Origin of the sequence: Novosphingobium sp. KCTC 2891, from assembly GCF_025938155.1 — a bacterium.
GTDB lineage: Bacteria > Pseudomonadota > Alphaproteobacteria > Sphingomonadales > Sphingomonadaceae > Novosphingobium.
On sequence record NZ_JAPCZG010000003.1, the window covers coordinates 277,074 to 390,139 of the forward strand.

Here is a 113,066-nt window from a genome sequence, read left to right on the forward strand (position 1 = left end):
CGCTTCGGGATGCTCTCGCGTGTGGTCAGGTGTCGTTAGGTGTCGTTCAGGGCATCGAAGTTGGCGGGCGAATGGCGCTCGGGGATGCCTTTGGTCAGGTTGTTGACCAGCCGGCCGCGGCGCGCGCCGGGGCGGGCGTCGATCTCTGCCACCCAGCGGCCGACGTTGGCGTATTCGTGCATCGACAGGAAGGTCGCCGCATCGCCATAGGCATCGCCGCGATGGAGCGCGCCGAACCACGCGTAGGTGGCGATGTCGGCGATGGTGTAGTCATCCCCCGCGAGGAACCGGCTTTCGCCGAGGCGGCGATCCGCGACCGAGAAAAGCCGCTTGGTTTCCATGGCATAGCGATCGATCGCATATTCGATCTTGAACGGCGCATAGTGGTAGAAATGGCCGAAGCCGCCGCCGATGAACGGTGCGCTGCCCATCTGCCAGAACAGCCAGGAAAGGCACTCGGCGCGGCCCTTGGCGTCTGTCGGAATGAAGCGTCCGAACTTCTCGGCAAGGTGCAGCAGCATCGCGCCCGATTCGAACAGGCGGATCGGCTCCGGCCCGCTGCGATCGACCAGCGCGGGAATCTTGGAATTGGGATTCACATCGACGAAGCCGGTGGTGAACTGGTCGCCTTCGAAGATCTTGATCAGCCAGGCGTCGTATTCGGCGTCCGTGATCCCGGCCTCGAGCAGTTCCTCGAACAGGATCGTCACTTTCTGGCCGTTGGGCGTGCCCAGCGAATAGAGCTGGAACGGGTGCTCGCCCACCGGCAGCTCGGCCTCGCGGATCGGTCCGGCGATGGGGCGGTTGAGGCTGGCGAAAGCGCCGCCGTTCGGCTTTTCCCAGGTCCAGACCTTGGGCGGGACGTATTCTTCGGACATCGCGGGGATCCTTTCAGGCGTGAACCGCCGATGGGAAATGGGCAGGGAGGGAGGTGGGCGGCGCGGGCAGGAACCGCAAGGGGGCTGCCTCGTTCGCCGGACATGGGCAACAAAGCGCGTTCGATCCGCATCGGCAAGACCCGGCTGGTCTACGTCGACGATTCCCTCCCCGGCATCCGCCGCCGGCGCATGGGCCAGGGCTGGGGATACTGGGATGCGGACGGCCAGCGGATCACCGACCGGGGCGAGATCAACCGGCTCAACGCCATCGGCCTGCCGCCCGCCTATGGCGAGGCGTGGTTCTGCCCCGCGCCCAACGGCCATGTGCTGGCTACGGGGATCGATGCGCGGGGGCGCAAGCAATACCGCTATCATCCTGAATTCCGCACCGCGCGCGAAAGCGAGAAGTTCGATCGCACCGCGCGGTTCGGGCATCTGCTGCCACTGGTCCGCCGCCGGGTGGAGGACGATCTGCGCGCGCCCAGGCTGACGCGCGAACGCTGCATCGCTTCGGTGGTGAGGCTGCTTGATTCGGGCGGTATCCGCGTGGGCAACGAGGCTTATGCCCGGGCGAACGCCAGCTTCGGCGCGACCACGCTGCGGATGCGCCATGCCGATGTGAGAGGAGGCACGCTGCTGTTAAGGTTCAAGGCGAAGTCCGGAAAATTGCGTGAGATGCGGATCAGCGACCGGGGTCTCGTCCGCTTCGTGAAGAAGATGCAGGACCTGCCGGGCCAGCACCTGTTCCAGTATCTGGATGACGACGGCGCGGCCTGCCCGGTGGGGTCGGCCGAGGTGAACGACTACTTGCGAGAGACGATGGGCGACGATTTCACCGCCAAGCACTTCCGCACCTGGCACGCGAGCGCGCTGGCGTTCGGCCTGCTGGCCGGGGCGGACGGGCAGGTGACGTTGAAGGCGCTGCTGGCGGAGGTGTCCGAGCGGCTGGGCAACACCCCGGCCATCGCACGCAAGAGCTATGTCCACCCGGCGGTGCTGGCGCTGGTCGAGCGGCAGGAGGCATGGCGCGCCGCGCTGAAGCTGCCCCGTGCGACGCAGTGGCTGGATCGCAACGAGCGGGGGCTGATCGCGCTGCTGGAAGCCGGACCGCGCGCGGCGGAACTGCTACGAGCCGGGTAAGCCGGCGCGCGACCTTACCCGAGCTGGGTCAGCACTGGCACCAGTTCATCGAAGTGATCGATCACCGCGTCTGCGCCCAGATCCTGCGGCGGCATGTCCCAGAAGCCGAAGCTGCACGCGATCACCGGGAGTCCGGCAGCGCGCGCGGCGCCCACGTCGAAGGTGGTGTCGCCCACGAAGGCCGCACGTCCGCCGCCGCAGCGGGACACCATTTCGTGAAGCATGTCGGGCGCGGGCTTGGCCGTGCCGGCGCCGAGCGTATCGCCGCCTATCACCGCGGCGAAACGGTCGAGAAGCCCGAGTTCGTCGAACAGGCGGACCGCGAGGTCTTCCTTCTTGTTGGTGGCGACCGCCAGCTTGACGCCCTGGGCGTCCAGCGCGTCAAGCATGGCCTCTCCGCCCGGAAACAGACGGGAATGGACCGCGATATTGGCGCCGTAGAAGGAGAGCAGCTCTTGCTGGAGCGCGGGGAAGGCCGCTTCATCCACGCCGCCGCTGTCGATCAGGGCATTGCGCAGCATCTGCGCCGCGCCGCCGCCGATGAAGCGGCGCACGTCGTCCAGCGCGACCGGGCTGCGGCCCGCCAGCGAGAGCGCGTGGTTGAGTGCCTGGCCAAGATCCCAGGCGGTATCCAGCAGCGTGCCGTCGAGGTCGAAGCCGACAATGTCGAAAGGAAATTTTTCCATCACGGCTGCAAGTGCCGTCCTGTTCTGGAAACTGCAAGGAAATGCTGGCAATGAGCGGCGCATGACCGACGCATCGACCGTATCGCCTCTCGCCATCATCGTCCTTGCTGCCGGCAAGGGCACGCGCATGAAAAGCGACCTGCACAAGGTGCTCCACTCCATCGCCGGGCGGCCCATGCTGATGCACCTGATGGCGAGCGCGGCGGCGCTCTCGCCCGAACGGCAGGTCGTGGTCGCCGGGCACGGGCGCGAACAGTTGGAAAAGGCGTTGGCCGGCAGCGCGGACATCGCGGTGCAGGATCCGCAGCTGGGCACCGGCCACGCGGTGCAGCAGGCAGAAGCCGCGCTGGCGGGCTTTGGCGGCGATGTGCTGATCCTTTATGGCGACGTGCCGTTCGTGCGCGCGGAAACGATGCGCGCGATGCTGGAACGGCTCCACGGCGCGGACAACCCGGCGGTGGTCGTGCTGGGCTTCGAGCCGGAGGATACGCTGCAATATGGCCGCGTGATCGCCGCCGATGGCGTGGTGACCAGGATGGTCGAGCACAAGGACGCGAGCGAGGCCGAGCGCGCCTGCCGCCTGTGCAATTCGGGGCTGATGGCGGTGCGCGGCACCGAGCTGTTCGGCTTGCTGGCGCGCGTGGGCAACGACAATGCGCAGGGCGAATACTACCTGACCGACATCGTCAACGTGGCCAACGCCGACGGCCGCGTCTGCGCGGTGGTGACCACCGATGACGCGGACGAGGTGATGGGCATCAACAGCCGCGGCGAACTGGCCGAAGCGGAAAGCCGCTGGCAGAAGAAGCGGCGCGTGCAGGCGATGGCCGATGGCGCCACGCTGGTGGCGCCCGAAACGGTGTGGTTCGCTTACGACACGCAAGTGGGCCGTGACGTGACCATCGAGCAGAACGTGGTGTTCGGCCCCGGTGTGACCGTGGCCGACCGCGTGGTGATCCACGCCTTCAGCCACGTGGAAGGCGCGGCGCTGGGCGAAGGCGTCTCGATCGGGCCATTCGCGCGCATTCGCCCCGGTTCGGTGCTGGAGGAAGGCAGCCGCATCGGCAACTTCGTCGAGATGAAGAACACCCGGCTGGGCAAGGGCGCCAAGGCCAACCACCTTACCTATCTGGGCGATGCCGACGTGGGCGCCGCGGCCAACATCGGCGCGGGCACGATCACCTGCAATTACGACGGCTATTTCAAACACAGGACCGTGATCGGCGAGCGCGCTTTCATCGGGTCGAACTCGTCGCTGATCGCTCCGATCAAGATCGGTGCCGATGCCATCGTGGCGGCGGGCAGCGCGGTTTCGCGCGACGTTTCGGACGGCGAGCTGCGGCTGGTGCGCGCCGACCAGCTGGTCAAGCCGGGCTGGGCCGATCGCTTTCACGATGCGATGAAGAAGAAGAAGGCGGAAAAGGCCAAGGGCTGAGCCTTCCCGCGCGCGGCGGCACCTCCGCCTTGGCGCGGCGATGTCAAAACGGGATTACACCGGAATGCGACTTGCTATGATATCATGGTATGATATCGATGCGCTTGCATGACGCGCGTTCTCATCGACCTCCCTGACAGTGACCTTGAAGCGTTCGATGCGCTGGCGCGCCGCAACGGGCGGTCGCGCGCGGCGGAAATGCGCGAGGCGGTGCGGCTCTACCTTCAAGGGCGGGCCGGCGACGACTGGGTGGCGCGCGGGCTGGGCTATTGGCAGGACCGCACCGAGATGGCCGATGGGCTGGCGTTCCAGCACCGCCAGCGCCGCTCTGGTGGAGGCGGGCGCTGATGGCGGCACCCGTATTCGATACCTGCATCGTGGCAGACTGGCTGGCCGGGCGGATCGAGGCGGCCGGTGAACTTTCGCGTTACCCCCGCTGCCGCATCAGCCGCGTGACCTGGACCGAGCTGCTCGCGGGGGAGCCCCTGGAAACGCGCGATCATGTCCGCAATTTAATCGCCCCGTTCGAAGTGGTCGAGGTGGACGGGCGTATTGCCGAAGCCGCCGCCGACTTGCGCTATCGCATCGGATTGAACTTGCTCGATGCCCTTGTTCTGGCAACGGCGCAGGTCGGCGGCAGCATTCTCGTGACCCGAAACACGCGGGACTTTCCGGCGACGATGCCGGGTGTTCGCGTCCCTTATGCACTCCAGCCCGAAGGCAATTGAAACCATGTGCGGAATCATCGGAATCGTCGGCAAGGAAGACGTCTCGGACCGGCTGGTCGACGGCCTGCGGCGCATGGAATACCGCGGCTATGACAGTTCGGGCGTGTGCACGATCGTGGATGGCCAGTTGGTGCGCCGGCGCGCCGAGGGCAAGCTGAACAACCTGGTGCTCGAACTGGCGCGCAGCCCCGCGCCGGGCACCATCGGCATCGCGCACACCCGCTGGGCCACGCACGGCGCGCCGACCACCTGCAACGCGCATCCGCACGCGACGGGCGAAGTGGCGCTGGTGCACAACGGCATCATCGAGAACTTCCGCCAACTGCGCGAGGCGCTGATCGCGCGTGGCCGGACTTTCGAGAGCGAGACCGATACCGAAGTGATCGCGCATCTCGTTTCGGAGCAGGTCGAAGCCGGCAAGTCGCCGCAGGAGGCGGTCAAGGCCGTGCTGCCGCAACTGCGCGGCGCCTTTGCGCTCGCCATCGCGTTCCGCCAGCATCCCGACATGCTGATCGGTGCGCGGCTCGGCTCGCCGCTGGTCGTCGGATATGGCGAGGGCGAGACCTATCTCGGTTCGGATGCGCTGGCGCTCGCGCCGCTGACGCAGAAGGTGTCCTACCTTGAAGAAGGCGACTGGGTGGTCATCACCCGCGAGGGCGCCGAAATCTTCGATGCGGACAACCAGCCGGTGAAGCGCGCGATCGTCGCATCGGGCGCGACTGCGGCGGCGATCGAGAAGGGCAACTATCGCCACTTCATGCAGAAGGAGATCTTCGAGCAGCCGGTGGTGGTGGCGCAGACGCTGCGCTCGTACCTGCGCCGGGTGGACCAGACGGTTGCGCTGCCGCAGATCGACTTCGACCTTTCGACCATCAACCGCGTGACCATCGTGGCCTGCGGGACGAGCTATTACGCGGGCATGGTGGCGAAGTACTGGTTCGAGCAGTTCGCGCGCCTGCCGGTGGACATCGATGTGGCGAGCGAGTTCCGTTACCGCGACCCCGTGCTGGAGCCGGGCGGTCTGGCGCTGTTCATTTCGCAGAGCGGCGAGACGGCGGACACGCTGGCCGCGCTGCGCCACTGCAAGGCGGCCGGGCAGACCATCGCGGTGGTCGTGAACGTGCCGACCAGCTCGATGGCGCGCGAGGCGGACCTGCTGCTGCCGACCCATGCCGGGCCGGAGATCGGCGTCGCTTCGACCAAGGCGTTCACGTGCCAGCTGGCGGTGCTGGCCGCGCTGGCGGCGCATCTCGCGGTCAAGCGCGGGCGGATGACGCGCGCGGAGGAAGCCGATCTGGTCGACCAGCTGGTCGAGACCCCCGCCGCGCTCAATGCTGCGCTGTCGCACGATGACGAGATCGCGGCGATGGCGCACCTGATCGCCCCGGCGCGCGACGTGCTCTACCTCGGGCGCGGGCCGGACTATCCGTTGGCGATGGAAGGCGCGCTCAAGCTCAAGGAAATCAGCTACATTCACGCGGAAGGCTATGCGTCGGGCGAAATGAAGCATGGCCCGATCGCGCTGATCGACGAAGCCGTGCCGGTGATCGTGCTGGCGCCCAGCGGCCCGTTGTTCGAGAAGACCGTGTCGAACATGCAGGAAGTGCGTGCGCGCGGCGGCAAGATCGTGCTGATTTCCGACGCGGAAGGGTTGGCCGAGGCGGGCGAGGGCTGTCTCGCCACGATCGAGATGCCCAAGGTCCACCCGCTGATCGCGCCGCTGGTCTATGCTGTGCCGGTGCAGTTGCTCGCCTATCACGTGGCCGTGGCGAAGGGCACCGACGTCGACCAGCCGCGCAACCTGGCCAAGAGCGTGACGGTGGAGTGATTTACCCGGCCGGTCGGTCCATAAAAAGCAACCTTCGTTAGGCCCAGGGGCCGCATTTTCCGGTGTCGCAACCGGAAGATGCGGCCTTTGTCATGATTCGGTCCGTGCAATTGCGCCGCGCCCGGCAGGGCTGACCGGCAGTTGGCGCGGTCATGATTCTGTAGATCGTTCCAAAATGGATATGCCGCGGACGCTTTCTGCCCGCCTGGACCGGCTGGAGGACGATGCCGGCCTAGGAAAAGAGCATGGCGATCAATGTCGATGTACCTGGCCGCAAGCGCGAAAATGCGCGCCTTTCTGAAGTTGTTTCAAAATGATGGCCCCGTTTCGGTCCCAATAGAAGACGCTCTGATGGTGCAGTGCACAAGAATGATGTTGACGCGGAGGGCCAAAGTTCCGAAAAATTAAGGCGCTACGGCGATAGAGAGCCCGAAGCGGGGGTAATAGGGCGGCATGACGGTTAACTTTACTAAAGTTAATGGGATCGACATGGACAAGAGCCATGCTGTCGATGCCAATGCCGCGCGCTTCCTTCGCTGGCGCAGCATGGCATCCATGCGTCGTGCGGAACGCGCACGCATGGGGCGGACGTCGATCCGCGTCGCCCCCGCCGATGTTGGGCACCACGCGCGCATGGACTGGCTCCACCGCGCCTTCGATATCGCCGTGTCGCTGGGCGCGATCATTGCCCTGTTGCCGCTGTTCCCGGTGCTGGCGTTGCTGATCAAGCTGACCAGCCGCGGCCCGGTGCTTTTCCGGCAGCGCCGGGTTGGGCGCAACGGTGCGCTGTTTCCGTGCCTCAAGTTCCGTTCGATGGTGGTCAATTCGCCGGATGTGCTGGAGAAGCTCCTCGCCAGCGATGCCGATGCCCGCGCCGAATGGGCGCGCGACCAGAAGCTGCGCAACGATCCGCGCATCACCTGGATCGGCAGTTTCCTGCGCCGCAGCAGCCTTGATGAGCTGCCGCAGTTGTTCAACATTTTCGCCGGCCAGATGAGCATCGTTGGTCCGCGTCCGATCCTTCCGACCGAAGTCGTCCGCTATGGCCCGCGCATCGCCGATTATTGCAGCGTTCGCCCGGGCCTGACCGGGTTGTGGCAGGTGAATGGCCGCAACGACCTGTCCTACCCGACGCGGGTGCGGCTCGACGCGTTCTATTCGTTCCGCAAGAGCGTGGTCTACGATTTCGGGATCTGCCTGCGCACGATCCCCGCGCTGCTGGCACGGCGGGGCAGCTACTGAGCCTTCGCCGACCGCAGTGGCCAGGGCAGGGCGGGGGCGAAGACGCCCCGCACTTCCATCCGGATACGTAGTTTCCACTAGATGTCCCGGCCCTAAATACTTACCAAAGTTCATGAAATTGCGATGATGTCGGAATAAAAACGCTGGGACACTTGCACTTTGGCAATGGTGTGCCGGGCAGGACGCTGCTAGTCGGTGCAGCGGACATGATTGCCGGGGGGTGATCTTCGTTTCGGGCATTTGCAGCCGGGCGCGATCGGCTCTGGCCGGGGCCTCGAGATGAATTTCCCTGCCATGGCGGGACAACAACGGGAACGGGGCGTGTTGCAGCAAATCGCGGCGAAGTTCGGACGGAATTCCCCGATCGTGCTGCGACGGGGCTTTGTCCGCGCGCTGCGCCGGGTGCTGCGCGGGCTGCCGGAGCGACCCTTTGCCGACCTGCCCGCCGGACTGTGGGCGCCGCGCGTGGGGGGCATCGATTTCGGACATCTCGACCGCACCACGCCCATCGGCGAAGTCTTCGGTCCTGATCGCGGCAAACCGATCGACCGGCTCTATATCGAACGCTTTCTCGATGCGCATCGCGGCTTCATTCGCGGCCGCGTGCTCGAAGTGGGCGACAGCAGCTATACCCGTGCCTTTGGCGGCAGCGCGGTCACGCGTGCGGACGTGCTCCATGTCAGCGGCGACAACCCCATCGCGACCATCGTGGGCGACATTGCCGATCCGGCAACCCTGCCCGAAGGGGCGTTCGACTGCATCGTGCTGACCCAGACGCTCCACCTGATCTTCGATATGCCCGCGGCGGTGCGCAATGTCGTCCGTGCGCTGGCGCCGGGCGGCACGCTGCTGCTGACGGTTCCGGGCGTCTCGGCGGTCGATCCGTGGGAGTGGCGCGACAACTGGTACTGGTCGCTGACCCCACCGGCGCTGGAACGCCTGCTCCGCGCCGAGTTCGCGGCAGATGACATCGACCTGACCGCTTTCGGCAACGTCCATGCCGCCATCGCTTTCCTGGCCGGCGCTTCGGTCGAGGATGTCGATCCGGCTAAACTTGCCGTGGTCGACCGCCATTTTCCGGTGGTGGTCGCTGCGCGTGCGACTAAGGCGGGCGCGGCATGATCACGCGCGCCATCAATATGGCGAAGTGGCAGGTTGCCAAGCGCATGGGCGCGCGATTGCCCATCGTGCTGATGTATCACCGCGTGGCCGATCTTGCCGAGGATACCTGGAACCTTGCGGTCAGCCCGAAGAACTTCGCCGCGCAGATCGCCGCTCTGACGAAAGTGCGCAAGGTGGTGCCGATCAGCGAACTGCTGACGGCCGAGAGCGACCAGCCGCTGGCCGCTATCACGTTCGATGACGGGTATCGCGACGTGGTCACGCACGGACTTCCGGTGCTGGCCCAGCACGATTGCCCGGCGACGATCTACCTGTGCACGGGCATGATCGGCGGTGCGCGCGAATACTGGTGGGACGAGTTGGTCCGCATCCTGCTGGAAACGACGCTGTCGCACGATTTCGAGCTGGACGTGCTGCGTAGCGGCCGGAAGTGGCGGATAGGTCCGGACACACCGCGCGCCGACCGGATGCGCATTCTCAACGAATTGTCCGGCGTTCTGCGTTACCTTCCCGTGCAGGCGCGCAGCGATGCGATCGCGCGCATGGCAGAACTGTGCAACATCGATCTTGCGATGCGCCCCTCTCACGCCATTCTGAACCGCGACGAAGTGCGCGCGCTGGATGGCACGCACCTGTCGGTGGGGGCGCATAGCCAGATGCACGTTTCGCTGCCGCACTGCGACCTCGCCACACAAGTGCGCGAGATCGGGCAGAGCCGCGAGGAATGCGCCGACCTGACCGGGCGCCTGCCGTCCAGCTTTGCCTATCCGTTCGGCGACTATGACGCGCGCGTCGTCGACCATGTGCGCAAGGCCGGTTTCGAGACGGCCGTCACGGTCGATCGCCGCATCCTGCGGCCCGAAACCGATCCGCTGAAACTGCCGCGGATCGAGGTGCGTGACTGGGGCGCGGCGGAATTCCTGCGGCGCCTGCCATGAACGGTGCGGCCGGCCCGCATTACCGCCTCGTCGCCCGCCGCAGGGGTCTTGCCGCGCTGCGGCTGCGCGAGATCGGCGCCTACCGTGACCTGCTGCGCGCTTTCGTTTCGCGCGACCTCAAGGTGAATTACCAGCAGACCGTGCTGGGGCCACTGTGGTTGCTGATCCGGCCGCTGGTGACAACCGCCATCCTTGTGTTGATGATGTCGCGGGTAACCGACGCGCCCACCGATGGCGCGCCGCCGGCGTTGTTCTATCTCGCCGCGACGATCATGTGGACATACTTTTCCCAGATCGTGCAGATGGTCGGGCAGGTCTTCGTCGCGCACGAATACCTGTTCAGCAAAGTCTATTTTCCGCGCCTGATCCTGCCGATCTCGATCACCGTGTCCAATCTGGTGGGCGTGGGGCTGCAACTGGCGATGCTGGGCGTGTTCGGGCTGGCCACGGCGGTGTTCGCCGACTTCACCATGCCCCTGTCGCGGCTATGGATTCTGCCGCTCACGTTCGTTCCCCTCGTCGCCTTCTCGCTGGGCACGGGATTGCTCGTCGCCAGCATGACGACGCGCTATCGCGATCTCGTGAACGCGCTGCCGTTCGCGCTGCAATGCGGCTTCCTGCTGACGCCGATCGTCTATCCCTTCTCGCGCGTGCCGGAGGATTGGCGCCTGCCGTTTGCCATCGTCAATCCGCTGGGCGTCATCTCGGACCTGTGGCGTGCGGCGCTGACGGGCACGCCGCTGGTTTCGACCCCGGTGCAGATCGTTGCGGCCGTCACCTCGTCGCTGGCAGTATTCCTTGTCGCGGTGCTGCTGTTCCAGATGAGCGAGCGCACGGCGGCGGACACGATCTGACGATGATGCCGGCACTCGCCATCGACGCTCGCGGCCTGTCCAAGCGGTATCGGCGCGGCATTTTCACCGCGTCCACGCTGCGCGATGAACTGGCCGCCGCGTTTTCCCCGCGCGCGGCGCAGGCGGAAGACGAGCACCACTTCCTCGCACTGGACGACGTGAGCTTCACCGTGCCGCGGGGCACGATCTGCGGCATCCTTGGCCGCAACGGCTCGGGCAAGACCACGCTGATGAAGATCCTGGCCGCGATCACCGAGCCGACATCGGGCGAGGCGCATCTCTATGGCCGCGTCAGTTGCCTGCTGGAAGTGGGGGCGGGGTTCGACACCGAACTGACCGGGCTGGACAACATCTATCTCAACGGCGCCATCCTGGGGATGAGCCGCGCCGAGGTGACGGCCAAGCTCGACAGCATCGTCGCCTTCGCCGATATCGGTCCGGTGCTCGACACGCAGGTGAAGCGCTATTCATCGGGGATGTATACGCGGCTGGCCTTCGCGCTGGCGGTGCACCTCGAATCCGAAATCCTGCTGCTCGACGAGATTCTGGCGGTGGGCGACATCCCGTTCCGCGACAAGTGCGTGGCCACGATGAAGGAGCTGGCAGCGCAGGGGCGCTCGATCCTGTTCGTCAGCCACAACATGGACCTCGTGCGCGGCGTTTGCGACAGCGCGTTGCTGCTCGACAAGGGGCGGCTGCTGGCCAGCGGCGGGACCGAGGCGATCTGCGAACGCTATCTGGACATGGTGCGCGGCGACAAGCCGCTGCCGCAACCATGACGGCGCGCGCGCGCGGGTTCGGCTACCTGATCGTCGCGCACCACCGTCCGGCGCTGCTGCTGAGACTGGTGCGCGCCATCCGGCGAATGAGCGACGCTGCCATCGTGGTGCATCTCGATCGCCGGCACCGCGATGCGTTTCGCGCGGTGGAACCGGCGCTGCTCGCCGAGGGGCGGATCGTGGTCATCGCCGCACACACGGTGCGGTGGGCGCATTTCTCGCAGGTGGAGGCGGAACTCGCCGGGCTTGCGGCGATGCTCGATGCCTTTCCCGACGTGACTCATGTCCAGCATATCACCGGGCAGGATTATCCGATCCGGCCTCTGGGCGAACTGGAGCGCATGGTCACCGCGCAGCCGGGGCACAGCTTCATCGACCGCGTGCCGCTGCCCTCGCCGGGGCGCGAGATGCAGTGGGAGCATGTGCGGCGGTTCTACCTGACCCGGTCGCGGCGACGGTCGCTGCGCCTGCCGTTCGGGCGACGGTTGCCTGACCTGCGCTTCTTTTCCGGCTCGCCTTATTGGTGCCTCGCGCGCGAACACGCGGCTTACTTGCTCGGTCTGCCGCCTGAGCGGATGCGCTTTTACCGCGGTGCGCTATCGCCCGACGAGTTCTTCTTCCAGACCGAGCTGAGCAATTCGGAACACGCGGGCGAACTGCTGCATGGCGAATACACGTTCGTGGACTGGCCGGGTGACGGACCCAGCCCCGAAATCCTGACGTTCGGTCATTTCGACGCGATGGTAGAGTCGTGCGCGTTCTTTGGCCGCAAGTTCGACGATTCCGTCGATACCGACGTGCTGGACAGGATCGACCAGTATCTGGCGGAGATCGAAGCATGACTGGTGAAACAGGGGCGCCGCGCGTTTCGGCAGTGATCCTGTTTCACAACGAGGAGGCTTTCCTGCCAGAGGCCGTCGAGAGCGTGGCAGGGCAGGGGTTCGATGCTTACGAAATCCTGATGGTAGATGGCGGGGCAACGCCGGAATGCCTGGCAGTGGCGCGGGCGCTGTGCGCGCAGGATCCATCGCGGCGACGGCTGATCCAGCACCCGGACCGGAATGCGATGGGCGTGGGTGATTTGCGCGGCTTCGGTTTTTCGCATGCGCGCGGAGAGTTTCTCGCCTCGCTCGACGCCGACGACGTGTGGCTGCCGGGCAAGGCGACCGCGCAGGTGGCCCTGCTCGATGCTCATCCCGACGCCACCATGGTCTATGGCCGCACCGAAATCTGGTCGAGCTGGGACGCGAGCGCGGCCGCAACCGACTTCTTCTACGATCTTGGGCTGGAGCCGGACCGGCTGGTCCCCGGCGACGAGGCGCTGCGCGTGATGATCGGCAATCGGGCGCAGACGCCGACGACGTGCAATGCCATGATGCGGCGGCGCGTGGTGGAGCAGGTGGGGGGATGCGAGGCGCGCTTTGCCGGGATGTTCGAGGATCAGGCGCTGTTCGCCAAGTTGATGGCGGTGGGGCCGGTCTATGTCTCGTCGCAGCCATGGGCGCGGTATCGGCAGCGGGGAGTGAGCATGTCGAATGCCGCATCCGACCTCGCGACGGCGCGCGTGCGGCGGAGCCTGCTGCTTTGGCTGGAACGCTGGCTGCGCGCGCATGGCCAAGCCGGACGGCACTTGCGCCGCGCGCTGCGGGCTGAGCAGCGCCGGGCCGCGGCCAACCTGCTGCGACTGGCCGTCAAGAGATGGCTGGGCCGCTGACATGGCGCCGCGCTTCAGCGTCATCATGCCGGTGCTCGACCAGGAGCGCTATCTGGCCGAGGCGATTGCCAGCGTGCAGGCGCAGGACCTGCCTGATTGGGAACTGCTGATCGTCGATGACGGTAGCCGCGACGCCAGCCTTGCCATTGCCGAAGGCTTCGCGCGCGCGGATGCGAGAGTGCGGGTGCTGCGCCATGCCGATGGCGGGCGCCGGGGCGCGGCAGCGGCGCGCAATCTGGCGTTGAACGCGGTGACAGGCGAGTTCGTCACGTTCCTCGATGGCGACGACCTGTTCCTGTCGGACCGTCTTTCCGCTCACGCGGCATTGCTGGATGCCAATCCGGGCCTGCGCTGCGTCTATGGCGCGACGCGTTGGCTGGACGATGCCACCGGGCGGACCTGGGAAGAGGAACTCGGCCCGGTCACTGGCCGCATCCACCAGCCGCCTCAGATCGTGCGCCGGATCGTCGTCAATCACGAAGGCGCGGTACCGTGCATCTGCGCGGCCACGCTGGGCCGGGCGGAGGTGCTGGCGGTAGGCGGCTTCGACGAAGCGTTCGGGCTGTTCGAGGACCAGACGCTGTGGGTCAAGGTCTTCGCGCGCCATCTGGTGTTCGTGACGAGCCATTGCGGCGCCGTCTATCGCCAGCATCGTCAATCGACTTCATCCCGCGTCGATCGCGGCGAACTGGCCGGGTTCCGCCGGCCGGACGAGGCTTCGCACCAGTTCCTGGCGTGGATGCGGCAGCATCTTGCGGCGGAGGGGCTTTCCGACCTGGCGCTCGACCGCGATCTTGGCTGGTGGCTGCGCCGGTTCGACGGGCGTGTGGCGGTGCGCTGGGCCGCGCGCGGGTGGGTGCGGTTGTCGCTGGTCGCGCGGCGGTGGCGTCGGCGCTTGGCGCGTCGTCTCTAGCGGGTCAGCGGCGTTCCGGCGCGGTAGCCTTCGATCCGGCCCATTGCGACCACCCATGCCAACCGGGCGCGGCGGGGGTGCAGCAGAGCGTAGCGGACGGCGTTGAACAGCGACCGGCCGGCCCAATAGGCGATCGCGTTCTGGCGGTAACCGTGTCGCCGCAGCACATAGCCCATGCCGCGCGCATAGGCGCGGATCTTGACGAACATGGCATTGTCCGGGCGCGAGGTGTCGATTTCGAGGTGGTAGCCGTAAAGCCGGGGATCGAAGTGGCAGCGGCGCCCTCGCGCCAGTGCCCGCAGGATGAAATCCGGGCCTTCCGCCGCCTGCCAGGGCGTGGGCGAGCCAATACCCAAGCCTTCGTCGTAGCCTTCCAGTTCTTCCAGCAGGGAGCGCCGCACGAAGGTCATCCCTTCCATCTGGCTGATCCAGACATTGCCGCGCGTGATCGGACCGGCGGATTTGGCGAAGCGCGCGTTGATGCTGCGCCCGTCGGTGTTCGAACAGCGGCCGGAGAGCAACTGGGCGCCTGTTTCGTCCAGCAGGCGCACGCCGGTTTCCAGATATTCCGGGGGATACCAGCAGTCATCGTCGGGGAAGATCACGGTGCGGCCACGCGCTTGCCGCCAGCCGGCATTGCGCCCGCAGCTTACGCCCCGACGGCCAGGCATACGAAGCCGGTGCAGGGCAAAGCCGCGTGGTGCGGCAGAAATGGGGGCAAGCCGATCATCGGAATTCTGATCGACGAGGATGACCTCGAAATCGGAGAATGACTGCCGCTCGAGACTGTCGAGCAGGCGCGCCAGTTCCTCGGTGCGTCCCAGTGATGAGACGACCACGCTCACGTCCGGGCTGTCGGTGCGGTCTCCCGGCAACGTTATGCTCCGGCCCGATGCTGCATGGGCGAAAAGCCAGTCGCGACCGAGCGGGGGGCCGCGATTGTGGGGGCTGCAGGAACGCGCAAACGGGCCGGGGGCCTAATACCCGTTGCCCGGATCGCTCCGAAGTCCCACGCATGACTTGAAAAAGACAAGACTTCTTCGCCCCCCATTGCCGGCGTCGTAGCTGAAAATTTTGCAACACGGTAGTTCCCAGATGAACGATTGATCCATCAAGGGTGAAAACGGGTCTTGCGCGCCCCGCTTTGGTGCAGATGCAGCTTGACCCATATCTTTCGGTTTAAGGATTTGCATTTCGTTAGGTAAGGGTCATTGCTTATCGCACTCGCAGTGACGATCACTGTTGCAGTGCGGTGAGGGCCTGACTAAACATCACGGCCCACTACACTTCGCATTTTGCGCCAGCAATCCGGGATCACTCGCATGACAATGTCGCGTCCGTTTCGTTTGAAGGCGTCGGCCCGCAGGGTCTCGGGTGTCGTGCTCGCGGTGGTGCTGTTCGGGGCGACCACTGGTTGCTCTCAGGCCGGCAACCTTCCCACCCGCTCGGTTTCGGCCGAACAGGCGGTCTACCGCCTGGGCAGCGGCGATATGCTCAAGATCACGGTTTACGGCGAGGAAAACCTCACCGGCAGCTATCCGGTCAATGGCGAGGGGCAGATTTCCTTCCCGCTGCTGGGCACGGTGGATGCCAAGGGCAAGACCCAGCGCGAGCTGGAGGCGGCGCTGACCGCGCGGTTGGGCGACGGCTTCGTCAACAATCCCAGCGTGACCGTGGAAGTGGCGAATTTTCGACCCTATTATATCCTCGGCGAAGTGAACAAGGCCGGCGAGTTCCCGTTCGTCGATGGCCTGACCGCGTTCAGTGCGGTCGCGCGTGCCGGAGGTTTCACCTACCGCGCGGACCAGAAGCGGGTTTTCATCCGCCATCACGATTCGTCCGCCGAAGAAGCCTTCCGGCTCGATGGTGGAACCCCGGTGTTGCCCGGAGATACCATTCGCATCCCGGAACGCCGTTTCTGATCCCTTGCGCTGCGGGAGGGGCGGGGGCCGCGAACCTACCAGAGCGTCCAAAGGTGGAACAGCACGACTGCCCATAGCAGAAGGCTGACGCAAAGGCCGCCAAGCCAGCCGGCCCAGTTGATGGGAGGAAGCCCGGGAAACTGGTCGCGGTCCGCTGCGGCGTCCGCTGCGGCTTCGGAATGTCGGCGATCGGTATGCCAGGGCGATTGCCGCGCGCCCGGGGAATGCGGAGTGTCGCCAGTGGCGCGCACGCGCGGTTCGGGGGTACGCGATGCTTCTGCCATCGCCGGATCCTCTTTCCTGCCATCCCCGGGAGCCGTCCCGATCGTGAAAACATACCATTAGTTCGTAAAAAATTGAAATAAGTTTATTATTTGCAATTACATAAGTTATATTTGAACAATGCTTCGAAGAAAATTCCGCTCTTTTTATGCTGCAGTGCAAAATCAGAGCGGGCAGCGCACGGCGATATCCGCGACCAGCGGGCGGTGGTCGGAACCCAGATCGGGACCGGTATGCACGTTCGCGATCGTGACGGCGCTCCCCGCGTAAAACTGATCGAGGGGCAGTGCCGGGGGAAGGGAAGCTGCGGCGGATGGCCACGTCGGTCGCGGTCCGGACGCAAGGCGGAGGTGCCCGCTGGCCGCGATCCGGCGCATCGCGAATGTCCAGGGCGCGGAGTTGAAATCGCCGATCAGCAGGCCGTCACGGCCCATGTGTCGCATCACTTCGCCCAGATGACGAAGGTCGCCGCGCTGGGATCCGAGCGGCCAGGGGCGTGAGAAGTGGGCTGCCGTCAGGGGAAGGTGGATGCATCCCAGGTCGAGCAGAACGGTGACCGCTGACAGCGTCTTGCGGTTTTCGGGATCGCCCTGCGCGTGGTGCCAGATATGACCGGGCGGCCGGCGCGTCAGGATCACGGTGGAGCAGTGCAGGTTCTCCGCGCAGGCTGCGGCATAAGGGTAAGTACGTAGAAGTGCCGAAAATTCCGTCCTTTGGTGCATATTGGCTTCGATCAGCACGACAGCGTCGGCGTGTTGATCGAGCACCCACGCTATGGCTTCCGGCAGGCGGGCGTTGTCCTTGTAGACGTTGAAACTGGCGATCCGCATCTTTGCCATGGGCGTGGTCGCCGCGATCGTTCCGGCCGGCCACATCGGGCGGGCAATGGCCGCGCCCCAGCACGTTGCGGCGAGCAGTGTCGCCCATCCCAGCAGGCGTACCGTGAGCGAGGTGGCTGTCGCCGCGGCTCCCAGCGCGAAAGCTCCGGCCAATGGAAGCGCAGCGGGCGCCGCTATGTTGATGCTGTCGGCCTCCGCCACGGCCATGCCGGCAATGGATGTGCCCAGGATCGCCACGGCGACAGCCAGCATCAGCACGGAGGGGCCGCGCGGTGAAGGTTGATCGAAATGGACAGGCGGGCCTGAACTCATGGCATTTCCTACCGTTCTGTCCTTGGTGGAAAAGTGTCTCCGGGATTTGTGCGGTGCATCATGATCCCTATTCACGCTGCCGTCGATATGCGATATCGAGCAGACGTGGGCAGGTGAAAACCGTCGTGCCGTTTGAGGGGGTTATGAAAATCAGGACGTATCGACGGCTCGGCCTGCGCCGATGGACCGTGTTCCTCATGAACTTCCAAGTATTCGTGTTTGGAACGACCATGCTGTCGAACGGGGCCGCTGCGCAGAACCTGGATTTCCAGGAGCCGGACGATGTCGCCGGACGGCGCCCGCAGCCCAGCTATGACGCGCAGGGAATTCGCCTTTCGGGTGACATTTTCGCCTATCCCACTTTTGGCGTGGCGGGCGACTATCAGTCGAACCTGTATGGCAGCCCGAAGAATGCGGTGGGCGATCTGGCGGTTGTCGCCAATCCTTCGCTGACAGTGCAGCAGGTACGGTCGGATTCCCGGTTCAGCGTATTTACCGATGCGCAGGTCCGCCGCTTTTCCAAGTACACCCGCGAGAACGATGAGCAGTACACCGTCTCGGGCGCCTTTTCGCTCGATCGGGCAGGTGGGCTCGGACTTTCGGGGGATGCAGGTTATCGCAGGTTCACGGCGGAGCGCGGCACTGTCGCGAACGCGTTCCAGAGTGGCTCTCCGTTGCAGGCGCGCGATTTTCACACCAACCTTTCCGTGTCGAAGCAGTTCAACAAGCTGCGCATTGCCGCCACCGGCCAGTACCTGCGAGTGCGCTATGACGACGCGGTGCTGGGGGGTGGTACGGTCGTCGACCAGACCTTCCGCGACAACCGCCGGATCGGCGGGGACGTGGAGGCGCACTATAATGTCAGCCCGCGTTTCGGCCTGGCAGCGACCGTGGGACTTTCCGACGACCGTTTTACCGACCCCAATCCGCTGACCAACCGCAATGCGACGTCGCGAAGGGCGCTGATCGGTGTCCGCTATGAGCTCACCCGTCTGGTCGAAGTGGCCTTCGATGCCGGCTACCGCAGCTACAACTTCCGCAACAAGGCCTATGCCGACCCCTCTGGGCTCGCCCTGCATGGACGGGTTCGCTGGTATCCCGATGCGTTGGTCACGGTTCGCGCCGACCTTTCGCAGGATACCTCGACGAGCACGTTCAGCAATGTCAGCACGGTCACGCTGACCAGGGCCGACATCGGCACCGATTATGAATATCGGCGCAACGTCATGGTGTCGCTGCGGGCCGGCGGCTCGCGCGAGCGTTACGAGGGCATCAACCAGGCCACCTATTCGTACTGGTCGACGGCTTCTGCCACGTGGAAGGCCAACAAGTGGCTTAGCGTGACCGGATCGCTTGGCCTCGAAGGGCGAACCCGCACGGTTGCGGCGGCGCCCAGGTTTTCGGGCTTCCGCGGCGGCCTGACGCTGCGATTGGCCCGATGACCGCTAGCGCCTGCCAGGCCGGAACGTTGAAAGTCCTCGCATGAACCTGCCTACGATCTATGACGGCTCGGCGCTCCCTCAGCCGATTTCAGCCGGTAACCTGCTTCCCGGCGCGCCAATTGCGCCTGACGAGGACGACCGGCTGAGCTTCGCCCGGCTGCTTGGCTTCTTCCGCCGACGCAGCGGGATCATCTGGGCTGTCCTGGGGGCGACGCTGCTGCTGGGCGGGATCATTACCGCGCTCCAGCCGAGGCTCTACACGGCCTCCGCAGTGCTGCTGCTCAAGCCGCAGTCGGAGCAGCTCGAAGACCGCGTGGCGACCAAGACCCAGCCGCAGCAGCAGGTTTCGGGCGACTGGGACATGAACACCCAGCTTTCGGTGATCACCTCGACCGACGTGGCGCGCCGGGTGATGGAAACGCTGAAGCTGGACCGGGACCCGCGCTACAATCCGGAACTGGCGATCGAGCCGACGCTCTTCGAGAGCCTGACCGGCGCAAAGCCGCGCGCGCTGGCGCCGTCGGCGATCTCGGCGGAGAACATGGAACGCGGGCGCCGCGCCATCGTGCAGGATCTGAAGGGGAGCATTTCCGCCCAGCAGATCGGCACGTCTTATTCGCTCAGCCTGACCGTGCAGGATACCGATCCGCAGATGGCGGCCGGCATTGCCAACGCCTTCGCCGGGCAATATGCGCAGTCGCAGGTGAGCGACAAGCAGCAGTCCGCGCAGCAGGCGATGACCTTCCTTGAAAGGAAGATCGCGGAACTTCGCACGCAGGCCCAGAACGATTTCGCCGCAGTACAGAGCTATCGCATCCGCAATGGCCTGCTCAGCAATCAGGCGACATCGCTGACCGAGCAGGACATTTCTGTCTACAACCAGCAGGTCGCGACCGCCAAGGCGGAAGCCGCAGCCGATCAGGCGCAGCTCGCCACGGCGCGCCGGCAGCTGCGTGCCGGCTCGAACGGGTCGGACGTTGGTGAGGCGCTGTCCTCCACCGTTGTCGGGAGCCTGCGCACGCAGCGTTCGCAGATCGCGGCGCGCGTTGCGGATCTCAGCGCCCGCTACGGCAGCAAGCATCCCGAACTTCTGCGCGCACGGCAGGAGCTTGCCGCTGTCGATCAGCAGATCCAGGAGGAAATCGACCGCGTCATTTCCAATCTGGAGGCGAAAGTGAACGTCTCTGGCCAGCGACTGGGGTCGCTTCAGGGCTCGTTGGGGCAGGCGCGCGGCGTGCTGGCCTCCAACAACGGTGCAATGGTCGCGCTCGACGATCTCCAGCGCCGGGCAGAGGCATCGCAGGGGCAGTACGAGACCTACCTCGCGCGGTATCGCCAGATTTCCGCGATGAGCGGGACCGAACAATCGCGCGCCAAGGTCATCAGCGAGGCCACCGCGCCGAGTGGTCCCTCCAGCCCGCGCGTGATGCTCAACATGATCCTTGCCGGGATCGTCGGCCTGCTGCTTGGCGGCGCCATCGCTTTCGTGGTCGAAATGCAGTTCAGCGGCCTGACCACCTCGGAAGACGTGGCCAAGGCGCTTGGCCTGCCGTTCCTCGGATCGGTGCCCGACAACCGCAAGCTCGACGGCGCGTCCCAGACCCCGTTCGAAACCGTGGTGGACCAGCCGAGTTCCATCATGGCCGAGGCCGTGCGCGGCATCTACAGCGCCACGCATATGCATGTGCCCGATCGCGGCCGTGTGCTGGCGATCACCTCGGCCATGCCCGATGAAGGCAAGACTTCGCTTGCCGCGATGCTGGCGCACACGGCGGCGGGGCTGGGCGTGAACACGGTGGTGGTCGATTGCGACGTGATCGTGCGCGGCCTGTCCAAGCTGTTTCAGGCGACCGACGGTCAGGGCCTGCGCGAAGCGATCGCCGGAACCGCGACGCTCGATCTGGCGCTGCACGAGGTGCGCCCCAAGCTCACCGTGTTGCCGCTGGTTTCGGTTGCCACCGATGGCGAGCGACTGACGGCCGATGGCGGCATCCACCGCATCGTCGCGCAACTGAAGGAGCGCTTCGAGTTGGTCGTGCTGGACCTGCCGCCGTTGCTGTCGATCGCCGAAACACGCGAAATCGCGGGGCTGGCGGATGGCGTGGCGATGGCGGTGCGCTGGCGCGCCACCAGCCGTGACCGGGTCAAGGCGGCCACGCGCCTGCTGCCCGTGCGCCTGCGCGACTATCTCGGCGTGGTGCTGACGCGGGTGGACCTGAAGAAGCAGGCGAAGTTTGCGCCGGACGAAGCTTCGTCGGGATATTACGACGCATATGCGGCCTACCTGATCGGCGCCCGATGACCTTCGCCGCGGCGCCGGTGCGCGGTGCCCCGCGCGTGGCGATCATCCATTACTGGCTGGTGGGAATGCGCGGCGGCGAGCGGGTGCTGGAGCGTTTCCTGCGCCTTTATCCGGGTGCGGACATCTTTACCCATGTCGTCCGGCCGGAGCGCCTGTCGGATGCGATCCGTGCGCATACGATCCGCACCACGTTCATCCAGAAGTTGCCCGGTGCGGTGAAGCACTACCAGAAATACCTGCCGCTGATGCCTTACGCGCTCGAGGAACTGGACCTGCGGGGCTACGATCTGGTCATCAGCAGCGAATCCGGCCCGGCCAAGGGCGTGATCGCGGCGCCGGATGCCTTCCACTTGTGCTACTGCCATTCGCCGATGCGCTACCTGTGGGATCACTATCACCCCTACAAGGCGAAGGCTGGTCGGCTGACGCGGCCGTTGATGCCGCTACTGTTCCATGGCCTGCGCCAATGGGACACCACGTCTGCCCAGCGCCCGGACAAGATCGTGGCCAACAGCGCGTTCATCGCGCGGCGTGTGCGCAAGGCGTGGGGCCGGGAGGCCGACGTGGTGCATCCGCCGGTGGATGTCACGTTGTTCGGCCCGACGGGCACGATCCGTGATCAGTATCTGTGGGTGGGCCAGATGACTCCCTACAAGCGTGCCGATCTGGTGGTCGAGGCGTTCAATCGGCTGGGCCTCCCGCTGCTGATGGTGGGAGACGGCGAACTTTCCCGCGAAATCGCTGCGCGCGCGGGCGACAATATCACGATCGTCGACCGGCTCGATTTTGCCGGGCTGCGCCGTGCCTATGCCGAATGCAAGGCGCTGCTGTTCCCGGCCGAGGAGGACTTCGGGCTGGTTCCGGTCGAGGCCAATGCTTCGGGACGGCCGGTCGTCGCCTATGGTCGTGGCGGCGCGCGCGAAACGGTGGTCGATGGCGAGACGGGGCTGTTCTTCGAGGAACAGTCGGTCGAGGCGCTGGTCGATGCGGTCGAGCGGCTGGAGCGGTGGCTGCCCCATTTCGATCCGGCAGCCGCGATGGCGAATGCACGTCGCTTTGCCCCCGAAGTGTTCGATGCGCGGATCGGCGGCATCGTCGAGCAAGGACTGGCCGGCGGGTTCGGCCGGTCGCAGCAGCCGGCGCCGCCCCGTCTGACCGAGGCCTGAGGGAAGCGACCCGTGCTGCCGACCATCCATGGCCTGATTGCCGTCCTGATCGGCGCGTGGCTGCTGAGCCGGGGCGGTGTGCTGCCCGTGCTGCTCGGCACGCTGGCGGCTGGTGTGTTCGATGCTTCGGCGGCGGTGTTCCTGCCTGCGCTGGGCGGTTCATCGGTGCCGCCCTCGCGGATCATGCTGCTGTTCCTGCTGATCGCCGCCGTACGGGCCAGCGCCCGCCAGACGGGCCTGCTGGCTGACGCGATCCGCAACAACACGTTGATGCTCCTGTTTGCGCTGTGGGCGCTGATCGGCGCGTTCACGCTGCCTTACATCTTTGCCGGGCAAGTCATGGTCGTGCCGATGTCCGCACAGGACATCCGCAGCATGTTCGACGTCTTTCCCCTGCAGTTCTCGCCGCAGAACGTCACGACCTCGGTCTATATCGCGGGAACGGCGCTGACCGGGGTTGGGGCCTATGTCGCAGGCCGCACGGATGGTGATGCGCGGGCGCTAGTGCGGATTGCGGCCTGGATCGTCTGGGTGCAGGTGGCGACGGGCCTTGCCAGTGTCGCCCTGCAAGGCACCGCGTGGGACGCGGTCGCCGATTTCGTGCGCAATGGCAACTATGCCCAGCTGGACCAGTACACCGGGACATTCCGGCGCATGACGGGCATTACGCCGGAGCCCTCGGTGTTTGCGTCGTTCACGTTCGTCTGGTTCGTCGTCTGTTTCGAGGCCTGGTTGCGCGATGTGGAAAGCCGGATGGCCGGACCTGCGGCACTGGCCGCCTTCGTCGTCCTGCTGATGTCCACTTCGACCACCGCATATGGCGCGCTCGCGATCTACGCCGTCTTGATGGCAGTGCGCCTCGTCCCCACGATGCGCACACTGCGGTTCTCGAAGCTGGTGACGCTGGGAGTTGTCGCTGCGATCTTCATCGCCGCTCTTATCGCGCTGGTCATCACCGATCCCCAGCTTGCCGCCAATCTTGGCGAGGTGCTGGACCGCAACACGATCCGGAAAGCAACGTCGGATTCGGGAGCGCAACGCTCGTTCTGGGCGCGGCAGGGCATGGACCTGTTCATTTTCAGTCGCGGCCTTGGCGTGGGCGTGGGATCGTTCCGCTCGTCGGGGATGGCACAGGCGTTGCTGGGGTCCACCGGTATCGTGGGATGCCTGCTGACGGCCGGCTACGCCATCCAGCTCTATGTTACAAAGCCGGCCAAGGCCATCGCCGGCCTTCCGGCGCGCATGGCGCTTGCCCAGATCATGGTGTGGGCGGCGTTTGCTTCCCTCATCCCGCTGCTGCTCTCGTCGGCGTCGCCTGATCCGGGCGGGCTTTTTGCGGCGCTCGCGGGGTATTCGCTCGGCCTGCGCCGTCCGCCCAAGGTGCGACCGCTGCGAGTGCGCGGGCCGCGGCGCGAATGGGGCGGTGCGGCAGGCGTGGCGCCGATGGCGGCTCCGGCGGCACCGGAAAGCCCGGCAACTATGCCAGAGCCAAAAGTTCGTCCACCAGCCTGGTAGCGGCGCTGCGCCACGTGAACTTCGCGGCCTGGTCCCGGCCTTTGGCGATAAGTTCGGCACGCAAGTCTGCATCCCCGGCCAGGCGCACGATCGCGTCCGTCCATGCCGCGGGATCGGTGTGGTGGGCATAGAGCGCGGCATCCCCGCACACTTCGGGCAGGGCGCCAGCCGGTGCGACCACGGCGGGACAGCCCGCGAGCATCGCTTCCAGCGGCGGCAGACCGAAGCCTTCGGTGCTGGAAGGAAACGCAATGCACAGTGCCGCCTCGTAAAGCGCGCGCAGTTCCGCATCGGACACGCGCCCTGCGAAGATCGCGTTGGGCGGAACGGCAACGCCGGCCGCGCGGAAGCTGTCGGCGCTGGCCGAACCGAACAGCACCAGCGGGATATCCGCCAGTTCCGGTGCAGCGAAGGCGCGCAGCAACATCGCGATGTTCTTGTGGGCCTGGGTGTTCGCCAGCGACACCGCGAAGCGACCGCGCCTCAGGCCGAGCCGTGCCACGATCGCGCTGTCGGCCGTTGCTGCGCCAAGGTGGTCGATGCCGTTGAGGATGACCCCGGTCTTGTCCGCGCGCGCGATGCCGTATTGGTCGAGTTGTCCGCGTGAAAACTCAGACACCGTCAGGATGCGTTCGTGCCGGCGGCCGGCAATGGCGTGCTGGAAGCGATACCACAGGCGGAAGGGCAGGCTGTAGCTTTGCGGCGTGCTGCGGACCTGTGCGTCGTGGATCATCGTCACCGACCGGTGAGCGGCAACAACGCCGACGTTGCACAAGCTGAGAATGATCCGGTTTCCAGCCTTGATCGGCAGCGTGATCTGTTCCCACGCCCGCCCGCCAAGCGGGCCGACGATGCGAAACGGCACGCCGAGACTGCGCGCGCGTTCGGCCCCTTCGGCCGGAACCCACAGTTCCAGCGCAAGTTGCCGGGCGAGATCGCCGCGCTCGTCGATCAGGCGGTGCGCGTGCGTGATCAATTCACCGGCAACGCGATGCACCCCGGTCGCTTCAGCGATCAGGAACTTGCCGTTGATGATGATCTTCCGCGGCAAGCTCAAGTGTAGTCGCTCCGAAGCGGACCGAAACCCCAAGAACCGGCCCGGAACCTCATTGCCGCAAGTGCGAATAAGTGCAAGGGTCTCGTTCGCGGCGGGTCCGAAATTGGGCTTCTGCACTGGCGAATTTCATAACGGATGGTGGGCAACGTGAATGGGGCCGGGGTAGCGGCGACGACCGAATTGGCGGGTCGTGCTGCGGTGCAGCAAGCCCATTCTGCCGACCGACCGGCGTCGGGGCGCAAGCTCTACAATGTGCAGGCATTGCGTGCACTCGCAGCATGGGCCGTGGTCGGCCACCATCTCGTCGATGCCCTCCACAACTATATCGCCAAGGACAGGGGTCTGCCCAATCCGTCGATCGGCAGCTTCGGGGTCGAGATTTTCTTCGTCATCAGCGGTTACGTGATGATGCTGACGGCGTCGCGGCGCCGGCTGGCGCCGGGCAAGTTCTTTGTCGAGCGACTTGTCCGGATCAGCCCGCCCTACTGGCTCCTGACCATTGCCGCGTTTGGTGCGATCTATTCGGGCCTGAACATGTTCGGCCACAAGCAGGCCACGTTCGACCGGTTGTTCGCGTCGCTGCTCTACATGCCCTATTTCAATGGCGCCCAACTGGAAAGGCCGGTCGTCTTTCCGGGGTGGACGCTCAACTACGAGATGATGTTCTACGCGCTGTTCGCGCTTTGCCTGTTCATCCGGAGCGAGCGTTGGCGGATGGCGGCGATGATCGGGGCGATCACGCTGGCGGTGCTGGCACAGTTTTTCAGCACGTCGCCACTGGCCGACTATCTCGGTCGCGACATCATTGTCGGGTTCGCCTTCGGCATCCTGCTGTGGCCTTTGTCGAACAGGCTGGTCATCTCGCGGGCGGTTGCGGCCATTGCCATGTCGGCCGGATTCGCCCTGCTGATCGTGTGTGACGCGACCTGGCTGCGCGATGCCACCCATGCCGAACTGGTGGTGTCTTTTGGCGCCCTCCTGATCGTGGCCGGTGCGCTGTTTCTCGAAAAGAGCGGCCATGCGCTCCGGTCCGGCTGGGTCATCTTTCAGGGCGATGCCAGCTACGCGCTCTATCTCATTCATCCCTTTGCGCTTCAGGCGGTAGGAAAGGCATCGCTTCTGGCCGGAATCAACCAGAGCGTACCCGGCCTGATCCTTACGCTTGTGATGATGGTCGTGGCAGCGGCGCTCGCAGCGGCGGCGATGCATATCCTGTTCGAGCGGCCGGTGCATCGCATGGCGCGGAAGTTGCTCTGAGCACCCAGCTATCTTTGGTATCAAAATTTGGTTTCTTTACGTAAGTATAACTACGCATGGTCGCGGCTTTGTCGCTTGCTTACCGGAGACAAGGTGCCGCGCAGGGGAAGTCATGTGGATGACGGTTTTTTAGATTGCCTTGCCTATGCGATCCGGCATAGCGGCAGGGCGTGACGATCAACGGGATCTTGACTTGAAATTTCTTGATCCTTCCGTTGTGAGCCGGTTCGCAGGTGCGACCGGGCTGGCCGTGGCGCGGGTCACCTCCCAGGGTCTCCAATTCCTGCTGTTCCTGATGGCCGCGCGCGTGCTTTCGACCGCGGATTTCGGCCTGTTCAGCATGGCTTACGCCGTCATCCTGGGATTGACCGTGCTGGCCGAGGCCGGGTGGCGTGAATACGTGATCTGCTGCGATGATCCCGATCAGGTGCGCAATGCCAACACCGTGGCGCTGGCCAGCGGCGCGGCGATGGTCGTGGCCGGAGCGTTGGCGCTGGCGGTGGTGGAGATGACGTCCGCCGTGGGGCGCTTCGGGGCGGTGGGGCTGATGTTGTTGGCTTGGGTGTTGCTGCGCCCGCTGACCGTGGTGCAGGTGGGGGTGCTCACCCGCGCAGGCAGGCTGGGCTCGGTCGCGGCGGTGCAATGGTCCGCGGAAGTCGCCAGTTTTGCCGGTGGCGCGGCAGCGCTATACCTCGGGCAGGGCGTGCTGGCCCTCGCCTGGGGCAAGCTCGCGTTGCTCGCGGTTGAACTGACCGGATATGTCGTGTGCAATCGCGGCCTGTCGTTCCGTGTGCCGGGGCGCCGCGCGATCCGTGAAATGGTCGTGTTTTCGCGCGAGATTCTCTCCGCGCGGCTTCTGGGGTATCTTCAGGGCAACTTCACCACGCTCGCCATCGGCATCTTTGTCAACGCCAGCACCGTGGGGGTCTATCGCGCCGCAACGCGCCTGAGCGGTACCGCGCAGGAAGTCATCCGCGAGCCGGCGCGTTTCGTCGGCTGGTCGTGGTTGCGCCGGGCCAAGGATCGCGATGATGCAGGCACGGGTGATGGCACTGCGTTCCGGACAGCGTCGCTTCAGTTCCTCGAGATCGTGATCATGGTGGGCTGTGCGTTGCTCGTGCCCATGGCCTTGCTCGCCGAGCCGGTGATCCATGTCCTGCTTGGCGCCAAGTGGAACGATGCCGCAGTGCTCCTGGCCTTGCTCAGCGCCGGGGGTGTCACGCGGCTCGTATCCACGCTTTCCGATCCGGTGTTCCCTTTGCTGGGGAAGCCGCAGATCACGCGCTCTCTGGCGGTCGTAACCACGATCAGCGGGGTGGGCTGCTTCGCTCTGGCGCTGCCGTTCGGCATCGTTGCGGTGGCCATGTCGGACATCGTTGCCGGTTTGCTGGCCTGCGCGATCGTGGTCGTGTTCCTGGTGCGCGATGGCGGCTTGTCACTATCGCAGATGGCGCTTGCCGCCTGTCCGGCCCTGGCCGCGTCTTGCGGTGCCGTCGGCGCCTTTGCTGGCCTCGGGGCGCTGGGGCTGACGGCGGGCGCGCCGGGGCTTGTTTCGCTCGTCCTGCAGGCGCTGTTCGTGCTGGCCGTCTATGGCGCCTGTTTCCTGGCGGTCCGCCGGGTGGCTGTCCACCGGCATTCCGCGCCCGCGCTGAACCATGTCTGGGACGAACCTGTCCTGTCCCGGCCCCTGCATGAGGAAGCCCTGACCGTGTCCACCGCTCCCTTGCGTGTCGCTGTCGTGATCGCCAGCATCGGTCGGCCCACCGACCTTGGTCATGCGGTGCGCCGTCTGCTCGACCAGACCCTGCCGCCGTCGCGGATCATCCTGTCGGTCGTGGCGGACACGGACGTGCCCCCGGGCCTGCCACCCGTGATCGAGGTGGTTCGCGGGCCCAGGGGACTGCCTGCCCAGCGCAACACCAGCTTGCGAGCGCTTGCTGGCGAGCCCGCGATCGTGGAAGTCATCAGTGGACCCAAGGGCTCTGCCGTCCAGCGCAACACCGGACTGCTTCATCTTGCGGGGAATAGCGATGTCGTCGTCTTCGTCGATGACGATTATCTGCCCTCGCGCTTTTGCGTGGAGCGGATCGCGGCGTTCTTTGCGGCCCATCCCGATGTCGCCGGCGCCAATGGCTTCCTCATCGCCGATGGCATCAACACGCCCGGCATCGGGGTAGAGGAGGCCGAGGCCATGCTCGATGCCTACGACCGCCAACCGCGGCCCGATCCCGCGCCGCTCCGCGATCTGGAGGGGCTTTACGGCTGCAACATGGCCTATCGCACTGCGGCCACCGAAGGTGTGTGGTTCGACGAGCGCCTGCGCCTGTATGGCTGGCAGGAGGACATCGACTTTGCCGTGCAGGTCAGCCGCCGGGGACGCACGGTCATCACCAATGCCTTTGCCGGGCTGCACCGGGGCGTGAAGGGCGCGCGCACGTCAGGTGTGCGGCTTGGCTTCGCGCAGGTTGTCAACCCGATCTACCTCAACCGCAAGGGCACGATGAGCGCGGGCTTTGCCTACAAGCTCATGCTGCGCAACGTGATCGCCAACCACATCCGCACCTTGCGGCCCGAACCTTGGGTCGATCGCTGGGGGCGTGTGAAGGGCAACTGGATCGGCTTTGCCGACGCCTTGCGCGGACGCCTTGTTCCCGAGCGGATCGAGGACCTCTAGCCCGCCTCCGCTTCCACCGCAGTCACGCGCTGGGGCAGCGATTTGGAAAGGTGCCCCGGCGCCACGAAGATCGTCTGGAAGCCGCGCGCAAAGACGCCCAGTTCGTCCGCCAGGATGTTGCGCGCGGTGCCGTGGCCATTGCCGGCCATGTGGGTTTCGGCATCAAGCAGGAACCAGTCGCCCACTGGCATCCGCAGGAACTGCACCGTGATGTCGAGGTTGGCGAAACTCCATTCGCGTGCGTCGGTCGCCGCGCCATAGCCATTGCCGAAATCGGCGAAGATCGCGGCCTTGGTGAAGTTCGACGGCGCGCGGCCCGCCACGATCTCTCCGTCCATGCGCAGCCAGCACACGCCGCGCCCGACCCGGCCCGGTCCGCCCAGCACCCGCCGGGTGCGGATCGCGCCCGCCATAGCCGCGCTGGGCGGCGTGTCGTCGTTCTCGACGATGGTATCGGGCATCGGGTAGTCGTGCGGTACGGGGATCACCGGCGTTTCGGTGCGCCGCACGCGCAGCACATGGGCCTGCGCAGCGGGCCGGTCGCCGGCCAGCATGGTTATCCGGTGCAGCTTGGTCTGCCGCCCGTCGCGCAGGCAGTCGCTGCGCAAGGTCAGCGGGGCGTGCGGTACTTTGCCGAAGATATCGACCGAGAAGCGCGCGATCTCGAAATCAGCATCTAGCGCGGGATCTTCCGCACCGGTCGCCAGCAGGGCACTGACCGGTCCCCCCGCGATGGCTGCCCTGTCCCAGGGGCTGCGCGCCAGTCCTGTGGGCAGATAGACCCCGTTGTCCTCGATATAGTAGCACGGCGGAAAGCGGTGCCCGTCCTGTCCTGCGCCCATCGTGCATTCCTCCCAGCGACGTGTTGCGAGGGAATTGATTAGTCGATTGATTAAGTCCATCAAGTCCTCATGTTCGAGACTCTCACGATCCCCCTCATGTGCGCGCCGATGAGCATTGCCTCCTCGGTCGATCTCGCCACCGCCTGCAGCCGCGCCGGCATCGTCGCCGGCTGGCAGGGCGGCACCTACACCCAGATGGAGGAGTTCGAGCGCTATCTCGAAGCCCTGTCCACCGAAGCGGGCAGGGGGCCGCCCATCGTCAACCTGCCGGCGAGGATCGCCACGGAGCCGACCGGCCCGGCCAAGCTGGCCCTGCTCGAAAAGCACCGCGTGCCACTGGTGCTGTCGAGCCTTGGCGATCCCTCGCTGCTGGTGGAGCGGGTCCATGGCTGGGGCGGGCGCGTGATTCAGGACGTGACGACCATGCGCCACGCGGAAAAGGCCATTGCCGCAGGCGTCGACGGGCTGATGGTGACCTGCGCCGGGGCGGGCGGGCATACCGGATTTCTCACCCCGCTGGCTTTCGTGCCTGCCGTGCGCCGGATCTGGGACGGGCTGCTGGTGGTGGCGGGCGGCATCGCCGAGGCTGCGGGCATGGCCGGCGCGCTGGCGCTGGGCGGGGATATCGCCTGCATGGGCACGCGCTTCATCGCCACGCCGGAAAGCGGCGTGGTCGAAGGGCACCGGGGCCATATCGCACGGGCGGGTATCGACCGCATCGTGGTGTCGGCCGCGATCAACGGCGTTCCCGCCAACTGGATCAGGGATTCGCTGGCCGAGGCGGGGCTGGACGAACTCGCCATCGCCGGGGGCAAGGCCAGCCTGCCGGAAGGCGTCGTCGGCTGGCGCGACACCTTCAGTGCGGGCCAGAGCGTGGGCCTGATCGACCGGACCGAGCCTGTGGCCGACCTGGTCGCGCGTTTCACTGCGGAGTTCGCCGCGCATGTGCCGGACGCGCGCTGGCGCGCCCGGCTGGCGGCGATCGAGCAGGGCTGGACCGCCTGAGGTGGCGTCAGGCCGGGGGCAGCGTCGCCATGTCGATGACGAAGCGGTACTTCACGTCTGCGCGCTCCATTCGCTCGAACGCATGATTGATCTCGTCCATGCGGATCACTTCGATTTCGGGCAGAACATCGTGGGCCGCGCAGAAATCGAGCATTTCCTGCGTTTCCGGGATGCCGGCGACGCCCGATCCGGTCACTGCGCGCCGGCCGCCCAGCAGCAGGCCGGTATGCAACTCGGGCATCATGTCGATCATGCCGACGATGCACAGCGTGCCGTTGCGGTCCAGCAGGTACAGGTAGGGGGCGACGTCATGCCGCACGGGCACGGTGTCGAGCACGAAGTCGAAGCTGCGGCTGGCGGCGCGCATCGCGGCCTTGTCGCTCGACAGCAGCACCGCGTCGGCACCCAGCTTCTGCGCATCGGCTACCTTGCCGGGCGATCCGGTGATCATGGTCACGTGCGCGCCCAGCGCCTTGGCGAACTTGACGCCGAGATGGCCCAGCCCGCCCAGCCCGATCACCGCGACGCGCGTGCCGGGGCCGACCTTGAAGTGGCGCAGCGGCGACCACGTCGTGGCACCGGCGCAGAGCAGCGGTGCGGCGGCGGCCATGTCCAGCCCGTCCGGGACGCGCAGGACATAGGGTTCCGCGACGACGATCGCTGCCGAATAGCCGCCCTGGGTCGGGCTGCCGTCGATCCGGTCCTTGCCGTTGTAGGTGCCGGTGTTGCCGACACTGCAATACTGCTCGTCGCCGTGCGTGCAGGCATCGCAGTGGCGGCACGAATCGATCACGGTGCCCACTGCCACGCGGTCGCCCGGCGCGAATTTGGTCACGCCAGCGCCCACCGCCTGCACGACGCCGGTGATCTCGTGCCCAGGCACCACGGGGTAGTTCGTGCGGCCCCAGTCGTTGCGTGCGGTGTGCAGGTCCGAATGGCACACCCCGCAATGCGTGATCGCGATGGCGACGTCCTCGTCGCGCAGCGCACGGCGTTCGATGGTCAGCGGGGCGATCCCCGAATCCGGCGCGGTCGCACCCCAGGCAGCAGTCGGCATCGTCTTTCTCCCGAAGGACGCGCTGCATCGGCGCGCCGCTTGTCTGTCAAACTTATAACGCATTTCGGTTTTGACCATCCCCAACGATGGCTTGCCGCAATTCCGCAGGATCAATCACAGGAGAGGAAAAGAGCATGAAGATCGACAATACCATTGCCGCGGTGGTCACCGGCGGTTCTTCGGGGTTGGGGCGCGCCAGCGCCGAGGCACTCGCCGCAGCCGGCGCGAAAGTGACCATTTTCGACATCAACGAGGAATGGGGCCAGAAGGTCGCCGCCGAGATCGGCGCGCTGTTCGTGAAGGTCGACATCACCAGCGAGGAATCGGTGATCGCCGGGTTCGAGGCGGCGCGCGCGGCGCATGGCCAGGAACGCGTGCTGGTGCATTGCGCGGCGACGATGAAGGGCGGCAAGACGCTGGCGTGGGATCGCGAGAAGGGAGCCTACAAGCGCTTCTCGACCGACGATTACACCTATTCCGCGCATGGCGTGCTGATCGCCAGCTATCGCCTCGCCTCGCTGTCGGCGCTGGGCATGGCCGGCCTTGAGCCGCTGGAGGACGGCGAACGCGGCGTCATCACGCTGACCGCTTCGGTCGCCGCGCAGGACGCGCAGATCGGCCAGATCGCCTATGGTTCGCTGAAGGCGGGCGTGAACGGGCTGGTCTTGCCGATGGCGCGCGACCTGATGGACCTGGGCATCCGCGTCAATTCGATCATGCCGGGCATCTTCGCCACTCCGCCGATGCTGGCGGTGAAGGACCGCGCGCCGGCGATCTTCGAAGGGCTGGAACGCTCGGTGCCGTTCCCGAAGCGCCTCGGCAAGCCCGCAGAGTTCGGCAGCCTCGTGCTGGAACTGGTGCGCAACGGCTATTTCAATGGCCAGAACCTGCGCCTCGACGGCGCGATCCGGATGCCGCCGAAGTAAGTGAGGGGGGCGGCCGCACGGGCCGCCCCTTTTTTCTCAGGCCACCATGTGCGCCGGCACCTTCACCGGCATGTCGAGCAATTGCTGTGCCTTGCCCTTGGCGAGCGGATCGAGCCGCAGCGACGCGAATTGCCCGCCGCCCAGCGCATCAAGGAAGTGCAGGTTGACCGCGTTCAGCCCCGGCAGGTCATAGCGCAGCACCGCCGGGTGCGCGCCGCCCTCGAACTCGTGCGCGAACCAGCTCAGCATCGCCTCGGGCGAAAGCGCCGCGCGGATCCACGGCAGCGCCTCCGGCTTGCGCGCGATCACGCCGATGTTGAAGGCATCGCCCTTGTCGCCGCTTCGGCCCCACGCCACCGAAACCAGCGGCACTTCGACCAGTTCGCCGTCCGCGACCGGCTCTGCAGGCGCGGCGGGGCGCACGATTGCGGCGGGATCGAACACCTTGGCCGGGACCGGCTCGGTGATGGTTTCCACCTTGCTGCCCAGCGTGATCGTGGCCGGCACCTGATCGCGCGGAATGGCGACCGAGAACACGCGGCTGACCGAAGTGACCTGCGCCCGCGCGCCGAACCAGCCTGCGGTGCCAACCGACATCGAGGTGGTCGGGCTGTCGAACTCGCGCAGGAACGGCTTGAACGCATCGGCATCGTCGTGCTCGGCTGCCAGCTTGTAGACCACTTCGCGCGTGTCCATGCCGCGGGCGTGCGCGCCGTAGCTCGATTCCGCGCCGATCAGTTCGATGCGCGAAGTGCGATAGGGCCCCATGTTGCGGTCGCGCAGCATCCGGTTGCAGCGCGCCAGCACGGCCTCGGCCTGGCGCTGCGCCTTCTTTGCGGCGTCGCGCCCCACGATGGTCATGAAGCCCATGCAGCGGAAGCCGTCCTCCCACGTGACGCAGACCTTGTACTTGCCGGTGGGCGCGCGGCCGATCGATCCGGTCACGCGCACGCGGTTTTCGCCGACCTGCTCCAGCTGGACCTCCGTGAAATCGCAGGCCACGTCGGGCAGCAGGTAGGCCTGCGGGTCGCCCACTTCGTAGAGGATCTGCTCGGCCACCACAGCCTTGTTGACGAGGCCGCCGCTGCCTTCGGGCTTGGTGACCACGAAGCTGCCGTCGGCCTGGCACTCGACGATCGGATAGCCGATGTTTTCCCAGTCCGGCACCGCTTCCCAGTCGGTGAACAGCCCGCCCGATCCTTGCGCGCCGCATTCGATCACATGGCCCGCGAGCGAGGCTTGGCTGAGCTTGTCGTAATCCTCGGCCTTCCAGCCGAATTCGTGGATGCAGATGCCCAGCGTGAGCGCCGAATCGACGCAGCGGCCGGTGATGACCATGTCCGCGCCCATCGCCAGCGCATGCGCGATCGGGCCGCCGCCGAGGTAGGCATTGGCGGTGACGATCTTGTCACGTGGGGGGAAGGGGGCGTGGGTGAACATCTCGGTCTGGTCCGCGATTTCGTCCAGTCGGCCAAGGAGGTCATCGCCTTCGACATAGGCGATCCTGAAATCGTAGCCGGCTTCCGCAGCGATCGCCTGCATCCGTTCAACGCAGGCCTTGGGGTTCACGCCGCCCGCGTTGGTGACGATCTTCGTGCCCGTAGCCTTGAGCGCAGCGAGATTGTCCTTCCACACCCATTCGGTGAAGTCGGCCGCATAGCCGAGGTCGGCGCGGTGGCGCTTCATGCTGCCCAGCGCCGACATCGTCGCTTCGGCCAGGTAATCGAGAATCAGGTAGTCCACGCCGGCGTTGATCAGCTGCGTCGGCGCGACGCTCGAATCCCCGTAAAAGGCGCAGGCGCCGCCGATCCGCACAGTCTTGGCCACAGGCAATCCTCTCATTCGTTGTTTAACTGGAGAATTAACGCACTGGCCGGTGCTGGCAACCCGCTTGTGCACCTTCATTTCCCGGCTTGCCTTGGGCCTCCATCCGGTCCAGTTTAATGGGGCGATTAAATAATCGACGGCGCCGCCGGCAAGGCAGGCGTAAGGCAAGGCACTGGGACAGGAAAACGCAGGGATGTCGATCCTTTACGATGAAGGGCAGGAAGCGATCGCGACCGAATCGCGCCGCGTGCTCGATGCCCGAACGAGCAAGGACCGTTTGCTCAAGCTGCTGACCGAGGTGGGTCAGTTCGACAAGCCGTTCTGGGATACCGCGGTGGAGCAGGGCTGGACCGCGCTCGCCATTCCCGAAGAGCATGGCGGGCTTGGCCTTGGCCTCGCGGAACTCGGCCTTGTCGCCCAGGCGACCGGTGCCGCCACCGCCGGCGCGCCGTTCCTGACGGTGGGCTATGGCGCGGCGCAGGCGCTCGTCGCGGCGGGCGTTGCCGAGCTTCAGGCGCAGTGGTTGCCCAAGCTCGCCAGCGGTGAAGTGCTGGCCACGGTGGCCTTTGCCGAAGGCACGACGCCGCTTCCGGCCGCTCCTGCCGTCACGTTCGCGGACGGCAAGCTGACCGGCACGAAGCACGGCGTCACCGCCGGCATCGCGGCGGACGTGGCCATCGTTCTCGCCAGCCACGGCGGCAAGCCCGCGCTGGTGCTGGCCGAGCTTTCGGACGCGAACCGCGCTCCGATCGACAGCTATGACAACACCCGGCTCTATGCCGATCTCACTTTCTCCGGCACCCCGGGCGTTCTGCTGATCGAGGGCGAGGCCGCATCCACTCTCGCACTCGACCTGCTGGCGCGCATGGCGGTCGTCACCGCGCACGAGCAGACCGGCGGTGCCGAGGCGCTGCTGTTCACCGCGCGCGACTATGCGCTGACCCGCAAGGCATTCGGCCAGCCGATCGGCGCGTTCCAGTCGGTCAAGCACCGCATCGCCGAGCTTTACGGCTTCGTCGAGATCGCGCGCGCCAACTGCATCCATGCGGTCGCCAGCGAGGGGAAGGACAACTTCGTCCTTGCCGCCGCCGATGCGCGGATTGCGGCCACCGACGCCTATGACACCGCGGCGCGCGATACCGTTCAGGTCCACGGCGGCATCGGCGCCACGTGGGAAGGGGGGCTTCACCTCCACATGCGCCGCGCGCGCAGCCTTGCGGTCGAGCAGGGCAACCTGATGTTCTGGGAAGACCTGCTGGTCGATCAACTCGTCGGAGAACCGGCATGACCGATTTCGAAGCCTACCGCGCCAGCGCGCGCGCTTTCCTTGAATCCGTGGTTGGCGAATTCGGCAAGGAGGCTCGCCGCGGCCTCTCGGTGGAAGAAGACCTCGCCTATGGCCGCCGCTACATGGCCCGCAAGTATGACGCCGGTTTCGGCGGCATCAACTGGCCCAAGGAATATGGCGGCCAGGGCCTGACCCATACGCACAAGCTGATCTTCGATACCGAAGAAGCCCAGTTCGCGATGCCGGTGGTCTATTTCGGCATTTCGCTGGGTATGCCGGTGCCGATCCTGATGCACCACGGCCAGGACAAGGAATTCGTCAAGGAGCGCGTGACCAAGGCGCTGCGCGGCGAGGAGATCTGGTGCCAGCTGTTCTCCGAACCCTCGGGCGGCTCCGACCTTGCCGGTCTGCGCACCCGCGCCGAAGTGGACGGCAATGGCTGGAAGCTCAACGGGCAGAAGCTGTGGACCAGTTGGGCGCAGTATTGCGACTATGGCGTGATCGTGGCGCGCACCGATCCGGCCGCGCAGAAGCACAAGGGCCTGACCTACTATTGGGTGGACATGAAGGCGCCGGGCGTCGACGTGCGTCCGATCAAGCTCGCGGGCGGTGACAGCCACGTCAACGAAGTGTTCTTCGACGACGTGCGGCTGGAAGACAGCCAGCGGATGAGCCCGGTGGGCGGCGGCTTCGCGGTCGCCATGCACACGTTGATGATCGAGCGCTACATCGCGACCGACAGCGCAGGCTTCGGCCCGCCGCTCGACCTGTTCGTCGAGCTGGCCAAGGACACGGACTACGCCGGTCGCCCCGCGATCGAGGATGGCCGCATCCGTTCGGCCATCGCGCGCAACCATGCGATGCGCGCCGGGCTGGATTCGATCACCGCGCGCGCCATGCTGAAGATGCAGGCGGGCATGGAAGCCGGGCCGGAAGGGTCGCTGAACAAGCTGGTGGCGGTGCGCAGCCGCCAGAAGCTGTCCGAACTGGCGATGGACCTGAAGGGCAACTCCGGCTTCCCCTACAGCGAACACGTCTCCGCGCGTGAGGACTGGTCGGCCAGCTGGATCAACGCACCCACCGGCCGCATCGCTGGCGGGGCGGATGAAATGCTGCTCAATACCATCGCGGAAAAGATCCTCGGGCTGCCGCAGGATCACCGTCCGGACAAGGGCGTTCCGTTCAACCAGATTCCGGCCTGACCGGCCGGACAGTTGCCCGCCGCCGTCCTTTCGGGAAGGGCGGCGGGCGATCATTTTGATTCAGGAGGGGCCGCATGGCTTTCAAGACGCGCATTACCGAAATGCTCGAAATCGAGCATCCGATCGTCCAGGGCGGCATGATGAACGTGGGCACCGCGGAAATGGCTTCCGCCGTGTCCAACGCGGGCGGCCTCGGCATCGTCACCGCGCTGACCCAGCCCACGCCTGAAAAGCTGCGCGAGGAAATCGAGCGGACCCGTTCGATGACTACCAAGCCCTTCGGCGTGAACATGACGATCTTCCCGACCGTCAATTCGCCCGACTACAAGGCCTATGCCCAGGCGATCATCGACGGCGGGGTGAAGGTGGTGGAAACCGCCGGAACGCAGGCCGTGCGCGAAATCTGGGAAATGCTGAAGCCCCACGGCGTCAAGATCCTGCACAAGTGCACCGCGGTGCGCCACGCGCTTTCGGCCGAGCGGCTGGGCGTGGACGTGATCTCGATCGACGGCTTCGAATGCGCGGGCCATCCGGGCGAGGACGACATCCCCGGCCTGATCCTGATCCCGGCCGCGGCCGACAAGGTGAAGATCCCGCTGCTCGCCTCGGGCGGTTTCGGCGACGGGCGCGGCCTCGTCGCGGCGCTGGCGCTGGGTGCCGAAGGCATTAACATGGGCACGCGCTTCTGCGCCACGGTCGAAGCGCCGATCCACGACAACGTGAAGCAGGCCTATATCGACAATGACGAACGCGGCAGCTTCCTGATCTTCCGCAACTTCAAGAACACTGCGCGCGTCGGCAAGAGCGAGGTTTCCGAGGAAGTCGTGCGCCGTCTGGCCCAGCCGGAAGCGGTGTTCGAGGACGTGCGCGAACTGGTGGCAGGCACGGCGGGCAAGCAGTTGCTCGAAACCGGCGACCTGTCGAAGGGCGTGTTCTGGGCCGGCATGGTGCAGGGCCTGATTCACGACATCCCGACCTGCCAGGTGCTGATCGACCGGATCATCGCCGAAGCCGAAGCAGTCATTCAGGGCCGCCTCCAGGGCTTCCTGAAATGAAGATCGACGCCGGGATCGCGGCGGTCGTCACCGGCGGGGCCTCCGGCCTCGGCCGGGCGACGGCCGAAGCGCTCGCGGCGGCGGGTGCGAAAGTCGCCATCTTCGATCTGAACGAGGATGCGGGGCAAGAGGTGGCCGGGGCGATCGGCGGCCTGTTCGTCAAGGTCGACGTGACCAGCGAGGACTCGGTCCTCGCCGGCTTCGCTGCCGCGCGCGCAGCGCATGGGCAGGAGCGCGTGCTGGTCCACTGTGCGATGGTCAACCGCAAGGGCAAGACCGTGGGCCGCAACCGCGAGACGGGCGAATTCACCCGATTCTCGACCGAGGACTATGCCTTCGCCGTCGATGGCATCCTCACCGCCAGCTACCGCGTCGCCTCGTTGGCGGCGCTCGGCATGGCGGCGCTGGAGCCGCTTGAGGACGGCGAGCGCGGCACCATCGTGCTCACCTCTTCCGCCGCCGCGCAGGACGCGCAGGTGGGACAGATCGCCTATGGCTCGGCAAAGGCGGGGGTATCCGGCCTCGTCCTGCCGATGGCGCGCGATCTCATGGATCTCGGCATCCGGGTCAATGCGATCCAGCCGGGCATTTTCAACACGCCGCTGCTCGCGCGCAATTCGCAAAAGGTGCTGGACGGGCTCAACGCCTCGGTCCCGTTCCCCAAGCGCATGGGCGAGCCGCACGAATTCGCCAGCTTCGCGATGGAGCTGGTGCGCAACACATACTTCAACGGGCAGAGCATCCGCCTCGACGGCGCGATCCGCATGGCCCCGCGATAAACCAAGGGAGCAGGTTACAATGGGTCAGGTAGGCACGACCGAAGTCATTGACGGCATCGGCATTCTCACCATCGACAATCCGCCGGTCAATGCGCTGAGCGCAGCCACGCGGCAGGCGCTGCACGACGGGTTCACCCAGTTCGCCGCCGACGACAGCGTGAAGGCCATCGTGCTGATTTGCGCGGGCCGCACGTTCATCGCTGGCGCCGACATTTCCGAATTCGGCAAGGGGCCGCAGGGACCGGACCTCAACGCCGTGTTCAAGATCATCGAGGACGGCACGAAGCCGGTCATCGCCGCGATCCACGGCACCGCACTGGGCGGCGGTTATGAAACCGCGCTGGTCTGCCATTATCGCATCGCGGTGCCTTCGGCCAAGGTGGGCCTGCCGGAAGTCGCGCTCGGCCTGCTGCCCGGTGCCGGCGGCACCCAGCGCCTGCCGCGCATCGTCGGCGTTCCCGCCGCGCTCGACATCATGACCGGCGGCAAGCCGATCGGCGCGAAGAAGGCGCTGGAACTCGGCATGGTCGATGCGCTCGCCGAAGAGGGCAAGCTGCGCGAGGACGCCATCGCTTTCGCGAAGAAGCTGGTGGCCGAAGGTGGCCCGCTGGTGCGCGTGCGTGATCGTCAGGACAAGGTCGAGCAGTCGCGCGGCAAGCCCGAGATCTATGCCGATTACCTCAAGGCAAATGCCCGCGCGTTCCGCGGCTTCAAGGCGCCTTTCAACATCGTCAAGGCAATCGAGGCTGCGGCCGAACTGCCCTTCGACAAGGGCATGGAGCGCGAGCGCGAACTGTTCCTCGAACTGATGTCCAGCACCGAAAGCGCGGCGCAGCGTTACTACTTCTTCGCCGAACGCGAAGGCGCCAAGGTGCCTGACCTTCCGGTCGGCACGCCCACCCGCGACATCAAGAAGGTCGGCGTGATCGGCGCCGGCACGATGGGCGGCGGCATCACCATGAACTTCCTCAACGCGGGCATTCCCGTGACGCTGGTGGAAATGAACCAGGCCGCGCTTGATCGCGGCGTGGGCGTGATCCGCAAGAACTACGAGAACACCGCCGCGAAGGGCCGCATGACCGCCGAGCAGGTGGAACAGCGCATGGCGCTGATCACGCCGGCGCTCGGGCTGGAGGCCCTGTCGGACGTCGACCTCGTGATCGAGGCGGTGTTCGAGGAAATGGGCATCAAGAAGGACGTCTTCGGCAAGCTCGACGGCATTTGCAAGAAGGGTGCGATCCTCGCCTCGAACACCTCGTTCCTCGATCTGGACGAGATCGCCTCTGCCACTGCGCGGCCCGAGGACGTGGTCGGCCTGCACTTCTTCTCGCCGGCCAACGTCATGCGCCTGCTGGAAATCGTGCGCGGCGCGAAGACGGCGAACGATGTGCTGGCAACCGCGCTGAAGATCGCCAAGGCCATCGCCAAGGTGCCGGTGGTGAGCCGCGTCGGGCCGGGCTTCATCGCCAACCGCGTGATGGCGCCCCGGTCCTACGCCGCCAACGCGCTCGTGCTCGAAGGTCCCACCCCGACGGACATCGACGCTGCGATCTTCAACTATGGCTTCGCCATGGGGCCGTTCGCGATGACCGACCTTGTCGGGCTCGACGTGATCGGGCGCGGCAGCAACGAGCGCACGCTTTCGGGCGACCTCGTCAAGCTCGGCCGCCTCGGCCAGAAGTCGGGCGGCGGCTTCTACGACTATGACGAGAAGCGCAAAGCCTCGCCCAGCCCTGTGGCGGCACAGGTCATCGCCGATTTCGCCAAGGCCAAGGGAGTCACGGCAACCGGATCGCTTTCCGAACAGGAGATCGTCGCGCGGCTGCTTTACCCGGTGGTCAACGAAGGCGCCAAGGTGCTCGAAGAAGGCGTGGCCATCCGCGCCAGCGACATCGATGTGGCCTGCATCCTGGGCTACAACTGGCCGCTCTACACCGGCGGCCCGATGTTCTGGGCCGATACCGTGGGCCTTGCCAAGGTGGTCGAAGGGCTGAAGGCGGCCGGCATCACGCCGTGCAAGCTGCTGGCCGAGAAGGCCGCAAGCGGCGGAAGCTTCACGCGCGGCTGATTACGCGCGACAGCGCAATGAATGAGGGGGAGCGGCCCGGTGCCGCTCCCCTTTTTCGTGCGCGGGAGCGGGGTTTCACCTCATGCTAACCATCACGAAAGGCTTTGCGGGCTAAGCCCGGCCCGGTCGCTGCCCGATCAACGGCGCGACGGGGGAAGCACGTGGACGCCATCACCGCCGCCGCAGACGCGCCATCCGTAAAGGCCCGGCCGGAGTTTCTGCGCCGGGATGGCTGGGCGATCCTCGCCATCGTTGCGGCGTCGCTGCTGCTGCGCATCTGGTGGTTTCACAGCCCGGTGGTGGATCATGACGAACAACTCTATTCGCTGATCGGCCGCGAAATGCTGGAGGGCCGGCTGCCCTATGTCGAAGTGTGGGACCGCAAGCCGATCCTGCTGTTCCTGATCTACGCGGGGGCGCATGCCCTGTTCGGCCCGGATCCGGCGGCCTATCTCGTGGTCGCGGACCTGTTTGCCTGCCTCGGTGCGTGGCTTGTGTTCCGCATGGCCGCGCTCATGGCGGACCGCGCCACCGGGCTGGTGGCCGCTCTGCTCTACCTTGTCGGCATGGGCATCTATGGATGCCGCGGCGGGCAGAGCGAACTGTTCTTCACGGTGCCCTGCCTTGCCATGACATGGCTGCTGCTCACGCGCCCGGGCTCGCTGCGCGCGCTGTGCTGGGCGATGCTGCTGGGCGGGCTGGCCATCCAGATCAAGTATACTGCCGCGCCATTCTGCGCGGTGTTCGGATTGGCAGCGCTTGCCGAGCGTTGGCGCGCGCACGGTGATCCGCGGCGCCTGCTGCGCGAGGCGGTGCTGTTCGCGGCGCTCGGCCTTGCCCCGACGCTGGCCGTCACGCTGGTCTATGCGGCGCTGGGTCACTTCCAGGCGTTCGCCTATGCCAATTTCCTGTCGGTGTTCGACCGCCCGCCCGTGACGGGGCGCTGGCATCCCCGGACGCTGTCCGTCATCGGGCCGCTGGTGCTGACCATCGCCGCGGGGGTATGGGCCTATTTCCGCACGGGGCGCAGCTATCCGCCGCGCTCCTATGGCATCATCGCCCTGATGACGCTGGCCGCGCTCGCCTCGATCTACTTCACCGCCAACGTCATCGCCTATTACTATGCATTTCTGGTGCCGTGGGCGGTGCTGCTGGCGGTGCCGTTCATCGACTTGCGCGCCGGATCGGGGAAAGTCGGCGCAGCGATCCTGCTGGCCGCGTTCGGGACGGCGGCGAACCTGCCCACGCGGATCGCCGAGGGGCAGCGCGACGAACGCGCCTTTGCGCTGCTGGTGGCGCAGGTCCGTGCTGCCGGACCGCACGCCGGCCTCTATGTGTTTACCGGCCCGACCGCGCTCTATCCGGCCACCGGGCACGATGGCGGCGTCTATCCGTTCGCGTCGCATCACAGCAACTTGTTCGAAGCCGGTGCATTGGGCCGTCCGCAACAGGCGCTCGTGGCCGAGGCACTGGCGCGTAAACCCGCGTTCATCGTCACCCGCCCGGACTATGCCGCGCACCGCGATACGCGGACGGCGTCCACGGTGATGGCCGAAATCCGGGCGCATTATGCAGCGGCAGCCCGGGTGGAGATCCTGGGTGACAAGCTGGTGCTGTGGAAGCGGCACCAGGGCTCCTGACGCGAAAAGGCCCGGTGCACCGCCCCCACGGTGCACCGGGCCTTCGTGGCCTGAACTCGGCGTCTTCAGGCCAGTTTGAACTTAGCCCAGGATGCGCAGCGGTTCGCTGCCGTCCCAGTCCTTGCCGGCGTCCTTGATCATCTGGAAGATCGCGTCCGCTCCGGTCATGTTCTGGAGCAGTTCGACCACGCCGCCGGGGCCCGCGCCCGGGTCGACGTAGATCACTTCACCGTCTGCACCGACCTTGCCTTCGACCAGGATCGTGGCGCTCGCTTCGGCACAGGCCGCGCGCGCTTCCTCGATCGAATCGACGAAGATGCAGATGTGGTGCAGCTGGTCAGTCACCGCGTATTCGCCAGTGTAGATCGACGGTGCGCGGTTTTCCGGGCGGATCAGCTCGATCTGGACATCGCCCCAATAGGCGATGGCGATCGAGAACACCGCGTCGGTCGGCACGCCCTTGTACTTGGCTTCGCCCAGCGCGACGTTCTCCATCAGGTAGAACGGCCCGACCTGCATGGTTTCGGTCCAGTACTTCACCGCCGCGTCGAAATCCTGCGGCAGATAGGCAAGCTGGCCGATCGGCCCCAGTTCGTGGATCTTGCGCGTCACTGGAACAGTCCTTCGGGATTTTCGATGAGTGCCTTGAGGGTCTGGAGGAACTGGGCACCGAGAGCGCCGTCGATGGCGCGGTGGTCGACGGACATGGTGAACTGTATGCGGCTTTCGAAGCCGATGTCACCGTTGGGGAGTTCGACCGCGACCTTGTTCACGCCGCCGACCGCGAGGATCGCGCCCTGGGGCGGGTTGATGATCGCGTCGAACTGCTCGATCCCGAACATGCCGAGGTTGGAGACGGAGAAGGTGCCGCCGTCCATGTCCTCGTAGCCGAGCCGTCCGGCCTGGGCCTTGTCGATCAGCGCGCGGGTTGCCGCCGCGAGCTGCGCGATGTGCATCCGGTCGGCCTGGCGCACGATCGGGGTGACGAGGCCCTTGGGGCTGGCCACCGCGATCGCCACGTCGGCGTGCGGGTAGAGGTGCACTTCGTCGCCGTGCACCTGCACGTTGACCGCGGGATGCTTCACCAGCGACAGCGCCACCGCCTTGACGATGTAGTCGTTGATCGACGCCTTGGTGCCGAGCACGAGGTTGGCCGTCTTGCGCAGCGCCATCAGCTCGTCCACCGCCGCCGAGACGCGCAGGTAGAAGTGCGGGATGGTCTGCTTGGCCTCGGTCAGGCGGCGGGCGACGACCTTGCGCACCTTGTCGAAGGGCTGGACCGCGGGCTGGTTGGCGACCAGTTCGAACGGCGCGCCGAAGGCGACCGCACCGGCGGGGGCCGCCGGCTTGACCAGCGCGAGCACGTCGGCCTTCGAGATGCGGCCGCGCGGGCCGGTGCCGACGAGGCCCGACAGGTCGATGTCGTGCTGCGCGGCGATGCGGCGGGCGAGCGGCGAGGCGAAGATCGCCGCGATCTCGGCCGGCAGCGGCGCCGTGCCGCGCAGCACCGGGCCGCGATCGGGACGCAGCGCCTGCGCGACGTCCTGGTAGGTGATCCGGCCATTGCGGCCCGAACCCTCGATCTCCTCGATGTCGACGCCTTCTTCCTCGGCGAGCTTGAGCGCCTCGGGGCTGATCGGACGGTTGGTCACGATCTTCTTCGGCGTGCGCGCGGGTGCCGCGGCCGGAGCCGCTGCTGCCGGGGCAGGGGCCGCCGCCGGGGCGGAGCCGCCGCCGGACTTGGCCGCGACCGAGGTTTCGGCGGGCTTGAAGCTTTCGACGAAGGCATCGATCTCGGCGTCGGTCGCGTCGGCATCGGCGAACACGGCGAGCAGCGCGCCCACCGGATAGGCTTCCTCACTCGCGGGGACGAGCAGGCGCTTGAGCACGGCATCGTACTCCGCCTCGACCTCGTTGGTGATCTTGGCGGTTTCGATCAGGCAGAGCGTCTGGCCCTTGGAGAAGGCGTCGCCTTCCTTGACCATCCATTCGGCGATGGTGCCCTCGGTCATCTCGATGCCCCACTTGGGCATGCAGAAGGGGCGGATATTGGCCATGAAGCGGCTCCTTTAGCGGTAAGCCAGAACCTTGCGCACCGCGGCCTCGATCTTGTCGGCCGAGGGGAGGTAGGCAGATTCCAGCTCACGCGCGAACGGGATCGGGGTGTGCGGCGGGTTGACCGCCTGCGGCGGCGCCTTGAGACTGGCGAAGGCCTTGTTGGCCACCGTCGCGCAGATGTCGGCGGCCAGGCTGCAGCGCGGCGGCGCTTCGTCGACGACGACCAGGCGGCCGGTCACCTCGACCGAATCGAGGATCGATTCCTCGTCGATCGGGCTGGTGGTGCGCAGGTCGATCACGTCGCAGCCGATGCCTTCGGCAGCGAGCTTGTCGGCCACGGCTTCGCAGAAGCCCAGCAGCAGGCCGGTCGAGACGATGGTCACGTCCTGCCCCGCGCGCGACAGGCGCGCATGGCCGAACGGGATCATGTAGTCCTTGTCGTCCGGCACTTCGCCCGAGACGCCGTAGAGCGCCTTGTGCTCGAGGAAGATCACCGGATCGTCATCGCGGATCGCGGCGCGCAGCAGGCCCTTCACGTCGGCCGGCGTGGTGGGCATGACCACCTTGAGGCCGGGCATGCCGGTCAGGATCTGGTGGACCGACTGGCTGTGCTGCGCGGCGGCGTTGTAGCCCGCGCCATAGGCCATGCGGATCACCGCGGGGCACTTGGTCTTGCCGCCGAACATGTAGCGGAACTTGCCGATCTGGTTCCAGATCTGGTCCAGCGAAACGCCGATGAAGTCGGCGAACATCAGTTCGGCGATCGGGCGCTTGCCCGACAGCGCCAGACCGGCCGCCGCGCCCATGATCGCGCTTTCCGAGATCGGGGTGTCGATCACGCGGTCGGCGCCGAACCGGCCGTAGAGCCCGGTCGAGGTCGACCAGATGCCGCCGATGGCTTCGGGCCCGCCCGGCGTGCCCATGCCGCCGACCACGTCCTCGCCCAGCACGACGACGTTCTCGTCGCGCTCCATTTCCTCTGCGATCGTCGTAACGACGGCGTCGCGATACATCATCTTGGCCATGGCTTTCGCTCCCCGCCTCAGTACGAAATGTAGACGTCGGTGAGGACGTCCTCGGCCGTGCCGCGCGGTGCGGCCTTGGCCTGGCGGACCGATTCCTCGATCGCTTCGAGCACTTCGGCATCGAGCGCGTCGAGATCGGCATGGTCGAGCAGCTTGGCGTCGGTCACGCTCTTGCGGAAGTTCTTGAGGCAGTCGCGCAGCTCGCGGATGCGGTCGAGTTCGCCCGGGCCGCGGTAGCGCTGCGGGTCGCCCTCGAAGTGGCCGAAGAAGCGCTCGGTGTCGAATTCCACCGCGGCCGGGCCATTGCCGGGCACGCGCACGTATTCCAGCACTTCGCGCATCGTCTCGAACACCGAGAAGAAGTCGGTGCCGTCACCGCGCCACACCTTCATGCCGAACGCTTCGGCGCGGCTGGCGATGTCGCGGGTGGTGCCGACCGCGTATTCGAAGCCGGTGTGCTCGGAATAGTGGTTGTTCTCGAACACGAAGATGGTGGCGGCCTTGGTCACCACGGCCATGTTCATGGCCTCGAAGGTGGTGCCCTGGTTGCACGCGCCGTCGCCCGAGAAGGCGATCGAGACGTGGCCGTTGCCGTCGATCTTGGCGGCGATGCCCGCGCCCACCGCGATCGGCGCGCCGCCGCCCACGATGCCGTTGGCGCCCAGCATGCCCTTGTCCACGTCGGCGATGTGCATCGAGCCGCCCTTGCCCTTGCACAGGCCCTCGCGGCTGCCCCAGATCTCCTTCATCATCCCGTTCACGTCGCAGCCCTTGGCCAGGCAGTGACCGTGGCCGCGGTGCGTCGAGACGATCTTGTCCTCTACCGAAAGATGTTCGCACACCCCCACCGCAACCGCTTCCTGGCCGCAGTACAAATGCGTGAAACCGGCAATCTCGCCGGTCTGGATATCAACGTGAAGGCGTTCCTCAAACTCTCGGATCACCTTCATCTGGCGATAGGCGCGCAATAGCGCCTCACGGCTCAGCTGCATCCTTCTCTTCCCTTATAGGCCAAGCACGGTCCGGGCGATGATCCCGGCCTGCACTTCGTTGGTACCGCCGAAGATCGTCCACGCGCGGCTGTTGAGATAGCGGGCGGCGGCCACCTGGGCCGCCTTGGAATGGACCGCCGGCGGGGCATTGTCGCCATAAAGCGGGCGGATTGTGTCAAGCTGCAGGCCTGCAGGGCCGAGCACGTCCACCGCGAGGAGATCGACTTCCTGGCGCAGGTTCGACGCGAGCAGCTTGGTCAGCGAGGTCTGCGGACCCGGCGGACGGCCCTTGGCCACTTCCGACAGGATCTTCAGCTCGATCATTTCCAGCGACTGCACGCCGAGCCGTGCCTTGGCGACACGGCGCTTCCACTGTGCGTCGTCGGCCAGCTGGCCACCGCGCCCGTCGCTCTGTTCGCGCGCCATGGCTTCGACCTGTTCGAGGTCATAGCCCAGCTTGGGTGCGTGGCACGAACCGCCGCGCTCGTTTTCGAGCAGGAACTTGGCGAGCTTCCACCCGGCGCCTTCCTCGGCGATGCGGTTTTCGACGGGGACGATCACGTCCTCGAGGAAGACCTGGTTGACCTCGTGGTCACCCGCCAGCGTCAGGATCGGGCGCACCGAGACGCCCGGCTGGTTCATGTCGATCAGCAGGAACGAGATGCCCGCCTGCTTCTTCACCGCCGGATCGGTGCGCACCAGCGTGAACATCATGTTCGCCCAGTGTGCGTGGGTGGTCCAGATCTTCGAGCCGGTCACCTTGTAATGCGTGCCGTCCTCGCTCAGCACCGCGCGGGTCTGGAGCGAGGCGAGGTCCGAGCCGCTGCCCGGCTCGGAGAAGCCCTGGCACCAGTAATCCTCGCCCGACAGGATGCGGGGCAGGTACTTGGCCTTCTGCTCCGGCGTGCCGAAGGAATAGATCACCGGCGCGACCAGCTTGAGGCCGAGCACCGTCAGGTTCGGCGCGCCGGCCAGCGCGCATTCCTTCTCGAAGATATAGCGCTGCACGGGGCTCCAGCCAGTGCCGCCCACGTCCTTGGGCCACTGGTAGGCCAGCCAGCCCTGCTCGTTCAGCACCTTGTTCCACTGCTGGCCGATGTCCGGCTCGACGAACACGGTGGGCGACGCAGCCGCGCCGTCCTTCACGTCCTGCGGCAGGTTCGCGGTCAGGAACGCGCGAACCTCGTCGCGGAACGCGGTCTCTTCGGGGGAAAGTTCGATATCCATGGTTTCTTCAGCGTTCGAGGATGGTCACTGCCGAGACGCCGGGGGCGCCATAGACGTGACTATAGGCAGTTTTGGGATCGCCGGGGACCTGGCGGCCGCCGCCGTCGCCGCGCAGTTGGACGACGTTCTCGTAGACCTGGCGCAGGCCAGAGGCGCCGATCGGTTCGCCGCAGGCAAGGCAGCCGCCGTCCGTGTTGACCGGCAGTGCGCCGCCGATCTCGGTCCGGCCTTCGGCGAGCCAGGCTTCCTGCTCGCCGTTCTTGCAGAAGCCGTTCTCGGCCATGTGCATGATCTCGGCGCCGCACTCGGTGTCCTGCAACTGCGCGACCTTGATATCCTCGGGACCGATGCCGGCCATGCGGAACGCATCGGCAGACGCGATCTGCGTCGCCGTGGCGGTGCCGCCGCCGATATCGATCGAAGGCGCGAAGACCTCGAAGCTCTTGGGCGGGCGGGTGCGCATGGCCGCGGCCTTGAGCCGGATCATCGGGCGGCCGAGTTCGCGCGCCTTCTTCTCGCTGGCGAGGATCAGCGCCACGCCGCCTTCGGCGGGCGAGCAGAACATGTACTTGGAGTAGGGGTCGGACACCATCGCGCCTTCGAGGATTTCCTCAAGCGCGACCGGCTCGCGCCGCCAGGCGTGATCGGCATGGACCGCGTTGCGGAATGCCTTCTCCGCGACCCGGCCCAGCGTCGTGCGGCTGATGCCGTGCTCGTGCATGTAGCGCGTGATCTTGTTGGCGAAGAACTGCGTGGTGACCATGTAGCCGGCATCGCCGTACCAGTCGGGCAGGTTGTATTCGCTCGGCAGCGCGTTGAACGCGCCGCGCGGGTGCTTGTCGAAGCCGACCGCGAGGCCCAGCTCGAACTCGCCCGACTTGATCGCCATCTGCGCGCTGAACAGGGCAGAGCCACCCGCGGCGCAACCGTTGCGCACGTTGATGAACTGCACGCCGGTCAGGCCGAGGCGTTCGACCATCGTGTCCGGGTTACCGGCCGCGTCGGAGCCGCCATAGGCGAACTGGACGTCGCTCCATTCGACGCCCGCGTCGGCAAGCGCCTGACGCACCGCGAAGACGCCCTGGTCGAGGCCGGAAACGCCATCGGTGCGCCCGAACGGGTGAATGCCGATGCCGACGATGCAGACGTCGCCGCTCATGCTGATGCTCCTGCGGGTTGGAAGGCGTGGACCAGTACGCTGTCGGCCGCTTCGGGATTGAGCGGCACAAGGGTCAGTTCCAGATCCATGCCGATGCGGATGTCCTCGAACTCCACGTTGGCGAGTCGGCTCTCGACGATGACCTCGCCGGGCAGTTCGACATAGCCCACGGCCCACGGACGAAATGCCTCGGGACCGGCGTAGGGCGGGCTTTTCGGGCGGAAACGCTGGATCGTGTAGGACCACAGCTTGCCGGTGCGCGAAAGCGGGAACGGCTCGAAACGGTCGCCGGGCGGGCAGGGGAAGACAATGCGCCCGCTCTCCTTGTCGCGGCCGCCGATCAGCCGTGGCGGATTTTCCGCAGTAAACAGCCCTTCGGCAATATCGCGCATCATGGCCCCTGTCCCATCTCGCACGAGCGCTGCGCTCATCCGATTCCTTAGCCGTGCCCTTAAGCATCACCCCCGGTCCCTTAAGCGACTCTGCAAAACGCTAGGGTTGTTCCTTTTGCCAGTGTGGCACTGATGTGTCGGACAAATGGAGGAATGCCGCAGATGGCCGTCGTCAGGTTCGAAAAGCCCACGCCTCCCCGCCGGGATCACATCGCGCGTGATGCAGTGGGCGAGATCCGTCGTCCTCATTTCGGCTGGACCGCGCTCGAAGGCGCGCGCCTCCTGGCGGAGGCCGGCACGCTGGCGATGAGCTGGCCGCTGCTGTTCTCCGCGCCGCGCGGCGACGGGCACCCCGTGATGGTCCTGCCCGGTTTTGCCACCAACGACACGATGACCGGCCTGCTGCGCAAGTTCCTGTCGCTTGTGGGCTATGAAGTGTTCCCGTGGGATCTTGGCTGGAACCTCGACCAGCATAGCGCCGGTGAGAACGGCGAGCACGTCGCCCGCCGCATCGAGGAAATCGCCGACCGCGCCGGTGCGCGCGTCAGCCTCGTCGGCTGGAGCCTTGGCGGCGTGATCGCGCGCGAAGCGGCACGGCGCGATCATGGCGCGCTACGGCAGGTGATCACGCTGGGCAGCCCGTTCACCGGCAATCCCCGCGCCACCAGCCTCAGCACGATGTACGAACTGCTGACCGGCAACAAGGTGTCCTCGACCGACACCGCCGCGCGCTACGCCTTCGGGCATCACCCGCTGAAAGTGCCGTCCAGCGCCATCTACAGCCGCAGCGACGGCATCACCGCGTGGGAGAACTGCGTCAGCGAGACCGACGCGCAGACAGAGAACATCGAGATCCATTGCAGCCACTTCGGCTTCGTTGCGAATCCGGCGGTGTTCTATGCGGTGGCAGATCGGCTTGCGTTGCCGGAAGGCGATTGGCGCGCGTTCGACCGCGCCGGTCCGTTCTCGGCATTCTACCCCTGAAGCGCCCCGTGCGCCCCTGGTGATGCCAGGGGCGCACGCAGAAAGCGCTTACCCCAGCCCGTAGATCCGCTTCAGCCCGCCCTGCCGGTCGAGGTTCAGGGCCATGATCGCGATGTCGTGCGTATCGCCTTCTGCGTCGCGTACGTGATCGCGCAGCAGCGCCTCGGGCAGGAAGCCCATGTCCTCGAACACCTTGAGCGCGCCTGCCTGGTCCGGGGTCAGCCGCGCCACGATCTTGGTCACCGGCAGATCGAGCGCCTGCGCCATGCATTCCTGAGTCAGTGCGCGGCCGAAGCCGCTGCCGCGCAGGCCGGGATCGACCACGATGCGGACCTCGGCGACGTGGGGCGACCAGCTCAGCTCGTCGCGGACCAGCGCGGTGCAGCCGGCCACCTTGCCGGCGACGTCATGCGCGACCAGGCTGCGCATCATGCCGCGTTCGACCTGTTCGATCCACGCCGCCACCACTTTCGGGTTGCGGATGTCGCGGGCCAGGAACAGCAGGTCGTGCGCCGGGATCGAGCGGGCAAAAGCCACCACATCCTCGGCATCTTCGGCCACCATCGGGCGCACCGTCATGCGGTGCGCCTTGGCGACGATGGTGCGCGGGTAGGTAAGGGTATCGGACATCACACGGACCTTTTGCCAAGCCAGTCGTCGATCAGGGGCCACAGCCGCCGGAGGGCGGCGGGACCGGCCACGAGGCTGACGTGGCCGCCCTTGGAGAGGATTTCCTCGCGGTCTTCCGATCCCGTCAGCGTCATCAGCGGGCTGGCCGCTTCCCTGCTGACGACATGGTCGTGCTGCGCGATGATGTTGAGAATGGGAACCTTGACGCGCGACAGATCCGCGATGCGCCCGCCCACGTCGAGCGTTCCCTCGACCAGCGCGTTCGCCCACATCAGCTTCTTGATCTGCTCGCGGAAATATTCGCCGGGCACCGGCAGCGTTTCGGCTGCCCAGCGATCGAACATCCGATAGGACCGGACAAATTCGTCGTTCCACATGTTCGACCACAAGTGCAGCCGGCCCGCGGTGCGGTTCGCCGGACGCGACAGGTCGAACGCGCCGAGCATCAGTTCGGGCGGGATCACGCCCAGCCGGTCGACCACCATGTCCACGTCGAAGTGGCGCTTGTCGGCCCAGGTCTGGAACAGCCGCATTGTCGAAAAATCGATGGGGGTGGCGAACAGCATCAGGTTTTTCACCCGGTTCGCTTCGCCCGGCCCGGTGTGCAACGCGGTGTGGATCGTCGCCAGCGTGCCGCCCATGCAATATCCGGCCAGCGTCACCTCGCGTTCGCCGGTGATCTCCTCTATCCGCGCCATGCTGTCGGGAATGAAGCGGTCGACATAGTCGGTCAGGCCAAGGTGCGATTCGTCATGGCGGGGCGGTGCCCAGTCCAGATTGAACACATCGTAGCCGCGCTGGAGCAGAAATTCGACCATGCTCTGGCCGGGGGCGAGATCGAAGATATAGCCCTTGTTGCTCGGCGGAGAGACGATCAGCAGCGGAAGGCGATAGATTTCGTCCACCACGGGGCGATAGCGATAGAGCATCGCGGTGCCTTCGCGGTGGACCAGATCCTTGGCCATCGCGCCCACTTCCTGCCGCCCGGCGGCCAGGAACTCCAGGCCCTTGATGTTGCGCTTCAGCGCACGGTCCACTTCACGCCGGACGCGCTCGCCGACCGCTTCGGGCGATAGCTGCCCCGTTCCCTCGCTCACGATGGCCGATCCCCCTTGTTTCGCATCGTGCCCCTTCGGTTCATCCTTGTCCCCCCGGTCAAGGTGTTCAGGCTTTCTTGGTCGGCGCAGCCGTCGGCTGGCGGGTGCGCTTCGGCTCGGGAGGCACCGGCACTGCCTCGGCCGGCGACGCGTTGCCCGGCTTCAGCGCCCTGGCCTCGACGGCCAGCCGCAACCGGTCGATCGAATCCTCAATGGCGTCGAGCCGCTCGGTCAGCGCCTCGATCTGCACCTTGCTCGGCATGTTGAGCGTGCGCAGCATTCCTTCCATCTGCTCGGCGACGGAGCGCTGGACGATCAGCTGGATGCGCGTCACGCCGCCCATCATGGAGCTGAACTGCTCGCTCTCGGTCAGCTTGCCAGACCAGCTGTTGATCTCTTGCTCCCACTTCTGGACCATGTCTGCCCATGTGGCGATTGGATCGAACGGCTTGTCGGACATGCGGTCTCCCTGTGGTTCACGAGGAAAGGATATCGGGATCAGGTGGTGAGCGAGATGTAGCCCAGCTGCGCGGCCTTGAAGACGGTCTGACTGCGGTTGACCGCGTTCAGCTTCATCGAGGCATTGTGGATGTGGAAGCGCACCGTCGCGCGGCTGCGACCCATGATCATGCTGATTTCAAGGTCGGTCTTGCCGATGGCAGCCCAGCGCAGGCATTCGACCTCGCGCTTCGAAAGGCGCGATCCCGGCGGCAGGGCCTGTACCGACCCCATCGCGTGGACATAGCTGGCGATGAAAGTGCGCGAATAGATGCCGAACGCGTCGCCGAGTTCGATGAACATATCGTCCAGCTCGGTCAGTTCGGGATCGAGCGGATTGAAGCTCACCGCGCCGATCTGGCCGAAGGGCAGGTGGACCGGCACCACGATCGCGGCGCGGGTCATTGCCCGGTTCTCGAAATTGGTGAGGTCGATCGCGGTCAGGTAGTGGTTCGACTGGCGGGTGTGGAACCCGCTGGCGTTGACCCAGAACGGCTCGCTTTCGAAGCGGCAGGCCGAGGTGATCGGGGAATCGAGCGCGATGCGCGAGTTGCGCCACCACACCTTCTCGTCGTTCCAGCCGAACACGTCGTGGGCGAGGATATTGCCGACGGCGTCGACCGGCGTGCGCTTGTCGGCAATGTCGTGGGCCGGAGCCGCGCGCATTCCGGCAGCAAGCGCAATCTTGTTGAGGGCCTCGGCCGCTCTCCTGACGTCGTCCGGCCCACTAATCCGGACCGAATCGATGGTTTCCACCGAAAGCACAGCTCTCTCCCAAGGCCTATGCTCGGTCATACCGGGCGCAGCATTTTTTAACAATCACTCCGGAAGTCTTATTGTGCCTAGCCTTTTGCCCAGCGGTGAGCGGGTCGGCGACGATGATAGAGGTCCGCGCAAAGGGAGAACGCCCGTGAATTTCGACCTCACCGAGGACGAAGAAATGCTCAAGGCCCTGGCCGAGCGTTTCGTCGATGACCATTACGATATCGATCGCCGCCGCGCCTACGTTGCGACGGACCAGGGTTTTTCGCCGCAGAACTGGGCATTGCTCGGTGAACTCGGCCTGATCGCGGCGCCGTTCGCCGAACAGCATGGCGGCCTTGGCCTCGATGCGACGGGGATCGCCACCGTGTTCGAAGCGCTGGGCCGCGGCCTGGTGGTCGAACCGCTGATCGAGGCGGTGCTGGTCGCTGGCCGCACGTTCGCTGCCGCTGCGCCCGATGCGCTGCGCGATCAATGGATGGATGGCCTGCTCAGCGGCACGCGCCGCATGGCGCTGGCCCACGCCGAAGCCGGCAGCCGCGCGGGCAGCCTGTGGGTTGCCACCGCCGCCAAGGGTGAGGGCGACAGCGCCACGCTTACCGGCGCCAAGCCCTTTGTCGTCACCGGCGCGGGTGTGGACGGCTATGTCGTCACGGCGCGCACGGGCGGGGCGCCCGGCTCGACCGACGGCCTTGGCCTCTATTTCGTCGAAGCGGGCGCACCCGGCCTTACCGCCACGTCGTGGCGCATGGCCGATGGCTCGGTCGCGGCCTCGCTGGTGCTGGATACGGTGCCGGCGGTGAAGCTGAACGGCGGCGCCGCGCTGCTGGCCTCGATCGAGGAAATGGCCTCGCTCGCGCGTTCGGCCGAAGCGCTGGGCATCATGCAGCGCCTGTTCGACGATACGCTGGACTATCTGCGCACGCGCGAACAGTTCGGCAGCCCGCTCGGCCAGTTCCAGGCGATCCAGCATCGCATGGCCGCCCAGTATACGGCGATCGAGCAGGCCCGTGCGCTGCTCAACCTCGCCATGGTCACGCAGGGCACGCCGGACTTCGCTTCGGCGGTGCAGGGCGCGCGTGCGTTCATCGCGCCGGCGGCCCTCGAACTCGGTCACGAGATGATCCAGTTCCACGGCGGCATGGGCGTGACCGACGAACTCATCGTCGGCCACGGCCACAAGCGCCTGCTGGTGCTCTCGCGCTGGCCGGACGATGCGGATGCTGCGCTCGACCGCTTCGCCGGGATCGCCGCCTGAACCCAGTCGCATTGCGAACATGAAATAGCCCGGTGCGGAGATGTCCGCGCCGGGCTTTTTCGTGTCCTTGATACAAGAAGGGCGACAGGCGCTGGAAATGCGCGCCTGTCGCCCGTTCTCGCGTCGGCTGGCAAATGTCAGGCCGGCTTGGGCGCCCGTTCCTTGAGCCAGCCGATACCGCGGCGCAGCAGGTCATAGAATACGGGCAGGTCCCACGCGCAGCGATCCACGGTGGGCCACCAGTCGAGCATCGGCTGAAGGTCGTAGTGCCCGCGGCAATGGCCCAGCGTGTTGTAGAGCACCGCGCCCTTGCCGTGGCCCTTGATGTACATCACCGGATGCACGCCCGGCGCGGCTGCCGCCTCGACGAAGCCGGTGCCTTCTTCGGTGCAGTCGGTTTCCAGCAGGACGTGCAGGTCGCCGTGATACTCCATGTGGTAGAGTTCATCGGTGGTGTCGAACGGCTCGATGCCCTGCGTCAGCGGGTGGTCGTGGTCGGCCACGGTCACCGTGTAGGGCGCGATGGGAGGGTGGCTGATGAACTGGCTGCCCAGCATGTCCATCATCAGCGGCGCCCAGCGCGGCGCGTCCCACAGCCCGGCATTGTCGCCCTCGGTCAGCAGGCGCAGCACCGAATTGGTGCCGTGCAGCGCATACCAGCGCCCGCCGTTACCGAGCCACGCCCGCAGCGCTTCCTGCGCCTTGAGCGAGGGCGTGACGTCGCAGGTGTAGGTGATGAGGATATCGGCTTCCTCGATCGCCGCGACGTTCTCGTAGTCCTCGAACACGCGGGTGCGGACCGACGGGTCTTCGGACAGGAGCTTGAGCAGCTCCAGCCGGGCGAAGTCCATGTCGTGCCATACGCCGCCGCAGACCAGCACGCAGTTGATGCGCGGCGGGTGGCTCTCGGTCTCGCCCGCGCTCACTTGGGTGCTCCCAGGGTGCCGTTCAGGTACTTGTCCAGCGTCTGGTGGAACTGGCGGATGCGGATTTCCTGGTAGTCGCCCAGGTTCACTTCGCCGGTCTTCGAGGCGTGGAGACCCTCCTGCACGAACGGCAGGTTTTCCATGTCCTGCTCGAACACATGGCCGAGCACGCCCAGTTCGGGAGCGTCGGTCCACTTCTGGTCCTTGCCCAGCAGCTTCATCGGCGCGCCGCGCGGGATCGGCTCGCCCTTCTTCACGCGGGCGAGGATGCGCACTTCCATCAGGCAGGTGTCGGGCGTGGTACCCGGCTTCCAGCGATAGACGATGTTCGGCATGAACCCGCCCCACGGCGCGAAGTTCGGGAACACGTTGTAGACCAGGCCGTCGAGCAGTTCGGCATCGGTGGCATCGTCGTGGTCGTAGCCGGTCTGCTCGGTGTAGCCCTTGCGCATTGCCGCGCCCAGGGCCGCGCGGGCGGTCACGCCTTCGGGCACGCTGACGGCAAAGGGGTCGGCGCCTTCATAGTTGTCGCCGGAGCGGCCGTTGTACTTCACGAACTCGTCGACGATCCACTGCTGGGTCTTGCCCTCGGGATCGATGTGCGGGCTCATGATGCCGAACGGCACGAGGTTGACGTTCACGTTGTCGCCCCAGGTCCAGTAGGCGGCATTGCAGTCGCCGGTGAACGGCAGCAGCTGCGGGTGCGTGACGACGGTGTGCCACGCTTCCATGAAGGCCTCCGCCGTCACCTTCCAGTTGGCCTGCACTTCCTTGGCGACGTAGATCACCGTGGTGCATTCCTCGTGGCGCCAGCGCTTGAAGAACTCGGGGAGCGGCGCGAGGAATTCCTCGAGGCTCGGACCGCCCTTTTCCTCGCGGATGAAGATGTAGCCGCCCCAGCGACCCACTTCCGCCTCGGGCAGGCCCATCTGTTCCTTGGGCAGGTGCTTGAAGTCCCACGAGCAGGGCATGGAATCGAAGCTGCCGTCCTTGTTCCAGGCAAAGCCATGGAACGGGCAGACGAACTTGTCGGCCGTGCCGTCCTCGGTGCGCAGCTTGCGCCCGCGGTGGAGGCAGACGTTGTGGACGGCCTTGACCGAGCCGTCTTCCTGGCGGCTGATCAGGTAGGAACGCCCGGCGTTCTCGAACACGATGTAGTCGCCGGCTTCGGGAAGCTCTTCCTCACGCGCGGCGAACTGCCACACGTAGGGCCACATCTTCTCGCGCTCCAGCTTGGCGAATTCCTCGCTGGTGTAGCGTTCCGCGGCCAGCGGCTCGCTGCCGCGATACTGGTAGCTCTCGTCCGTCAGGATCGCCGGGGCAGGACGGCTGTCCTGCGCCAGAAGCTCCTGCCAGCTGATGCCTTCGCTGCGGGCCACGCCGCCGCCGAGGTTGGGATCACGGTCAGCCATTTACTCGATTCCTCACCCAAAAAACCGGATTCCGGTCATTGCTGCAGGTTTTGGCCCTCGCGCGCGCGGGCGTCACCTTGCGAAAAAGCATAGGTTGCGCAGCCTGAACCCCGGCCTACGACATCGCACAATAGAGAATCCTTGTATGCCCCAGAGGCGGGAGAGAACAATTGGCTGGTAGACTTGAAGGCAAGGTCGCGCTCGTCACGGGTGGAACGACCGGGATCGGCGCTGCTGCGGTAAGGCGGCTTTCGGCTGAAGGCGCGAAGGTGTACTTCACCGGATCGAAGGAAGAGCCGGCGCGCGCGCTGTGCGACGAGACCGGCGCCACGTTCAGCAAGCTGCGCGTGCAGGATGCGGCCGGCTGGCCGGGCCTAATCGACGAGATCATCGCCGCGCATGGCCGGCTTGATGTGGCATTCGCCAATGCCGGCACGGAAAGCGGCGATGGCAGCATTGAAGATGTCGGGCTGGAAGGCTGGAACAACATCGTCGCCGTCAACCAGACCGGCGTGATGCTGACCGTTCAGAACGCGATCCTGGGCATGAAGCGCAATCCCGAAGGCCCTGTCGGCTCGATCATCATCAATTCCTCGATGAACGCCACGCGTCCGCTCGGCAACTACGTCGCCTATTCGGTGACCAAGGCTGCGGTCTGCGCGCTTGCCAAGTCGGCGGCGGTCTATTGCGGGCAGAAGAAGTACAAGATTCGCGTCAACGCGATCCTGCCCGGCGTGGTGGAAACCCCGCTGATCACCCAGATCATGAACGCGCAGCCCGATCCGGCCGCAGCGCGCGCGATGTACGAGGGCATGGCCCCGATGGGCCGCATGGCCCAGATCGACGAAATCTCCGGTCTCGTCGCCTACCTCGCCTCGGATGAGGCAGGGTTCATTTCCGGCGCGGAAATCGCGATCGACGGCGCAACGACCGCCGGCATGATGGGGGTCTGATGAGCATGGAACATTCTGCACAGCGCCTGAAGGGGCGCGTCGCTTTCGTCTCCGGCGGCCTGCGGGGCATTGGCCTCGCCTGCGCCGAGCGCTTCCTGGCCGAAGGCGCGGAAGTGGTGCTCTCGGACCTCGACGCCGAAGACAGCGCCACCGCCACCGAAGTGATGGCGAAGCTGGGGCAGGCGGCAAGCTATGTCTCCGCCAACGTCGCCAAGGAAGAGGACTGGGTACGCGCGGTCGCGCTCGTCAAGGAACGCCACGGCAAATGCCATATCCTGGTGAACAACGCCGGTATCGACCTGACCGGGCCGGTTGAAGACCTGACCATGGAAGGCTGGCGCCGGATCATGTCGGTCAACGTCGATGGCGTGTTCCTGGGCACCAAGCATTTCGTGCCCATGATGGCCGAAAGCGGCAAGGACTTCCGCGGCGGTTCGTCGATCATCAACGTCAGCTCGATCATGGGCCTCGTCGGCATGAATGAAGTGTCGGCCTACAACGCCAGCAAGGGCGCGGTGCGGCTGTTCACCAAGGGCATCGCCATCGAGTTCGCGCACAAGAAAACGCCGATCCGCGCCAACTCGCTGCATCCCGGCTTCGTCGAGACGCCGCTGCTCAAGGCGGGCTTCCAGCGCTGGGTCGACCAGGGCTTTGCCGAGAAGTCCGACGATCTTGTCGCCGGCGTTGTGGGCAGCACCCCCATCGGCCGCCTGGCACAGCCGTCCGAACTCGCTTCGGCGGCATTCTTCCTCGCCAGCGACGACAGCAGCTACATGACCGGCGCCGAGCTGGTCATCGACGGGGGCTGGACCGCGCAATGACCATCGCACTCGACAACGTCGTCGCTGTCGTCACCGGCGCGGCCGGGGGCATCGGACGCGAACTGGTCAAGGCGCTGAAGGCGGCCAATGCCACGGTGATCGCCACCGACATGGCCGAGGAAGCCGACATCGAGGGCGCGGACGTCTACATGCGCCACGACGTGACCAGCGAACTGGACTGGGAAGCGCTCGCTGGCCTGATCTACAAGGACTATGGCCGTCTCGACGCGCTGGTGAACAACGCGGGCATCTCGATCGTCGAGAAGTTCGAGGACACCAGCCTTGAGGCGTTCCACCGGGTCAATGCGGTGAACGTCGATTCGATCATCATCGGCACGCAGATCCTGCTGCCGCTGCTGATCGAGGGCGGCAAGTCGCGCAAGGGCGGCGCCTCGGTGGTCAACTTCTCCAGCGTGGGCGGCCTTCGCGGCGCACCGTTCAACGCGGCCTATTGCACCAGCAAGGCGGCGGTGAAGATGCTCTCGAAGTGCCTCGGCGCCGAGTTTGCGGCGCTCGGCTACAACGTGCGCGTGAACTCGGTTCATCCGGGCGGCGTCGATACCGAAATGCTCGGCTCGATCCTGGATCGCTATGTCGCGATGGGCGCGGCGCCGTCGCGCGAAGTGGCACAGGCGGGCATGGAAGCACGTCACCCGATCGGCCGGCAGGGCCGTCCCGAGGAAATGGGCGGCGGCGTGGTCTATCTGTGCAGCGAGGCGGCCAGCTTCGTCACCTGCACCGAATTCGTCATCGACGGCGGTTTCAGCCAGGTTTGACCCTGCTGTTGCTGCCGGCATGAAAAAGGCCCCGGTTCCGATAAGGAGCCGGGGCCTTTTCAATTGCGCCGTGTGCGCCTCAGCGGGTCAGGTACCCGCCTTCGACTGCAAGGCTATGGCCGGTGACGTAGCTGGCCGCGTCCGAGCACAGCCATGCGCTGGCCTCGGCGACTTCCTCGGGCTTGCCGAAGCGGCCGAACAGGCTGAGCGCGGGGGCGAAATCGGCTTCGGTGAAGCCACTGGCGTCAAGCGCGCCGCGCAGCATCGGCGTGTCGATCGCGCCGGGCAGGACCGCATTCACGCGGATACCCTTGGAGGCATATTCAAGGCTGCCGGTCTTGGTCAGGCCGATCACGCCGTGCTTGGCCGCAACATAGGCCGCGTTGTTTGCCTGCGGCCGCTGCGAACTGACCGAGCCGATGTTGACGATCGAGCCGGGCGAGCCCTGCGCCAGCAACTGCCGGATCTCGTACTTCATGCAAAGCATGACCGAGCGCAGGTCGACGTTCAGCACCTTGTCGAACACCGCCATGTCGGCCTCGGCAATGGGCAGCACGTCGGGCGTGATCGCGGCATTGTTCACCGCGCAGTCGAAGCGGCCGAAGGTCGCCACGGTCTCGGCGAGGAGCGCCTCGACCTGGGCTTCGTCGGCCACGTTGGTGATGACCACGTGCGCCGTGCCGCCGGCTGCGCGGATGGCATCGGCGGTGGCGGCGGCGGTTTCCGCGTTGATGTCCGACACCACGACCTTCGCGCCGCGCGCGGCGAGCAGGCGGGCGGTTGCCGCACCCATGCCCACGCCTGCGCCGGTGACGATGGCGACTTTGCCTTCAAGGCTGACGAGATTGGCATTCATGGCTTGGCCCCTTCCTTGATCCACTGTCGAACCAGCGCGATCTGTTCCTTGCTGAGCGGCGACCCGCCGAACGGCATTTGTGCACCGATGCCGCCGTGGTCGGTGTGCGTGCCTTCCAGCTTCATCACCAGATAGCTGTTGTCGGGATCGCCGGGCGCAACGCGCTTCAGCCCCGGTACTTCCTGCGACGGTTGATCGACGAGGAAGCCGATCGCCTGATCGGCGACCAGTGCCATGCCGCCGGCTTCGCTGCCGGTGAGATGACAGACCGCGCAGTTGCTTTCCAGCAGCGGCGCAATCTGGCCGGCAAAGAGCGAGGGCTGGGCCGGGGGCGCCGCTGCGGCCGCTGACGGAGCAGGGGCGGTCCCTTCGGCAGAGATCGCGGCGGTGGCCGAGCAGGCAGCGGCGAGTGCCGCTGCCCCCAGGATCAATGCATGCTTCATGGCGCGCGTGTTCACGCCTTGGCCGCGTTCTTGCCGGCGATGTAGCCGAAGGTCACAGCCGGCCCGATCGTAGCGCCGGCACCCAGGTATGCCTGCCCGGTCGGTGCCGCGATGCAGTTGCCTGCCGCGTAGAGGCCGGGGATAGGCTGGCCGTCGGCGCTCAGAACTTGCGCGTTGGCGTTGATCTGCGGGCCACCGGCGGTGTCGAGCGTGCCGGGCGCAAGGATGATCGCATAATACGGACCCTTCGGCGCGAACGGATGCATCGTGTTGTTCGGATAGGGGTTTGCCGGCTGCGTGGTACCCGCGCGCCGCGCCGAGAACAGCAGGTGCCACTGGCGGTCGTACAGGTAGTTGCCGCGGCCGAACTCGGGATCGACGCCCTTCTTGGCATAGCCGTTGAAGTTGGTGATCGCCTGCTTGGTGTTCGCGGCGAATTCAGGCGCGAGGCGGACGCCGCCGGTGCGGTTCTGCCACTGGGCCAGCTGCGCGTCGATCTTGGTGAATACCTCGTCCCAGCTCGCGCCTTCGATCAGGTGCGGCTGCTCCGCCTTCTTCACGGGGAAGGGGAAGGCGCCGCCGAACGCGTCGATCGAGCGCTCGTCGAACAGCATGAACATCAGGTGGTTCGGGTATTCCTCATGCGCGGGATCGTACCAGAAGTGCGCCTGCGTTCGGTCGTTGTAGTCACGCTTCTCGTTGACCACGCGCTTGCCGTACTTGTTGACGAGGATCATCGAATCGCCCGGCAGCACGAATGCGCCGAGGCCGATGGCGCGGGTCTGCAACGCCTCGCCAAGAACGACCTGCGTGCGCCAGCCAAGGCCGAGGTTGCCCATCTTGGCGCCGGCTTCCTGCGCGATCTGGAGGAAGTCGCCGGTCGAACCGGGCAACGAGCACGAGCCATAGACGGCGGGCTGGTGGACGTCGCACAGCTCGACGTTGTGCGAATAGCCGCCGGTGCCGAACACGACGCCCTTGTTGGCCTTGATGCGCAGGGTCTTGTCGCCCTGCAGCGCCTCGACGCCGATCACGCGGCCGGACGCATCCTTGATCACCTTCTTGACGCGCGTGCGGGTCAGGATGGGCACGTTCTTCGCCTTGAGGTAGGCGTGGAGCTGGGCGGCGAGGCTGCCGCCGCCCTGGGTCGAACCCGAACCCACCGCCGGTTCCAGTGCGCGGCCGGTCGGCACCTTGTTCTCGGGCAGGTGGTCGGCATAGTCGGGCGCCGGCTGGTCCACCTGGAACAGGCGGAACTGCTTGAACTGGACCGCATTCAGTTCGCGCAGATGGTCGACCGCGGCCGAGCCGTTGTCATAGAACGCTTCAACCACGCGGTAGCGATTCTCGTCCAGGCCGAGCGTCGGGCTGTCGGGGTTGTACTGGCGCGGATACCCGTAGCGGACGACGTAGCGGAGGGCGTCCTCCTTCTTGTCGACGATGCCCTGCTCGCGCAGGATGAAGTGGTTGAAGATCCACGTCACGCCGCCCGACTTTGCGGTGGTGCCACCAAGGATCGGCATCTTTTCGAGCATCATGACCTTGGCGCCTTCGGCCAGGGCGGTCACGGCGGCGGAACCCGCCGCCGCGCCGCTGCCCACGCACAGGACGTCGCATTCCTGATCCCAGCCCGTCGGGGTGGCCTCGGCAGCCTGCGCGGCCGTGGCGATCCCGCCGGTGGCCGCGGCTGCCGCCGCCATGCCCGCGCCAGCCAGCATCTGGCGGCGGTCAATTCCCGTTTTCCTGGTCATCGAATGCGTCTCCCGTCCTGTTTGCGGTCGAGGGGGGCTTAGCGCCGCCCCTCGATGTAGTCGTTGATCACTTCATGGAAGCGGCGGATGCGCGTTTCCTGCTCCGCCAGATAGGCGTCGTCGTGGCCCAGCGAGTGCAGGCCCTGCTGCTGCGTCACCGCTACTTCGAGATCCTGCGTCAGGAAGTCGCCCTGCTTGATCTCGGCCTGATAGGCGGAGAAATCGCCGGTCTGCTGGGTCGTTTCCGCATAAGGGCGCATCCCGTAGAGCGTGGCGACTTCATCGCGGCCCTCGATCACGGGCACGATGTACCAGTAGTCGAAGGTCGACCAGTTCGGGTCTTCCACGTCCGGCTCGGTGCGGAACACGTGGAGGCCTTCCGGCGTGCCCGTCATCGTCAGGTTGGGGAAGCCGGTATGGTGGAACTGGTCGGTCAGTTCGTCGTCGCTGAGCGTCTCGAAATAAGTGTAGCCGCGCTGCGGCCCCAGCTTGCGGCGCGCCTGCTGCAGCGCGATGCGGGCATCCTGCGCCCGGCCTTCGAAGTCGGCCGGATCGAGATCCCATTCCTTCAGCACGTCGGCCCACAGTTCCATGACCTGGTTCGAGGTCGGCCAGCGGCTGGAGGGCTGCAGCTTTTCGATCATGCGGTTGTGCCCGGTGGGGTACATCTCGAAGATCGTGGTCGAATAGTGATCGTCGATCATCGGCTGGAACTGCGGATGCACCGACGGGATGTGGTAGCTCTCGTTGAAATTGTCCGAGGCGAACTTCCAGTTGGTGTTCACGCGCAGCGTGCGCCACACGACCCGCTTCCAGTTGGACAGGTCACGGTTCTTGAGCAGCGTGGGCAGCGGATCGAGGTATTCGAGCAGCGGCACGGCGTTGGGGTCGAAGCTGTAGAAGATGAACCCGCCCCAGGTCTCGCACGGCACTTCCTTCATGCGCAGCTTGGCGCACGGCGAACCCTGCGGGAAATCTTCCTCGTCCTGCACCCAGTCGAGCGCGCCGTCGATGTTCCACTTCCAGCCGTGGTAGGGGCACGTGAAGTGGTCGGTGACGCCGCCTTCGGCGACCGCGACAAGGCGATTGCCACGGTGACGGCAGACGTTGTGGAACGCGCGGATGCCGCCGTTCTTCTGCTTCACCATGATCACCGACTGGCGCATGAAGTTGTGGGTGATGAAATCGCCCGGTTCTTCGAGTTGCGCCACCCGGCCGCCGACATGCCAGATGCGCTTCCACATCTTTTCCCATTCCTTGTCGGCGAACTCCTTCGACCAGTAGCGGTCGCCGGTGATCGCGTCGCCGCGGGCCTTGGGGAACTGCGCGTCGGGATGGGTCGGATAGGTCGCGGTCGGATTGGGGACTTCGAGATAGGTAGCCACTGGCTGCTCTCCGAGATGACCGCCCATCTCCCCATCCGGTGCGGTCGTTGACGATCGATTTTTTTGTTTTCGCGTTACTCGGTCGAAATTCTTGAGCGGCTCGCCTTACTTGGCGTTGTCCAGCGTCCCGCTCAGCGGCAGGAGGAAATCCATGGTGTAGCGCGTAGCCTTCCAGCCGGCGGCAGTGCGGCGCACGTCGAAATAGTAGCGGCCGTTGACGGTGACGCCGCGGCCATCCTTGCCGACGCCCATGCCGATCACATAGGCCCGCATCGAGGCGGTATCGCCGTCATAGGCGGTCACGGCGAAGTTCGTGAGGTAGTGCGCGTGGTGCGCCATGTTCTCGAACACGTTGGTGAAGAAGGCGCGAATGCCGGCATGGCCCACCTGCGGCGTGAGTCCGATGCCCGAAAGGTCGAACACGGCGTCTTCGGTGAACACGTCGCAGATCGCGTCGATGTCGCCCATGGAATCGCAGCCGGCGGCGTAGGCGACCAGCAGGTCCTGGATGGCAAGGCGGTCTTCGATCGGGCACTGGGTCATGTGGGAGCCTCTCGTCGCCTCCGCTCGCTTGGCGGTTGGCGGCATGGTGGTGTGGTCTAGTCGGGAAACCCGGGGCGGATCGGGTCGGTCACGCCGTCCCAATCTGCAGCGGCTTCGGCCACGCGGGTGAAGAACGCCGTCTGTCCTTCGTCCTGCTCGACGATCTCGATCATGCAGCCAAGCGCGGGCGAGGTATCGACATAGCAGAAGCGCATGGCGCCGAAGACGCCGTCGACCGCGCTGATGAAGCCCTGGTCGATGTAGCGCTGGCGGGTGGCGTCGTAGTCCGGCGTGTAGATGCAGAAGTGGTGAAAGCCCTGCTGCCCCTTGGCGATCAGGTCGCGGTAGGCGGAGGGGTTGTCACAGTGCTGCTGGATCAGCTCGATCTGGACCCCGCCCGACTGCGCCAGCGCGACCGAGAAGTCGAGGCCCGCGCCCTTCTCGCCGCGGTAGTCGAACTCGGCGAGCTGGATGTGCGGCACGATGAAGAACGGCCCGATGCCGGTCGTCTGCGTCCAGGCCCGTGCGGCCGCTTCCAGGTCTTCGACCAGGAAGGCGGCCTGCATCAGGTGCGGCCCCGGTTGCCCGGGGATCACGGCGCTGGTGATCGGCGCGGTGCCGCTCATCGGATCAGCCCTGGCCCTTGACGTAGTCGTTGAGCAGTTCGTGGAACCGCTGGACGCGCTTTTCCTGGCCGGGCAGCAGGCAGCCCTTGAAGCCGCGCGAATTGAGGCCCTGCTGCTGCGTGGTGCCGATCGAGAGATCCTGGTCGGCGACGTAGCCAACCGAGACGCCGTCACCATAGACGCTGTGACGGTGCGCGGCATCGTGCTTGAGCGGCAGGAGGCCGATCGGCGTTTCGACGTCGGTCATGCCTTCCACCGGCGGATAGAGGCACCAGTGCTGGAATACGCACTTTTCCGGATCGGTCGGGTGCGGCTCGGTGCGCAGGATCTGGCACTGTTCGGGCGACATCGTGATCGTCAGGTTGGGGAACAGCGTGCAGTGGAAATAATCGACCAGCTGCTGGTCGGTCATGCTGTCGTAGTTCTTGTAGCCGCGTTCCTTGCCGTACTTGCGCTTGGCGTCGATCACCGCCTGGCGGATGTCACCGGCATGGCCGTTGTAGTCGTCCGGGTTGATGCCCCAGGCACCCGCGATCGCGTCGAGCGGCGCGGGAACCTGGCCGGCGTCGAACGGCTGGCGCGTGGTCGGCTGGTGGCCCTTCATCCACATCGAGTTGTGGCCCGAGGGATACATCTCGAACAGGGTGTCGGGCAGGCCGTCGTTGATGAAGGTCGACAGCTCCGGATGGATCGTCGGCAGGTGGTAGCTCTCGTTGAAGTTATCGCGGATGATCTTCCAGTTGAACTCGCAGTCCGCCGACAGGTTCAGCACACGCACCCAGTTCTCGAGACCGTAACCGGCGAGGCGCTCGGGGAACGGCGAAAGCCATTCGATCAGCGGGGCGACATCGTCGTCCATGCACCAGAACACGAAGGGGCCCCAGGTTTCGCAGCGCAGCTCCGAAAGCTTGACCTTGCCGCACGGGTTGCCGCCCGCGAAATCGTCGGGGTCCTGCACATGGACCAGCGTGCCGTCGGGGTCGAACTGCCAGCCATGATAGCCGCAGGTGATGCGCGGGGTCGAACCCGCGTCGCCAAGGACGAGGCGGTTACCGCGGTGGGGGCAGGTGTTGTAGAACGCCTTCACCGAACCGTCGGCCTGGCGGATCATCACGACCGAATCCTTGCCGAAGTTGTGGCGGATGAAGTCACCTTCTTCCTCCAGCTCGGCCAGTACGCCGCCCAGATGCCAGACCTTGGGCCAGAGATTCTTGTTCTCCAGGTCCATCCATTCCTTGGAAATGTAGCGATCGGCGGTGATCGTGTCGCCACGCACCGGCGGATCGAATTCCTTGGAATAGCGCGACATCGGCTGTTCGACGGTCATGAGTCCAATTCCTCTCCAGCTACCCGATTCTCAAACCCGGAAGCGCCGGCATACCGCCGGACGCATTGTCCCACGGCACTATTTCCCGGCGCCCCGGCCTTCGCCACTCGCCAATCTCGCAGGTTGCGTTTCAGGGGGCGCTGGTCAAAACAGGCAGTTATGCCGGTTTCTTCGCCGGTTTGCCTTCCGGGCGAAACTGAAATTTTGGATAGTGTACGGCGTCGCCGTCGCAGTTTTCCGGGCTTCCGGTCCGGTAAGGGGGTGTTTGGTGAGCGGACCCACGATGCAGCAGAGAATGCTCGAAGCGATGCTCCCGGCCGATCTGGCCGAGCGCCCCGTGCGTTGGCAGCAGCAGAAAAGTGCGCGCACCCGCCAGCGCCTTGTCGAGTCGGCGATCGACTGTCTGGTCGAGGGGGGCTTTACCGGACTGACCACCCAGCAGGCGGCAGAGCGCTCCGGCGTTTCACGCGGGGCGATGCACCACCACTTCGCCACGCGGATGGATCTGGCCGCGGCCGTGGTCGATCATGTGTTCTATCGCCGGATGGAACTGTTCCTCGATGACTACCTTGGCACGGTGGTCGGAGCCAACGATGGCGATCTGCTCGAGTTCGGCACCGCTGCCCACTGGCGGAGTGTCCAGACCCGCGAATATGCCGCCTATGTCGAACTGGCGGTGGCGGCGCGTACCGACGCCGAACTCAACCGCGTGTTCGAACCCGCCGCGCGCCGTTATGACGAGGTGTGGATCACCGAGATGATCGAATCCTTCCCGCAGTGGCAATCGCGGTGGGACAAGATGAAACTGGTCAACGATCTCGTGATCGCCACGCACATGGGCCTGCTCCTGAACCGGCAGGTGATGGGCGAGGATCGCATCGCGCAGGTGGGCAAGCTGCTGACACGTGTGGTCGGTATGCTCTACGAGGAATGATTGCGCGGGCCAGATAGGCGGGCTGGAAAACAGGCCAACCGGATTGTAATCTCTCCAATGTGTCAGTGTATCCATCCCGGATTCGCGGCGATGGTGACATATTCGGTGCATTCTCCAATGAGATGCGCAGGGGAGAGAAGGCATGAACCAGACGACGGCCAAGCTGCCGCCGCTTGATGGTCGCGATTCCGCGAACCTGCGCGGCGATGCCATTACCGGCGATCGTTATTATTCGCCCGAGTTCGCGAAAAAGGAGTGGGACCACCTGTGGACCCGCATCTGGCACGTGGCCGGACGCACCGCGGAAATCCCTGATGCGGGTGATTTCCTCGTCCACACCTTCATGAAGGAATCGGTGATCTGCATCCGCCAGGATGACGGCTCGATCCGCGCCTTCTACAATTCGTGCCGCCACCGCGGGATGCGGATGGTGAACGAAAGCTCGTCGCTGGAAGCGATCACCTGCCCTTATCACGGCTGGAAGTGGGGCAAGGACGGCGTCCTTCAGTTCGCGCAGGACAGCCATGATTTCCCGCAGGGCGATCCGTGCGGCAAGCTCAGCCTGCGCGAGCTGCGCTGCGATACCTGGGGCGGCTTCGTCTGGTATTCGATGGACCCCAACGGCCCGTCGCTGATGGACTACCTCGAGCCGATGCCCGAGGTGTTCAAGAACTATCCCATGGACACTGCCGTGCGCGTGGCGTGGTACCGTATCGCGCTGAACGCCAACTGGAAGTTCGTCACGGACAACTTCTCGGAAAGCTACCACACCCGCACCGCGCACCCGCAGGTTCCGCCGTGGATCGACCAGGACGTCGACACCGCGCGTCACGAGATGTGGCCCAAGGGCCATGGCCGCACGGTGCAGCCGATGCGCCCCTCGCTCAGCGACCGGTTGCCTGACGGCGTGCCGCATCCCTTCGAATTCATCCTGCGCCAGTGGGACATCGATCCAGCCAGGTATGCCAGCTACGAAGAGATGGCGATGCAGGGCTGGCTCGATCTGAAGGCGGCCAAGCGTCGGCTGTGGAAGGAACGCGGCTACGTCCACTACGAGCACATGGACGACGAGGAGATCACCGACAGCCCGCACACGGTGATGTTCCCCAACGTCACCATCAGCTTCCTGCCGGACAACCTGATCTTCTTCCGCAGCGAACCGCACCCGGACGATCCGGAGAAGTGCTACTTCGACCTGTGGTGCATGGCTTTTCCGGTGGAAGGGCAGGACACGGTCGAATCGATCATGGCCGGGCCGAAGCCCCTGCGCGAGGTAGAGACCTGCGAACACCGCGATTTCGACGGTGGGCGCGGTATCCCCGAACTTGCCGGGCAGATCGTCTACCAGGACATGGAACTCGCCGAGGGAATGCAGGCTGGTATGCATTCCAGGGGCTATGAAGATGCCTACCTGCCGGCGCAGGAAACACGTGTGCGCTTCTTCCACGAAGTGCTCAACGATTGGCTCGAAGGGAGAAGGTAAGTCATGGCAACTGTTGCAATCACTGGCGCCGCGCGCGGCATCGGTCTGGAAATCGCCCGCCAGCACGTCGAGGCAGGGGACCGCGTTCTCGCCCTCGTGCGCAAGTCGACCGACAAGCTGGACGAACTCGCCGCCGCCTCGGGTGGCAAGCTGACCGTCCACACCATGGACGTGGCGGATGACGCCTCGGTCAAGGCCGGCGCGGCAACGACCGGCAGCGATCCGATCGACGTGCTCTACAACGTTGCGGGCGTGACCGGCCCGGCATCGGACAAGGAACTTGAGACCGCCGACTGGAAGGCGTGGGACGAAGCCTTCGGGATCATGGTGCAGGGACCGCTGCGCGTGATGCAGGCGTTCATGCCGCGCCTGGGCGCAGGCTCCAAGGTCATCAACATCACCAGCCAGCTGGCCGCGTCGACCTGGCCCTACGGCGGGTTCTATGCCTACGCCGCCGCCAAGGCAGCGCTCAACCGCATGATGCGCTCGATTGCGATCGACGTGAAGGATCGCGGCATCGTCATCGGCCTCGTCCATCCGGGCTGGGTGCAGACCGACATGGGCGGCGAAGGCGCGGACATCACCCCGGCCGAAAGCGCTGCCGGCATCCGCAAGGTCGCTGCTGACTGGACGCTCGAAACCTCGGGTGATTTCCTCAAGTGGAACGGCGAACCGCACGCCTGGTAAGAAGGACCACACGATGCCTTATACCGGACCGCTCGAGGATCGCATTCTGATCCGCGAGACGATGGAGACTTATGCCCACGGCGTCATGACCAAGGATGCTGTCCTGTGGGCCAGCACCTGGGCGGACGACGCCTTCTGGGCGCTGCCCGAATTCCCCGACCTCGAAGGCTTTTCCGGCAAGGAAGCCATCGTCGCCGGATGGGTGGCGTCTATGGACGTCTATGGTCTGGACGGTGGCAAGAAGCCGATGGTCTATGTCGCCACGCCGGGTTCGATCGAGGTCGATGGCACCACCGCGAAGGCGGTGAGCTACACGTCCGAGATCTTCGACGATCCGGAAAGCGGCAAGACCCTGCGCGTGCGCGGCCGCTATGACGACGTGCTGGAAAAGGTGGATGGTCGCTGGCTGTTCACCCGCCGCGAATACCGTGTGCTGCACATGGCCTGAGGCCTGCGGCATCCGAGCGAAACGGCAAGGCCCCGTGCAGCGATGCACGGGGCCTTGTTGTTTGAGGTGCGATGTTTGCAGACTGCCGGCAGGCAAATGGGCCTGCAACGCTGCCTGGGTCAGCGGAGCGCGGGGAGCGCGGAGACGCGGCTTTCGATCAGATAGCTGCGCATCCGGCTGCGGTCGAACAGGCGCTCCTCGTCCTCTACGATCTCGCGCATGATCTCGGGATCGGCCATTGCGGCGAAGCAGGCGTCGCAGGTCTGCTGGTCGGGAAAGTCGATTTCCAGCGCCACGTCGTAGTCATGGTCCACGCTGGCGCCGTCCATCGGGTGCAGGTGGCGGCGCTCGTAGCGCGTGGCCCATCCGCCCAGCACCTTCTCGCCGATCAGGCGGTGGTTGGCTTCGTAATAGGCGATGAAATCGGCCTTGCTCATGCCATCGCGGCGCTTGAGCAGGGTCAGCACGGTGACGGTCATGCCAGCGTCTCCAGCCAGCGCCGCGTCGCCTTGGCGACTTCGGCGGCGCGCAGGGCAGGGTGGGGGAACGCCTCGCGCAGCGCGCGGCTGCGCAGTTCGATCGAAAGCGGGATGCCGGGGGGCAGGGCGGCATGGAGTGCGGCCAGCGGCAGCGCGCCTTCGCCGCACTGCTGGCGCAGGTCCACCGCGTCTTCGATCACCGCGGCGAAGTCCGCCGGGTCAGGGCGCGTGGCCAGCGCATCGCAGAACTGTGCATAGGGCAGCAGCGCCGGGTCGATCGCGGCGATCTCGGCCAGCGAGGTGCCCGAACGGTCGACGTGGATCGGATCGACCAGCAAGGCCCGCGCAGGGTGCGCCACCTGGTCCAGAATGGAGAGCGCCTGGCTGGCATTCTTCACCTCGGTGAAGATGCCGAACTCCAGCGCAACGCGGATGTTGGCCGGCGCCGCGTGCTCGCACAGCATGGCAAGGCGTGCCGCGGTGCGGGCATGATCGGGATCCGACGAGACGCACAGCACGTTTGCCGCGCCGAGTTCCGCGCCCACGTCGATCACCTTGCGGTGGTCGTCGTCAAGGCTGTCGGGCTTGAGCCAGACGACCTCGACATCGATCAGCGGCAACCCGCTGGCGGCCAATGCACCGCGCGCAGCAAGCGTGTGCGCAGCGGTCCATTCGGCAGGATCGACCCACAGGCCGACCATGTCGAAGCCGCCGGCGGCGGCGGCTTCGATGGTTTCGACGGGTCCGAACTCGGGCACGACGCCCGAGGCGAGCGCTATCGGGTTCATGGCCACGTGCCGATCACATTTCCGGTTCGGGAAGGTCCGGATCGTCCTGCAGGTACCAGTTCAGCCATTCGTGGAAGAACTGGTTGCCGCGTTCGTTGCGGCCGAACACGAGTTCGTCGTGCGCGCCGCTCTCGAGGCCCTTCTGGATCTCGAGACCGATGACGTAATCCTCGGTGTAGGTCACGTCGCGGAAGAAGTTCATTGCCGCTTCCACGTTCGCGCGGTCGTCCTCGTCGCGGATCGGTTCGCGGCGCAGGTAGTTGAGCACGGTGCGGTTCTCGCCCGGCGTCGGCCCGGGGAACAGCTGCGCCACCTGCGTGATTTCCGGCGCGACGAAGACCGACACGTTGGGGAACATGATCCGCACGAAGTCGAACCCGTTGTTCTCCTGCGTGCCCCACTCCTCGCGCGGCACGTCCTTCAGGGCGTCCGCGATCTTGTGGTGGGGGAAGCCGATGCGCTGGTGCGGGCCGAAGCCCTCGTAGTGCATGCAGTTCGAAGGCGTGCGCGGGAAGATCGTCTGCGGGTGCAGCGAGGCGAAGTGATAGCCTTCGAGGTAGCCGTCATAGGCGACCTTCCAGTTCGCGCCTTCGATCACGCGGCTGCCCATGTAGGTCCACTTGTCGAAGTTCAGCGCCTCGAAGTCCTCGAGGAAGCCGCGATAGAACTTGTCGACGTCGATCGGGGCGTTCGGGGTGAGGACGACGAAGATCATCCCCGCCTTTTCCTGGCAGGGCAGTTCGCGCAGGCCAAGCTCGGGCTTGCACACTTCGCCGAACTTGCTCGCCTCGGACACGCCGATCAGCTTGCCGTCCTGGCCGTAGGTCCAGCCATGGTACTTGCAGGTGAAGCGCGGGCAGTTGCCGTGGCCTTCGCTGGCAACGGGTGCGGCGCGGTGCGAGCAGACGTTGAGGAAGGCGCGAACCGTTCCCGCCTTGTCGCGGTTGATCAGCACCGGCATCCCGACCGCGTCCATCGCCTTGTAATCGCCGGGATTCGGCAATTCGGCGGTGAAGGCGAGCATCAGCGGAACGCGCTTGAAGATGAGCTCCATCTCCGCCTTCCACTGGTCGGGGTCGGTGTAGCTCTCCGAGGGAACCCGCATGGTCTTCTCGGTGAGGAAGGTCTGCTTGTTCTCGACGTAGTCGCGCATGATGGCAGCGACGTCGCCAATACGCTCGATGCGATCCATGATCGGTATCTCTCCCGGGGATTTTCACGGCCCGCTGGGTCGGGCCAAGAGGGGACAATGCCCTTCCGCGCGCGCGCGGCCAAGCTGTGACACTTGGCAGGTGCCTCCCCTTTTCGCCAATTGAGCGAAGGCGTTCTCCCTTGGGAGAAGCAGCGTCATGAATGACAAGATAACGCCCCCTTGGGAGTGGCTCGCAATTCCCGCCCCGCACCAGCAGGCTTTCGCCCAGAGCGATGCCTGGGACCGCCGCACGATCGCCGATCACGCGATCGAACGCGCGGCCGCCACGCCCGATTTCGTCTGCATGGTCGATGGCGAGGGCGAATATACCTATGCCTCGCTGCTGGCTGAAGCGACCGCGCTGTCGGCCGCGCTGCGCGCGCGCGGGCTGGAACAGGGCGACGTGATCGCCTTCCAGGTGCCCAACTGGCGCGAGGCGGCGGCGATCAACCTGGCGGCGGCGCTTTCCGGCTTCGTGGTCAATCCGATCGTGCCGATCTACCGCGATGCCGAAATCACGCTGATGCTGGGCGATTGCCGGGCGCGCGCGATCTTCGTCCCGCAGGTGTTCCGCAAGCTGGACTATGCCGAGATGGCGCGGCGCTGCCAGCAGTCGCTGCCCGATCTGGCGCATGTGTTCACGGTGCGCGGCGAAGGCCCGGATGACTATGCCGCGCTGGTGGCCGAAGGGCGCAACCTGCCGTTCGAGCGTCCCCGCGTCGAACCGCTCGGCGTGAAGATGGTGCTCTACACCTCGGGCACCACCGGCCGGCCCAAGGGCGTGCTGCACAGCCACGTCACCTTGCAGCGCATTGTCGAGAAAAGCGGCGTGCACTGGGGCCTGAAGGCCGGTGAGGCGACGCTGATGCCTTCGCCGGTCACGCACGTCTCGGGTTATGCCAACGGTCTTGAAGTGCCGCTGATCTGCGGCGTGCGCTCGGTGCTGATGGAGGCGTGGAACGCCCAGGACGCGCTGCGCCTGATCGAGCAGCACCAGCTTGTCGGCACGGTGGCCGCCACGCCGTTCCTGGTCGAACTGGCCGCGACGGCCCGTGCCGCCGGCACCGGCATTCCCAGCTTCCGCTTCTTCGCCTGCGGCGGCGCGGCGGTGCCCAACGACCTGATCCCGGCCGCCAATGCGGCGTTCGACAACTGCAAGGCCTTCCGCGTGTTCGGCGCGTCGGAAGTGCCGCTCGTCACGTTCGGCTGGCCGCAGGACGAAGTGCTGGCCGCGACGACCGATGGCGAGGTGGTCGACTACGAGGTGCGCATTGTCGACAACGACGACAACGACGTTCCCGCAGGTAGCGAGGGCGAAATCCTGGCGCGCGGGCCGGGCATGATGATGGGCTATGCCGATGCGCAGCAGACCGCGGAGGCTATCACCAGCGACGGCTATTTCCGCACCGGGGATCTTGGCGTGCTTTCCGCCAACGGTGCGATCACCATCACCGGGCGCAAGAAGGACCTGATCATCCGCGGCGGCGAGAACATTTCCGCCAAGGAAATCGAGGACGTGCTCCACACCCATCCGGCGGTGAAGGAAGCCAGCGTCGTCGCCATGCCGCACGACCGGCTGGGCGAGGGTGTCTGCGCCTATATCATCGCCGAGGGCGAGGCCGATGCGGCCGCGCTGGCGGCGCACGTCGGCGCGAGCGGGCTGGCCAAGCAGAAGATTCCCGAACGCTTCGAATTCGTCGAGGACTTCCCGCGCACGGCGAGCGGCAAGGTGCGCAAGGATCAGTTGCGCGCCGACGTCAAGGCGAAGCTGGCCGGCTGAGGCGGGCTAGGCGCAAGCAAAAAGGGGGCGGGCGCCTTTCCGGTGCCCGCCCCCTTTTTCGTTCAGATACTGCCCGCGATCAGGAGGTCCAGTTCGCCCCCGCCGCGTGGCGACCGGCGCGGCGGCCGAAGTAGCTGCCCGGCCCGAGGCTCAGCCCGCTGGCATAGGACTTGCCGTTGCGCGGGATATGCGCGGCGCTGGCGCCCACCACGTAAAGGCCGGGAATCGTGTTCGAATGCAGGTCGAGCGCACGGCCTTCGGCGTCGGTCTTGATGCCGCCGAGCGTGATGAACAGGTAGTGCGACTTGTCGAAGCTGATGTCGAAAGCGGCGTAAGGCCCCTTGTCGAGCGGCTTGATCCAGTCGAGATGCTTGTGGAAGCGCCGGTCGACGCCTTCGTGTGCGCCCTCGTTGTAGGTGCGCATCGTCTGCACCAGCGAGCCGGCGGGCAGGCCCAGGCCGGCTTCCATTTCCTCCACCGTTTCCCAGCCATCGACCAGTGTGTGCTTGGCAAACGGGTTCTCGGGATAGGCGAAGATCTCGCTGTCGACGATCAGGTAGGCGGTCTGGCCGGGCTGCTCCATCACGAAGTTGCCGAGCCGGCCGTGGTACACGTCTTCGGACACGAATCGTTCGCCGTTGCGGTTGACCACGATGCCCTTGATGAGCTGGCCCGGCGGGTAGATCGATGCGGTGGGGATCACCCCGTCCATCGCCACCGCGTGCGCGCCCGCCGAAAGCCCAAGCCGCACGCCCGCGCCGTCGTTGCTGGGAATGCCCAGCGGTTCGCTGGTTTCGCTCAGCAGCGGGATATGCTGCTTGATCAGCGGTTCGCACATGTTGTGGCTGCCACAGGCGACGATCACGCCGCGCCGTGCCCGCACGAACAGTTCCCCGCCCGACTGCTTCACCTTCACGCCGACGACGCGGCCGTCCGCATCCTGCACCAGCGCGACTACGGCGCTGTCGTAGATCGCGGCGATGCCTTCCGCCTCGCAGCGTTCGAGCAGGGGCTTCATGCCGGCGGCGCCGGCATTCTCGCCCACGCCCGCAACCTTGTGGCCACGCGGCGCGGGGCGCGCCGCCTCGCGATAAGGCCAGGCCTTTTCGTTGCCGGTCCACATCAGGCAGGTGGTGTCGTCGAGCCACACGGCCTTGCCGCCGAAGTAGGTGCGCTCGAACGGCACGCCCTGCGCTTCGAGCCAGTCGAAGTGGTCCTTGCAGTCGTTGGCGAATGCGATCGCGGCGTTGGGATCGAGCGGGTCGCAGCTGGCGAGAAGGAACTTCGCCAGTTCCTCGGGCGGGTCGTCATAGCCGGCGGCCTGCTGCACGGCAGTGCCGCCGCCGAGGTAGAAGATGCCCGAGGACATGGCGCTGGCCCCGCCGCCGCCCGAGGCGCGTTCGATGATCAGCACGTCGGCCCCTGCACGGTGCGCCTCCAGCGCGGCGCAAGTGCCGGCGACGCCCTGGCCGATCACGACGATGTCGGTTTCACGGTCCCACTGCGCGATTTCGGACGGCGAGACGATAGCGGGGATCCCGGTCATCAGGCGGCTCCGGTGGCCTTGGCCACCGACGCGTTGATTTCCTCGCGCGTGGGGTTGCGGCGCAGGGTGAGGCCGCCGTTCACCTGGAGGTTCTCGCCGGTCATGAAGCATTCGTCGCTGGCGAGGAACACGGCTGCGGCGGCGATGTCTTCCGACGTGCCCCAGCGGCCCAGCGGGTAGCCGGCGCGGAACGCCTCGAACAGGCCGGGGACCTGTCCGGCATCGGAGGTCATCGGCGTGTCGGTCAGGCCGGGCGAGATCGAATTGGCGCGGATGCCCTCGTGGCCGAATTCATGCGCGACGCAGCGGATGATGTGGTCGGTGCCCGCCTTGGTGCCCATGTAGATGGCATGATCGTTCAGCATGATCTGCGCGGTGGCCGAGCTGATCGTCAGGATCGAGCCGCCACGGCCGCCCAGCGACTTCGCCATCTTGCGCACCATCGCCTGGAAGAACTGGTGCGGGCCGACCAGCTGGAGCGCGGCCATCGCATCAAGCTCCTCGCGCGTCACGTCCAGGAAGCCCTTGAGCAGGCCCCAGCCGGTGGCGTTGAGAGCGATGTCGATGCCGCCCATCTTGGCGACCGCGGTATCGGCCAGCGCGTTGACGCTGGCTTCATCGGTCAGGTCGCAGACCGCCCAGTGGCAGCCATTTTCCCTGGCGAACTTTTCCAGCACGTCGGCCTTGCGGCCGGAAACCAGCACTTCGGCGCCTTCATCCAGGAAGCGGCGGGCGATCACCTGGCCCATGTTGCCGTCGCTGCTGGCGCCCAGAACGATCGCCTTCTTGCCTTCGAGACGCTTCATTGTTGCTCTCCCATCGCGTTTGCTGGCAGGAGCTATCACGGCCCGCGCGCGGCAATTCCTGTTCAAAAAGGTAGTGCCCGCCCTCGGGCGCGCGGGGCATGGAGGGCGGCAACCGGCAATCTGCGGGATCGAGGAGTGCGACATGGATCTGGGCCTCAAGGGTAAGAAAGTCATTCTCACGGGCGGTAGCCGCGGCATTGGCCGCGCGACCGTCGAACTGTTCGCCGCCGAAGGCGCGGACATCGCGTTTTGCTCGCGTAATCCTGAGCAGGTCGCCGAAACCGTTGCCGCGCTCGAGAAGTTCGGCGGCAAGGTCTATGGCTCGGCCTTCGACATGGAAGCCGGTCCCGATGCCTATCGCGCATGGCTCAAGGACGCTGCTGCCAAGCTGGGCGGCTGCGACGTGTTCGTGCCGATGATCTCGACCTCGGGCGCTGGCGCCACGGGCGACTGGCACAAGACGCTCGACTTCGACATCATGGGCGCCGTGATCGGTGCCGAGGAACTGGACGCGGCGCTGTCGGCGTCGGGCCAGGGTTCGATCGTCATCACCGCTTCGACCGCGGGTCTCGAAACCTTCATCGTGCCGCAGGGCTACAACGCGCTGAAGGGCGCGCTGATCGTCTATGCCGGCCAGCTGTCGCAGGCGCTGGGCCCCAAGGGCATCCGCGTGAACACCGTGTCGCCCGGCCCGATCAAGTTCACCGGCGGCAACTGGGAAGTGATCGAGACGGCTGTGCCCGAACTCCACGACGCCACGCAGGCGCAGTTCGCGCTTGGCCGCTGGGGCGGTCCGGAAGAAGTGGCGCGGACCATCGTGTTCCTCGCCAGCCCGGCTTCGTCCTACACCACCGGCACCAACGTGGTGATCGACGGTGGCTTCACAAAGCGCGTCCAGTTCTAAAAGGCGGCTGACAGATGAGCATCGGGGCACGGGGAATCCACCACATCGGGGTCTCCGTCCCCGACATCGACAAGGCACGCACCTTCTACCTCGACCTGCTGGGCGGGGTGGAGCTGGGCGAACCGATGGAATGGCGGGGCAACCCGTTCATCGATTCGGTCGTTGGCTTGCAGGGCAGTGCGGCACGCCAGTTCATGTGCCGGCTGGGCAATGCCCATATCGAGGTGTTCGAATACCTTGAACCACGGTCCGCGCCGCAGAATGCGGACCAGGGCGTCAACACCTTCGGTTATACCCACTTCGCGGTGCAGGTTGAGGACATCCTCGCCTGCTACGAACGGCTGCTCGAAGCCGGCATCCGCGTCCATACGCCGCCGGCGATGGAGGGGATCTCGGTCCTGCCCGATGGCAGCAAGACCGGCTATGCCGCGACCTATTGCCGCGATTTCTTCGGCAATGTTTTCGAGATCATGGAAATCTATGACGACGACCAGGTGAAGCCTGTCTGGCGCGCTGGCGCAGCCGCGAATCTGCCGGCCTGAGACTCGGAGCGCCATTACCGGCAGATGTGCCGGTAATTGGCTGCCGCACGGCGGAAGCAGTGGCTTTCCGACCCGCAAAAATACCAGTTCCTAACCAAAATCAGAGGGGGAAGCCGCCCGTTTCTTGACCTCGGTCAAACGACGATCCCGGCCTTCGTGAGACATTCCGATCCATTCCGAAGATGGAGAGGAAGAATACATGGCCGATCGCGATCCCGGCGGGTTTTCCACCCCGCGCTGCCCTGGAACGAACTGGGAGGACATCCTCAAGGCGGACGACGTCGCGCCTCCGGCGTTCATGGCCGAGGACCGCTACGCCTACCTGGGGTCCGACCCGATCGATGCGGCCCGCTATTACAGCCCCGAATTCTTCAAGGCCGAAGTCGAGAAGATGTGGCCCAACGTGTGGCAGTTCGCCGCGCGTGAGGAGGACCTTCCCGAGGCCGGCGACTACGTCACCTACGACAACGCGGGCCGCTCGTTCCTGATCGTCCGCCAGGACGATGGCGAGGTGAAGGCGTTCCACAACGTCTGTCTCCATCGTGGCCGCAAGCTCAAGACCGACAGCGGCAGCGCCGACCAGTTCCTTTGCCCGTTCCACGGTTTTTCCTGGAACACCGACGGCAGCTTGCGCAACATTCCCTGCCGCTGGGACTTTGGCCACCTGAGCGACGAGAAGATGCAGCTTCCCGAAGCGACCGTGGCCCGCTGGGGCGGCTACATCTTCGTGCGCGACAACGCCGAAGGGCCGACGATCGAGGAATTCCTCGCTCCGCTGCCGGAATTCTTCAAGCGCTGGAAGCATGAGGAATGCGTCACCGTGGCGTGGGTCGGCAAGGTGGTGAACGCCAACTGGAAGATCACCATGGAAGCGTTCATGGAGAGCTACCACGCCTATGTCACGCACCCGCAGCTGATGCCGTTCACGGGCGACGCCAACGCCGCCTACCATGTGCTGGGTGAGCACGTGAACGTGAACTACACGCCCTTCGGCGTGATCAGCCCGCATATCGAAGCGCAGGCGGAGGCCGAGCACTGGCCGCAGCAGCGCATCATCGACGAGTTCCGCAAGTACAACGGCCGCAGCGCCGACAACTACGACGCGGACAAGGACAACTACGCCATCACCGTTCCCGCCGGGAAGACCGCGCGCTCGGCGCTGGGTGAGACGATGCGCGATGTTTCGTCCAAGCAGTTCGGCGGTGATTATTCGGGCGTGTCCGAAAGCGAGCTGCTCGACGCGCTTGTCTACAACGTGTTCCCGAACTTCGCGCCGTGGGGCGGGTTCATGCCGAACATCGTCTATCGCTGGCGCCCGTGGCCGGATCAGGACCACTGCCTGATGGAAGTGCGCGTGATCGCGCGCGTGCCGGAAGGCCAGCCGCGCCCGCATGGCGTTCCGATGCACCTGCTGGCCGCGGACGAGAACTGGTCCGACGCGCCGGAACTGGGCGTGCTGGGCGCGGTGGTCGATCAGGACATGACCAACATGGAACTGACTCATGAAGGTCTGAAGGTGTCCAAGAACCAGGCCATCGAACTCGCTGACTACCAGGAAGTTCGCCTGCGCCATTTCCACCAGACGCTCGACCATTATCTGAGCAAGTGAGGGCGATCCCATGACCGGAATCTATGAAAAGTACGGCGATGCGGCCGAGCGGATGCTGCACTTCGTCGAAACCAAGACGACCGACCAGGCAAGCGACGTCCTGCGCGTGCCGGTGGCGGACTATCTCGACGAAGGGCGCTGGCAGAAGGAGATCGACCGTATCTTCAAGCGTCTGCCGTTGATGCTGGCGCTGACCATCGAACTGCCGCAGGTCAACGACTACAAGGCGATGGACGTGATGGGGATGCCCGTCCTCATCACCCGCGGCAAGGACGGCAAGGCGCGCGCGTTCCTCAACGTGTGCAAGCACCGCGCCATGCATCTGGCGCCCGAAGGCAAGGGCAACTGCGCACGCTTCGCCTGCCAGTACCACGGCTGGACCTACGCCAACGACGGCAAGCTCATCGGCATCGCCGAAGCCAGCACGTTCGGCGACGTGGACCGGTCCACGCTGCACATGACCGAACTGCCCTGCGATGAAGCCGCCGGCCTGATCTTCGTGATCCTGACCCCCGGCCTGCCGATCGACGCGGTCGAATGGATGGGCGGCATGTACGAGGACTTCGCCGCGCTGAAGCTCGAGACGTGGTACTACCACAAGAGCAAGCCGATGAAGGGCGCCAACTGGAAAGTGGCCTATGACGGCTATCTGGAAGGCTACCACTTCCAGGCCGCGCATACCAACACGGTGGCGACCCGTTCGCCGTCCAACCGCGCCACCTACGAAGGCTTCGGCCCGCACATCCGGCTGGGCTTCCCGCAGAACTCGATCGTCCGGCTGAAGGACCTGCCGCGCGACGAGTGGGGCAAGCAGGAAAACAACGGCTACGACTTCATCCGGATGATGTTCCCCAACTTCTCGTTCTTCCTCGCGCCGGAAATGGGCCAGCTCGCGCAGCTGTTCCCCGGGCCCAAGGCGAACCAGAACACCACCGTGATGAACTACATCTTCCCGACCCGTCCCGAGACCCCGGAAGGTCTGGAGACGCTCGACAAGATGTGCGACTTCTTCTTCGACGTGGTGGAGGAGGAAGACTATTTCCTCGGCCTCAAGGTGCAGAACGGCCTCGAATCCGGCGCCATGACGCACCAGACCTTCGGACGGAACGAACCGGGCAACCAGTTCTTCCACAAGTGGGTGGCCTATTACCTCGACGAGACCGGCCAGACACCGAAGCCGGTGATGAAGGAATAAGGCTCGCGCCTTCGGTGCGATCGAACCAAGGGCCGCTGCCGGGATACCGGCGGCGGCCCTTTCGTCGTTTCATGCCACTTCGCGGAAAGCCCAGAAGCGCGAGCGGGAGTGGTCGATGAAGTTCTTCTCGTCCTCCAGGGCTTCCTCGGCCACGTCGGTCCGGGAAAGCTGGTGGACGAAGGCGTCCACATCGGGGAAGTGGACTTCCACGATGCCGTCATAGGTGGACGCGGCAAGTCCGGATGCCGCAGCAAGTTCCAGCGTTTCCGCATCGTCGGCGTGGAGCTGGTGATAGGTGTAGGGCGGGATCAGGCGGCGGCCGATCTCCGCATGACGGTTCAGCCAGTAATCGTGAAAGGCCGCGCGGCTCAGGGCGGGCAACCGGCGCAGGCCGAAGAACAGGCGGATGGCGTCACCGCCCGGCAGCACCGCGTGGCGCGCGCCGGCAAACGCGGTGCCCCGCGTCGGATCGGACAGCGCCACCAGAGCAGTTGCATCTGCACCGTCCGGCAGGCGCACCAGCGCGTCCGGCACTTCCGGATCGCGCGCCGCGACATGGGCCAGCGCGGGCAGGGCGCTTTCGGGCAGGGCAAGAGCAAGCGCGGCACCCTGCGGAAGCGCCGCGATCAGCGCCTGCTCGAACGCGACGTCGTCCTGCCCGGCGGGGCGGAACAGCAGAAGGTGCGTCTCGGTCGTCATGGCGCTCAGTGACGGACCATCGCGCCGCCATCGACCCACAGGCCGTGGCCGGACATGAAGCGCGCATCGTCGCTGCAGAGGAAGGCGATGACATCGGCGATGTCCTGCGGCTGCCCCAGCCGGCGCAGCGGCGCCTTGCCTTCCCAGAACGTGCGGTATTCCGGCATTTGCGCGAAAGCCGGCGCGGTCATGGGCGTGTCGATGGCGCCGGGCTGCACGCAGTTGACGGTGACGCCGAACGGACCCAGTTCGGCCGCCGCCGACTTGGTCAGGCCCAGCACCGCGTGCTTCGATGCGGAATAGGCGCACAGCCCCTCGTCACCATAAGTCGAGGTGGTCGAGCCGATGGTTACGATCCGGCCGTTGCCAGCAGCTTTGAGGTGCGGCGCTGCATCGCGCACCAGCCGGAACACGGCCACCAGGTTGACCTGCAACACCCGGTCGAAATAGGCGTCGTCATGGCCTTCGAGCGGGTGAAAGGCACTGATCCCCGCGCAGGGAATCACCGTGTCCAGCCCGCCCATGCGTTCCACCGCCTGCGCCACCAGCCGGGCATTGATGCCCGGCTCGGTCACGTCGGCATGAAGATCGACCTCGCCAGACAGATCGACGGTGAGCACTTGCGCGCCATCGGCGACAAGTCGCTCTGCCGTGGCCGCGCCGATGCCCGATCCGGCACCGGTGACGATGGCGCGACGGCCGGAAAGGCGGCCCGCCTGAGCGTCAGAGGCCATCGGCGATCTTCAGCACGAGCTTGCCGGTATTCGCGCCCGAGAACAGGCGCATGAAGGCAGGGTAGGCGTTTTCGAGGCCGTCCTGAACGTCCTCGTCGATGCGCAGGCGGCCTTCAGCCATCCACTCTGCCATCACTGCGCCGCCTTCGGCGAAGCGGGGCGCATAGTCCATGATGAGGTAGCCGTGGATCGTGGCTTGCTGCGCCAGCACCTGCCACAAGTTGCGGACGCCCACCTTCTGCGGCGAATTGTATTCGCTGATCAGGCCGCACAGTACGATGCGCGCTTTCTTGGCGAGATTGAGCAGTTCGGCGTCCATCACGTCGCCGCCCACGTTCTCGAACACCACGTCGGCCCCGTTCGGCGCGGCGGCGCGGATCTCGGCGGCGAGTTGCTCGACCGACTTGCCCTTGTAGTCGATGGCGACATCGAAGCCGTAGTCGTCCAGCAGGCGCTGGCACTTGGCCGCGCCGCCGGCGATGCCGATTACGCGCGCGCCCATGATCTTGCCGATCTGGCCCACGGCGGAGCCGACCGCGCCGGCCGCGCCCGAAACGAGCAGCGTTTCGCCGGGCTGCGGCTTGGCCACATCGGTCAGGCCGAAATAGGCGGTCAGGCCCACAGCGCCCATCGCCGAGAGGAATTTCGACGGCGAGTCGACTGCCGAAACGTCGATCTTCATGGTGAAGCCGCCGGCGTGGTTGACCGAATAGTCCTCCAGTCCGTTCAGGCCGAGCACCCAGTCACCCACCTGGAAGTCGGGGGTTTTCGACGAATGGACGACGCCCACGGTGCTGGCACGGATGGGATCGTTCAGCGCGATCGGCGGCATATAGCTGGGCGCATCGTCCATCCAGCCTCGCTGCGCCGGATCAAGCGAAGCGTAGCAGTTGCGAACCACGAAGCCGCCTTCCGGCGCTTCCGGGATGGCTTCTTCCACCAAGCGGAAATCTTCGGGGAGGGGCGTGCCGTGCGGACGGCGCACCAGCAGGAAGCGGCGATTAACGGTCATCGAAAACTCTCCCAATTCAGGCGCGGAATGTGCCGCAAGCTCGGATGGAGGCACCTGTAACAAGTCGCAGTTGGTTCCCAAAGGCGACGTGTCAGGATGTGTGTGCGGGTAGACGCCAAAAACGACGCGCTACCCGTCATGGGAGGATGTTCATGAGAAACGCGTTTGCACGCGGGGCAGCAGCAGCTGCGCTCGCAACCACTTCGATCTTTGCGCTCTCGGTCCCGGCTTTTGCTGCGGACGAGCAGCAGTCGCCTCAGGCTGACAGCGCTAGCAGCGCCGCCGTCGAGGATAACGGCGCGATCCTCGTCACCGCCCGTCGCCGCAGCGAAACGCTGCAGAGCACGCCGGTCGCGATCACCGCCGTCAGCACCGCGATGCTGGAGAACAGGGCCGCCGTGAATATCGGTGACCTTCAGGGCGCCGCACCGGGCCTGCTCATCACGCAGCAGAACTCGGGCGCGCAGGCCGCCAACATCTCGATCCGCGGCCTGACCTATGCCGACATCGAAAAGTCGCAGACGCCGACCGTGGGCGTGGTCGTCGATGGCGTGACCATCGGCACCAACACCGGCCAGCTTCAGGACGCGTTCGACATTGCGCAGATCGAAGTGCTGCGCGGCCCGCAGGGCACGCTGTTTGGCGCGAACACCATCGGCGGCGTCATCAACATCACCCGCAGCAAGCCCACCATGGAACCCGGCATGAAGGCCGAGTTTACCTATGGTCGCTGGAACACGTGGGCGGCCAAGGGCATCGCGAACTATGGCGATGGCGAAACCTGGGGCGTGAAGGCGTGGTACTTCCACAACCAGACCGACGGCTTCTACCACAATGCCACCCGCAACGTTTCCGCGGGCTGGAGCAAGGGCGACAGCTACGGCGCGAGCATGCTGTTCAAGCCCGCAGGTAGCGGCTTCGACGCGCAGTTCTCCATCGAAAACGTGGTTCAGGACTTCGACCCGGTGGTGAGCAACATCGTCAAGACGGGTGAGGCATTCTGCGGCGCCGAACCGGCGATCGAGTGCAACCGCAACACCAGCAGCGATCTGTACACCACCTTCGGTTCGGCGGCGAATAGCCGCTACAACGCGCCCAACGGCACGCTGGAAATGAACCTCGACCTCGATGCGGTGAAGCTCAGCTCGATCACCGGCTGGCGTCACTCGAAGGAAACCCAGACCCAGGACTTCGACGGTTCGTCGTCCGACCTCTATTACGTCGATCGCCGCCAGCACTACACGCAGTTCAGCCAGGAACTGCGCGCCGCAGGCAAGCTGATGGATGGCTTCGACTACGTGGTCGGCGGCTATTACTTCAAGTCGAACTACGACCTGACCCAGTACACCCGCGTGTTCGGCAATGCCTTCGCTGCATCGACCGTGATCCGGCCGACCGGCGTCTATGACGCCGACGCGCAGCACGTCGAGGGCCGGACCGAAAGCTATGCCTTCTTCGGCGACTTCAACTGGTCGATCGTGGACAAGGTTCGCCTCTCGTTCGGCGGACGCTGGAGCCACGACAACAAGCAGCTGACCAACCAGTTCCTCGTCAGTGGGCCGGTGGGATCCGGCGACGCCAGCTTCAGCAAGTTCACGCCGAAGGTTGGCATCGATTACCGCCCGAACAGCGACATGATGGTCTATGCCTCGTGGTCGCGCGGCTATCGCTCGGGCGGCTTCAGCCCGCGCGCGGCGACGGCAGCGACCGCGAGCACGCCGTTCCAGCCCGAAACCGTCGATGCCTACGAAATCGGCGCCAAGTTCGCGGCGTTCGACCGCAAGCTGGAGGTCAACCTCGCCGGCTACGTCTCCGACTACAAGAATATGCAGCAGAATCGCACGGTGCCTGGCGGTCCGACCGGCAACCAGACCGTCACCAGCAACGTGCCGGGCGGCGCCCTCATCAAGGGCATCGAAATGGACGGCACCATTCGCGTGACGCCCGAGTTCAAGATCACGATGTCGGCCGCCTACATGAAGTCGCACTTCCGCAACTTCGTGACCCAGGGCGTCTATCCGGGCGCGGGCCTGGTGGACTTCGACTACTCGGGCAACAACCTGATCTACGCGCCGGAATTCACCGGATCGCTGGGCGCCGAATATTCGGTCCCGACCAGCTTCGGCAAGGTTACCGCGACGGCCGGCTGGCGCCACATCAGCCCGTATGACGAACAGCTGTCGGAAGCGTCGCTGACCCCGGTCCTCGCCGGCAGCACCGTGACGGGCGTGATCGTCAACGGCAACGATCCGCGCGTCCGCACGACCACGCAGGATCTGGTGGACGCGAGCCTGACGGTCAATTTCAACCTCGCCAGCGGCGCCGAAGCCTACGTTCGCGTGTTCGGCCGCAATCTTGCCAACAACAAGACCACCACCCACGCGTTTACCGTGGCCGGTCTGTGGTCGTTCGGCATGGCTCTCGAGCCGCGGACCTACGGCGCCACGGTGGGCGTCAAGTTCTGATGAAGTAAACTCTCATCCACCCTCAGGGGGGCGGGGCCTTGTGCCCGGCCCCCTTCTTTTTTGGAGAAAGCACATGGGACGTCTTGCGGGCAAAATCGCTCTGGTCACCGGAGGCGCATCGGTTCCCGGCCTTGGCAGCGCGACCGCCACGCGCTTTGCCGAGGAAGGCGCGAAAGTCTGGATCACGGACCGCGATGCCGCGGGCGCCGAGCAGCGCGCCGCCGAAATCCGCGCGGCTGGTGGACAGGCGCGCGCGCTCGGCCATGATGTCACCAGCGAAGCCGAATGGGATGCCGTGTTCGCCGCGATCGAGGCCGAGGATGGCCGGCTCGACGTGATCGTGAACAATGCCGGCATCGCGGTGCTGCGCCTGATCGGCGAGATGACCACGGCCGACTGGAAGCTGCAGAACAGCGTCAATCTCGACAGCGTGTTCTACGGCACCAAGCGCGCGGTCCAACTGATGCGCAAGACCGGCACGAAGGGTTCGATCATCAACATTTCGTCCACCGCGGGTCTGGTCGGCGTGCCGGCGTGCAGCGCCTATGCGGCGGCCAAGGGCGGTCTGCGCCTGTTCTCGAAGACCGTGGCGATCGAAACCGCGCGCGAAGGCATTCGCGTCAACTCGGTCCACCCCGGCATGATCCTGACCAACATCCAGGGCGTGGCGCAGGAAGACAATGCCGCCAACTACGACGCCGTGCTGAACGCGGTGCCGATGGGCTTCATGGGAGAGCCGGACGACATCGCCAACGTCAACCTGTTCCTCGCCTCGGACGAATCCAAGTACATCACGGGCGCCGAGCTGGTGGTCGATGGCGGCATGACCGCGGTCTGATCGCGTTGAGAAAAAAAAGGGGCTGCCCAGCGGCAGCCTCTTTTTCTGTGCCGTTTTTCCGGCCGCGTCAGTCCGCCACCCAGCGGATCGCGTTCTCCACCAGCCGGCGGTAGTGCGGGTTGTCATAGGTGGAAGGCCCATCACCCGGCTGGAGATAGACCAGCCGGCTGCGTTCGACCTGCTTCGTCCACCCCACCAGATTGCTGCCCCGGGGGTGGTCCCACCCGTCGCGGCAATGCATTCGGCCCTGCACGGCCAGGTCGGCCGACCAGAAATGCTCGCGGTCAAATGCGGCGTTCGAGCGCAGCAGCGGAGTCACCTCGTTCTCGAACACCGGCGCGAGATAAAGCTCGTCGGTCAGGGTGAAGCGCTCGGGCAGGCCGGCCGTGACCGGATGGTCCGCCACCACCGAAACCTCGTGCGTCACGTCGTGGCAATAGCCGCTGTCGAGCGCCGGCGCTCCGCGCACGGTGCCGGGGTGGTAGAGGAACTGTCCACCCAGCCAGTCGTGATATTCACCCCACGTTGGCCAGCCTGCGAGCGCGTGGTGCAGTGCGACCACGCCCGTGCCCTGTTCCAGCAGCGCGCGGAAGCCGGCCTTCAGCTCCGGGTCAGGCTCGCGGTAGTGCGGCGCGCCTTCGGGTGCCTCGAAATCGAGACCGGGCATATCGTAGAGCACCAGCACGTCGAAGCCGCGCATCCCTTCCGGATTCATCAGCCGGGCCGCAGCGGGCTGGTCGACCATCGTTGCGGCTATGCCTTCCATCCCCTGGAACACGGCGTCGAACGCGGTGCGGTCAAACGGGTGGCCGCGCACGGCAACAAGGCACTGGAGCGGGGCGCGGTGGCGGATGATCGGCATGGTGTGATCCTTATTCGGCGACGCGAACGATGACCTTGCCGATCGCCTTGCCGGTCAGCATCCGATCATAGGCGACAAGCACGTTCTCCAGCCCCTGCGTCTCGTCGAGGGGCACGGCGAGGCGGCCTTCGTCGTGCCACTGGCGCAGCACCGGCAGGAATTCGGCGCCGCGGTGGAGGAAGTCCGGAATGAAGAAGCCTTCGATGCGCAGGCGGCGCATCAGCACCTGGTCGAAACGCGCCGGGCCGGGCAGGGGGGCGTCGTTGTCATAGGCGGCGACCATGCCGCACACCGCGACGCGGCCGTAATGCGCCATGTTGGGCAGGATCGCATCGAGCAGCGGGCCGCCGACATTGTCGAAATAGGCGTTCACGCCGCCTTCGATCTCGCCCAGCCGGGCCTCGATGTCGTCGGCCTTGTAATCGAGCGCGATGTCGACCCCGAGTTCCTCGGTGAGGAACTTGCACTTGGCCGGGCCGCCGGCAATGCCGATGACTTTCGCGCCCAGGTTCTTGCCGACCTGACAGGCGAGGCTGCCCGTGGCGCCGGCTGCGGCCGAGACCACCAGCCACTCGCCCGGCTTCACCGCCGCCACTTCCTTCACGCCGACGTAGGCTGTCCAGGCATTCATGCCGAGCGCGCCGAAGTGCTGGCGCGGGTCGGCGATGCTGTCGTCCACCACTTCCAGCCCGGCCAGCGCGGGCACCATGGTCGCGTATTCCGCCCACTGGCCAAAGCCGCGCACCAGGGCGCCGACCGGATAGGCCGGATCCCGGCTTTCGCTGACGCGGCCGAGAACGAGTCCGACCATCTTGCTGCCGAGCGGCAGGGGCGGCTGGTAGCCATCGGTGCGCGGGCTCATCCACATCCGCGTGCCCGCATCCATCGAGAGCCAGTTGGTGCGCACGCGCACCTCGCCATCGGCCAACGGTGGCAATTCCTCCTCGCGCAAGCTGAGCGCGCCGGCGAAATCGTTGCCTTTGGGATGGTGGTCGAGCTGCCAGAAGCGGTTAGTGGTCAAATGGGGTTCCTCTCTACGGCGCGTGGGGTGCCCCGGCGACCAGGCCCTCTCACCTGTTCAAATGGTTAGTCTGTTTGAAGTCGCAGGGGGAATGCAACAGAACGAAGCGCTAGGCGCGCTCGAAGAACTTCATCAGGGAGGAAAGTATGAAGGGCGCCCTTAAGGGTCTGCTGCTGGCATCGTGCATGCTGGGCGGCGGCCACGTTTCGTTTGCGCAGGAAGCGCAGCCGCAGGCCACTGCGGAGACCGAGAACACCGGTCTTACCGAAATCACCGTCACTGCGCGCAAGCGCGTCGAAAGCGCGCAGTCCGTTCCGGTCGCCGTCACCGCCATTTCGGCCAAGACGATCGAACAGCGCGACATGACCAGCATCGAGAAGATCGCTGCGGCCACGCCGAGCCTGACCGTCGGTCACGCCTCGAACGGTTCGTCGGCGCAGGTCACCCTGCGCGGCATCGGTTCGTCGTCGACCTCGATCGGCATCGAGCAGTCGGTCGCGACGGTTGTCGATGGCGTCTACTACGGCCAGGGCCGCGTGCTTGAAGAAGGCTTCTTCGACCTCGCCGGCGTGGAAGTGCTCAAGGGTCCGCAGGTTCTGTTCTTCGGCAAGAACGCGACCGCGGGCGTGATCTCGATCAAGACTGCCGATCCGACGGCAGACTGGGAATTCCGCACCAAGGCGAGCTACGAGTTCAAGGGCCAGCAGGCTCAGGTCGAAGGCATCGCTTCGGGTCCGCTGTCGCCGACGCTCGGCGTGCGCGTTGCGCTGCGCGGCACCAAGGCCTGGGGCGGTTACTACGACAACGTCTCGCGCGATTACCAGCTCGCGAACCTGCCGTTCGTCTCGCACCCCACCACCAGCGACCAGCCGGGCAACCGCGAGTTCCTGGGCCGCGTCACGCTGAAGTGGGAACCGACCTCGCAGATCACCGACACGCTGAAGGCTTCGTTCGACTATAACAAGGCGAACAACTCCAGCTATAACTACGTCAACTACTTCTGCCCCACGGGCAAGACGTCGCTGGCAGGTTATGAGTGCGGCTTCAACTTCGTCACGCACCAGAACAACATGCCGGCCGAGGAAGCCAAGAACTTCCCCTATGCCCAGGACGGCAAGCTCTACAACCGCTACAAGTCGGCGGCGGTGACCAACACCTTCAACTACGATATGGGCGACGTGACGCTGACCAACGTCACCAACTTCAACTGGAACAACAACCAGTGGCTGTGCGCCTGCGAATTCGGTTCCAGCCCCAACTCGGTCTGGGCGACCGAAAATTCGAGCTGGAAGGCGTTCTCGAACGAAGTGCGCGCGCTGACGCACTATGACAGCCCGGTGAACCTGATGGTCGGCGTGCTGTACCAGAAGACGCGCCGCGATTTCGCGCAGTACGTCAGCTACAGCGCCTCGAACGTGCCTTCGGCTGGCCCGAACCAGTACCAGGACGGCACCAAGACCTCGTTCACCAAGGGCGAGACGATCTCGGCTTTCGGCCAGGTCACGTGGAAGTTCCTGCCGGGCCTCGAATTCGATGCCGGCGTGCGTTACACGCACGAAAAGAAGGACAGCGAGTTCACGCAGCCTTACGTCAGCGCCGCTTTCGCCGGCGTCTGGCCGCAGGGTGTGGTCTACTCGGCGCACCAGCGCTTCGACAACTGGTCGCCTGACTTCTCGCTGACCTACAAGCCGATGCGCGACGTCATGTTCTATGCGTCGTACAAGACCGGCTACAAGTCGGGCGGCTTCTCGAACGGCGGTATTGCTTCGGTGCTGGGCGATCCCTCGAAGGATCTCGTCTTCAATCCGGAAACCACTGCGGGTTGGGAAGGCGGCGTCAAGTCCACGCTGCTCGACAACCAGCTGCGCCTGAACCTGGGTCTGTACTCCTATAAGTACAAGGACCTGCAGATCGACTTCTTCGACTCGTCGCGTATCGCGTTCCAGACCCTGACCGCCGATGCGCGGACCAAGGGTGTCGAGGCGGAATTCGAATTCGCGCCGCGTGCTGTCGCCGGTCTGAACGTTCACGGCAACGTGAACTACAACAAGGCGGTCTACACCAACTTCCCGCTTGCTCCGTGCTATGCCGGCCAGACCATCGCGGAAGGCTGCAACACCCAGTTCAGCGCCATTGCCGGCGGCTTCACCCGCCAGAACCTCAATGGTGCGACGTTGGGCATGGCCCCGCACTGGACCGGTGCGTTCGGCCTGACTTACGATACGCCGGTCGCCTCGGGCCTCAAGGCCGGGATCAGCGCCGACGTGCGTTACAGCTCGTCGTACCTGGTGTCGGGCTTCGGTGAATCGTTCTCGCGCAACCCGTCCTACGCCGTGCTCGACGCCGGCGTGCGCCTGGGCGCCGAGGACGACAACTGGCAGGTCGCGCTCGTCGGCAAGAACCTGACCAACAAGCAGTACATCAATGGCGGCGTCGATGGCCCGCTGACCGGTGGCGGCACCGGCACCGCCAGCGGTACCCATGCCGATCTGCTCGGTTTCGGCACCCAGCCGCGCACCGTGCAGTTCCAGGTCTCCAAGCGCTTCTGATCGCGGCGAGACACGGATTGCCAGAACAGGGAAAGGCGGGGCTTCGGCCCCGCCTTTTTCGTTTGGTGGTCCACACGCGTATTGCGCAAAAAGAAAGGGGCGGGTCCGTTGGACCCGCCCCTGTTCGTTTCCGCATTCTATCGGGATATCTGGCCGGGCGTCCTGGCCAGACAGTCCGGATTACAGCCCCTTGGGGCCGTGCTGACGATGGATGTTGCGGAAGCTGCGGGTCTTGAAATGCCACTTGCCGTCGATCTTGACGCAGGTGTCGGAATAGACGCCGCGATCGCGCTTGGTCACGCCGTCGTGGTCATAGACTTCGGAGGTGTAGCTGCGCATCCGGGCGAAATCGCCGTCGACTTCGATCGAGCCGGGCCAGGCTTCGAACATGATGCCGGGATAGCCCTTCATCGCTTCCACCCACATCGCGCGGATCGCGTCGCGGCCCACGGTCGTGCCGATCTCGGGATAGTCGGGCAGCGACCATTCGCCGTCTTCGGCCCAGGTCGCGGCCCAGTCGTCGGCGTCAATGCGCGTCACCGCGTCGGCATAGGTTTCCAGCAGCTCGCGAATGGCGAGGCGGTCTTCGGCGGGGCCGGTAAATGGCATCAGGAACTCTCCCATTGTTGATTTGAGAGAGAGTAGCGCATTTGCCGCGCGCGCAAACTGTGGGATAGGCGAGGGGCGGGGCGAGCAAGGCTTCGCCCGCCCCTCGGCCCGGTTTTCAGCCGGTGACGACCGGCAATTCGTCCATGCCCGGTGCCTCGTCGGGCAGGCAGACCTCGATCACGCCGTTCTCGACGCGCAGCGGGAAGGCGCGCAGATCGCGGTACGCGCCGCCGATGCAGCGCCCGGTGTTCATCTCGAAGCGCGCGCCGTGCAGCGGGCACATCACCGCGCCGCGGCGGATGCGTCCGGTAGAAAGCAGCGCGGCCTGGTGCGTGCAGCGGTCATTCACCGCGTGGAAGCCGTCGTCGGTCTTGCCCACGAGCACATACCAGCCGCCGATTTTGGTGGCGAGCTTGCCCTCGGCCGGGAATTCGCTTTCGGGAAGAATGGTATGCCAGCTCTCACTCACGTCGGTCTGCCCTTCAGGAAAATGCGATGTCGATGATGATATCTCCGCCGCGATAGCTCTTCGCGGCGTCGGAAACCATGGTGTAGAAATCGGCCAGCACCGGCACCGGCGTGTAAAGCTCGGTCATGTGGCCCAGGGTTGGGCTCGTGTCGGCAAACGCAAAGACGAACCCGTCGTTCATCTCCGCGCGCAGCGCACAAGGCGCGCCGGCGGCATCGAAGCGCGCGATCGCCGCGTCCACGTCATCTACCCACACCGCCACATGGTGAAGCCCGAACCGCCCCGAACCCTCGGGATAGAGATCGTGAAAGGGGGAGGGGCCGGCGTTGTTCTGCTGCACGAACTCCACCATCACCTCGCCCCACTGGCCGTAGGCGGAAGAGTGATCGAGCACCCGCTCCACGCCGCGATGCACCGCACGCGCCAGCGGGATGTTGTCCGCCACGAAGAACGGGCCGGAGCCGAACGCCGCATGGTGCGCCCGCGCGGCCGCGCGCACGTCGGCGCAGAAATAGGCGACCTGGCGGATCGGCAGGCTCAAATCGAGGCCCCGCCGTCCACGCGGAATTCCGCGCCGGTGGCAAAGGCGCTTTCGTCGCTGCCCAGATAGACCGCAATCGCGGCGATTTCCTCGGGCTTGCCCAGGCGTCCCACCGGATGGACATCGACAAAGCTGCGGTAGAGCGCGTCGGGATCGTCAGACTGCGCCAGCACCTTGTCGATGATCGGGGTGTGGATCGCGCCTGGATGGACCGAGTTGCAGCGGATGCCATAGCCCTTTTCCGCAAAGTGCAGCGCGCACGACTTGGTCATCAGCGTCACAGCTGCCTTTGCCGCGTTATAGGCGACAAGGTTGGCCGATGCCTTCACGCCCGAAAGCGACGACATGTTGATGATCGAGCCGCCGTGGACCTTCATCTTGGGCAGCGCGGCCTGCGTGCCCATGAACACGCCCAGCACGTCGATGTCGAGTTCGTGGCGGAACTGCGCCAGCGTCACGTCCTCGATCGAACCGAGCGTGGTGATCCCGGCATTGTTGACCAGCACGTCGATCCGCTCGCACGTGGCGACGGCCTCGGCCCACGATGCCTCGGTCGTCACGTCGAGGTAGACGAAGCGCGCGGCGCCCAGTTCGGCAGCCAGCGCCTCACCGCCCTCGCGGTCGATGTCCGCGATCACCACCGAAGCGCCTTCGGCCACATAGGCGCGGGCGATGGCTGCGCCCAGGCCTGAAGCGCCGCCCGTAATGAACGCGATCTTTCCTGCCAGTCGTGCCATGCCCGCGTTCTCCTTCAGATCTGCACCAGAGTCTTGCCGATGGTCTTGCCACTCATCAGTTCGATGAAGGCCTCCGGCAGCTTCTCCAGCCCTTCGCGCACGTTCTCAAGCGGCTTGAGCCTGCCCTCGGCGAACAGCCGGTCGAGCATGGCCTGCGCCTCACCCAGCACCTCCGGGTGATCGTAGGTGATGAAGCCGCGCATGTTGAGGCGATTGACCACCAGCTGCCACAGGTTGCGGTTGCCGTGCGGATTGTCGGCATCGTTGTACTGCGCGATCATGCCGCACACCGCGATCCGGCCGTGCAGGCGCATCAGCGGCAGCACCGCGTCGAGCGTGTCGCCGCCCACATTGTCGAAATAGACGTCGATGCCTTCGGGCGCGGCCTCGCGGATCGCGGCGGAAAGGTCGGCCACCGCCTTGTAGTCGATGGCCACGTCCGCACCCAGATCCTTGACGATGCGCGCCTTGTCAGGGCCGCCGGCGAGGCCGATCACGCGGCAACCCGCGGCCTTGGCCAGCTGCACAACGGTGCTGCCGGTCGCTCCGGCGGCGGCGCTCACCAGCACGGTTTCGCCGGGCTTGGCCTTGCCGATTTCGAACAGGCCGACCCACGCGGTCAGGCCCACCGGGCCGAGCGCGCCCATGTAATGCTGCAACGGCACGCCGTCCTGCGCCTCGACCTTTTCGAGACCCAGCGCGTCGCCCTTGATCACGTAGTATTCCGACCAGGTCGCCATTGTGCGCAGCAAGGTGCCCACCGGCCACTGCGGATCGTTCGATTCGACCACTTCGCCCAGCGACATCCCGTTGATCGGCGCGCCGATGGCGACCGGCGGCAGGTAGCTCGGGCGGTCATCGAGGAATCCGCGGATCGCCGGATCGCACGAACACACGCGCATCCGCACGAGAATCTCGCCGGGGCCGATCTGCGGCATCGGCGCGCTCGCGAGCGCAAAGTCTTCCGGGACCGGCACGCCCTGAGGGCGGCGGGTCAGCACGATCTGGCGTATCTCTCCCATCCCTGCGCCTTACTGCAAGGCGGGTCTCGTCCCCGGCTAGCCATTGGGCTAGGTTTGCCGCCGAGCGGAATGCGAGAGACAGCAGGGGTAAGCCCGACGGGGCAACATCAGTGTGAGGAGCTTGAGACAATGACCCCCGAAGAAATGCAGCAGTTCGTCGTCGACCTCTATGCCGCCACCGGCACCGGCGATTGGGACAAGGTTTCGACCATGCTCACCGACGACTTCTTCTGCAGCGAAGCCGATACGCTCCCGATGAAGGGCGTGTACAAGGGCAAGAACGCGCTGCGCGAGCTCTACGTCAAGGTCATGGGCCTGATGGACGTCGCCGGGCTGGACGTGGTGGAAACCACGGTCGGCAAGGACCACGCGGTTACCATCCTGTCGTTCCAGTTCGCCGATCCTTCGCTCGAGCGCGCGTACCTGTGCGAGATGTTCCGTTTCCGCGACGGCAAGGTCTGCGAGATCAAGCCGTTCTATTATGATCCGGCGCCGATCATCGCAGCGTGTGCGGCAAAGCAGCAGGCCGCCTGACAGGCCTGATTTTTGCGGCGTATGGTTTATGCCGCAGTAATTATGCGAGAGCCTGATTTTTTGATGAAATGGCGGAAATCCTGCATTTCGTAACGGTTCGTCGCTTACGATTGTGCAAGGATTTTCCGCTATTTCCCTTCCGGTGAGCAAGCTTACCGATACAGGCGCGCAGTCGCTGCCACGCAAACTTCCGGCCGCGGCGATCCTCGGACTGTCGGACCCGGCAGAGGGTGATTGGGCGCGCCTTCGGGGGATGCAGTATTCCAGCCTCGCCCGCCTGACCGCGGTGCGGATGCTGGCGCACGGCCTGTCTGCACTGCTGGTCGTCCAGGCGCTGAGCAGCGCCATCAACATCCTGATCTTGCTGGCCTGGGTGGCGATTTTGTTCGGCGTGCTGATCTATGGCGCGCGCTTCGACCGCAGTCTGGAAGACGCCGACCGGCGCCGCATGACCCGCCAGGAAATTCACTACCAGACGGTCAGTACGGTCCTGTCCGCGCTTGTCTGGACGGTGCCGATGCTGGCGTTCTCGCCCTTCGGCAGCGAAGAGCAGCGGTTGGTGCTTTGGGCGATCATGGCGATGCTGATGGCGGGCACCGCCGTCGCCTTTGCCGCGGTGCCGCTGGGCACCGTGCTGTTCTGTGCGATTCTGGGGCTGTCGGGTGTCGCCACCTTTGCCTTCTACGGGGCCTATGTCGCTGCGGCCGTTGCCTGCACGTTCGCCATCGTCGTCGCCATCGGCAGCCTCGAGGCCGCGCGCACGTTCATCGGCGGCAAGGTGGCCGAGGCGGGGGTCGCGGAAAAGAGCGAGGTCGTCTCGCTGCTTCTGCGCGAGTTCGAGGAAGGCGAAGCGGACTGGCTGTGGCAGGTCGATACCGCGCGCCGCGTCCGCTCGGTATCGCCGCGTTTCGCTTTCGCGCTCGGCCAGGATCCCGAAGACATCGACGGCAAGCCGCTGATACAGCTGATCGCCGGGCCTTCGTGGGAAAGCGGCCACTTCCATTCCTCGCTGCACGATCTGGCCGAAAAGCTGAAGCGGCGCGAGAGCTTTGCCAACCTGCTGGTGCGTGTCACGCTTCACGGCAACCATCGCTGGTGGGAACTCTCAGCCTCGCCCAAGGTGGACGACAACGGCAATTTCACCGGCTTCCGCGGGGTTGGCTCCGATGTGACGGAGCAGCGCGAAAGCTCCGAGAAGATTGCCTACCTTGCGCGCTACGACACGCTGACCCGGCTGCCCAACCGCATGATGCTGACCGAGGCGCTGGGCGATGCGATGCGCGCGGCGGACCAGTGGCGCACGCGCTGTGCCTTCCTGATGATCGACCTCGACCGGTTCAAGGCGGTCAACGATACGCTGGGTCACCTCGTCGGCGATCAGTTGCTGGCGATGGTGTCGGACCGGCTCAAGGCGCTGATGACCGAAAACGAACTGTGCGGCCGGCTCGGCGGCGACGAGTTCGCCATCGTCATCCGCGATGCATCGGATTCGGAACGCACCCACGCGGTTGCGCAGGCGGTGATCTACACGCTGTCGCAGCCCTACGAGGTCGACCACCACACGCTCTACGTCGGCGCCAGCGTCGGTTCGGCGATCGGTCCGCGCGATGGCGCCACGGTCGAGACGCTGATGCGCAATGCCGACCTCGCGCTTTACCGCGCCAAGGACGAGGGCGGGGGGCAGCACTGCACCTACGAACCTTCGCTCCACGCCCATGCCGAGGAGCGGCGCAAGCTGGAATTCTCGCTGCGCCGCGCGCTGGAACGCAACGAGTTCGCGCTGCACTACCAGCCTGTGGTGGATGCCACGAGCGAGCAGGTGCTGAGCTTCGAGGCGCTGCTGCGCTGGAACAGCGCGGAGCATGGCTTCGTCAGCCCGGCCAAGTTCATCCCGCTGGCCGAGGATACGCGGCTGATCGTGCCGATCGGCGAATGGGTGCTGCGCACGGCCTGCCTCGAAGCCGTCAACTGGCCCGGCCACGTAAAGGTCGCGGTCAACGTCTCGGGAGAGCAGTTGCTCGATCCCTACTTCGCCGAAGTGGTGGTCAGCGCGTTGTCGGCCAGCGGTCTGCCGCCGCACCGGCTTGAAATCGAAGTGACCGAGAGCATTTTCGTGCGCGACGGCACGACCGCGCAGATGACGCTGGAGCGGATCATGTCGCTGGGTTGCGGCGTGGCGCTCGACGATTTCGGCACCGGCTATTCTTCGCTCGGCTACCTGCGCAAGATGCGGTTCTCGACGATCAAGGTGGACCGCAGCTTCGTGCAGGGCGCCGCGCGCGGCAACGCGGAAAGCCTGGCCATCGTGCGCGCCGTGGTAGCGATGGCGGACAGCCTGGAAATGTCGACCACGGCTGAGGGCGTGGAGACCGAGGCGGAACTGGAGACGATCCGCCGGCTCGGTTGCAAGAAGATCCAGGGCTACTTCTTCGGCCGCCCGATGAGTGCGATCGACGCGCGCGGCCTGTTTGGCCAGCTCGCCTACCGCGAGCGCGGCGCGGCGTGATGCTGGTGCGCCCCTGACGATCGTCAGGGGCGGCACCGCAATTATCAAGCCAGTACGTTCAGCCCGCGCAGGACGCTTTCGAACAGCTTGCGGCCGTCGCTGCCGCCGTGGGCGGGCTCGATCATGCGTTCGGGGTGGGGCATCATGCCCAGCACGTTGCCCTTGTCGTTGAGCACGCCCGCGATGTCGCGCTGCGAACCGTTGACCGGTTCGAGATAGCGGAACGCCACGCGGCCTTCGCCTTCGAGGCGGTCCAGCGTTACATCATCGGCGAAGTAGTTGCCGTCGTGGTGCGCGACCGGGATGGTGATGGTCTGGCCCGGCAGGTAGCCCGAGGTGAACAGCGAGTTCGCGTTTTCGACCTTCAGCTTCACGTCGCGGCAGACGAAGCGGATGCCGGCGTTACGCATCAGCGCGCCGGGCAGGAGGCCGGCTTCGGTCAGCACCTGGAAGCCGTTGCACACGCCGAGCACCGCGACGCCGCGGTTCGCGGCTTCGACCACGGCCTGCATGACCGGCGAGCGCGCGGCCATCGCGCCCGAGCGCAGGTAATCGCCATAGGAGAAACCGCCGGGCAGGGCGATGAAGTCCAGCCCTTCAGGCAGGCCGGCATCGCCGTGCCACACGCGGTGGACGGTGCCGCCGCAGATCTCCTCGATCGCCACCGCCATGTCGCGGTCGCAGTTCGAGCCGGGGAAGGTGATGACGGCGGCGTTGAAAGGCATCAGGCGGCGACCTTCTCGATGCGGTAGTTTTCGATCACCATGTTGGCGAGCAGCTTGCGGCACATCTCGTCCAGCGCTTCGTCGGTCACGCTGTCGGCGACATCGAGTTCGATCAGGCGGCCGGCGCGCACGTCGTTCACGCCGGAAAAGCCCAGACCTTCGAGCGCGTGGTGGATGGCGCGGCCCTGCGGATCGAGAACCCCGTTCTTGAGGCTGACGTGGACGCGGACTTTCATGGAACCTGGGCCTTTCGGGCAAGGGAATGAGACTCGCGGCCGCCTATGCCCCCATGCGCCGCGAAGGGCAAGGTTGACAGGGTTGTCACTGTCCCGATGGAAGGGCGTCCGACCCCTCCGCACCGGGCAAAAGGGCCACAAAACCACGGCGAACGGCGCGGCATTGCGCTATTCTGGCAAAGGCGCGCTTGCAGGACATCGCCGCCGCGCTAGCGCCGCCGCAGGTTGGCCGCCGCCCCGACGACCAGGCCGACAAGGAATCCGCCCGGCCCGGTGACGAGGATTCCCAGCAGCGGCCCCTGGTTGGCCTCGGGCGTCAGGATGATCGGCCCGACGAAACCGCCGACGAACCCGATCAAGCCCAACAGGCAGCCTGCTCGCAGAGCCGCGCCTATAACCCCCATGCCGGTTTCCCCCTTTTGAAGCCGCCCCAGCATAGGCGGTGGCCGGCAAAACGCCAGCGCGGCGCCCGCCGCGGTACGAAACCGTATATTAAATGACGCCTGCGTCAGTTATCGTGCATTCATGCCGCGAGTCACTCCATCCGATCGCCGCGAGCGCATTCTGGACGCCGCGCGCGAGGCTTTTGCCGAAAGGGGCTTTGCGGGCACCCGGCTGGAGGATGTGGCCCGGCGCGTGGGGATCAGCCGTTCCGCGCTATACTTGATGTTCGACAGCAAGGAGGCGGTGTTTCGCGCGCTGGTCCACGCGCTGGTGGGTGAGGTGCTGCCGGTGGGCCTGCCGGAAAACCTGGGCAACGTGCCCGCCCCCTATGCGCTGCGCGGGTTCCTGCGCGCCGCCTTCATCCGGCTGACGCGGCCCGATCTTGCCTTCCTGCCACGCCTGATCGTGGGCGAGGGGCAGCAATTTCCCGATCTGGTCCGCACCTATCACGACGAGGGGATCACCCGCGTGCTGGGCGTGATCGAGCGGATCATCCGCCACGGCGCGGCGCGGGGCGAGTTCCATTGCCCCGATCCCGAACTGGCGGCACGCACCGTCGCCGGCGGGGTGATCATGACCGCGCTGTGGAAGAACGTGTTCGAGCCGGCCGGCGCGCCCGAAATCGACGTGGACCGGATGGCGGCGACGCACGCCGACCTGATCCTGGACGGCCTGTGCGTGCGAGAAGGAGCAAGGCCATGAACGTGCCGCGCCGCCCGGTGATCGCGCTCGCCATGCTGGCGGCGGTGGCGGGGGCCGCCTTTGTGCTCGCACCGCGCGACGAGCCGGAGCGCTGGCTCGGCTATGTCGAGGGTGAAGCGCTCTATGTGGCGGCGCCGGTATCGGGCACGCTCGCGCGCCGACCGGTCGAGCGCGGAGCCACCGTGCGCGCGGGGCAGGAACTGTTCGCGCTCGATCCGCGCACGACCGATGCGCAGACCGCGCAGGCGCAGGCCGAACTTGCCAGTGCGCGCGCGCAATTTTCCGACCTTGGAGATGCCCGCCAGCGCGCGCCCGAACTGGACGTGTCGCGCGCGGCGCAGCAGGCGGCGCGGGCCCAGCTGGCGCGGGCGCAGGCCGATTATGACCGCTTCGCCGCGCTGGCGGCGAAGGGCTTTGCCAGCCGCACCCAGCTCGACGCGGCGCGGCAGGCGCGCGACGTGGCTGCGGCGAGCGTGCGGCAGGCGCAGGCGCAGGAAGCGAGCGGCGAGCTGACCGTGGGCCGGCGCGAGCAGCAGGCGGCGGCAGCAGCCGGGGTGGCGGGCGCGCAGGCGGCGCTGAGTGCGCAAGTGCGTCGCGGCGAGGAGATCGCACCGGTGGCGGCAGTGGCCGGTACGATCGAGCAGACTTTCTTCAATCCCGGCGAATGGGTGCCCGCGAACCAGCCGGTGCTGGCGCTGTTGCCGGCGGACCGGCGCAAGCTGCGCTTCTTCGTGCCGCAGGACAGCATCGCGGCGCTGAAGCCGGGCATGGCCGTGCGTTTCACCTGCGATGGCTGCGGCGCGGCGCGCACCGCGACGATCCGCTACATCGCGCCGCGCGCCGAGTTCACGCCGCCGGTGATCTACAGCGAGCGGGCGCGGGCCAAGCTGGTGTTCCTGGTCGAGGCCGCGCTGCCGGTGGACCAGCCGCTGCCGCCGGGACTGCCGGTGGCGATCGAGCCGCGATGAGCGAAGCGCCGCCTGTCGATCTTCCGGTCATCGATGTGCGCGGGCTGACCAAGCGGTTCGGCGGGCGCACCGTGGTCGACAATGTGGATCTTGCCGTCATGCGCGGCCGGATCTGCGGGTTTCTCGGCCCGAACGGTTCGGGCAAGACGACCACGCTGCGGATGATCTGCGGGCTGCTGATCCCCGATGCGGGCGAGGGGCGCGTGCTGGGCTGCGACATTCGCCGCGAACGCGCCGCGATCAAGGCGCGCGTGGGCTACATGACGCAGAAGTTCGGGCTTTTTGGCGATCTGACCATCGCTGAAAACCTGGAGTTCTTCGCGCGCGTGCACGGGTTGGACCGGCGCGCCGAACGCGTGGCCGAGGCGCTGGAACGGCTGGGGCTGGCAACCCGCAGCGACCAGCTGGCGGGCAAGCTTTCGGGCGGGTGGAAGCAGCGCCTCGCCCTGGCGGCCTGCGTGCTGCACGAACCCGAAATCCTGCTGCTCGACGAGCCGACCGCGGGCGTCGATCCGCAGGCGCGGCGCGAGTTCTGGGACCACATCCACGATCTGGCGGCCGGCGGGATGACGGTGCTGGTTTCCACGCATTACATGGACGAGGCCGAGCGCTGCCACGAGATCGCCTATATCGCCTATGGCCGGATGCTGGCGCGCGGCACCATCGACGAGGTGATCGCAGCATCGCACCTGCACGCCTTGCAGGGCGAAGGTGCGGGCGCCGACCGGCTGGCGGCCGAGATCGAGAAGCGCCCCGGTGTGGCGATGGCGGCCCCCTTCGGCGCGGCGATCCATGTGTGCGGGCCGGACATGGCGGCGCTGCAGGCGGCGGTCGCGCCGTGGGCGGACCGTATCGCGTGGCGTGAGGCGCGGCCGAGCCTTGAAGACGTGTTCATCCACCTGATGCGCGGGGCCGAGGACCATTCGGTGGTGGCGGCATGATGTGGCAGCGGATCTTGGCGATGATCTTCAAGGAGATCCGCCAGATGACGCGCGATCCCGGCACCGTGGGCATGATGCTGGCGATGCCGCTGGTGCAGCTGATGATCTTCGGCTTTGCCATCAACAACGATCCGCGCCGCCTGCCCATGGCGATCGAGGTCAACGATACCTCTGTCTTCGCGCGCTCGATCGACGCCGCCTTGCGCAACACCACCTATTTTCGGGTGACGCGGATCGTCGGCGCACCGGGCGAGGGCGAGCGGCTGCTCAAGCGGGGTGACGTGCAGTTCGTGGTGACGATCCCGGTGGACTTCGGCCGCGATCTGGTGCGGGGCGAGCGGCCGCAACTGCTGGTGACGGCGGACGCGACCGATCCCGCCGCCACCGGCAATGCCCTGTCCGCCATCGACCAGGCGGTGGCGGGCGCGCTCTCGCATGACCTGATCGGGCCGCTGGCGGCGCGCGCGCAAGGGCCTTCGCCGGTCGATCTGGTGATCCACCGCAGCTACAACCCGGAAGGGATCACCAGCCACAACACGGTGCCGGGGCTGCTCGCGGTGGTGCTGTCGATGACGATGGTGATGCTCACCGCGCTGTCCGTCACGCGCGAGGTGGAGCAGGGCACGATGGAGAACCTGCTGGCCACTCCACTGCGCCCGTTCGAGGTGATGGTGGGCAAGATCGTGCCCTACCTGTTTATCGGCGTGGTGCAGATGGCGGTGATCCTGCTCGCCGCGCATTTCGTGTTCCATGTGCCGTTCGCCGGCTCGATCGGGCTGACGCTGGCATCGACGCTGCTGTTCATGGTGACCAGCCTCGCGCTCGGCTTCACGCTTTCCACCATCGCGGGCAGCCAGTTGCAGGCCATGCAGATGAGCTTCTTCTACATGCTGCCTTCGATCCTGCTGTCGGGCTTCGCGTTTCCCTATCGCGGGATGCCGCGGTGGGCGCAGTGGGGCGCGGAAGTTCTGCCGACCACGCATTTCATCCGGCTGGTGCGCGGGATCATGCTGAAGGGCTGGACGCTGGGCGACGCGCTGCCGCACCTTGCCGTGCTCGTCCTGATGCTGGTGGTGCTGGGGACGGTGGCGGTGCGGCGCTATCAGGATACGGTTGCCTAGTCCGCAGGCGCCGGCGCGCTTTCGGGCAGGACCAGCACGGTCACAGGCTTTGCCGCCAGCCACTGGCGCGCAGTAGCCTGCACGTCTGCGGGGGTGAGCGCGGCGAGGCGTTCGCGCGCTTTCAGGAAGCGCTCGATCCGGTCGGGATGCGACTGCGCGCGCTCGATAAGGCCCAGCCAGCCGGCGTTGCTTTTCAGCGCATTGTCCAGCCGTTCGAGCATCGGCGCGCGGGCGCGCTGGAGCACATCGGCATCGACCGGAGCGGCGATCAGCCCCGCCACCGTCTCGGCCAGCGCGGTACGGGTGGGGGCCACGTCCGCCACATCGACCGAGGCCTGCACCGCGAACGTGCCATAGCCGCGCCACACGCGCGACATCGCCGAACTGGCGCCAGGGGAATAGGACTTGCCCAGCTTCTCGCGCACGGTGTCGAGCACTTCGATGCCAGTGATTTCCTTCAGCAGTTCCAGCTTCAGCACGGTGAGCGGATCGGTATCGTCGGTGGTGGGCCAGATGACGCGGACGATGGCCTGGTCGGCAACGCCCTTGTGCCGCACCACGCGCAGGCTGCGCTGCGCGGTAAAGGTGCGCTCGCGGGCTTCGGCGTAGGGCAGGAAGTCCGGCTCGCGCGGTGGGAGCGCGCCGAACGTGCGGGCCACCAGCGCGATCGCCTGCGCTTCGTCGAAATCGCCGACGAGCGCGATCTCGATGGCGCCCTTCGCCAGCCGGTCACCGATCCGGTCGCGCAGCTTGGCGAAGGTGAGCGCCTGATAATCCTCGGGCTTTTGCAGCGTGAAGCGCGGATCGTTGTCCGACAGGAGGCCGCCCAGCGCGTTGGACAGCGCCGATCCGGGCGTGGCATCGCGGCGGGCGAAGAAGTTGGCCATGTTCTGGCGGAACAGCACTTCCGCTTCGGGACGGTAGCCGGGATCGGTCACCGTCGCGGCGAGCAGTTGCAGTTGCAGTTCAAGATCGCGGCGCGTGGTGGTCGCCCCGGAAACGAAGACATCTCCGCTCGCGGCGATCCCGTTCGATACCGAGCGCCCGGCGAGCAGCGTCTGAAGATCGTCCTGGCTGTGCTTGCCGAGGCCGCCGCCGGCCAGCATCCCGGTCATGTCCACCGCGAGCGGATCGGCTTTCGTTTCCAGCAGCTCGCCACCGTCCACCGCGAGGCGGACCTGGATGCGGTCGGTTTCCAGCGCGGTACGCTTGAGGTTGAGCCGCAGGCCGTTGGCGAAGCGGAGCGTGCGGATGCCGAGCGCGGGGTCGGTCCGGTCGGCCACCACCGTGCCGGCGGTGCCGAAATCGGTATAGGCGAAGCTGCCCAGCGCGGCGGCGGCGGTCTTGTCGCGGTCGGTGCCGGCCGCGTGGTTCCACGCCTGCCGCAGCGCTTTCGCACCGCCTTCGGGCGCCTTGCGTCCCTGGAAGCGCAGCAGCGGCGCCTTGAGCGGCACGGCTTCCGACTTCAGTGCCGCCAGCACCGCGGCGGGCGTGATCTGCGGGGCGAACCGGTTGAAGCGCTCCAGCCCGCTTTGCGGCGTGGTCGGCACCTGCTCGTCGCGCACCAGCGCCAGCGCGGATTGCACCAGCGCGCCGTTGGAGCGCGTGTCGGCCGACGCGGCGGCGTTCTCGATGCCGGTGCGCACGTTGGCGACCTGCTCGGCCACTTCGGCCTCGGTAAAGCCATGCCGCAGCGCCTCGGCCAGCGTGCGCGCCGCGACGGTGAGGCCGGTCTTCCAGCCGCCATCGGGCGTGTCGACGATCAGGTTGGTGGTGCGGCCGATCCTGAACACGTCGCTGGTGCCGAACCCGGCGCCGCGAAAGGGCGGGGCGACCTGCCGGCTGAGGCGCTGGAAGCGGCGATTGACGATACCGTAGCCGATCTGGCGCAGCAGGTTGGTGCGGCGGGTGGCCGCGCTATCCGGCTCGTCCAGCCAAGGACCGTGGCGCGAGGCGCTGACCCGTTCGGACAGCGCCGGCGCGATCCACACATCGGCCTGGTCCTTCTGCTTCGCCAAGACCTTGCCTTCGCCGGGCCGTGGCGTTTCGGGCGCGGGGCGCCAGTCCTCGAAGCGGGCGCGGATCGCGGCTTCGACCGCATCCGGATCGAAATCGCCCACGACCATCAGCGTGGTCTTGGACGGCACGTATTCGCGCTGCCAGAATGCCTTGAGGCCATCGGCGTTGGCCGCGTTCAGCGTTTCCACCGTGCCGATCGGCAGCCGCTCGCGGTAGGTCGCCTGCGGATAGAGGAAAGCGATCTGGTCCTTGAGATTGTCCAGCGCATAGCCTTGCCCGTCGCGCAGTTCGGACAGCACCACGCCGCGTTCGCGCGCCACCGCCGCCGGATCGAACTTCAGTTCGCTCGCCGTCTCGCGCATCAGCATCAGCGCGGTGTCCAGCAGCGCCGGATCGGCGCGCGGCAGGTCGAGCATGTAGAGCGTCTGCTCGAAGCTCGTCTGCGCATTGGTGTCCGCGCCGAACGAAAGGCCGCTGCGCTCCAGCAGCTTGACCATCTCGCCTTCGGGCACGCGGGTGCTGCCGTTGAAGGCCATGTGCTCTACATAATGGGCGAAACCGCGTTCCTCGGGCCTTTCATCCAGCGAACCGGCGTTCACGTCCATCCGCACCACCGCCGTGCCGGGCGGGGTGGCGTTGCGGCGGATGACGAAGCGCATCCCGTTGGCCAGCTTCCCGAAGCGGTAGGCAGGGTCGGGCGTCAGGTCGGATTGCTGGAAAGCCCAGTCGGGCTTCGGCGCGGGCGGCAGCGCGGCGGGCCGGGGCGCGCAGGCGGCGAGCAGCAGAACGGCGAACAGCGCCGGCGAGCGGAAGGGGAAGCGCACAGGCATTGCCTGCGCTCTTTGCCGCGCGCGCCGCCGATGCGCAATGCGCGCAGGGTCAGGCGGCGATGGGGACGGGGGCGTCGCGCACCTTGGCGACGATGGCGGCAAGGTCCAGCACTTGGCAGCTTGCGCCATCCTGGAGGCGGATCGTTGCTGCGGGCAGGCGGTGGGCGTCGGCTGCATCGCCGCGTCCGGCCAGCACTTGCAGCCGCACCCGCTCGACGGCGACCAGTTCGTCCAGCAGGAAGCCCATGCGGTCGCCGTCGTGGCTGGCGAGCACGACGAAGCGCGCGGGTTTCGGTTCGCCCGCACTGCCCAGCCAGGCCGCCAGATCGAGCAGCGGCACGCCGTGGCCGCGGTGCGCGATAAGCGCCTGCGGTTGGGACGGGTGGTGGGTGTCCAGGTCGATCGTCTCGTCCGGCGCGGGAATGATCTCGTCCACCTGCGACAGGGGGATGGCATAGCGCTCGCCGCGCAGCGCGGCGACGAGGAACGGTTGCATGTCGCGGCGCTGCGCCGCCTCGGCCTGCGTGGTTTCGCTATCCTCGCCGATCTGTGCCATCATCAGCAGGCGCGGATGCGCGGCCAGCGCGGCGTCGTCGAGCAGCAGGTGCGCGCCGTCCGCACGGTAGAGCCCGCGCAGCAGCCCCGGCTCGCCGATGGCGAAGCGTTGCAAGGGGAGAATGTCGGCTTCCTGCACGCGGCGCATGTCGCTTACCGCATCGATGGCGAAGGCGACCAAGCGACCTTCCGGAAGGCGCATCACCACGCTGGCGCACTGTGCCGGGCGGCCAAGGCTGCCCAGCCCGAGCAGCATCAGCGTGTCGATCACCGGAATGCGGCGACCGTTGTAGGGCAGCATCCCCACCCACAGCGGCTCGTCGGCGGCCGGGGGGAGCAGCCGCGTGACCGGCACCGATGCGTCCACCGCACGCGCGGCGAGGCCCAGTGGCTTGCCGGCGCAGGCGAACAGCAGCGTCGGATCGCCGCCGCCGTTGGTGGCCGAGCGATCGACCGGATGGTCGGTGGTGACGGCAATGCCCGGCAGCGCGGCGAAGGCCGCGTGGTCGAGCACCGTCCCGCGCAAGGCGCCGTGGACGAAGCCGGCGGCCGCCAGCGCAGGAGCGCCGCAGCCGCTGCCGGCGGGCGCGGCGAGCGGCGAGAACGCCTGCGCGCCCAGCTGCACCACCCCGCAGATCTCGTCGATGAACATCCCGATCACCCCGCCTCCCACGCGCAGGATCAGGATCACCTTGCCGTCGTTGCCCGTACCGCTGCCCAGCGCGGCGACCACGTCCATCACCGGGATGATCGACCCGCGCAGTTCGATGGCGCCCACGATGTCGGGGCGCAGCGCCGGAAAGCGCACCAGCCGGTGCGGGCGCGGCGTGACTTCGCGAATGGCGTCGATCCCGAAGGCGAGCAGCATTTCGCCGACGCGGACCAGCCCGTGCAGCCCGGGCGGGATCGCGCCGGGCGTGATTTCGGCGGGCTGGCCGGTTGCGGAATGGTGCGGGGCGGGCGGCATCAATGCGCTCAACCCAGGCTGGCGCCGGCGCCGTCGGTGGCGTCGGCCAGCTGCCGGATGAGAACTACCGCGTCGTGAGTGACGCCGTCCTGCGTGCGGGCCGATTCCCCGATGGCGTTGACCGCGCTGCCGGTCTTTTCAGCCGATTCCACGATGCCGCCGAAGGCTTCGCTGGCATCGCGCGAACGCTGGGTGCCTTCGCCGATGCGGGAGAGCGATTCCTCGATCAGGCGGCTGATGTCGCGCGCGGCCGTGGAACTGCGCTCCGCCAGCCGGCGCACTTCGCCGGCCACCACGGAGAAGCCGACCCCATGCTCGCCTGCGCGCGCGGCCTCGATCTCGGCATTGAAGGCGAGCAGGTTGGTCTGCCCGGCGATCTCGCCGATGATCGAGACGATTTCCGAGATGCCGGCGGCGGACTTCTGGATAAGCTCGATCGATTCGATCGCGCTGGCAATGGCGATGCGGCCCTTTTCGGCATTGGCCTGCGTGGCCTGCGCGTGACCGGTGGCGCTTGCAGTCGAGCTGTTGATCGAGAGGATCGAGGTGGAGAACCGGTCGATCAGCCCGGTCATGTCCGACGCGCGCTCGCGGATTTCGTTCTCCAGTTTGACCTGGTCGGTTACGTCATAGGCATACTTGACGATCCGCACGGGTTCGCCGGCAAGGTCGAGGATCGGATTGTAGGTGGCCTGGATATAGACGTCGCGGTCGTACTTGCCGACGCGGTGGAACCGCCCGGAGTGGAACTCGCCCCGGTTGAGCTGAATCCAGAACTCGCGGTATGCCTGCGAACGGATATAGTCGGGCGAGCAGAACATGGAGTGGTGTTGGCCAAGGATCTCGCGCAGCGAGTAGCCGGTCACGCGCAGGAAGTTCTCGTTTGCGGAGAGGACATTGCCCTCGAGATCGAACTCGATCACCGCCTGCGAGCGTCCGATCGCATCGACCTTGGCCTGGAATTCATTGGCGCGGCGCTTCTGCTCGGTCACGTCGGTCGCGAACTTGACCACTTTGACCGGCTTGCCGTCGAGGTCGAAGATCGGGTTGTAGGTCGCCTGAATCCAGATGTCGCGGCCGTCCTTGCCGACGCGGCGGTATTCGCCCGCATCGTATTCGCCCCGGCCGAGCTTTTCCCAGAACGCGGCATATTCCAGCGATTGCGCGGTGGCGGGATCGCAGAACTGACGGTGGTGCCGGCCGCGGATCTCGTCGAGCGTGTAGCCGGTGAGGGCGAGGAAGTTGTCATTGGCATCGCGCACGGTGCCATCGAGCGAAAACTCGACCATGCCCTGCGCGCGGTCGATGGCCTTGACCTTGCCCTCGAACTCCAGATTCCGGCGCTGGCTGTCGCTGATGTCGTGCGCGAACTTGACCACCTTGCAGGGCCGGCCCTCAATGTCGAGGATCGGGTTGTAGGTGGCGCGGATCCACACCTCGCGCCCACCGGCCGCGATCCGCTTGAACACGCCGCTGACGTATTCTCCATCGCGCAGCCGGCGCCACAGATCGGCGTAGTCGGGTGAGGCGCGGTAGGTTTCGTCGCAGAACAGCCGGTGGTTCTGGCCGACCACGGCGCCAAGGTCATAGCCCATGATGTCGAGGAAATTGGCGTTGGCCGCGAGGACCGTGCCCGCAAGGTCGAACTCGATCACCGCCTGCGCGCGGTCGATCGCGGCGACCTTGCCCGCCGCTTCGGCAGCCATGATGCGCTGGGCGGTGACGTCCATCGCCACCTTGACGATCTTTTCCGGCTGCCCGTCCAGATTGAGCACCGGGTTGTAGCTCGCCTGGATCCACACCTCCGTCCCGTCCTTGCGCAGGCGCTTATATTCGCCCTGGTCGAAATCGCCGTTCCCCAGCTTCTGCCAGAACTGGCGGTAGGCCGGGCTGCCCGCGAAATCCTTGTCGCAGAAGATACGATGGTGCTGGCCCGCGATTTCGTCCTGTTCATAGCCCATCAGCGCGAGGAAGTTGGCATTGGCCTCCAGGACGCGGCCCGAAAGGTCGAACTCGATCAGCGCAAAGGCACGGTCGATCGCCGCCAGCCGGCCCTTCTGGTCAGCGAGCAGGGCCTGTTCGGCGGTGACGTCCAGCGCATAGCTCAGCACCGAGATCAGCCGGCCGGCTTCGTCGCGCGTGGGCACGAACACTTCGCGCAGCCACACGTCGCGGCCATCGCTGCTGCGGTGCTTGCGGATGCACGAGTGCGATTCGCCGCGCGCGAAACGGCTCCAGAACGCTTCCGGTTCCTCGCCTTCCGCGATCGGGCTGCCGATGGCGGTGAACGGCTCTCCGACAAGATCGGTCATGGTGCGACCGACGAGGTGGAAGAACCGGTCGTTGCCGCCCAGCACGCGGCCGTCGGGACCGTACTGGCAGATCGCCAGCGCGTGATTGATGGCCTCGAAGCGGTGCGCCATCAGGTCGGGGCTGACCGCGCTGTCAAACGTGCGCACGCCCATGAACAGGATGCGCGCCGCGCGCCCGGTGGTGCGGCCCAGCGCGCCCTTGATCCCGGTGACCACGCCCTGGCCCAGTTGAAGGGTCCCGTGGACGGCGCGCGGTTCCTCGCCGGATTCGCCGGGGCCGAACACGTCGCCGAAGCGCAGCGCGGCGGCCGCGTCCTCGTTCAGCAGCGCGCGGGCCGATTCGTTGGCTTCCACCAGCGTGCCGGTAGCGGGATCGAAGGCGAGCACGATGAGGCTGTCGGCAAGCAGGGCCGCGCCCTGCGCCGTGATGTCGAGCGCCGTCTGATGAATCGTCAACTGTCGTCCCCACCGTCGATAAAGTCCAAGTGCCGCCAGCGTGGCACGGACAATCATACAACTTTGGTGGGGTCGGGCTCCGTGATGTTACGGAGCAAAAGGAAGGGCGGCCCTTTATCGAACGGGCCGCCCCACGCTATCTTCCGGTTACTTCTTGGTGCGCAGCTTGCGGTGTGCGCCAAGGTCGAGCACTTCCGAAGGGCCGCCGTCGTTTTCGAGCAGGCCGAGCCGGCGCGCGACTTCCTGGTAGGCTTCTTCCTCACCGCCGAGATCGCGGCGGAAGCGGTCCTTGTCGAGCTTTTCGCCGGTGACCATGTCCCACAGGCGGCAGCCATCGGGGCTGATCTCGTCCGCCAGGATCACGCGGCTGTAGTCGCCGTCCCAGATGCGGCCGAATTCAAGCTTGAAGTCGACGAGGCGGATGCCGATCGCGGCGAACATTCCGCACATGAAGTCGTTCACGCGGATCGCCATCGACGAGATGTCCTGCATCTCCTCGTTGTTGGCCCAGCCGAAGCAGGCGATGTGCTCTTCGGCGACCATCGGATCGCCCAGCGCATCGTCCTTGTAGTAGTATTCGATCAGCGTGTGGGGCAGCGGTTCGCCCTCCTCGATGCCGAGGCGCTTCGAGATCGAACCGGCGGCGACGTTGCGCACCACGACTTCGATCGGGATGATTTCCACCTGGCGCACCAGCTGCTCGCGCATGTTCAGGCGGCGGATGAAGTGCGTGGGAATGCCGATGTGGGCGAGCCGCGTGAACACGTACTCGCTGATCCGGTTGTTGATCACGCCCTTGCCGTTGATCGTGCCGCGCTTCTGCGCGTTGAAGGCGGTGGCATCATCCTTGAAATACTGGATGAGAGTGCCGGGTTCAGGGCCTTCGTAAAGGATCTTGGCCTTGCCTTCGTAGATCTGGCGGCGACGCGACATGGGCGATTCTTCCTGTGTTACCGCGCAGGATAACGCGTGCGCGGCAAATCAAAAACCCCGGCGGGACGAGGAGCCGCGCAAGAGGCGACTGCATCGGAAAGCCGGGGCGTCGAAGCGAGCGCCATAGGCGAAAACGCGCGCCAGTGCAATTGGGGGCAAGGGCGCGCGCGCAGGGGCCGGGCCAGCGTTCCACTGTTCCAGATTCTTGAACGTTCGATGTCAGTTAATCGCCCTTACCGGAAATCCGGGGACGGGCCATATCAGTGCCGGTTGACGCGGGGTGCCTCCCGCCGGACGTTATCGCTGCAAGAAGGAATCCCACGATGAGCAAGGTTCTGGTCCTCTATTATTCGAGCTATGGCCACCTCGAGACGATGGCCCACGCCATTGCCGAAGGCGCCCGCGCTGCTGGTGCCGAAGTGGACGTGAAGCGCGTGCCCGAAACCGCGCCGCTCGAAGTCGCGCAGGCTGCGCATTTCAAGCTGGACCAGTCGGCGCCGGTTGCCACCGTCGCCGAACTCGAAGGCTATGACGCGATCATCATCGGCACCGGCACGCGCTTCGGTCGAATCAGCTCGCAGATGGCGGCGTTCCTCGATCAGGCCGGCGGCCTGTGGGCGCGCGGCGCGCTCAACGGCAAGGTCGGCGCGGCGTTCACCTCCACCGCCACCCAGCACGGCGGGCAGGAAGTGACGCTGTTCTCGATCATCACCAACCTGCTGCACTTCGGCATGACCGTGGTCGGGCTGGACTATGGCCACCAGGGCCAGATGCGGAACGACGAAGTGGTCGGCGGTTCGCCCTATGGCGCCACCACCATTGCCGGCGGCGACGGCAGCCGCCAGCCGAGCGAGACCGAACTGGAAGGCGCGCGCTACCTCGGCAAGCGCGTGGCCGATACCGCGACCAAGCTGTTCGGCTGATCGCTGCGGGAAGGGCGCGCATGAGACGGGCGGGACTCGACAAACCCCCCGCCGTCCGTTAGGGGCGCGCCTTTCCATTCTTCGAGGGCCGGTCGGAACCGGCTGTTGACCGGAGCGCGATCCATGAAGGCCGATATTCACCCCGACTACCACATGATCAAGGTGCAGATGACCGACGGCACCGTGTTCGAAACCCGCTCCACCTGGGGCAAGGAAGGCGACACGCTGGCGCTCGAAATCGACCCGACGTCGCACCCGGCATGGACCGGCGGTACGCGCCAGCTGGACCAGGGCGGCCGTGTCGCCCAGTTCAACAAGCGCTTCGGCGGCCTCGCGCTCAAGCGCTGAGCGGTCGGACAAACCGAACAGGGAAAGGGCGGCTTCGGCCGCCCTTTTTCGTTTGTGGCGGGAAGGCCCGCCTGCGGCCAATCCTCTTCCCTTTGCCGTCCGCGCGCGTAAGACCTCCCTGTGCGCCCAACTCCCGCCCCCAAGCCGATCCGCAACGCCTTCTCGCTGGTCGAGATGATGGTCGTGCTGTTCGTGATGGGCGTGCTGGCCGCCGCCATCGTCATGGTGCTGCCGGGGGACGAGGCGCGGCTGCGCGGCGAGGCGGAGCGGCTGGCCGCGCGCACGCTCGCGGCGCGTGACGAGGCGATCGCGGCAGGTGCCCCGGTCTCTCTGGTGGTGAGCGGCGCGGGCTATTATTTCGAGGAACGCCGCGGTGGAACGTGGCAACCCGCGCACGGGCGGGGGCTGGGCCTGACCCCGTGGGACGAAGGCACCCGCGTCTCGCTGGGGCTGGCGGGCGGGCAGGACGGCGGCCGCACCCGCGTGGTGTTCGATCCGGTGGGCCTGGCCAGCAGCGACGTTTCGGTGCGGATGGCGCGCGGGGCGCAGGCCCGTGTCCTCACCATCGCACGCGACGGCCGGGTGAGGCTCGATGGCGGGCGATAAGACCGGCCGCGCCGCGGGCTTCACCCTGCTCGAACTGCTCGTCGCGCTGGCAGTCTTCGCCATCGCCACGCTCGCGCTGGTGCGGATGGAGGGGGCAAGCATCGGCCGCACCGCCGATCTCGACCAGCGCCTGCTGCGCGAAGTGACCGCGCAGAACATGGCGGCCGAGATCCTGACCGACCCCGCGCCGCCGCCGGTGGGGGAGGCGAGCGGCACGATCCGCAACGCCGGGCGGCTGTTCGGCTGGACCCGCCGCGTCGCGCCCGCGCCCGACCTTGGCGTGCTCATGATTCGCCTCTCGGTGCGCGAGATCACGCCGGGCCGCCGCAGCCAGGCGGTCACTTTCGATTTCACGCGGCTGCCCGGCGCATGAC

General features: G+C 66.1%; 107 protein-coding genes (1 of these 107 only partly in view). 56 read left to right on the plus strand and 51 right to left on the minus strand.

The annotated features are described in order from the left end of the window. Positions 1-35: 35 nt before the first annotated feature. Positions 36-878: a glutathione-dependent disulfide-bond oxidoreductase gene (gene yghU, locus OLX02_RS07645; RefSeq protein WP_264421661.1), complete on the minus strand. Its 843-nt coding sequence runs from the start codon at positions 876-878 to the stop codon at positions 36-38. A 102-nt stretch (positions 879-980) separates the two neighbouring features. On the opposite strand from yghU, the gene OLX02_RS07650 reads away from it, so the two are divergent. Beyond that, positions 981-2,018, plus strand: coding sequence for a DNA topoisomerase IB (locus OLX02_RS07650; RefSeq protein WP_264421663.1), 1,038 nt, complete (start codon positions 981-983; stop codon positions 2,016-2,018). Between the two features lie 14 nt (positions 2,019-2,032). Here OLX02_RS07650 and OLX02_RS07655 read toward each other — a convergent pair whose 3' ends face one another. After that, positions 2,033-2,704, minus strand: a complete 672-nt coding sequence (locus tag OLX02_RS07655) for an HAD-IA family hydrolase (protein WP_264421665.1) — start codon at positions 2,702-2,704, stop codon at positions 2,033-2,035. Between the two features lie 61 nt (positions 2,705-2,765). On the opposite strand from OLX02_RS07655, the gene glmU reads away from it, so the two are divergent. The 12 genes from glmU to OLX02_RS07715 all read left to right on the plus strand — a co-directional run bounded on the left by glmU (position 2,766) and on the right by OLX02_RS07715 (position 14,257). Then, positions 2,766-4,139, plus strand: a complete 1,374-nt coding sequence (glmU, locus tag OLX02_RS07660) for a bifunctional UDP-N-acetylglucosamine diphosphorylase/glucosamine-1-phosphate N-acetyltransferase GlmU (RefSeq protein ID WP_264421667.1) — start codon at positions 2,766-2,768, stop codon at positions 4,137-4,139. A gap of 108 nt (positions 4,140-4,247) precedes the next feature. Beyond that, positions 4,248-4,487, plus strand: a complete 240-nt coding sequence (locus tag OLX02_RS07665; protein WP_264421669.1) for a CopG family ribbon-helix-helix protein — start codon at positions 4,248-4,250, stop codon at positions 4,485-4,487. After that, positions 4,487-4,867 (plus strand): type II toxin-antitoxin system VapC family toxin, encoded by a 381-nt coding sequence (locus tag OLX02_RS07670; protein WP_264421670.1) that lies wholly within the window; start codon positions 4,487-4,489, stop codon positions 4,865-4,867. Before OLX02_RS07665 ends, OLX02_RS07670 begins: the two co-directional genes overlap by 1 nt. A gap of 4 nt (positions 4,868-4,871) precedes the next feature. Next, complete coding sequence (glmS, locus tag OLX02_RS07675; protein ID WP_264421671.1) at positions 4,872-6,695, plus strand: glutamine--fructose-6-phosphate transaminase (isomerizing); 1,824 nt, start codon at positions 4,872-4,874, stop codon at positions 6,693-6,695. Positions 6,696-7,184: 489 nt separating this feature from the next. Beyond that, a complete protein-coding gene (locus OLX02_RS07680; protein ID WP_264421673.1) occupies positions 7,185-7,937 on the plus strand; it encodes a sugar transferase in 753 nt (250 codons plus the stop codon). Between the two features lie 321 nt (positions 7,938-8,258). After that, on the plus strand, positions 8,259-9,059 hold the full coding sequence (locus OLX02_RS07685; RefSeq protein WP_264421674.1) for a class I SAM-dependent methyltransferase: 801 nt from the start codon (positions 8,259-8,261) through the stop codon (positions 9,057-9,059). Continuing rightward, complete coding sequence (locus OLX02_RS07690) at positions 9,056-9,997, plus strand: polysaccharide deacetylase family protein (RefSeq protein ID WP_264421675.1); 942 nt, start codon at positions 9,056-9,058, stop codon at positions 9,995-9,997. The genes OLX02_RS07685 and OLX02_RS07690 overlap by 4 nt, the downstream gene beginning before the upstream one ends. After that, positions 9,994-10,851, plus strand: a complete 858-nt coding sequence (locus OLX02_RS07695) for an ABC transporter permease (protein ID WP_264421677.1) — start codon at positions 9,994-9,996, stop codon at positions 10,849-10,851. Before OLX02_RS07690 ends, OLX02_RS07695 begins: the two co-directional genes overlap by 4 nt. A gap of 2 nt (positions 10,852-10,853) precedes the next feature. Further along, entirely contained in the window at positions 10,854-11,630 is a 777-nt protein-coding gene (locus OLX02_RS07700; RefSeq protein WP_264421679.1) for an ABC transporter ATP-binding protein, read from the plus strand. Further along, positions 11,627-12,472 (plus strand): beta-1,6-N-acetylglucosaminyltransferase, encoded by an 846-nt coding sequence (locus tag OLX02_RS07705; RefSeq protein WP_264421680.1) that lies wholly within the window; start codon positions 11,627-11,629, stop codon positions 12,470-12,472. The genes OLX02_RS07700 and OLX02_RS07705 overlap by 4 nt, the downstream gene beginning before the upstream one ends. Then, positions 12,469-13,344, plus strand: a complete 876-nt coding sequence (locus OLX02_RS07710; protein ID WP_264421682.1) for a glycosyltransferase family 2 protein — start codon at positions 12,469-12,471, stop codon at positions 13,342-13,344. The genes OLX02_RS07705 and OLX02_RS07710 overlap by 4 nt, the downstream gene beginning before the upstream one ends. A 1-nt stretch (position 13,345) precedes the next feature. Beyond that, positions 13,346-14,257: a glycosyltransferase family 2 protein gene (locus tag OLX02_RS07715; RefSeq protein ID WP_264421684.1), complete on the plus strand. Its 912-nt coding sequence runs from the start codon at positions 13,346-13,348 to the stop codon at positions 14,255-14,257. Here the strand turns inward: OLX02_RS07715 and OLX02_RS07720 are convergent. Then, the gene (locus OLX02_RS07720) at positions 14,254-15,132 is read right to left on the minus strand and encodes a glycosyltransferase family 2 protein (protein WP_264421686.1); all 879 of its coding nucleotides are present in this window, start codon (positions 15,130-15,132) and stop codon (positions 14,254-14,256) included. The two genes, OLX02_RS07715 and OLX02_RS07720, sit on opposite strands and share 4 nt — an antisense overlap. A gap of 447 nt (positions 15,133-15,579) precedes the next feature. Here OLX02_RS07720 and OLX02_RS07725 point away from each other — a divergent pair, with 447 nt between their 5' ends. Then, positions 15,580-16,179 (plus strand): polysaccharide biosynthesis/export family protein, encoded by a 600-nt coding sequence (locus OLX02_RS07725; RefSeq protein ID WP_264421688.1) that lies wholly within the window; start codon positions 15,580-15,582, stop codon positions 16,177-16,179. Between the two features lie 35 nt (positions 16,180-16,214). Here the strand turns inward: OLX02_RS07725 and OLX02_RS07730 are convergent, their stop codons facing one another. Together OLX02_RS07730 and OLX02_RS07735 are read right to left on the minus strand one after the other, a co-directional pair. Then, positions 16,215-16,463: a hypothetical protein gene (locus tag OLX02_RS07730; RefSeq protein ID WP_264421690.1), complete on the minus strand. Its 249-nt coding sequence runs from the start codon at positions 16,461-16,463 to the stop codon at positions 16,215-16,217. Between the two features lie 162 nt (positions 16,464-16,625). Continuing rightward, positions 16,626-17,612, minus strand: a complete 987-nt coding sequence (locus tag OLX02_RS07735) for an endonuclease/exonuclease/phosphatase family protein (protein ID WP_264421692.1) — start codon at positions 17,610-17,612, stop codon at positions 16,626-16,628. A 197-nt stretch (positions 17,613-17,809) separates the two neighbouring features. Between OLX02_RS07735 and OLX02_RS07740 the strand changes: the two genes are divergently transcribed. The 4 genes from OLX02_RS07740 to OLX02_RS07755 are packed head-to-tail and all read left to right on the plus strand — an operon-like array spanning position 17,810 to position 24,037. After that, positions 17,810-19,054 (plus strand): outer membrane beta-barrel protein, encoded by a 1,245-nt coding sequence (locus OLX02_RS07740; RefSeq protein ID WP_264421694.1) that lies wholly within the window; start codon positions 17,810-17,812, stop codon positions 19,052-19,054. A 40-nt stretch (positions 19,055-19,094) separates the two neighbouring features. Continuing rightward, positions 19,095-21,356: a GumC family protein gene (locus tag OLX02_RS07745; protein WP_264421696.1), complete on the plus strand. Its 2,262-nt coding sequence runs from the start codon at positions 19,095-19,097 to the stop codon at positions 21,354-21,356. Continuing rightward, positions 21,353-22,522 carry a glycosyltransferase gene (locus OLX02_RS07750; protein WP_264421698.1) on the plus strand — a complete coding sequence of 390 codons (1,170 nt, stop codon included), beginning with the start codon at positions 21,353-21,355 and terminating at the stop codon, positions 22,520-22,522. The genes OLX02_RS07745 and OLX02_RS07750 overlap by 4 nt, the downstream gene beginning before the upstream one ends. Positions 22,523-22,534: 12 nt before the next feature. Then, positions 22,535-24,037: a glycoside hydrolase gene (locus OLX02_RS07755; RefSeq protein WP_264421700.1), complete on the plus strand. Its 1,503-nt coding sequence runs from the start codon at positions 22,535-22,537 to the stop codon at positions 24,035-24,037. Here OLX02_RS07755 and OLX02_RS07760 read toward each other — a convergent pair. Continuing rightward, positions 24,000-25,094 carry a glycosyltransferase family 4 protein gene (locus tag OLX02_RS07760; protein ID WP_264421702.1) on the minus strand — a complete coding sequence of 365 codons (1,095 nt, stop codon included), beginning with the start codon at positions 25,092-25,094 and terminating at the stop codon, positions 24,000-24,002. The two genes, OLX02_RS07755 and OLX02_RS07760, sit on opposite strands and share 38 nt — an antisense overlap. Before the next feature lie 198 nt (positions 25,095-25,292). Between OLX02_RS07760 and OLX02_RS07765 the strand changes: the two genes are divergently transcribed. Together OLX02_RS07765 and OLX02_RS07770 are read left to right on the plus strand one after the other, a co-directional pair. Further along, positions 25,293-26,351 carry an acyltransferase family protein gene (locus OLX02_RS07765; protein ID WP_264421704.1) on the plus strand — a complete coding sequence of 353 codons (1,059 nt, stop codon included), beginning with the start codon at positions 25,293-25,295 and terminating at the stop codon, positions 26,349-26,351. A 217-nt stretch (positions 26,352-26,568) separates the two neighbouring features. Beyond that, positions 26,569-29,025: an oligosaccharide flippase family protein gene (locus tag OLX02_RS07770; protein WP_264421706.1), complete on the plus strand. Its 2,457-nt coding sequence runs from the start codon at positions 26,569-26,571 to the stop codon at positions 29,023-29,025. Here OLX02_RS07770 and OLX02_RS07775 read toward each other — a convergent pair. Beyond that, positions 29,022-29,867 (minus strand): thioesterase family protein, encoded by an 846-nt coding sequence (locus OLX02_RS07775; protein WP_264421708.1) that lies wholly within the window; start codon positions 29,865-29,867, stop codon positions 29,022-29,024. The genes OLX02_RS07770 and OLX02_RS07775 overlap by 4 nt on opposite strands. 108 nt (positions 29,868-29,975) lie before the next feature. Between OLX02_RS07775 and OLX02_RS07780 the strand changes: the two genes are divergently transcribed. Next, entirely contained in the window at positions 29,976-30,872 is an 897-nt protein-coding gene (locus OLX02_RS07780) for an NAD(P)H-dependent flavin oxidoreductase (protein ID WP_264421710.1), read from the plus strand. Positions 30,873-30,879: 7 nt separating this feature from the next. On the opposite strand, the gene OLX02_RS07785 is transcribed toward OLX02_RS07780, so the two are convergent. After that, positions 30,880-31,929: an NAD(P)-dependent alcohol dehydrogenase gene (locus tag OLX02_RS07785; protein WP_264421711.1), complete on the minus strand. Its 1,050-nt coding sequence runs from the start codon at positions 31,927-31,929 to the stop codon at positions 30,880-30,882. Between the two features lie 134 nt (positions 31,930-32,063). Here OLX02_RS07785 and OLX02_RS07790 point away from each other — a divergent pair, with 134 nt between their 5' ends. Further along, complete coding sequence (locus tag OLX02_RS07790; RefSeq protein WP_264421712.1) at positions 32,064-32,855, plus strand: SDR family oxidoreductase; 792 nt, start codon at positions 32,064-32,066, stop codon at positions 32,853-32,855. A gap of 36 nt (positions 32,856-32,891) precedes the next feature. Here the strand turns inward: OLX02_RS07790 and OLX02_RS07795 are convergent, their stop codons facing one another. Further along, the gene (locus OLX02_RS07795) at positions 32,892-34,682 is read right to left on the minus strand and encodes an acyclic terpene utilization AtuA family protein (RefSeq protein ID WP_264421714.1); all 1,791 of its coding nucleotides are present in this window, start codon (positions 34,680-34,682) and stop codon (positions 32,892-32,894) included. A gap of 193 nt (positions 34,683-34,875) precedes the next feature. Between OLX02_RS07795 and OLX02_RS07800 the strand changes: the two genes are divergently transcribed. From OLX02_RS07800 to OLX02_RS07825, 6 genes are all read left to right on the plus strand, one after another. After that, complete coding sequence (locus tag OLX02_RS07800; RefSeq protein WP_264421715.1) at positions 34,876-35,970, plus strand: acyl-CoA dehydrogenase family protein; 1,095 nt, start codon at positions 34,876-34,878, stop codon at positions 35,968-35,970. Continuing rightward, positions 35,967-37,172: an acyl-CoA dehydrogenase family protein gene (locus OLX02_RS07805; RefSeq protein ID WP_264421717.1), complete on the plus strand. Its 1,206-nt coding sequence runs from the start codon at positions 35,967-35,969 to the stop codon at positions 37,170-37,172. The genes OLX02_RS07800 and OLX02_RS07805 overlap by 4 nt, the downstream gene beginning before the upstream one ends. Positions 37,173-37,246: 74 nt before the next feature. Next, on the plus strand, positions 37,247-38,227 hold the full coding sequence (locus OLX02_RS07810; RefSeq protein WP_264421718.1) for an NAD(P)H-dependent flavin oxidoreductase: 981 nt from the start codon (positions 37,247-37,249) through the stop codon (positions 38,225-38,227). Further along, complete coding sequence (locus tag OLX02_RS07815) at positions 38,224-39,006, plus strand: SDR family oxidoreductase (RefSeq protein ID WP_264421719.1); 783 nt, start codon at positions 38,224-38,226, stop codon at positions 39,004-39,006. The genes OLX02_RS07810 and OLX02_RS07815 overlap by 4 nt, the downstream gene beginning before the upstream one ends. A 19-nt stretch (positions 39,007-39,025) precedes the next feature. Continuing rightward, on the plus strand, positions 39,026-41,074 hold the full coding sequence (locus OLX02_RS07820) for a 3-hydroxyacyl-CoA dehydrogenase NAD-binding domain-containing protein (protein ID WP_264421720.1): 2,049 nt from the start codon (positions 39,026-39,028) through the stop codon (positions 41,072-41,074). 161 nt (positions 41,075-41,235) lie between these two features. After that, on the plus strand, positions 41,236-42,714 hold the full coding sequence (locus OLX02_RS07825; protein ID WP_264421721.1) for an ArnT family glycosyltransferase: 1,479 nt from the start codon (positions 41,236-41,238) through the stop codon (positions 42,712-42,714). Between the two features lie 81 nt (positions 42,715-42,795). Here the strand turns inward: OLX02_RS07825 and OLX02_RS07830 are convergent, their stop codons facing one another. Genes OLX02_RS07830 through OLX02_RS07860 form a run of 7 tightly spaced genes read right to left on the minus strand, consistent with a single transcriptional unit; the run spans position 42,796 to position 49,567 of the window. After that, a complete protein-coding gene (locus OLX02_RS07830) occupies positions 42,796-43,326 on the minus strand; it encodes a VOC family protein (protein WP_264421722.1) in 531 nt (176 codons plus the stop codon). Further along, positions 43,323-44,771: a dihydrolipoamide acetyltransferase family protein gene (locus OLX02_RS07835; RefSeq protein WP_264421724.1), complete on the minus strand. Its 1,449-nt coding sequence runs from the start codon at positions 44,769-44,771 to the stop codon at positions 43,323-43,325. Before OLX02_RS07835 ends, OLX02_RS07830 begins: the two co-directional genes overlap by 4 nt. Positions 44,772-44,783: 12 nt before the next feature. Beyond that, on the minus strand, positions 44,784-45,797 hold the full coding sequence (locus OLX02_RS07840) for an alpha-ketoacid dehydrogenase subunit beta (RefSeq protein WP_264421725.1): 1,014 nt from the start codon (positions 45,795-45,797) through the stop codon (positions 44,784-44,786). Between the two features lie 17 nt (positions 45,798-45,814). After that, complete coding sequence (locus tag OLX02_RS07845) at positions 45,815-46,789, minus strand: thiamine pyrophosphate-dependent dehydrogenase E1 component subunit alpha (protein WP_264421727.1); 975 nt, start codon at positions 46,787-46,789, stop codon at positions 45,815-45,817. A 12-nt stretch (positions 46,790-46,801) separates the two neighbouring features. Then, entirely contained in the window at positions 46,802-48,016 is a 1,215-nt protein-coding gene (locus OLX02_RS07850) for an acyl-CoA dehydrogenase family protein (protein ID WP_264421729.1), read from the minus strand. Positions 48,017-48,023: 7 nt separating this feature from the next. Continuing rightward, on the minus strand, positions 48,024-49,175 hold the full coding sequence (locus OLX02_RS07855) for a thiolase family protein (RefSeq protein ID WP_264421731.1): 1,152 nt from the start codon (positions 49,173-49,175) through the stop codon (positions 48,024-48,026). After that, positions 49,172-49,567: a Zn-ribbon domain-containing OB-fold protein gene (locus OLX02_RS07860; RefSeq protein ID WP_264422071.1), complete on the minus strand. Its 396-nt coding sequence runs from the start codon at positions 49,565-49,567 to the stop codon at positions 49,172-49,174. Before OLX02_RS07860 ends, OLX02_RS07855 begins: the two co-directional genes overlap by 4 nt. Positions 49,568-49,729: 162 nt before the next feature. Here OLX02_RS07860 and OLX02_RS07865 point away from each other — a divergent pair, with 162 nt between their 5' ends. Next, the gene (locus OLX02_RS07865; RefSeq protein ID WP_264421732.1) at positions 49,730-50,551 is read left to right on the plus strand and encodes an esterase/lipase family protein; all 822 of its coding nucleotides are present in this window, start codon (positions 49,730-49,732) and stop codon (positions 50,549-50,551) included. A gap of 48 nt (positions 50,552-50,599) precedes the next feature. Here OLX02_RS07865 and OLX02_RS07870 read toward each other — a convergent pair whose 3' ends face one another. The 4 genes from OLX02_RS07870 to OLX02_RS07885 form a co-directional block, all read right to left on the minus strand. Next, positions 50,600-51,181, minus strand: coding sequence for a GNAT family N-acetyltransferase (locus OLX02_RS07870; RefSeq protein WP_264421734.1), 582 nt, complete (start codon positions 51,179-51,181; stop codon positions 50,600-50,602). Further along, on the minus strand, positions 51,181-52,278 hold the full coding sequence (locus OLX02_RS07875; protein WP_264421736.1) for an alpha/beta fold hydrolase: 1,098 nt from the start codon (positions 52,276-52,278) through the stop codon (positions 51,181-51,183). Before OLX02_RS07875 ends, OLX02_RS07870 begins: the two co-directional genes overlap by 1 nt. A gap of 67 nt (positions 52,279-52,345) precedes the next feature. Beyond that, the gene (locus OLX02_RS07880; RefSeq protein ID WP_264421738.1) at positions 52,346-52,738 is read right to left on the minus strand and encodes a hypothetical protein; all 393 of its coding nucleotides are present in this window, start codon (positions 52,736-52,738) and stop codon (positions 52,346-52,348) included. Positions 52,739-52,776: 38 nt separating this feature from the next. After that, positions 52,777-53,541 (minus strand): helix-turn-helix transcriptional regulator, encoded by a 765-nt coding sequence (locus tag OLX02_RS07885; protein ID WP_264421740.1) that lies wholly within the window; start codon positions 53,539-53,541, stop codon positions 52,777-52,779. A 145-nt stretch (positions 53,542-53,686) separates the two neighbouring features. Here OLX02_RS07885 and OLX02_RS07890 point away from each other — a divergent pair, with 145 nt between their 5' ends. Beyond that, positions 53,687-54,796, plus strand: a complete 1,110-nt coding sequence (locus tag OLX02_RS07890) for an acyl-CoA dehydrogenase family protein (protein WP_264421742.1) — start codon at positions 53,687-53,689, stop codon at positions 54,794-54,796. Between the two features lie 137 nt (positions 54,797-54,933). Here OLX02_RS07890 and OLX02_RS07895 read toward each other — a convergent pair whose 3' ends face one another. Further along, positions 54,934-55,647 (minus strand): ThuA domain-containing protein, encoded by a 714-nt coding sequence (locus OLX02_RS07895; protein ID WP_264422072.1) that lies wholly within the window; start codon positions 55,645-55,647, stop codon positions 54,934-54,936. Between the two features lie 71 nt (positions 55,648-55,718). After that, a complete protein-coding gene (locus OLX02_RS07900) occupies positions 55,719-57,134 on the minus strand; it encodes an aromatic ring-hydroxylating oxygenase subunit alpha (RefSeq protein ID WP_264421743.1) in 1,416 nt (471 codons plus the stop codon). Positions 57,135-57,304: 170 nt separating this feature from the next. Here OLX02_RS07900 and OLX02_RS07905 point away from each other — a divergent pair, with 170 nt between their 5' ends. The 3 genes from OLX02_RS07905 to OLX02_RS07915 are packed head-to-tail and all read left to right on the plus strand — an operon-like array spanning position 57,305 to position 59,684. Beyond that, positions 57,305-58,087 (plus strand): SDR family NAD(P)-dependent oxidoreductase, encoded by a 783-nt coding sequence (locus OLX02_RS07905; RefSeq protein ID WP_264421744.1) that lies wholly within the window; start codon positions 57,305-57,307, stop codon positions 58,085-58,087. A 5-nt stretch (positions 58,088-58,092) separates the two neighbouring features. After that, on the plus strand, positions 58,093-58,908 hold the full coding sequence (locus OLX02_RS07910) for an SDR family NAD(P)-dependent oxidoreductase (RefSeq protein WP_264421746.1): 816 nt from the start codon (positions 58,093-58,095) through the stop codon (positions 58,906-58,908). Then, complete coding sequence (locus tag OLX02_RS07915; protein WP_264421748.1) at positions 58,905-59,684, plus strand: SDR family NAD(P)-dependent oxidoreductase; 780 nt, start codon at positions 58,905-58,907, stop codon at positions 59,682-59,684. Before OLX02_RS07910 ends, OLX02_RS07915 begins: the two co-directional genes overlap by 4 nt. Before the next feature lie 79 nt (positions 59,685-59,763). Here the strand turns inward: OLX02_RS07915 and OLX02_RS07920 are convergent, their stop codons facing one another. From OLX02_RS07920 to OLX02_RS07950, 7 genes are all read right to left on the minus strand, one after another. Beyond that, entirely contained in the window at positions 59,764-60,540 is a 777-nt protein-coding gene (locus OLX02_RS07920; protein WP_264421750.1) for an SDR family NAD(P)-dependent oxidoreductase, read from the minus strand. Then, positions 60,537-60,983, minus strand: a complete 447-nt coding sequence (locus OLX02_RS07925; protein ID WP_264421752.1) for a c-type cytochrome — start codon at positions 60,981-60,983, stop codon at positions 60,537-60,539. Before OLX02_RS07925 ends, OLX02_RS07920 begins: the two co-directional genes overlap by 4 nt. 11 nt (positions 60,984-60,994) lie before the next feature. After that, positions 60,995-62,734, minus strand: coding sequence for an FAD-binding protein (locus tag OLX02_RS07930; protein ID WP_264421754.1), 1,740 nt, complete (start codon positions 62,732-62,734; stop codon positions 60,995-60,997). A 38-nt stretch (positions 62,735-62,772) separates the two neighbouring features. Beyond that, on the minus strand, positions 62,773-64,119 hold the full coding sequence (locus tag OLX02_RS07935) for an aromatic ring-hydroxylating oxygenase subunit alpha (protein WP_264421756.1): 1,347 nt from the start codon (positions 64,117-64,119) through the stop codon (positions 62,773-62,775). 105 nt (positions 64,120-64,224) lie between these two features. Continuing rightward, the gene (locus OLX02_RS07940; RefSeq protein WP_264421757.1) at positions 64,225-64,662 is read right to left on the minus strand and encodes a nuclear transport factor 2 family protein; all 438 of its coding nucleotides are present in this window, start codon (positions 64,660-64,662) and stop codon (positions 64,225-64,227) included. Between the two features lie 56 nt (positions 64,663-64,718). Beyond that, positions 64,719-65,288: a VOC family protein gene (locus OLX02_RS07945; protein ID WP_264421758.1), complete on the minus strand. Its 570-nt coding sequence runs from the start codon at positions 65,286-65,288 to the stop codon at positions 64,719-64,721. Between the two features lie 4 nt (positions 65,289-65,292). Further along, complete coding sequence (locus OLX02_RS07950) at positions 65,293-66,615, minus strand: aromatic ring-hydroxylating oxygenase subunit alpha (RefSeq protein WP_264421759.1); 1,323 nt, start codon at positions 66,613-66,615, stop codon at positions 65,293-65,295. A gap of 268 nt (positions 66,616-66,883) precedes the next feature. Between OLX02_RS07950 and OLX02_RS07955 the strand changes: the two genes are divergently transcribed. From OLX02_RS07955 to OLX02_RS07970, 4 genes are all read left to right on the plus strand, one after another. After that, a complete protein-coding gene (locus OLX02_RS07955) occupies positions 66,884-67,549 on the plus strand; it encodes a TetR/AcrR family transcriptional regulator (protein WP_264421760.1) in 666 nt (221 codons plus the stop codon). A 142-nt stretch (positions 67,550-67,691) separates the two neighbouring features. Beyond that, entirely contained in the window at positions 67,692-69,032 is a 1,341-nt protein-coding gene (locus OLX02_RS07960) for an aromatic ring-hydroxylating oxygenase subunit alpha (protein ID WP_264421761.1), read from the plus strand. 3 nt (positions 69,033-69,035) lie between these two features. Then, positions 69,036-69,719, plus strand: coding sequence for an SDR family NAD(P)-dependent oxidoreductase (locus OLX02_RS07965; protein WP_264421762.1), 684 nt, complete (start codon positions 69,036-69,038; stop codon positions 69,717-69,719). Between the two features lie 13 nt (positions 69,720-69,732). Continuing rightward, positions 69,733-70,167 (plus strand): nuclear transport factor 2 family protein, encoded by a 435-nt coding sequence (locus OLX02_RS07970; RefSeq protein ID WP_264421763.1) that lies wholly within the window; start codon positions 69,733-69,735, stop codon positions 70,165-70,167. 119 nt (positions 70,168-70,286) lie between these two features. Here the strand turns inward: OLX02_RS07970 and OLX02_RS07975 are convergent, their stop codons facing one another. The 3 genes from OLX02_RS07975 to OLX02_RS07985 are packed head-to-tail and all read right to left on the minus strand — an operon-like array spanning position 70,287 to position 72,626. After that, positions 70,287-70,646 (minus strand): EthD domain-containing protein, encoded by a 360-nt coding sequence (locus OLX02_RS07975; protein ID WP_264421764.1) that lies wholly within the window; start codon positions 70,644-70,646, stop codon positions 70,287-70,289. Further along, a complete protein-coding gene (locus tag OLX02_RS07980; protein WP_264421766.1) occupies positions 70,643-71,434 on the minus strand; it encodes a sugar phosphate isomerase/epimerase family protein in 792 nt (263 codons plus the stop codon). The genes OLX02_RS07975 and OLX02_RS07980 overlap by 4 nt, the downstream gene beginning before the upstream one ends. Before the next feature lie 13 nt (positions 71,435-71,447). Continuing rightward, positions 71,448-72,626, minus strand: a complete 1,179-nt coding sequence (locus OLX02_RS07985; RefSeq protein WP_264421768.1) for an aromatic ring-hydroxylating oxygenase subunit alpha — start codon at positions 72,624-72,626, stop codon at positions 71,448-71,450. 157 nt (positions 72,627-72,783) lie between these two features. Here OLX02_RS07985 and OLX02_RS07990 point away from each other — a divergent pair, with 157 nt between their 5' ends. Then, positions 72,784-74,406: an AMP-binding protein gene (locus OLX02_RS07990; protein WP_264421770.1), complete on the plus strand. Its 1,623-nt coding sequence runs from the start codon at positions 72,784-72,786 to the stop codon at positions 74,404-74,406. Positions 74,407-74,485: 79 nt separating this feature from the next. Here the strand turns inward: OLX02_RS07990 and OLX02_RS07995 are convergent, their stop codons facing one another. Together OLX02_RS07995 and OLX02_RS08000 are read right to left on the minus strand one after the other, a co-directional pair. Then, positions 74,486-75,952, minus strand: coding sequence for an FAD-dependent oxidoreductase (locus OLX02_RS07995; RefSeq protein ID WP_264421771.1), 1,467 nt, complete (start codon positions 75,950-75,952; stop codon positions 74,486-74,488). Next, positions 75,952-76,758, minus strand: a complete 807-nt coding sequence (locus OLX02_RS08000) for an SDR family oxidoreductase (protein ID WP_264421773.1) — start codon at positions 76,756-76,758, stop codon at positions 75,952-75,954. Before OLX02_RS08000 ends, OLX02_RS07995 begins: the two co-directional genes overlap by 1 nt. Positions 76,759-76,900: 142 nt before the next feature. Between OLX02_RS08000 and OLX02_RS08005 the strand changes: the two genes are divergently transcribed. The 4 genes from OLX02_RS08005 (at position 76,901) to OLX02_RS08020 (ending at position 81,008) form a co-directional block, all read left to right on the plus strand. Next, positions 76,901-77,662: an SDR family NAD(P)-dependent oxidoreductase gene (locus OLX02_RS08005; protein ID WP_264421774.1), complete on the plus strand. Its 762-nt coding sequence runs from the start codon at positions 76,901-76,903 to the stop codon at positions 77,660-77,662. 14 nt (positions 77,663-77,676) lie between these two features. Continuing rightward, a complete protein-coding gene (locus tag OLX02_RS08010) occupies positions 77,677-78,204 on the plus strand; it encodes a VOC family protein (RefSeq protein WP_264421776.1) in 528 nt (175 codons plus the stop codon). Between the two features lie 199 nt (positions 78,205-78,403). Further along, on the plus strand, positions 78,404-79,813 hold the full coding sequence (locus OLX02_RS08015; RefSeq protein ID WP_264421778.1) for an aromatic ring-hydroxylating oxygenase subunit alpha: 1,410 nt from the start codon (positions 78,404-78,406) through the stop codon (positions 79,811-79,813). Between the two features lie 10 nt (positions 79,814-79,823). Further along, positions 79,824-81,008, plus strand: coding sequence for an aromatic ring-hydroxylating oxygenase subunit alpha (locus OLX02_RS08020; RefSeq protein WP_264421779.1), 1,185 nt, complete (start codon positions 79,824-79,826; stop codon positions 81,006-81,008). Positions 81,009-81,077: 69 nt separating this feature from the next. Here OLX02_RS08020 and OLX02_RS08025 read toward each other — a convergent pair whose 3' ends face one another. From OLX02_RS08025 to OLX02_RS08035, 3 genes are read right to left on the minus strand one after another with little or no spacing between them, the layout of a single operon-like run. Then, entirely contained in the window at positions 81,078-81,707 is a 630-nt protein-coding gene (locus OLX02_RS08025) for an EthD domain-containing protein (protein WP_264421781.1), read from the minus strand. 5 nt (positions 81,708-81,712) lie between these two features. Beyond that, positions 81,713-82,441 (minus strand): SDR family NAD(P)-dependent oxidoreductase, encoded by a 729-nt coding sequence (locus OLX02_RS08030; RefSeq protein ID WP_264421783.1) that lies wholly within the window; start codon positions 82,439-82,441, stop codon positions 81,713-81,715. After that, positions 82,431-83,453 carry an NADP-dependent oxidoreductase gene (locus OLX02_RS08035; RefSeq protein WP_264421785.1) on the minus strand — a complete coding sequence of 341 codons (1,023 nt, stop codon included), beginning with the start codon at positions 83,451-83,453 and terminating at the stop codon, positions 82,431-82,433. Before OLX02_RS08035 ends, OLX02_RS08030 begins: the two co-directional genes overlap by 11 nt. 152 nt (positions 83,454-83,605) lie before the next feature. On the opposite strand from OLX02_RS08035, the gene OLX02_RS08040 reads away from it, so the two are divergent. Both OLX02_RS08040 and OLX02_RS08045 read left to right on the plus strand, forming a co-directional pair. Then, complete coding sequence (locus tag OLX02_RS08040; RefSeq protein ID WP_264421787.1) at positions 83,606-85,918, plus strand: TonB-dependent receptor; 2,313 nt, start codon at positions 83,606-83,608, stop codon at positions 85,916-85,918. A 73-nt stretch (positions 85,919-85,991) separates the two neighbouring features. After that, a complete protein-coding gene (locus OLX02_RS08045; protein ID WP_264421789.1) occupies positions 85,992-86,756 on the plus strand; it encodes an SDR family NAD(P)-dependent oxidoreductase in 765 nt (254 codons plus the stop codon). 67 nt (positions 86,757-86,823) lie between these two features. Here the strand turns inward: OLX02_RS08045 and OLX02_RS08050 are convergent, their stop codons facing one another. Both OLX02_RS08050 and OLX02_RS08055 read right to left on the minus strand, forming a co-directional pair. Then, the gene (locus OLX02_RS08050) at positions 86,824-87,618 is read right to left on the minus strand and encodes a ThuA domain-containing protein (protein ID WP_264421791.1); all 795 of its coding nucleotides are present in this window, start codon (positions 87,616-87,618) and stop codon (positions 86,824-86,826) included. Positions 87,619-87,628: 10 nt separating this feature from the next. After that, positions 87,629-88,639 carry an NADP-dependent oxidoreductase gene (locus OLX02_RS08055; RefSeq protein WP_264421792.1) on the minus strand — a complete coding sequence of 337 codons (1,011 nt, stop codon included), beginning with the start codon at positions 88,637-88,639 and terminating at the stop codon, positions 87,629-87,631. Between the two features lie 146 nt (positions 88,640-88,785). Between OLX02_RS08055 and OLX02_RS08060 the strand changes: the two genes are divergently transcribed. After that, positions 88,786-91,188: a TonB-dependent receptor gene (locus tag OLX02_RS08060; protein WP_264421793.1), complete on the plus strand. Its 2,403-nt coding sequence runs from the start codon at positions 88,786-88,788 to the stop codon at positions 91,186-91,188. A gap of 180 nt (positions 91,189-91,368) precedes the next feature. On the opposite strand, the gene OLX02_RS08065 is transcribed toward OLX02_RS08060, so the two are convergent. The 5 genes from OLX02_RS08065 to OLX02_RS08085 form a co-directional block, all read right to left on the minus strand. Next, positions 91,369-91,797: a nuclear transport factor 2 family protein gene (locus OLX02_RS08065; protein ID WP_264421794.1), complete on the minus strand. Its 429-nt coding sequence runs from the start codon at positions 91,795-91,797 to the stop codon at positions 91,369-91,371. 115 nt (positions 91,798-91,912) lie between these two features. Beyond that, entirely contained in the window at positions 91,913-92,266 is a 354-nt protein-coding gene (locus tag OLX02_RS08070; protein ID WP_264421795.1) for a Rieske (2Fe-2S) protein, read from the minus strand. A 13-nt stretch (positions 92,267-92,279) separates the two neighbouring features. Next, the gene (locus OLX02_RS08075; RefSeq protein WP_264421797.1) at positions 92,280-92,807 is read right to left on the minus strand and encodes a VOC family protein; all 528 of its coding nucleotides are present in this window, start codon (positions 92,805-92,807) and stop codon (positions 92,280-92,282) included. Beyond that, entirely contained in the window at positions 92,804-93,544 is a 741-nt protein-coding gene (locus OLX02_RS08080; protein WP_264421799.1) for a glucose 1-dehydrogenase, read from the minus strand. The genes OLX02_RS08075 and OLX02_RS08080 overlap by 4 nt, the downstream gene beginning before the upstream one ends. A 14-nt stretch (positions 93,545-93,558) precedes the next feature. Further along, complete coding sequence (locus OLX02_RS08085; protein WP_264421801.1) at positions 93,559-94,566, minus strand: NADP-dependent oxidoreductase; 1,008 nt, start codon at positions 94,564-94,566, stop codon at positions 93,559-93,561. Between the two features lie 129 nt (positions 94,567-94,695). Here OLX02_RS08085 and OLX02_RS08090 point away from each other — a divergent pair, with 129 nt between their 5' ends. Both OLX02_RS08090 and OLX02_RS08095 read left to right on the plus strand, forming a co-directional pair. Beyond that, positions 94,696-95,100, plus strand: a complete 405-nt coding sequence (locus OLX02_RS08090; protein WP_264421802.1) for a nuclear transport factor 2 family protein — start codon at positions 94,696-94,698, stop codon at positions 95,098-95,100. A gap of 253 nt (positions 95,101-95,353) precedes the next feature. Beyond that, positions 95,354-97,606 (plus strand): putative bifunctional diguanylate cyclase/phosphodiesterase, encoded by a 2,253-nt coding sequence (locus OLX02_RS08095; RefSeq protein ID WP_264422073.1) that lies wholly within the window; start codon positions 95,354-95,356, stop codon positions 97,604-97,606. 44 nt (positions 97,607-97,650) lie between these two features. Here OLX02_RS08095 and purQ read toward each other — a convergent pair whose 3' ends face one another. From purQ to OLX02_RS08110, 3 genes are all read right to left on the minus strand, one after another. Continuing rightward, complete coding sequence (purQ, locus tag OLX02_RS08100) at positions 97,651-98,331, minus strand: phosphoribosylformylglycinamidine synthase subunit PurQ (RefSeq protein WP_264421804.1); 681 nt, start codon at positions 98,329-98,331, stop codon at positions 97,651-97,653. Continuing rightward, the gene (purS, locus tag OLX02_RS08105) at positions 98,331-98,567 is read right to left on the minus strand and encodes a phosphoribosylformylglycinamidine synthase subunit PurS (protein ID WP_264421806.1); all 237 of its coding nucleotides are present in this window, start codon (positions 98,565-98,567) and stop codon (positions 98,331-98,333) included. Before purS ends, purQ begins: the two co-directional genes overlap by 1 nt. 209 nt (positions 98,568-98,776) lie before the next feature. Beyond that, positions 98,777-98,971: a hypothetical protein gene (locus OLX02_RS08110; protein WP_264421808.1), complete on the minus strand. Its 195-nt coding sequence runs from the start codon at positions 98,969-98,971 to the stop codon at positions 98,777-98,779. A gap of 121 nt (positions 98,972-99,092) precedes the next feature. On the opposite strand from OLX02_RS08110, the gene OLX02_RS08115 reads away from it, so the two are divergent. Genes OLX02_RS08115 through OLX02_RS08130 form a run of 4 tightly spaced genes read left to right on the plus strand, consistent with a single transcriptional unit; the run spans position 99,093 to position 102,743 of the window. Next, positions 99,093-99,713, plus strand: a complete 621-nt coding sequence (locus OLX02_RS08115) for a TetR/AcrR family transcriptional regulator (RefSeq protein ID WP_264421809.1) — start codon at positions 99,093-99,095, stop codon at positions 99,711-99,713. After that, positions 99,710-100,681, plus strand: coding sequence for an HlyD family secretion protein (locus OLX02_RS08120; protein WP_264421811.1), 972 nt, complete (start codon positions 99,710-99,712; stop codon positions 100,679-100,681). The genes OLX02_RS08115 and OLX02_RS08120 overlap by 4 nt, the downstream gene beginning before the upstream one ends. Next, complete coding sequence (locus OLX02_RS08125) at positions 100,678-101,622, plus strand: ABC transporter ATP-binding protein (protein ID WP_264421813.1); 945 nt, start codon at positions 100,678-100,680, stop codon at positions 101,620-101,622. The genes OLX02_RS08120 and OLX02_RS08125 overlap by 4 nt, the downstream gene beginning before the upstream one ends. Positions 101,623-101,642: 20 nt before the next feature. After that, the gene (locus OLX02_RS08130) at positions 101,643-102,743 is read left to right on the plus strand and encodes an ABC transporter permease (protein WP_264421815.1); all 1,101 of its coding nucleotides are present in this window, start codon (positions 101,643-101,645) and stop codon (positions 102,741-102,743) included. Here the strand turns inward: OLX02_RS08130 and OLX02_RS08135 are convergent. The 4 genes from OLX02_RS08135 to purC all read right to left on the minus strand — a co-directional run bounded on the left by OLX02_RS08135 (position 102,740) and on the right by purC (position 110,815). Beyond that, positions 102,740-105,592, minus strand: a complete 2,853-nt coding sequence (locus OLX02_RS08135) for a M16 family metallopeptidase (RefSeq protein WP_264421817.1) — start codon at positions 105,590-105,592, stop codon at positions 102,740-102,742. The two genes, OLX02_RS08130 and OLX02_RS08135, sit on opposite strands and share 4 nt — an antisense overlap. A 49-nt stretch (positions 105,593-105,641) precedes the next feature. After that, positions 105,642-107,114, minus strand: coding sequence for a chemotaxis protein CheW (locus OLX02_RS08140; RefSeq protein ID WP_264421819.1), 1,473 nt, complete (start codon positions 107,112-107,114; stop codon positions 105,642-105,644). An 8-nt stretch (positions 107,115-107,122) separates the two neighbouring features. Next, positions 107,123-109,882 carry a PAS domain-containing methyl-accepting chemotaxis protein gene (locus tag OLX02_RS08150; RefSeq protein ID WP_319641234.1) on the minus strand — a complete coding sequence of 920 codons (2,760 nt, stop codon included), beginning with the start codon at positions 109,880-109,882 and terminating at the stop codon, positions 107,123-107,125. Between the two features lie 147 nt (positions 109,883-110,029). Next, complete coding sequence (gene purC / locus OLX02_RS08155) at positions 110,030-110,815, minus strand: phosphoribosylaminoimidazolesuccinocarboxamide synthase (protein ID WP_264421820.1); 786 nt, start codon at positions 110,813-110,815, stop codon at positions 110,030-110,032. Between the two features lie 323 nt (positions 110,816-111,138). On the opposite strand from purC, the gene wrbA reads away from it, so the two are divergent. From wrbA to gspJ, 5 genes are all read left to right on the plus strand, one after another. Beyond that, a complete protein-coding gene (gene wrbA, locus OLX02_RS08160) occupies positions 111,139-111,738 on the plus strand; it encodes an NAD(P)H:quinone oxidoreductase (RefSeq protein WP_264421821.1) in 600 nt (199 codons plus the stop codon). Between the two features lie 123 nt (positions 111,739-111,861). Further along, positions 111,862-112,086 (plus strand): 50S ribosomal protein L31, encoded by a 225-nt coding sequence (gene rpmE / locus OLX02_RS08165; RefSeq protein WP_264421822.1) that lies wholly within the window; start codon positions 111,862-111,864, stop codon positions 112,084-112,086. A 120-nt stretch (positions 112,087-112,206) separates the two neighbouring features. Further along, positions 112,207-112,692, plus strand: coding sequence for a GspH/FimT family pseudopilin (locus OLX02_RS08170; RefSeq protein ID WP_264421824.1), 486 nt, complete (start codon positions 112,207-112,209; stop codon positions 112,690-112,692). Then, entirely contained in the window at positions 112,679-113,065 is a 387-nt protein-coding gene (gspI, locus tag OLX02_RS08175; RefSeq protein ID WP_264421826.1) for a type II secretion system minor pseudopilin GspI, read from the plus strand. The genes OLX02_RS08170 and gspI overlap by 14 nt, the downstream gene beginning before the upstream one ends. Next, positions 113,062-113,066: the start of a type II secretion system minor pseudopilin GspJ gene (gene gspJ, locus OLX02_RS08180; protein WP_264421828.1), read on the plus strand. 607 nt of this gene lie beyond the right edge of the window; only the first 5 of its 612 coding nucleotides appear in the window; it begins with the start codon at positions 113,062-113,064; its stop codon lies off the right edge, out of view. The genes gspI and gspJ overlap by 4 nt, the downstream gene beginning before the upstream one ends.

Bases quoted from the DNA above. Each gene is read 5' to 3' on its own strand.
- OLX02_RS07840 (WP_264421725.1), bottom strand. From the start codon at position 45,797: ATGGCCAAGATGATGTATCGCGACGCCGTCGTTACGACGATCGCAGAG.
- OLX02_RS08120 (WP_264421811.1), top strand. From the start codon at position 99,710: ATGAACGTGCCGCGCCGCCCGGTGATCGCGCTCGCCATGCTGGCGGCG.
- OLX02_RS07880 (WP_264421738.1), bottom strand. From the start codon at position 52,738: ATGTCCGACAAGCCGTTCGATCCAATCGCCACATGGGCAGACATGGTC.
- OLX02_RS07985 (WP_264421768.1), bottom strand. From the start codon at position 72,626: ATGGATCGCATCGAGCGTATTGGCGACGTCGCTGCCATCATGCGCGAC.
- OLX02_RS07725 (WP_264421688.1), top strand. From the start codon at position 15,580: ATGACAATGTCGCGTCCGTTTCGTTTGAAGGCGTCGGCCCGCAGGGTC.
- OLX02_RS07960 (WP_264421761.1), top strand. From the start codon at position 67,692: ATGAACCAGACGACGGCCAAGCTGCCGCCGCTTGATGGTCGCGATTCC.
- OLX02_RS07865 (WP_264421732.1), top strand. From the start codon at position 49,730: ATGGCCGTCGTCAGGTTCGAAAAGCCCACGCCTCCCCGCCGGGATCAC.
- OLX02_RS07655 (WP_264421665.1), bottom strand. From the start codon at position 2,704: ATGGAAAAATTTCCTTTCGACATTGTCGGCTTCGACCTCGACGGCACG.
- OLX02_RS07800 (WP_264421715.1), top strand. From the start codon at position 34,876: ATGTCGATCCTTTACGATGAAGGGCAGGAAGCGATCGCGACCGAATCG.
- OLX02_RS08005 (WP_264421774.1), top strand. From the start codon at position 76,901: ATGGATCTGGGCCTCAAGGGTAAGAAAGTCATTCTCACGGGCGGTAGC.
- OLX02_RS08000 (WP_264421773.1), bottom strand. From the start codon at position 76,758: ATGAAGCGTCTCGAAGGCAAGAAGGCGATCGTTCTGGGCGCCAGCAGC.
- OLX02_RS07925 (WP_264421752.1), bottom strand. From the start codon at position 60,983: ATGAAGCATGCATTGATCCTGGGGGCAGCGGCACTCGCCGCTGCCTGC.
- OLX02_RS07790 (WP_264421712.1), top strand. From the start codon at position 32,064: ATGAAGATCGACAATACCATTGCCGCGGTGGTCACCGGCGGTTCTTCG.
- OLX02_RS07945 (WP_264421758.1), bottom strand. From the start codon at position 65,288: ATGAGCGGCACCGCGCCGATCACCAGCGCCGTGATCCCCGGGCAACCG.
- purQ (WP_264421804.1), bottom strand. From the start codon at position 98,331: ATGCCTTTCAACGCCGCCGTCATCACCTTCCCCGGCTCGAACTGCGAC.
- OLX02_RS07740 (WP_264421694.1), top strand. From the start codon at position 17,810: ATGAACTTCCAAGTATTCGTGTTTGGAACGACCATGCTGTCGAACGGG.
- purC (WP_264421820.1), bottom strand. From the start codon at position 110,815: ATGTCGCGTCGCCGCCAGATCTACGAAGGCAAGGCCAAGATCCTTTAC.
- OLX02_RS07690 (WP_264421675.1), top strand. From the start codon at position 9,056: ATGATCACGCGCGCCATCAATATGGCGAAGTGGCAGGTTGCCAAGCGC.
- OLX02_RS07970 (WP_264421763.1), top strand. From the start codon at position 69,733: ATGCCTTATACCGGACCGCTCGAGGATCGCATTCTGATCCGCGAGACG.
- OLX02_RS07965 (WP_264421762.1), top strand. From the start codon at position 69,036: ATGGCAACTGTTGCAATCACTGGCGCCGCGCGCGGCATCGGTCTGGAA.
- OLX02_RS07820 (WP_264421720.1), top strand. From the start codon at position 39,026: ATGGGTCAGGTAGGCACGACCGAAGTCATTGACGGCATCGGCATTCTC.
- OLX02_RS07920 (WP_264421750.1), bottom strand. From the start codon at position 60,540: ATGAATGCCAATCTCGTCAGCCTTGAAGGCAAAGTCGCCATCGTCACC.
- OLX02_RS07950 (WP_264421759.1), bottom strand. From the start codon at position 66,615: ATGACCGTCGAACAGCCGATGTCGCGCTATTCCAAGGAATTCGATCCG.
- OLX02_RS08125 (WP_264421813.1), top strand. From the start codon at position 100,678: ATGAGCGAAGCGCCGCCTGTCGATCTTCCGGTCATCGATGTGCGCGGG.
- OLX02_RS07670 (WP_264421670.1), top strand. From the start codon at position 4,487: ATGGCGGCACCCGTATTCGATACCTGCATCGTGGCAGACTGGCTGGCC.
- OLX02_RS07715 (WP_264421684.1), top strand. From the start codon at position 13,346: ATGGCGCCGCGCTTCAGCGTCATCATGCCGGTGCTCGACCAGGAGCGC.
- OLX02_RS07735 (WP_264421692.1), bottom strand. From the start codon at position 17,612: ATGAGTTCAGGCCCGCCTGTCCATTTCGATCAACCTTCACCGCGCGGC.
- OLX02_RS07810 (WP_264421718.1), top strand. From the start codon at position 37,247: ATGGCTTTCAAGACGCGCATTACCGAAATGCTCGAAATCGAGCATCCG.
- OLX02_RS07695 (WP_264421677.1), top strand. From the start codon at position 9,994: ATGAACGGTGCGGCCGGCCCGCATTACCGCCTCGTCGCCCGCCGCAGG.
- OLX02_RS08040 (WP_264421787.1), top strand. From the start codon at position 83,606: ATGAGAAACGCGTTTGCACGCGGGGCAGCAGCAGCTGCGCTCGCAACC.
- OLX02_RS08140 (WP_264421819.1), bottom strand. From the start codon at position 107,114: ATGCCGCCCGCCCCGCACCATTCCGCAACCGGCCAGCCCGCCGAAATC.
- OLX02_RS07870 (WP_264421734.1), bottom strand. From the start codon at position 51,181: ATGTCCGATACCCTTACCTACCCGCGCACCATCGTCGCCAAGGCGCAC.
- OLX02_RS07650 (WP_264421663.1), top strand. From the start codon at position 981: ATGGGCAACAAAGCGCGTTCGATCCGCATCGGCAAGACCCGGCTGGTC.
- OLX02_RS07815 (WP_264421719.1), top strand. From the start codon at position 38,224: ATGAAGATCGACGCCGGGATCGCGGCGGTCGTCACCGGCGGGGCCTCC.
- OLX02_RS07710 (WP_264421682.1), top strand. From the start codon at position 12,469: ATGACTGGTGAAACAGGGGCGCCGCGCGTTTCGGCAGTGATCCTGTTT.
- OLX02_RS07850 (WP_264421729.1), bottom strand. From the start codon at position 48,016: ATGGATATCGAACTTTCCCCCGAAGAGACCGCGTTCCGCGACGAGGTT.
- OLX02_RS08085 (WP_264421801.1), bottom strand. From the start codon at position 94,566: ATGGGAGAGATACGCCAGATCGTGCTGACCCGCCGCCCTCAGGGCGTG.
- OLX02_RS08050 (WP_264421791.1), bottom strand. From the start codon at position 87,618: ATGCCGATCATCCGCCACCGCGCCCCGCTCCAGTGCCTTGTTGCCGTG.
- OLX02_RS08045 (WP_264421789.1), top strand. From the start codon at position 85,992: ATGGGACGTCTTGCGGGCAAAATCGCTCTGGTCACCGGAGGCGCATCG.
- OLX02_RS07750 (WP_264421698.1), top strand. From the start codon at position 21,353: ATGACCTTCGCCGCGGCGCCGGTGCGCGGTGCCCCGCGCGTGGCGATC.
- OLX02_RS07940 (WP_264421757.1), bottom strand. From the start codon at position 64,662: ATGACCCAGTGCCCGATCGAAGACCGCCTTGCCATCCAGGACCTGCTG.
- OLX02_RS08035 (WP_264421785.1), bottom strand. From the start codon at position 83,453: ATGACCGTTAATCGCCGCTTCCTGCTGGTGCGCCGTCCGCACGGCACG.
- OLX02_RS07835 (WP_264421724.1), bottom strand. From the start codon at position 44,771: ATGGCCAATATCCGCCCCTTCTGCATGCCCAAGTGGGGCATCGAGATG.
- rpmE (WP_264421822.1), top strand. From the start codon at position 111,862: ATGAAGGCCGATATTCACCCCGACTACCACATGATCAAGGTGCAGATG.
- OLX02_RS08020 (WP_264421779.1), top strand. From the start codon at position 79,824: ATGACCGGAATCTATGAAAAGTACGGCGATGCGGCCGAGCGGATGCTG.
- OLX02_RS08080 (WP_264421799.1), bottom strand. From the start codon at position 93,544: ATGGCACGACTGGCAGGAAAGATCGCGTTCATTACGGGCGGCGCTTCA.
- OLX02_RS08010 (WP_264421776.1), top strand. From the start codon at position 77,677: ATGAGCATCGGGGCACGGGGAATCCACCACATCGGGGTCTCCGTCCCC.
- OLX02_RS08095 (WP_264422073.1), top strand. From the start codon at position 95,354: ATGCAGTATTCCAGCCTCGCCCGCCTGACCGCGGTGCGGATGCTGGCG.
- OLX02_RS07780 (WP_264421710.1), top strand. From the start codon at position 29,976: ATGAGCATTGCCTCCTCGGTCGATCTCGCCACCGCCTGCAGCCGCGCC.
- OLX02_RS08115 (WP_264421809.1), top strand. From the start codon at position 99,093: ATGCCGCGAGTCACTCCATCCGATCGCCGCGAGCGCATTCTGGACGCC.
- OLX02_RS07980 (WP_264421766.1), bottom strand. From the start codon at position 71,434: ATGAACCCGATAGCGCTCGCCTCGGGCGTCGTGCCCGAGTTCGGACCC.
- OLX02_RS07805 (WP_264421717.1), top strand. From the start codon at position 35,967: ATGACCGATTTCGAAGCCTACCGCGCCAGCGCGCGCGCTTTCCTTGAA.
- OLX02_RS08060 (WP_264421793.1), top strand. From the start codon at position 88,786: ATGAAGGGCGCCCTTAAGGGTCTGCTGCTGGCATCGTGCATGCTGGGC.
- OLX02_RS07900 (WP_264421743.1), bottom strand. From the start codon at position 57,134: ATGGCTGACCGTGATCCCAACCTCGGCGGCGGCGTGGCCCGCAGCGAA.
- OLX02_RS07975 (WP_264421764.1), bottom strand. From the start codon at position 70,646: ATGACCGTCACCGTGCTGACCCTGCTCAAGCGCCGCGATGGCATGAGC.
- gspI (WP_264421826.1), top strand. From the start codon at position 112,679: ATGGCGGGCGATAAGACCGGCCGCGCCGCGGGCTTCACCCTGCTCGAA.
- OLX02_RS08090 (WP_264421802.1), top strand. From the start codon at position 94,696: ATGACCCCCGAAGAAATGCAGCAGTTCGTCGTCGACCTCTATGCCGCC.
- OLX02_RS07930 (WP_264421754.1), bottom strand. From the start codon at position 62,734: ATGACCAGGAAAACGGGAATTGACCGCCGCCAGATGCTGGCTGGCGCG.
- wrbA (WP_264421821.1), top strand. From the start codon at position 111,139: ATGAGCAAGGTTCTGGTCCTCTATTATTCGAGCTATGGCCACCTCGAG.
- OLX02_RS07730 (WP_264421690.1), bottom strand. From the start codon at position 16,463: ATGGCAGAAGCATCGCGTACCCCCGAACCGCGCGTGCGCGCCACTGGC.
- OLX02_RS07665 (WP_264421669.1), top strand. From the start codon at position 4,248: ATGACGCGCGTTCTCATCGACCTCCCTGACAGTGACCTTGAAGCGTTC.
- OLX02_RS07990 (WP_264421770.1), top strand. From the start codon at position 72,784: ATGAATGACAAGATAACGCCCCCTTGGGAGTGGCTCGCAATTCCCGCC.
- OLX02_RS08025 (WP_264421781.1), bottom strand. From the start codon at position 81,707: ATGACGACCGAGACGCACCTTCTGCTGTTCCGCCCCGCCGGGCAGGAC.
- OLX02_RS07860 (WP_264422071.1), bottom strand. From the start codon at position 49,567: ATGCGCGATATTGCCGAAGGGCTGTTTACTGCGGAAAATCCGCCACGG.
- OLX02_RS08135 (WP_264421817.1), bottom strand. From the start codon at position 105,592: ATGCCTGTGCGCTTCCCCTTCCGCTCGCCGGCGCTGTTCGCCGTTCTG.
- OLX02_RS07705 (WP_264421680.1), top strand. From the start codon at position 11,627: ATGACGGCGCGCGCGCGCGGGTTCGGCTACCTGATCGTCGCGCACCAC.
- OLX02_RS08015 (WP_264421778.1), top strand. From the start codon at position 78,404: ATGGCCGATCGCGATCCCGGCGGGTTTTCCACCCCGCGCTGCCCTGGA.
- OLX02_RS07995 (WP_264421771.1), bottom strand. From the start codon at position 75,952: ATGACCGGGATCCCCGCTATCGTCTCGCCGTCCGAAATCGCGCAGTGG.
- OLX02_RS07745 (WP_264421696.1), top strand. From the start codon at position 19,095: ATGAACCTGCCTACGATCTATGACGGCTCGGCGCTCCCTCAGCCGATT.
- yghU (WP_264421661.1), bottom strand. From the start codon at position 878: ATGTCCGAAGAATACGTCCCGCCCAAGGTCTGGACCTGGGAAAAGCCG.
- OLX02_RS08065 (WP_264421794.1), bottom strand. From the start codon at position 91,797: ATGCCATTTACCGGCCCCGCCGAAGACCGCCTCGCCATTCGCGAGCTG.
- OLX02_RS07845 (WP_264421727.1), bottom strand. From the start codon at position 46,789: ATGCAGCTGAGCCGTGAGGCGCTATTGCGCGCCTATCGCCAGATGAAG.
- OLX02_RS07895 (WP_264422072.1), bottom strand. From the start codon at position 55,647: ATGGACTTCGCCCGGCTGGAGCTGCTCAAGCTCCTGTCCGAAGACCCG.
- OLX02_RS08110 (WP_264421808.1), bottom strand. From the start codon at position 98,971: ATGGGGGTTATAGGCGCGGCTCTGCGAGCAGGCTGCCTGTTGGGCTTG.
- OLX02_RS07855 (WP_264421731.1), bottom strand. From the start codon at position 49,175: ATGAGCGGCGACGTCTGCATCGTCGGCATCGGCATTCACCCGTTCGGG.
- OLX02_RS07680 (WP_264421673.1), top strand. From the start codon at position 7,185: ATGGACAAGAGCCATGCTGTCGATGCCAATGCCGCGCGCTTCCTTCGC.
- glmU (WP_264421667.1), top strand. From the start codon at position 2,766: ATGACCGACGCATCGACCGTATCGCCTCTCGCCATCATCGTCCTTGCT.
- OLX02_RS07700 (WP_264421679.1), top strand. From the start codon at position 10,854: ATGATGCCGGCACTCGCCATCGACGCTCGCGGCCTGTCCAAGCGGTAT.
- OLX02_RS08030 (WP_264421783.1), bottom strand. From the start codon at position 82,441: ATGGCCTCTGACGCTCAGGCGGGCCGCCTTTCCGGCCGTCGCGCCATC.
- OLX02_RS08130 (WP_264421815.1), top strand. From the start codon at position 101,643: ATGATCTTCAAGGAGATCCGCCAGATGACGCGCGATCCCGGCACCGTG.
- glmS (WP_264421671.1), top strand. From the start codon at position 4,872: ATGTGCGGAATCATCGGAATCGTCGGCAAGGAAGACGTCTCGGACCGG.
- purS (WP_264421806.1), bottom strand. From the start codon at position 98,567: ATGAAAGTCCGCGTCCACGTCAGCCTCAAGAACGGGGTTCTCGATCCG.
- OLX02_RS07915 (WP_264421748.1), top strand. From the start codon at position 58,905: ATGACCATCGCACTCGACAACGTCGTCGCTGTCGTCACCGGCGCGGCC.
- OLX02_RS07775 (WP_264421708.1), bottom strand. From the start codon at position 29,867: ATGGGCGCAGGACAGGACGGGCACCGCTTTCCGCCGTGCTACTATATC.
- OLX02_RS07910 (WP_264421746.1), top strand. From the start codon at position 58,093: ATGGAACATTCTGCACAGCGCCTGAAGGGGCGCGTCGCTTTCGTCTCC.
- OLX02_RS07785 (WP_264421711.1), bottom strand. From the start codon at position 31,929: ATGCCGACTGCTGCCTGGGGTGCGACCGCGCCGGATTCGGGGATCGCC.